The sequence below is a fragment of the Pannonibacter sp. I15F10I1 genome, from assembly GCF_900185665.1.
GTDB classification, from domain to species: domain Bacteria; phylum Pseudomonadota; class Alphaproteobacteria; order Rhizobiales; family Stappiaceae; genus Pannonibacter; species Pannonibacter indicus.
In genome coordinates this window covers 343,569-456,263 of sequence record NZ_FYAN01000008.1, presented here as the reverse complement: position 1 = coordinate 456,263, position 112,695 = coordinate 343,569, and the positions used below count along the sequence as shown (strand labels likewise).

The 112,695-nt window shown below is 63.5% G+C and carries 104 protein-coding genes, 1 tRNA gene, 1 pseudogene and 1 CRISPR repeat array (2 of these 107 running past the window's edge); of the genes and pseudogenes, 50 read left to right on the top strand and 56 right to left on the bottom strand.

What is annotated here, in order from left to right; all coding sequences use genetic code 11:
- The 3 genes from ssuD to IF10I1_RS07955 form a co-directional block, all read left to right on the top strand.
- Positions 1-1,102 carry the 3' portion of an FMNH2-dependent alkanesulfonate monooxygenase gene (ssuD, locus tag IF10I1_RS07965; RefSeq protein ID WP_186414995.1) on the top strand. It extends 74 nt beyond the left edge of the window, so 1,102 of the gene's 1,176 nt are visible here — the last part of the coding sequence; its start codon lies off the left edge, out of view; its stop codon occupies positions 1,100-1,102.
- A gap of 186 nt (positions 1,103-1,288) precedes the next feature.
- Complete coding sequence (locus tag IF10I1_RS07960; protein ID WP_208977170.1) at positions 1,289-2,143, top strand: ABC transporter permease subunit; 855 nt, start codon at positions 1,289-1,291, stop codon at positions 2,141-2,143.
- Positions 2,130-3,056 carry an ABC transporter ATP-binding protein gene (locus IF10I1_RS07955; protein ID WP_186414996.1) on the top strand — a complete coding sequence of 309 codons (927 nt, stop codon included), beginning with the start codon at positions 2,130-2,132 and terminating at the stop codon, positions 3,054-3,056. Before IF10I1_RS07960 ends, IF10I1_RS07955 begins: the two co-directional genes overlap by 14 nt.
- A 118-nt stretch (positions 3,057-3,174) precedes the next feature.
- Here IF10I1_RS07955 and IF10I1_RS07950 read toward each other — a convergent pair whose 3' ends face one another.
- The 7 genes from IF10I1_RS07950 to IF10I1_RS07920 all read right to left on the bottom strand — a co-directional run bounded on the left by IF10I1_RS07950 (position 3,175) and on the right by IF10I1_RS07920 (position 9,651).
- Entirely contained in the window at positions 3,175-4,239 is a 1,065-nt protein-coding gene (locus IF10I1_RS07950) for an ABC transporter ATP-binding protein (RefSeq protein ID WP_186414997.1), read from the bottom strand.
- A gap of 11 nt (positions 4,240-4,250) precedes the next feature.
- Positions 4,251-5,084, bottom strand: a complete 834-nt coding sequence (locus tag IF10I1_RS07945) for a carbohydrate ABC transporter permease (RefSeq protein ID WP_019966439.1) — start codon at positions 5,082-5,084, stop codon at positions 4,251-4,253.
- A gap of 3 nt (positions 5,085-5,087) precedes the next feature.
- Entirely contained in the window at positions 5,088-6,011 is a 924-nt protein-coding gene (locus tag IF10I1_RS07940) for a carbohydrate ABC transporter permease (protein ID WP_186414998.1), read from the bottom strand.
- Between the two features lie 86 nt (positions 6,012-6,097).
- Positions 6,098-7,357, bottom strand: coding sequence for a sugar ABC transporter substrate-binding protein (locus IF10I1_RS07935; protein WP_186424447.1), 1,260 nt, complete (start codon positions 7,355-7,357; stop codon positions 6,098-6,100).
- Between the two features lie 36 nt (positions 7,358-7,393).
- Entirely contained in the window at positions 7,394-8,566 is a 1,173-nt protein-coding gene (locus IF10I1_RS07930; protein ID WP_186414999.1) for a PLP-dependent transferase, read from the bottom strand.
- A complete protein-coding gene (locus IF10I1_RS07925; RefSeq protein WP_186415000.1) occupies positions 8,563-9,288 on the bottom strand; it encodes a FadR/GntR family transcriptional regulator in 726 nt (241 codons plus the stop codon). The genes IF10I1_RS07930 and IF10I1_RS07925 overlap by 4 nt, the downstream gene beginning before the upstream one ends.
- Positions 9,289-9,563: 275 nt before the next feature.
- Positions 9,564-9,651 (bottom strand) — tRNA-Leu (locus tag IF10I1_RS07920).
- Positions 9,652-10,224: 573 nt separating this feature from the next.
- On the opposite strand from IF10I1_RS07920, the gene map reads away from it, so the two are divergent.
- Both map and radC read left to right on the top strand, forming a co-directional pair.
- Positions 10,225-11,058, top strand: a complete 834-nt coding sequence (gene map / locus IF10I1_RS07915) for a type I methionyl aminopeptidase (RefSeq protein ID WP_050472709.1) — start codon at positions 10,225-10,227, stop codon at positions 11,056-11,058.
- 74 nt (positions 11,059-11,132) lie between these two features.
- Complete coding sequence (gene radC, locus IF10I1_RS07910; protein ID WP_122520350.1) at positions 11,133-11,870, top strand: DNA repair protein RadC; 738 nt, start codon at positions 11,133-11,135, stop codon at positions 11,868-11,870.
- A gap of 6 nt (positions 11,871-11,876) precedes the next feature.
- Here radC and IF10I1_RS07905 read toward each other — a convergent pair whose 3' ends face one another.
- Entirely contained in the window at positions 11,877-12,749 is an 873-nt protein-coding gene (locus IF10I1_RS07905) for a hypothetical protein (protein ID WP_186391921.1), read from the bottom strand.
- A gap of 376 nt (positions 12,750-13,125) precedes the next feature.
- Here IF10I1_RS07905 and IF10I1_RS07900 point away from each other — a divergent pair, with 376 nt between their 5' ends.
- Complete coding sequence (locus tag IF10I1_RS07900) at positions 13,126-15,327, top strand: bifunctional diguanylate cyclase/phosphodiesterase (RefSeq protein ID WP_208994263.1); 2,202 nt, start codon at positions 13,126-13,128, stop codon at positions 15,325-15,327.
- A gap of 78 nt (positions 15,328-15,405) precedes the next feature.
- Here IF10I1_RS07900 and cueR read toward each other — a convergent pair whose 3' ends face one another.
- The 3 genes from cueR to ppdK are packed head-to-tail and all read right to left on the bottom strand — an operon-like array spanning position 15,406 to position 19,438.
- Complete coding sequence (cueR, locus tag IF10I1_RS07895; RefSeq protein WP_050472705.1) at positions 15,406-15,807, bottom strand: Cu(I)-responsive transcriptional regulator; 402 nt, start codon at positions 15,805-15,807, stop codon at positions 15,406-15,408.
- 1 nt (position 15,808) lies between these two features.
- Complete coding sequence (locus IF10I1_RS07890; RefSeq protein ID WP_186391923.1) at positions 15,809-16,771, bottom strand: ArgK/MeaB family GTPase; 963 nt, start codon at positions 16,769-16,771, stop codon at positions 15,809-15,811.
- A gap of 3 nt (positions 16,772-16,774) precedes the next feature.
- Positions 16,775-19,438 carry a pyruvate, phosphate dikinase gene (gene ppdK, locus IF10I1_RS07885; protein WP_123194601.1) on the bottom strand — a complete coding sequence of 888 codons (2,664 nt, stop codon included), beginning with the start codon at positions 19,436-19,438 and terminating at the stop codon, positions 16,775-16,777.
- Between the two features lie 355 nt (positions 19,439-19,793).
- Between ppdK and IF10I1_RS07880 the strand changes: the two genes are divergently transcribed.
- From IF10I1_RS07880 to IF10I1_RS07850, 7 genes are all read left to right on the top strand, one after another.
- Positions 19,794-21,587 (top strand): tetratricopeptide repeat protein, encoded by a 1,794-nt coding sequence (locus tag IF10I1_RS07880; protein ID WP_094461943.1) that lies wholly within the window; start codon positions 19,794-19,796, stop codon positions 21,585-21,587.
- Between the two features lie 7 nt (positions 21,588-21,594).
- Positions 21,595-22,506, top strand: coding sequence for a 4-(cytidine 5'-diphospho)-2-C-methyl-D-erythritol kinase (locus IF10I1_RS07875; RefSeq protein ID WP_186391924.1), 912 nt, complete (start codon positions 21,595-21,597; stop codon positions 22,504-22,506).
- 210 nt (positions 22,507-22,716) lie between these two features.
- Positions 22,717-23,802, top strand: a complete 1,086-nt coding sequence (locus tag IF10I1_RS07870; protein WP_186391925.1) for an ABC transporter substrate-binding protein — start codon at positions 22,717-22,719, stop codon at positions 23,800-23,802.
- 1 nt (position 23,803) lies between these two features.
- Positions 23,804-24,856: an iron ABC transporter permease gene (locus tag IF10I1_RS07865; protein ID WP_186391926.1), complete on the top strand. Its 1,053-nt coding sequence runs from the start codon at positions 23,804-23,806 to the stop codon at positions 24,854-24,856.
- Positions 24,853-25,611, top strand: a complete 759-nt coding sequence (locus tag IF10I1_RS07860) for an ABC transporter ATP-binding protein (protein WP_186391927.1) — start codon at positions 24,853-24,855, stop codon at positions 25,609-25,611. Before IF10I1_RS07865 ends, IF10I1_RS07860 begins: the two co-directional genes overlap by 4 nt.
- Complete coding sequence (locus tag IF10I1_RS07855) at positions 25,608-26,921, top strand: hypothetical protein (protein WP_186391928.1); 1,314 nt, start codon at positions 25,608-25,610, stop codon at positions 26,919-26,921. The genes IF10I1_RS07860 and IF10I1_RS07855 overlap by 4 nt, the downstream gene beginning before the upstream one ends.
- Positions 26,914-27,423 carry a hypothetical protein gene (locus IF10I1_RS07850; RefSeq protein WP_186391929.1) on the top strand — a complete coding sequence of 170 codons (510 nt, stop codon included), beginning with the start codon at positions 26,914-26,916 and terminating at the stop codon, positions 27,421-27,423. Before IF10I1_RS07855 ends, IF10I1_RS07850 begins: the two co-directional genes overlap by 8 nt.
- A 94-nt stretch (positions 27,424-27,517) precedes the next feature.
- Here the strand turns inward: IF10I1_RS07850 and IF10I1_RS07845 are convergent, their stop codons facing one another.
- Positions 27,518-28,453, bottom strand: a complete 936-nt coding sequence (locus IF10I1_RS07845; RefSeq protein ID WP_208977645.1) for a polyprenyl synthetase family protein — start codon at positions 28,451-28,453, stop codon at positions 27,518-27,520.
- A 247-nt stretch (positions 28,454-28,700) separates the two neighbouring features.
- Between IF10I1_RS07845 and IF10I1_RS07840 the strand changes: the two genes are divergently transcribed.
- The 3 genes from IF10I1_RS07840 (at position 28,701) to IF10I1_RS07830 (ending at position 30,277) form a co-directional block, all read left to right on the top strand.
- Positions 28,701-28,934, top strand: coding sequence for a DUF2007 domain-containing protein (locus IF10I1_RS07840; RefSeq protein WP_094461948.1), 234 nt, complete (start codon positions 28,701-28,703; stop codon positions 28,932-28,934).
- Between the two features lies 1 nt (position 28,935).
- Positions 28,936-29,799: a tRNA1(Val) (adenine(37)-N6)-methyltransferase gene (locus IF10I1_RS07835; protein ID WP_208977644.1), complete on the top strand. Its 864-nt coding sequence runs from the start codon at positions 28,936-28,938 to the stop codon at positions 29,797-29,799.
- A 145-nt stretch (positions 29,800-29,944) separates the two neighbouring features.
- Positions 29,945-30,277, top strand: coding sequence for a hypothetical protein (locus tag IF10I1_RS07830; RefSeq protein WP_058899497.1), 333 nt, complete (start codon positions 29,945-29,947; stop codon positions 30,275-30,277).
- A gap of 87 nt (positions 30,278-30,364) precedes the next feature.
- On the opposite strand, the gene IF10I1_RS07825 is transcribed toward IF10I1_RS07830, so the two are convergent.
- Positions 30,365-30,637 carry an usg protein gene (locus tag IF10I1_RS07825; RefSeq protein ID WP_019966612.1) on the bottom strand — a complete coding sequence of 91 codons (273 nt, stop codon included), beginning with the start codon at positions 30,635-30,637 and terminating at the stop codon, positions 30,365-30,367.
- 111 nt (positions 30,638-30,748) lie between these two features.
- Entirely contained in the window at positions 30,749-31,132 is a 384-nt protein-coding gene (locus IF10I1_RS07820; RefSeq protein WP_186391930.1) for a cytochrome c, read from the bottom strand.
- 264 nt (positions 31,133-31,396) lie between these two features.
- On the opposite strand from IF10I1_RS07820, the gene IF10I1_RS07815 reads away from it, so the two are divergent.
- The 4 genes from IF10I1_RS07815 (at position 31,397) to IF10I1_RS07800 (ending at position 34,908) form a co-directional block, all read left to right on the top strand.
- Positions 31,397-32,344, top strand: coding sequence for a MoxR family ATPase (locus IF10I1_RS07815; RefSeq protein ID WP_186391931.1), 948 nt, complete (start codon positions 31,397-31,399; stop codon positions 32,342-32,344).
- Positions 32,345-32,354: 10 nt separating this feature from the next.
- Complete coding sequence (locus tag IF10I1_RS07810) at positions 32,355-33,608, top strand: VWA domain-containing protein (RefSeq protein WP_186391932.1); 1,254 nt, start codon at positions 32,355-32,357, stop codon at positions 33,606-33,608.
- Entirely contained in the window at positions 33,608-34,414 is an 807-nt protein-coding gene (locus IF10I1_RS07805; protein ID WP_186391933.1) for an AraC family transcriptional regulator, read from the top strand. The genes IF10I1_RS07810 and IF10I1_RS07805 overlap by 1 nt, the downstream gene beginning before the upstream one ends.
- A 92-nt stretch (positions 34,415-34,506) precedes the next feature.
- On the top strand, positions 34,507-34,908 hold the full coding sequence (locus IF10I1_RS07800; protein ID WP_186391934.1) for a DUF2000 domain-containing protein: 402 nt from the start codon (positions 34,507-34,509) through the stop codon (positions 34,906-34,908).
- Between the two features lie 7 nt (positions 34,909-34,915).
- On the opposite strand, the gene IF10I1_RS07795 is transcribed toward IF10I1_RS07800, so the two are convergent.
- Together IF10I1_RS07795 and IF10I1_RS07790 are read right to left on the bottom strand one after the other, a co-directional pair.
- Positions 34,916-35,449 carry a L,D-transpeptidase gene (locus IF10I1_RS07795; protein ID WP_186391935.1) on the bottom strand — a complete coding sequence of 178 codons (534 nt, stop codon included), beginning with the start codon at positions 35,447-35,449 and terminating at the stop codon, positions 34,916-34,918.
- 128 nt (positions 35,450-35,577) lie between these two features.
- Positions 35,578-36,699: a branched-chain amino acid ABC transporter substrate-binding protein gene (locus tag IF10I1_RS07790; RefSeq protein WP_186391936.1), complete on the bottom strand. Its 1,122-nt coding sequence runs from the start codon at positions 36,697-36,699 to the stop codon at positions 35,578-35,580.
- Positions 36,700-36,905: 206 nt separating this feature from the next.
- Between IF10I1_RS07790 and IF10I1_RS07785 the strand changes: the two genes are divergently transcribed.
- Both IF10I1_RS07785 and IF10I1_RS07780 read left to right on the top strand, forming a co-directional pair.
- Complete coding sequence (locus IF10I1_RS07785; protein WP_186391937.1) at positions 36,906-37,538, top strand: glutathione S-transferase family protein; 633 nt, start codon at positions 36,906-36,908, stop codon at positions 37,536-37,538.
- Positions 37,539-37,554: 16 nt separating this feature from the next.
- Positions 37,555-38,556: a P1 family peptidase gene (locus IF10I1_RS07780; protein ID WP_186391938.1), complete on the top strand. Its 1,002-nt coding sequence runs from the start codon at positions 37,555-37,557 to the stop codon at positions 38,554-38,556.
- 21 nt (positions 38,557-38,577) lie between these two features.
- Here IF10I1_RS07780 and IF10I1_RS07775 read toward each other — a convergent pair whose 3' ends face one another.
- The 11 genes from IF10I1_RS07775 to IF10I1_RS07725 form a co-directional block, all read right to left on the bottom strand.
- A complete protein-coding gene (locus IF10I1_RS07775; protein WP_186391939.1) occupies positions 38,578-40,671 on the bottom strand; it encodes a bifunctional diguanylate cyclase/phosphodiesterase in 2,094 nt (697 codons plus the stop codon).
- A gap of 180 nt (positions 40,672-40,851) precedes the next feature.
- The gene (locus IF10I1_RS07770) at positions 40,852-42,504 is read right to left on the bottom strand and encodes a Na/Pi cotransporter family protein (RefSeq protein WP_186391940.1); all 1,653 of its coding nucleotides are present in this window, start codon (positions 42,502-42,504) and stop codon (positions 40,852-40,854) included.
- 254 nt (positions 42,505-42,758) lie between these two features.
- The gene (locus IF10I1_RS07765) at positions 42,759-43,601 is read right to left on the bottom strand and encodes a Pnap_2097 family protein (protein ID WP_186391941.1); all 843 of its coding nucleotides are present in this window, start codon (positions 43,599-43,601) and stop codon (positions 42,759-42,761) included.
- Between the two features lie 41 nt (positions 43,602-43,642).
- Positions 43,643-44,938: an MSMEG_0569 family flavin-dependent oxidoreductase gene (locus IF10I1_RS07760; protein WP_186391942.1), complete on the bottom strand. Its 1,296-nt coding sequence runs from the start codon at positions 44,936-44,938 to the stop codon at positions 43,643-43,645.
- 11 nt (positions 44,939-44,949) lie between these two features.
- Entirely contained in the window at positions 44,950-45,234 is a 285-nt protein-coding gene (locus IF10I1_RS07755; RefSeq protein ID WP_058899485.1) for an MSMEG_0570 family nitrogen starvation response protein, read from the bottom strand.
- Positions 45,227-46,396, bottom strand: coding sequence for an MSMEG_0565 family glycosyltransferase (locus IF10I1_RS07750; RefSeq protein WP_186424268.1), 1,170 nt, complete (start codon positions 46,394-46,396; stop codon positions 45,227-45,229). The genes IF10I1_RS07755 and IF10I1_RS07750 overlap by 8 nt, the downstream gene beginning before the upstream one ends.
- Positions 46,393-47,367, bottom strand: a complete 975-nt coding sequence (locus tag IF10I1_RS07745; protein ID WP_186392054.1) for a sll0787 family AIR synthase-like protein — start codon at positions 47,365-47,367, stop codon at positions 46,393-46,395. Before IF10I1_RS07745 ends, IF10I1_RS07750 begins: the two co-directional genes overlap by 4 nt.
- A 2-nt stretch (positions 47,368-47,369) precedes the next feature.
- Positions 47,370-47,912, bottom strand: a complete 543-nt coding sequence (locus tag IF10I1_RS07740) for an MSMEG_0567/Sll0786 family nitrogen starvation N-acetyltransferase (RefSeq protein WP_123194620.1) — start codon at positions 47,910-47,912, stop codon at positions 47,370-47,372.
- Positions 47,909-49,024 carry an MSMEG_0568 family radical SAM protein gene (locus IF10I1_RS07735; RefSeq protein ID WP_186392055.1) on the bottom strand — a complete coding sequence of 372 codons (1,116 nt, stop codon included), beginning with the start codon at positions 49,022-49,024 and terminating at the stop codon, positions 47,909-47,911. The genes IF10I1_RS07740 and IF10I1_RS07735 overlap by 4 nt, the downstream gene beginning before the upstream one ends.
- On the bottom strand, positions 48,954-50,018 hold the full coding sequence (locus tag IF10I1_RS07730) for a Nit6803 family nitrilase (RefSeq protein ID WP_186391944.1): 1,065 nt from the start codon (positions 50,016-50,018) through the stop codon (positions 48,954-48,956). Before IF10I1_RS07730 ends, IF10I1_RS07735 begins: the two co-directional genes overlap by 71 nt.
- 112 nt (positions 50,019-50,130) lie before the next feature.
- Positions 50,131-50,613 carry an MSMEG_0572/Sll0783 family nitrogen starvation response protein gene (locus tag IF10I1_RS07725; protein ID WP_050472672.1) on the bottom strand — a complete coding sequence of 161 codons (483 nt, stop codon included), beginning with the start codon at positions 50,611-50,613 and terminating at the stop codon, positions 50,131-50,133.
- A gap of 11 nt (positions 50,614-50,624) precedes the next feature.
- Here IF10I1_RS07725 and IF10I1_RS07720 point away from each other — a divergent pair, with 11 nt between their 5' ends.
- The gene (locus tag IF10I1_RS07720) at positions 50,625-50,957 is read left to right on the top strand and encodes a hypothetical protein (protein ID WP_186391945.1); all 333 of its coding nucleotides are present in this window, start codon (positions 50,625-50,627) and stop codon (positions 50,955-50,957) included.
- Between the two features lie 69 nt (positions 50,958-51,026).
- Entirely contained in the window at positions 51,027-52,430 is a 1,404-nt protein-coding gene (locus IF10I1_RS07715; RefSeq protein ID WP_050472876.1) for a PLP-dependent aminotransferase family protein, read from the top strand.
- A 130-nt stretch (positions 52,431-52,560) separates the two neighbouring features.
- Here IF10I1_RS07715 and IF10I1_RS07710 read toward each other — a convergent pair whose 3' ends face one another.
- Positions 52,561-56,037, bottom strand: a complete 3,477-nt coding sequence (locus IF10I1_RS07710) for an indolepyruvate ferredoxin oxidoreductase family protein (protein ID WP_186424424.1) — start codon at positions 56,035-56,037, stop codon at positions 52,561-52,563.
- 152 nt (positions 56,038-56,189) lie between these two features.
- On the opposite strand from IF10I1_RS07710, the gene IF10I1_RS07705 reads away from it, so the two are divergent.
- From IF10I1_RS07705 to IF10I1_RS07695, 3 genes are all read left to right on the top strand, one after another.
- The gene (locus tag IF10I1_RS07705) at positions 56,190-56,669 is read left to right on the top strand and encodes an Lrp/AsnC family transcriptional regulator (RefSeq protein ID WP_019966625.1); all 480 of its coding nucleotides are present in this window, start codon (positions 56,190-56,192) and stop codon (positions 56,667-56,669) included.
- 403 nt (positions 56,670-57,072) lie between these two features.
- Entirely contained in the window at positions 57,073-57,903 is an 831-nt protein-coding gene (locus IF10I1_RS07700; RefSeq protein WP_186424423.1) for a phage tail protein, read from the top strand.
- A 253-nt stretch (positions 57,904-58,156) separates the two neighbouring features.
- Positions 58,157-61,789 carry a cadherin-like beta sandwich domain-containing protein gene (locus IF10I1_RS07695; protein WP_186424422.1) on the top strand — a complete coding sequence of 1,211 codons (3,633 nt, stop codon included), beginning with the start codon at positions 58,157-58,159 and terminating at the stop codon, positions 61,787-61,789.
- A gap of 71 nt (positions 61,790-61,860) precedes the next feature.
- Here IF10I1_RS07695 and IF10I1_RS07690 read toward each other — a convergent pair whose 3' ends face one another.
- On the bottom strand, positions 61,861-63,105 hold the full coding sequence (locus IF10I1_RS07690; RefSeq protein ID WP_208977174.1) for an FAD-binding oxidoreductase: 1,245 nt from the start codon (positions 63,103-63,105) through the stop codon (positions 61,861-61,863).
- Positions 63,106-63,202: 97 nt separating this feature from the next.
- Here IF10I1_RS07690 and IF10I1_RS07685 point away from each other — a divergent pair, with 97 nt between their 5' ends.
- On the top strand, positions 63,203-64,168 hold the full coding sequence (locus IF10I1_RS07685; RefSeq protein ID WP_058899478.1) for a sodium:proton symporter: 966 nt from the start codon (positions 63,203-63,205) through the stop codon (positions 64,166-64,168).
- A 69-nt stretch (positions 64,169-64,237) separates the two neighbouring features.
- Here IF10I1_RS07685 and IF10I1_RS07680 read toward each other — a convergent pair whose 3' ends face one another.
- The gene (locus IF10I1_RS07680; protein ID WP_186391950.1) at positions 64,238-65,080 is read right to left on the bottom strand and encodes a helix-turn-helix domain-containing protein; all 843 of its coding nucleotides are present in this window, start codon (positions 65,078-65,080) and stop codon (positions 64,238-64,240) included.
- A 133-nt stretch (positions 65,081-65,213) separates the two neighbouring features.
- Here IF10I1_RS07680 and IF10I1_RS07675 point away from each other — a divergent pair, with 133 nt between their 5' ends.
- From IF10I1_RS07675 to IF10I1_RS07660, 4 genes are all read left to right on the top strand, one after another.
- Entirely contained in the window at positions 65,214-65,606 is a 393-nt protein-coding gene (locus IF10I1_RS07675) for a hypothetical protein (RefSeq protein WP_058899476.1), read from the top strand.
- Between the two features lie 32 nt (positions 65,607-65,638).
- Positions 65,639-65,962 carry a DUF1330 domain-containing protein gene (locus IF10I1_RS07670; RefSeq protein ID WP_186391951.1) on the top strand — a complete coding sequence of 108 codons (324 nt, stop codon included), beginning with the start codon at positions 65,639-65,641 and terminating at the stop codon, positions 65,960-65,962.
- A 234-nt stretch (positions 65,963-66,196) separates the two neighbouring features.
- Positions 66,197-67,525 carry an adenylosuccinate lyase gene (gene purB, locus IF10I1_RS07665; protein ID WP_094461965.1) on the top strand — a complete coding sequence of 443 codons (1,329 nt, stop codon included), beginning with the start codon at positions 66,197-66,199 and terminating at the stop codon, positions 67,523-67,525.
- 3 nt (positions 67,526-67,528) lie between these two features.
- On the top strand, positions 67,529-68,083 hold the full coding sequence (locus tag IF10I1_RS07660; protein ID WP_186391952.1) for an alpha/beta hydrolase: 555 nt from the start codon (positions 67,529-67,531) through the stop codon (positions 68,081-68,083).
- A 97-nt stretch (positions 68,084-68,180) separates the two neighbouring features.
- On the opposite strand, the gene IF10I1_RS07655 is transcribed toward IF10I1_RS07660, so the two are convergent.
- The 3 genes from IF10I1_RS07655 to IF10I1_RS07645 all read right to left on the bottom strand — a co-directional run bounded on the left by IF10I1_RS07655 (position 68,181) and on the right by IF10I1_RS07645 (position 69,789).
- Complete coding sequence (locus IF10I1_RS07655; protein WP_186391953.1) at positions 68,181-68,396, bottom strand: hypothetical protein; 216 nt, start codon at positions 68,394-68,396, stop codon at positions 68,181-68,183.
- A gap of 148 nt (positions 68,397-68,544) precedes the next feature.
- A complete protein-coding gene (locus tag IF10I1_RS07650; protein WP_186391954.1) occupies positions 68,545-69,312 on the bottom strand; it encodes an HpcH/HpaI aldolase/citrate lyase family protein in 768 nt (255 codons plus the stop codon).
- A 153-nt stretch (positions 69,313-69,465) separates the two neighbouring features.
- A complete protein-coding gene (locus IF10I1_RS07645; protein ID WP_050472660.1) occupies positions 69,466-69,789 on the bottom strand; it encodes a DUF1476 domain-containing protein in 324 nt (107 codons plus the stop codon).
- A 292-nt stretch (positions 69,790-70,081) separates the two neighbouring features.
- On the opposite strand from IF10I1_RS07645, the gene purC reads away from it, so the two are divergent.
- Positions 70,082-70,879, top strand: a complete 798-nt coding sequence (purC, locus tag IF10I1_RS07640) for a phosphoribosylaminoimidazolesuccinocarboxamide synthase (RefSeq protein WP_019964626.1) — start codon at positions 70,082-70,084, stop codon at positions 70,877-70,879.
- Positions 70,880-70,963: 84 nt separating this feature from the next.
- On the opposite strand, the gene IF10I1_RS07635 is transcribed toward purC, so the two are convergent.
- Positions 70,964-71,623, bottom strand: a complete 660-nt coding sequence (locus IF10I1_RS07635) for an NADPH-dependent F420 reductase (RefSeq protein ID WP_186391955.1) — start codon at positions 71,621-71,623, stop codon at positions 70,964-70,966.
- 104 nt (positions 71,624-71,727) lie between these two features.
- On the opposite strand from IF10I1_RS07635, the gene IF10I1_RS07630 reads away from it, so the two are divergent.
- From IF10I1_RS07630 to speB, 6 genes are all read left to right on the top strand, one after another.
- On the top strand, positions 71,728-72,657 hold the full coding sequence (locus IF10I1_RS07630) for a LysR family transcriptional regulator (protein WP_186391956.1): 930 nt from the start codon (positions 71,728-71,730) through the stop codon (positions 72,655-72,657).
- 167 nt (positions 72,658-72,824) lie between these two features.
- Positions 72,825-73,064, top strand: coding sequence for a phosphoribosylformylglycinamidine synthase subunit PurS (gene purS / locus IF10I1_RS07625; RefSeq protein WP_019964623.1), 240 nt, complete (start codon positions 72,825-72,827; stop codon positions 73,062-73,064).
- A gap of 20 nt (positions 73,065-73,084) precedes the next feature.
- Positions 73,085-73,192, top strand: coding sequence for a phosphoribosylformylglycinamidine synthase-associated small membrane protein (locus IF10I1_RS22930; RefSeq protein ID WP_197717507.1), 108 nt, complete (start codon positions 73,085-73,087; stop codon positions 73,190-73,192).
- 70 nt (positions 73,193-73,262) lie between these two features.
- On the top strand, positions 73,263-73,934 hold the full coding sequence (purQ, locus tag IF10I1_RS07620) for a phosphoribosylformylglycinamidine synthase subunit PurQ (protein WP_186391957.1): 672 nt from the start codon (positions 73,263-73,265) through the stop codon (positions 73,932-73,934).
- A gap of 26 nt (positions 73,935-73,960) precedes the next feature.
- Complete coding sequence (locus IF10I1_RS07615; protein WP_157757156.1) at positions 73,961-74,209, top strand: DUF2164 domain-containing protein; 249 nt, start codon at positions 73,961-73,963, stop codon at positions 74,207-74,209.
- A 62-nt stretch (positions 74,210-74,271) separates the two neighbouring features.
- On the top strand, positions 74,272-75,240 hold the full coding sequence (gene speB / locus IF10I1_RS07610) for an agmatinase (protein ID WP_208977176.1): 969 nt from the start codon (positions 74,272-74,274) through the stop codon (positions 75,238-75,240).
- A 25-nt stretch (positions 75,241-75,265) separates the two neighbouring features.
- Here the strand turns inward: speB and IF10I1_RS07605 are convergent, their stop codons facing one another.
- Positions 75,266-75,514: a DUF1127 domain-containing protein gene (locus IF10I1_RS07605; protein WP_152967514.1), complete on the bottom strand. Its 249-nt coding sequence runs from the start codon at positions 75,512-75,514 to the stop codon at positions 75,266-75,268.
- Between the two features lie 101 nt (positions 75,515-75,615).
- Between IF10I1_RS07605 and IF10I1_RS07600 the strand changes: the two genes are divergently transcribed.
- A complete protein-coding gene (locus IF10I1_RS07600) occupies positions 75,616-77,130 on the top strand; it encodes a PLP-dependent aminotransferase family protein (RefSeq protein WP_186415027.1) in 1,515 nt (504 codons plus the stop codon).
- Positions 77,131-77,182: 52 nt separating this feature from the next.
- Here IF10I1_RS07600 and IF10I1_RS07595 read toward each other — a convergent pair whose 3' ends face one another.
- Positions 77,183-78,547, bottom strand: a complete 1,365-nt coding sequence (locus tag IF10I1_RS07595) for a methyl-accepting chemotaxis protein (RefSeq protein WP_186391962.1) — start codon at positions 78,545-78,547, stop codon at positions 77,183-77,185.
- A 332-nt stretch (positions 78,548-78,879) separates the two neighbouring features.
- On the opposite strand from IF10I1_RS07595, the gene purL reads away from it, so the two are divergent.
- The 3 genes from purL to grxD all read left to right on the top strand — a co-directional run bounded on the left by purL (position 78,880) and on the right by grxD (position 81,830).
- The gene (gene purL, locus IF10I1_RS07590) at positions 78,880-81,078 is read left to right on the top strand and encodes a phosphoribosylformylglycinamidine synthase subunit PurL (RefSeq protein WP_186415028.1); all 2,199 of its coding nucleotides are present in this window, start codon (positions 78,880-78,882) and stop codon (positions 81,076-81,078) included.
- Positions 81,079-81,135: 57 nt separating this feature from the next.
- Positions 81,136-81,369, top strand: coding sequence for a BolA family protein (locus IF10I1_RS07585; RefSeq protein ID WP_050472653.1), 234 nt, complete (start codon positions 81,136-81,138; stop codon positions 81,367-81,369).
- Between the two features lie 131 nt (positions 81,370-81,500).
- A complete protein-coding gene (gene grxD, locus IF10I1_RS07580) occupies positions 81,501-81,830 on the top strand; it encodes a Grx4 family monothiol glutaredoxin (protein ID WP_019964614.1) in 330 nt (109 codons plus the stop codon).
- A 56-nt stretch (positions 81,831-81,886) separates the two neighbouring features.
- Positions 81,887-86,098: direct repeats of the CRISPR family, unit length 31 nt; unit sequence GTTTCGATCCGCGCCCCTGTGAGGGGGCGAC.
- A 246-nt stretch (positions 86,099-86,344) separates the two neighbouring features.
- Here grxD and cas2 read toward each other — a convergent pair.
- The 7 genes from cas2 to IF10I1_RS07545 are packed head-to-tail and all read right to left on the bottom strand — an operon-like array spanning position 86,345 to position 94,108.
- Positions 86,345-86,635: a CRISPR-associated endonuclease Cas2 gene (gene cas2, locus IF10I1_RS07575; RefSeq protein ID WP_050472652.1), complete on the bottom strand. Its 291-nt coding sequence runs from the start codon at positions 86,633-86,635 to the stop codon at positions 86,345-86,347.
- Between the two features lie 9 nt (positions 86,636-86,644).
- Positions 86,645-87,676: a type I-C CRISPR-associated endonuclease Cas1c gene (gene cas1c / locus IF10I1_RS07570; protein ID WP_186391964.1), complete on the bottom strand. Its 1,032-nt coding sequence runs from the start codon at positions 87,674-87,676 to the stop codon at positions 86,645-86,647.
- On the bottom strand, positions 87,673-88,374 hold the full coding sequence (gene cas4, locus IF10I1_RS07565) for a CRISPR-associated protein Cas4 (protein WP_186424421.1): 702 nt from the start codon (positions 88,372-88,374) through the stop codon (positions 87,673-87,675). The genes cas1c and cas4 overlap by 4 nt, the downstream gene beginning before the upstream one ends.
- A 3-nt stretch (positions 88,375-88,377) precedes the next feature.
- Positions 88,378-89,331, bottom strand: coding sequence for a type I-C CRISPR-associated protein Cas7/Csd2 (cas7c, locus tag IF10I1_RS07560; RefSeq protein WP_186424420.1), 954 nt, complete (start codon positions 89,329-89,331; stop codon positions 88,378-88,380).
- Positions 89,328-91,109 (bottom strand): type I-C CRISPR-associated protein Cas8c/Csd1, encoded by a 1,782-nt coding sequence (gene cas8c / locus IF10I1_RS07555; protein ID WP_186424419.1) that lies wholly within the window; start codon positions 91,107-91,109, stop codon positions 89,328-89,330. Before cas8c ends, cas7c begins: the two co-directional genes overlap by 4 nt.
- A complete protein-coding gene (cas5c, locus tag IF10I1_RS07550) occupies positions 91,106-91,774 on the bottom strand; it encodes a type I-C CRISPR-associated protein Cas5c (RefSeq protein ID WP_186424418.1) in 669 nt (222 codons plus the stop codon). The genes cas8c and cas5c overlap by 4 nt, the downstream gene beginning before the upstream one ends.
- Before the next feature lie 15 nt (positions 91,775-91,789).
- Positions 91,790-94,108 carry a CRISPR-associated endonuclease Cas3'' gene (locus IF10I1_RS07545; RefSeq protein ID WP_186424417.1) on the bottom strand — a complete coding sequence of 773 codons (2,319 nt, stop codon included), beginning with the start codon at positions 94,106-94,108 and terminating at the stop codon, positions 91,790-91,792.
- 302 nt (positions 94,109-94,410) lie between these two features.
- On the opposite strand from IF10I1_RS07545, the gene IF10I1_RS07540 reads away from it, so the two are divergent.
- Positions 94,411-94,827, top strand: a complete 417-nt coding sequence (locus IF10I1_RS07540; protein ID WP_186415030.1) for a hypothetical protein — start codon at positions 94,411-94,413, stop codon at positions 94,825-94,827.
- A gap of 29 nt (positions 94,828-94,856) precedes the next feature.
- Here IF10I1_RS07540 and ttcA read toward each other — a convergent pair whose 3' ends face one another.
- On the bottom strand, positions 94,857-95,786 hold the full coding sequence (gene ttcA, locus IF10I1_RS07535) for a tRNA 2-thiocytidine(32) synthetase TtcA (protein ID WP_186392056.1): 930 nt from the start codon (positions 95,784-95,786) through the stop codon (positions 94,857-94,859).
- A gap of 297 nt (positions 95,787-96,083) precedes the next feature.
- Between ttcA and IF10I1_RS07530 the strand changes: the two genes are divergently transcribed.
- Both IF10I1_RS07530 and IF10I1_RS07525 read left to right on the top strand, forming a co-directional pair.
- Positions 96,084-96,809 carry a peptidase gene (locus IF10I1_RS07530; protein ID WP_050472643.1) on the top strand — a complete coding sequence of 242 codons (726 nt, stop codon included), beginning with the start codon at positions 96,084-96,086 and terminating at the stop codon, positions 96,807-96,809.
- Positions 96,810-96,839: 30 nt separating this feature from the next.
- Positions 96,840-97,121: a hypothetical protein gene (locus IF10I1_RS07525; RefSeq protein ID WP_186424416.1), complete on the top strand. Its 282-nt coding sequence runs from the start codon at positions 96,840-96,842 to the stop codon at positions 97,119-97,121.
- Between the two features lie 136 nt (positions 97,122-97,257).
- On the opposite strand, the pseudogene IF10I1_RS07520 reads toward IF10I1_RS07525, so the two are convergent.
- From IF10I1_RS07520 to IF10I1_RS07480, 9 genes and pseudogenes are all read right to left on the bottom strand, one after another.
- A pseudogene (locus tag IF10I1_RS07520) lies at positions 97,258-97,353 on the bottom strand (30S ribosomal protein S4); the annotation flags it as partial.
- Positions 97,350-98,255, bottom strand: a complete 906-nt coding sequence (locus IF10I1_RS07515; protein ID WP_186391972.1) for a sugar phosphate isomerase/epimerase — start codon at positions 98,253-98,255, stop codon at positions 97,350-97,352. The pseudogene IF10I1_RS07520 and the gene IF10I1_RS07515, both read right to left, overlap by 4 nt.
- A complete protein-coding gene (locus IF10I1_RS07510) occupies positions 98,252-99,394 on the bottom strand; it encodes a sn-glycerol-3-phosphate import ATP-binding protein UgpC (protein ID WP_186391973.1) in 1,143 nt (380 codons plus the stop codon). Before IF10I1_RS07510 ends, IF10I1_RS07515 begins: the two co-directional genes overlap by 4 nt.
- A gap of 40 nt (positions 99,395-99,434) precedes the next feature.
- Positions 99,435-100,319 carry an ABC transporter permease subunit gene (locus IF10I1_RS07505; protein ID WP_058899457.1) on the bottom strand — a complete coding sequence of 295 codons (885 nt, stop codon included), beginning with the start codon at positions 100,317-100,319 and terminating at the stop codon, positions 99,435-99,437.
- A 7-nt stretch (positions 100,320-100,326) separates the two neighbouring features.
- A complete protein-coding gene (locus IF10I1_RS07500; RefSeq protein WP_186391974.1) occupies positions 100,327-101,217 on the bottom strand; it encodes a carbohydrate ABC transporter permease in 891 nt (296 codons plus the stop codon).
- 90 nt (positions 101,218-101,307) lie between these two features.
- Positions 101,308-102,651 (bottom strand): extracellular solute-binding protein, encoded by a 1,344-nt coding sequence (locus IF10I1_RS07495; RefSeq protein WP_186391975.1) that lies wholly within the window; start codon positions 102,649-102,651, stop codon positions 101,308-101,310.
- Between the two features lie 603 nt (positions 102,652-103,254).
- The gene (rpsD, locus tag IF10I1_RS07490) at positions 103,255-103,872 is read right to left on the bottom strand and encodes a 30S ribosomal protein S4 (RefSeq protein ID WP_019964611.1); all 618 of its coding nucleotides are present in this window, start codon (positions 103,870-103,872) and stop codon (positions 103,255-103,257) included.
- A 239-nt stretch (positions 103,873-104,111) separates the two neighbouring features.
- A complete protein-coding gene (gene murI / locus IF10I1_RS07485) occupies positions 104,112-104,900 on the bottom strand; it encodes a glutamate racemase (protein WP_186391976.1) in 789 nt (262 codons plus the stop codon).
- On the bottom strand, positions 104,897-105,769 hold the full coding sequence (locus tag IF10I1_RS07480) for an RNA methyltransferase (RefSeq protein WP_186391977.1): 873 nt from the start codon (positions 105,767-105,769) through the stop codon (positions 104,897-104,899). The genes murI and IF10I1_RS07480 overlap by 4 nt, the downstream gene beginning before the upstream one ends.
- 215 nt (positions 105,770-105,984) lie before the next feature.
- Between IF10I1_RS07480 and pobA the strand changes: the two genes are divergently transcribed.
- A complete protein-coding gene (gene pobA / locus IF10I1_RS07475) occupies positions 105,985-107,154 on the top strand; it encodes a 4-hydroxybenzoate 3-monooxygenase (RefSeq protein ID WP_186391978.1) in 1,170 nt (389 codons plus the stop codon).
- Here pobA and IF10I1_RS07470 read toward each other — a convergent pair.
- The 3 genes from IF10I1_RS07470 to IF10I1_RS07460 all read right to left on the bottom strand — a co-directional run bounded on the left by IF10I1_RS07470 (position 107,148) and on the right by IF10I1_RS07460 (position 109,828).
- Complete coding sequence (locus IF10I1_RS07470; protein WP_208977177.1) at positions 107,148-108,068, bottom strand: helix-turn-helix domain-containing protein; 921 nt, start codon at positions 108,066-108,068, stop codon at positions 107,148-107,150. The two genes, pobA and IF10I1_RS07470, sit on opposite strands and share 7 nt — an antisense overlap.
- A gap of 344 nt (positions 108,069-108,412) precedes the next feature.
- Positions 108,413-109,324, bottom strand: coding sequence for an allantoinase PuuE (gene puuE / locus IF10I1_RS07465; RefSeq protein ID WP_186424415.1), 912 nt, complete (start codon positions 109,322-109,324; stop codon positions 108,413-108,415).
- Positions 109,325-109,432: 108 nt separating this feature from the next.
- Positions 109,433-109,828, bottom strand: coding sequence for a hypothetical protein (locus IF10I1_RS07460; RefSeq protein ID WP_208977178.1), 396 nt, complete (start codon positions 109,826-109,828; stop codon positions 109,433-109,435).
- 222 nt (positions 109,829-110,050) lie between these two features.
- Here IF10I1_RS07460 and IF10I1_RS07455 point away from each other — a divergent pair, with 222 nt between their 5' ends.
- The 3 genes in view from IF10I1_RS07455 to IF10I1_RS22925 are tightly spaced (at most 28 nt apart) and all read left to right on the top strand, a layout consistent with a single transcriptional unit that may run on beyond the window.
- Complete coding sequence (locus IF10I1_RS07455) at positions 110,051-110,644, top strand: PadR family transcriptional regulator (protein ID WP_050472632.1); 594 nt, start codon at positions 110,051-110,053, stop codon at positions 110,642-110,644.
- A gap of 28 nt (positions 110,645-110,672) precedes the next feature.
- Positions 110,673-111,773, top strand: a complete 1,101-nt coding sequence (locus tag IF10I1_RS07450) for an efflux RND transporter periplasmic adaptor subunit (RefSeq protein WP_094462074.1) — start codon at positions 110,673-110,675, stop codon at positions 111,771-111,773.
- On the top strand, positions 111,770-112,695 hold the 5' portion of the coding sequence (locus IF10I1_RS22925; protein WP_186391979.1) for an efflux RND transporter permease subunit. It continues 2,551 nt past the right edge of the window; 926 of the gene's 3,477 nt are visible here — the first part of the coding sequence; its start codon is at positions 111,770-111,772; its stop codon lies off the right edge, out of view. The genes IF10I1_RS07450 and IF10I1_RS22925 overlap by 4 nt, the downstream gene beginning before the upstream one ends.

Genomic DNA, 112,695 nt, shown 5'->3' with positions numbered 1-112,695 from the left:
AGGCCATCGGGCTCCGGAGCCGCAGTATCTGAGGCAGGTGGCTCAGGCGGCCGATACGCTGGGTTATGACGGTGTGCTGCTGCCCACCGGCATCTTCTGCGAGGAGAGCTTCATCACGGCTGCCGATCTCGCCGCCCATACGGAAAGGCTGCGCTTCCTCGTTGCCATCCGCCCCGGCACGGCGTCGCCGGCCTATTATGCGCGCCTGTCCACCGCGCTTGACCGGGTGTCGAACGGCCGGCTGCTGCTCAACATCGTGGTTGGAGGCAACCCGGCGGAGCTGGCGGGAGACGGCATTTTCCAGGCCCATGACGAGCGCTATGACTTCGCCGAGGAATTCTTCACCGTCTGGGAGGATCTTCTGGCCAAGGGCGAGGCACATCTGGATGGCAAGCATGTGCGTGCCCTCAACGCCCGCCTGCCCTTCCGCCCGGTGCAGAGCCCGCGCCCGCCGCTCTATTTCGGCGGTTCATCAGATGCCGCCATCGAATTCGCGTCCGGCCGGGTGGACAAGTACCTGACCTGGGGCGAGCCGCCCGCGCAGGTGGCTGAAAAGCTGGACCGGGTGCGCGAAGCTGCCGCCCGCAAGGGCCGCGAAGTCTCCTTCGGCATCCGCCTGCACTTCATTGTACGGGAAACCGACGAGGAAGCCTGGGCAGCCGCTGACCGGCTGATCTCGAAGCTGACGGACGAGGACATAGCCAAGGCGCAGGCCTGGCTGAACAGCCAGTCGGACAGTGTCGGCCAGCAGCGCATGACCGCCCTGCATGGCGGGCGGCGGGACCGGCTGGAGGTATCGCCCAACCTGTGGGCCGGTGTCGGCCTTGTGCGCGGCGGTGCAGGCACTGCCCTTGTCGGCTCGCCGGAAACGGTGGCGGAGCGCATCCGCGAGTATCAGGCGCTTGGCATCGATACGATCGTCGGCTCCGGCTATCCGCATCTGGAAGAGGCCTACCGGGTCGCCGAACTGCTCTTCCCCGTGCTGAAGGGCTCGGCAAAGCCGCAGCAGCATATCTCGCGCTTCGAGAACATCGCCCCGCAGCGCGGCGGCACGGAGACGGCCCGGCCGGAATTCCGCCCGAAGGTGGCCAGCGCAAGCTGACACTCAAGCGCATTGGCCACACCGGTTCACCTGAGCCGGATCCGGGGCGCGGCGGGACGGTTCTCCTCCCGCCCCACCGCCGCGCCCCGCTCCTTTCTCAAGGGTCAGAGAGAGAACAGAACCATACGCCCGAAGACCCTCAGACGTGAGTGAACCAACCGCCGGACAGAGAAAAGGACATCTCTCATGAGCACCAGTGATCTCATCTACGCCGGGGATCTTCCCTCCCGCCCGCAGCTGCGGCCCGGCGCCTTGTGGCAAAGCCTCAAAACCTTGACGCGCCCGCTGGCTGCCCTTGTGCCCTATATCTTTCCCGTGGGCGTGCTGCTGCTGTGGGAAGCAGCTGCTGCCGCCGGGCTGCTGCCCGACACCTTGATGCCGCGCCCCAGCGCGGTCGCCGTCTCGGCCTGGGAAACGCTCATCAGCGGCGAACTCTTCACCCATCTCGGCGTCTCGGCCCTTCGCGCCCTGTCCGGCCTTGCCATCGGCGGCAGCATCGGCTTCCTCCTCGGCCTTGCCAACGGGGTGAGCCCGCTGTTCCGCGAGGCGACGGACACCACCTTGCAGATGATCCGCAACATCCCCAATCTCGCCCTGCTGCCGCTGGTCATCGTCTGGTTCGGCATTGGCGAAGGGGCGAAGCTGTTCCTCGTGGCCATCGGCGTGTTCTTCCCTATCTATCTCAACACGCTGCACGGCATCCGCAATGTGGACCAGCAGCTCATCGAAATGGGCAGCGCCTATGGCATGAAGCGAACGGAGCTGTTCCGCAAGATCCTGCTGCCCGGCGCACTGCCCTCCGTCTTCGTCGGCCTGCGCTATGCGCTCGGCATCATGTGGCTGACGCTGATCGTCGCCGAAACGCTCTCGGCCTCATCCGGCCTTGGCTACATGGCGATGAAGGCGCGCGAATTCATGATCCTCGAAACCGTCGTACTGTCGATCATCCTCTATGCCCTGCTCGGCAAGCTGGCGGATTCCATCACCCGCGCGCTAGAACGCCGCGCCCTTGCCTGGAGCCCCGCCTATGCCTCATCCTGACGGACACTTCCCGGCCTTCCTTGATGGCCACCCGGCAGCCGCACTCGCTGCCGCCGCCCTTCCGGAAGGCTATCTGCACGTGTCGAGCCACCAGCCGGAAGAGAATCAACCGGACGGACTGGATGACAAGCGTCCCGCAGACGGCGCCGCCATCCGCGTGCGCGGCCTCACGAAAAGCTTCGGCGGCCTGACCGTTCTCGAGAGGCTTGACCTTGATGTTGTTCCGGGTGAATTCCTCGCCATCGTGGGCAAGAGCGGCTGCGGCAAGAGCACCCTGCTGCGGCTTCTGACCGGCCTCGACACACCCACCGGCGGCAGCATCGCCGTTGACGGCAAGGCCCCTCAGAAGGGCTCGGACGACATCCGCCTCATGTTCCAGGAACCGCGCCTCCTGCCGTGGGAGAAGGTGGCCGGAAACGTCGCCATCGGCCTCAGGCACGGCCTTGATACCGGAAACACCGGTCAGTCCGCCGCAACAGGCGCAGCCGCAAGACGCACCGCCACCCTGCCCCAGCCCGTGGCCGAAGCGCTGGAGGCTGTCCAGCTCTCGGACAAGGCCCATGTCTGGCCCTCCACCCTGTCCGGCGGGCAGAAGCAGCGTGCAGCCCTGGCCCGCGCCCTCGTCAGCCACCCGCGCCTGCTCGCCTTCGACGAGCCCCTGGGCGCCCTCGATGCGCTGACACGGCTGGTGATGCAGGAGCTGATCCTCAAGGTGAAACAGCAGACCGGCTTCACCGCCATCCTCGTCACCCATGACGTGGCCGAAGCCGTGGCCCTCGCCGACCGGGTGATCGTGCTCGACGAAGGCCGCATCAAGGCCGAATTCCCCGTCCCCCTCCCCCACCCGCGCCCCAAGGCTGGCACCGAAGCTGCCCGGATCGAGGCGCAGATCCTGGCGGCGATTTTCGGGTGATGGCGTAAAGGAGCACGAAGCCCTTTCCTTCAGCCCGCCCGGACACCAACCTCTCTGCAGCGCAGTCCGTGGCGGCGCTGGCGGCAGACGGCAACAGCCTGATGACGCCCTGGCGCCTTCAGACGCGGTTGCCGTCTTCGTCGAACAGATGCAGATGTTCGGCCGGAAAGCTGACCCGCAAGCCTGCTGCAGGTGTGAGGACGGAGCGGTCCAGGGTGAAGGCCTTGAACGCCTGGCCATGCAAGGCCAGATGCAGGATGATGCCGAAGCCCGTGGGTTCCACCAGATCGACACCGGCCTCCCAGCGCCCCTCGTCAGAGAGGCTGACATGCTCGGGCCGGATGCCAAGCGTCGCCGGGGCGCCGTCCGCCAGACCGCCGCGCGGGGACAGGGGAATGGCTGTTCCATCGGCAAGGCGGAACTCCGCACCGCCACTGCCGAGATGGTACCGGCCTTCAAGAAAATTCATGCCCGGCGACCCGATGAAGCCGGCGACGAAGAGGTTGGCCGGCCGGTCATAAAGATCGAGCGGTGTCCCGACCTGCTGCACAACGCCGCCATGCATGGCAACGATCCGGTCGGCCAGGGTCATGGCCTCGATCTGGTCGTGGGTGACATAGATCGAGGTTGCGCCCAGGTCCGCGTGCATTTTCTTGATTTCCGCGCGCATCTGTTCGCGCAGGCGGGCATCCAGGTTGGACAAGGGTTCATCGAACAGAAAGGCTTTCGGCTTGCGGACAATGGCCCGGCCCATGGCTACCCGCTGGCGCTGCCCCCCGGAAAGGGCCTTCGGCCGCCGTTCCATCAGAGGCTCGAGGCCAAGTTTGCCGGCAGCCTCCCCGATCATTTCAGCGATCAGTTCCTTCGGCGTTTTGCGCAGGCGCAGGCTGTAGCTCATGTTTCCGGCGACGGTCATATGCGGGTAAAGCGCATAGGACTGGAACACCATGGCGATGTCCCGGTCCTTCGGCGGCAGATCATTGACCCGCTTTCCGGCGATATGAATGCCGCCCGAACTGACGTCCTCCAGCCCGGCAATCATGCGCAGAAGCGTGGACTTGCCGCAGCCGGACGGACCGACGAGAACGATGAATTCACCGTCCTGGATGTCGAGATCAACACCGTGCAGAACCTCGACCACGCCGTAGTTTTTCCGGACGTCCCGAATTTCGATTGAGGCCATGAGAAAACCTTTCAGCCTTTGACCGCGCCGGCCGTCAGACCCTGCACGAGATAGCGCTGGATCATCAGGAAGAAGAGGCAGGCCGGGATCAGCGCGAGCACGCCGGCAGCCATCATCTGTCCGAAATCAACGGAGAATTTGGAAACGAAGGTCAGCAGCCCGACCGGGAAAGTCGCCGCGTCCGTGCCGGAGATCAGCATCAGGGCGAACAGCAGTTCACTCCAGGCCGCAGTGAAGACGAAGCCAAGGGTCGCCGCGATCCCCGGCAGGGTGAGCGGCAGAATGATCTGGCGGAACGCCTTGAACTGGGTCGCGCCGTCGATCATCGCCGCCTCCTCCAGATCCTTCGGAATACCATCGAAGAACGACTGCATCAGGAAGGTCGCGAAGGGCACGTTGAAGGCGGAGTAAACGATCACCAGCCCGGTCAGGCTGTTGGTCAGGCCGAGCGGCGAGAGGATCTTGAAGATCGGGGCGACCAGCATCACCAGCGGAAACATCTGGGTAATCAGCATCAGGGCGATCAGCCAGTATTTCGCCCGGAACGAGAACCGCGACAGGGCATAGCCGGACAGCGAGGCGATCAGCGTTACCACCAGCGCGGTCGAACCGGCGACAATCACCGAGTTGCGGAAGAAGGTCGGGAAGGCGCTGTGCCGGAGCACGAAGTCGAAATGCTCGTAGGTCGTCCTCGACGGCCACATCCGCACCCCTTCGCTGTAGAGCAGATCGTTGGGTGTAACGGCGACCTTGAGCAGCCAGTACAGCGGAAACAGGGCGAAGACCACGTAGCAGAGAATGGCCAGGCGATGGGCCGCGACGAGAGAGAATTTGCGGACATGCATGTTTCAATCCTCCTTCAGAAGCGTCTGGCGGAGGAAGACGATCAGCATCGAATAGACCAGCAACAGGATCAGCAGCACCAGCGCGATGGCCGAGGCATAGCCAAAATCAAGACGCTTGAAAGCCTGGGTGAAGATATAGCTGGCGACGATCTGGGTCCGGTCCGCCGGCCCGCCATTGGTCATCACCACGATCAGATCAGCAAAATTGGCGATCCATACAGTGCGCAGCAGCACGGTAATGGCGATGGTCGGGGCAAGGAAAGGCAGCGTGATGGAGAGGAACCGCTTGATGGGTCCGGCGCCGTCGATGGCCGCAGCCTCATAGAGATCACGCGGAATGGACTGAAGCGCGGCAAGCAGGGTGATGGCAAAGAACGGAATGCCCCACCAGACATTGGCGGTGATCGGCCCCCACATGGCCAGGTGCGGATCGGACAGGATATTGTTCGCCTCACTGCGCAGGCCGAGGGCGAAAAGCCAGTGCGGCAAGGGGCCGATGACCGGGTTGAACAGCCAGGCCCAGTTCAGGCCGGCAAGGAATGTCGGCACCGCCCAGGGCAGAAAGACGAGAGCCTGCACGAGACCGCGCCCGCGGAAAGGCTTGTTGAGCAGCAATGCCAGGATCAGCCCGAGGCCAAACTGCAGAAAGACGGAAGTACCGGTCCACCACAGCGTGTTCGAAAGCGCCCGGTAGAAGGCCCTGTCGCGGGCGAGAGTCTGGAAATGCTCCAGCCCGACGAAGCCGCCGGAAAAGGGGTTGAGCAGCTGAATATCACGGAAGGCATAGGAGATGCCGAGAACCAGCGGCACCAGCATGACCGCGGCGATCAGGAACAGCGCCGGGGCGCTGTACAGATAGGGTTCCGCATCAAGGGCAATGCGCCGCAGCAAGGGCGGCCTGCCCCGGGACTGAACAAGGCGTGTCATCGTTCTGCGCTTCTCTCGCGTCGGGATGGCGTGAGGCCCTGGCGGCGCAGAACGCCGCCAGGGTAAGGCTGCACGGGAAAGGGCAGTTATTTCTTGGCGAGAAACTTCTGCTGCGCCTTGGTCATGTAGTCCGCCCACTTGGCGGCCAGCTCTTCCGGCGTGATGTCGCCGAGCAGGGCTTCCTGCGATGTCTGGATCGCCAGGGAATCCTTGAAATAGGCGAATTCTTCCAGATAGGTCGGCATGGTGGTCGGGATCGCGTCCGGATCCTCCAGAACCTTGAACCAGCCCTTGAACTGCTCGCTGGCATAGAACGGATCATCGGACGCAGATTTCAGGGCAGGCAGCGCCCCGGTGCGCTTGTTCCAGGTCAGGTTGCCTTCCGGTCCTTCAAGCGTCGCGATCAGCTTCCAGGCGAGATCCTTGTTCTGGCTCTTGGCCATCATCGACCAGCCGGCATAGCCGATGGTCGGGAAGGTCTTGCCCGACGGTCCCTTCGGCATGGTCGTGACGCCGAAATCCTCGGCCTTCATGCGCTCGGCAATGGCAATCAGCGCATCGGGGTCCTGGTCCAGGAACGCGCAGGTGCCGCTGTAGAAGCCGGCGACGATCTCGTTGAAGCCCCAGTTGATGGAATCCTTCGGCGCATAGCCATTCTTGTAGAGGTCGATCAGCCAGCTGATGCCCTTCTGCCAGCCCTCGCTGTCGAATGTCGACGTGCCGTCTTCATTGAAGAAGGTATTGGACCCGGCCATTGTCGCGCCGAACATCACCCAGCCGTTCAGGCCACCCGGACCGCCGCGCAGGCAGTAGCCGTATTTGCCCGGCAGGGCGGAGACCTTGCGGGCGGCTTCGGCAAACTCGTCCATGGTCACGGGCGGTTCGGAAACGCCGGCTTCGGCCAGCAGCTTCTTGTTGTAGAACATGGCCCGCAGATAGAAGCCATAGGGCAGCATATAGGCCGTGTTGTCGATGTCGCGGCCAAGCTCCAGAGCCCGGTCGGACAGATCTGCGGTGACTTCCCAGTCGCTCAGATAAGGCTCCAGGCTCTCCAGCATGCCGTTGTTGGCATAGAGCGAGAGCCAGGTGTCCGGCATTTCCATCACATCGGGAATCTCGCCGGCGGAGACCATTGTGGCGAACTTCTGGAACGCCTCGCCCCACGGCAGGGAGATGATCTCGACCTTCGTTCCCGGGTTTGCCTGCTCGAATTGCGCCACGATGGATTTCAAGGTCTCCGTCCGGGCCGGGCTGGTAATGACTTCAACCAGCTTCAGCGTCGTATCGGCCAGTGCCGTACCGGACATCATCGAGGCCAGCAGGCCCGCTGTCAGCATTCTTTTCATCATTGTACTTCCCCTCTTTTTGAAGACATTGATTTTTTATTGGTTTTGGGAGGCAGCGAACGCAGCCTCCAGATCGCGCCACAGGGCCGTGGTTCCCTCCAGGCCCACATGGATGCGCACGGATCGGGGGTCGATGCCGAAGGCCTGTGCCGAATTGGGCTGCGCCTTCTGCTGCAGGACGACCTCGCCGGGGACGATCAGGCTTTCGTGGCCGCCCCAGCTGACCCCGAGCTGAAACAGCTTCAGGTGATTGCAGAAACCGGCGATGTCCGTGCCCTCGCGCAAAGTGAAGGAGAACAGTCCGGAGGTTCCCTCAAGGCCCGGCGGCAGCCGGTTCGCCAGCGCGGGATGGAACACCTCGCCGACCCTTTCATGGGCTTGCAGACGCCGCGCGATTTCCAGCGCCGAAGCCTCATGCGCCTTCATGCGGACCGGAAGCGTGCGCAGGCCGCGGATGAGCAGCCAGGCATCGAAGGGCGACAGCTTGCCGCCGAGATAAGGCAGAGCTTCGCTGCGGATACGGCCGATCAGCTCTGCCGAGCCTGCAACAACCCCGGCCACAACATCGCTGTGCCCGCCCAGATATTTGGAGGCCGAATGCAGCACCAGATCGGTGCCCAGCGCCAGGGGACGCTGAAAGACCGGTGTCGCCCAGCTGTTGTCGATGATCGAGATGACGCCTTCCTTGCGCGCCAGTGCCGCCAGCGCCCCGACATCATGGGCTTCCATGACCCAGCTCACCGGGCTTTCGAGATAAAGGATCCTGGCACCGGGAAGAGCCCTGGCGACCGCATCCTCATCGTGGCCGTCCACATAGGTCACCTCGACACGCATGCGCTTCAGGATCGTGCCGAACAGGCGGAAGGCATCGGGATAGACATGGCGCACGGCAACGATCCGGTCTCCCGGCTCAACGAAAGTCAGGATGGAAGAGGCAATGGCGGCCATGCCGCTCGCGAACCCGAGCGCATCCTCGCCGCCCTCAAGCTTTGCCAGCATTTCCTCGAAGAGCCGGACGGTGGGGTTGAGGCCGCGCGAATAAACCGGGCGGACTTTCTCGCCGCGGTAGGTCTCCAGCATTTCCTCATAGCTTGAGAATGTAAAAAGCGACGTCTGCACGATGGGCGGCACCACGGCACCATAAGCATGGGCCTCATCGTGAGCCGCGATCAGGGAAAAGGGATCCAACGGGCTGGAACCGTCATTCATTTGGACATTTCCTTAATATCTTCCTCGACCACATCGAGAATTTTCAAGGTTTCGCGCCGCGCCGCTTCCGTGTCCTGTGCGGCAATGGCGTTGAACAGGGTGCGGTGATAGGGAAAGGAGCGGCGGGCAAAATCCGCCCGGTTGAAAGGCCGGTCCCAGAAGCGCTCGAAAGCCTCGCGCATCTGCTCCAGAAGCTGCCGGAACAGCGGATTGTGCGTGGCATCATAGATGGACAGGTGAAAGGCCAGGTCCTCCGGACCGGAGGTGCCCTGCTCCAGATGCACCCGTTCCATCTCCATGAGTTTCAGCTCGATGATGGCAAGGTCTTCGCTGGTCCGCTGCCGCGCCGCGACAATGCTGGCTTCCGCTTCGAGGCCGCGCCGGACCTCCAGCGTCTTCAGCAGCACATCGCGCAGGTTCGCCGTGTCCAGCGACAGCGGCATATGGATCGTGGCGGAAGTCACCGGCTTGATCAGATAGGTGCCGCTGCCCTTGCGGGTTTCCAGCACCCCGAGTGCCTGAAAGTGACGGATGACCTCGCGGATGGTCGAGCGGCCAACCGCCAGCGCATCCATCAGCTCCCGCTCGGCCGGCAGCCGGTCACCGGCCTTCAGTCCGGCCTGCGAGACATAAGCTGCCAGCGCTTCCGTCACCTGGCGCACCCGGTCCATGGGCGCCAGCGGCGCGATCACCGGTCTGCTGCTCTCCCCGCCACCCCTCATGCCGCCCCCTGTTCGATAAATCCGAATTGGTCTGACATCTTACCAAAACGGCTGCATGAAAGTTTGTCAAGGGGCGTTCAGGCCAAGGCTCCGGACGGCCGGCGCCTCCAGCCCCCCAAAGGCCCAAGCGCCACAACGCCTTAACCGGCATCCGCGGTTTCAGGTCCCTTTGGAACAGATATGCCGACGCCCGCGGCCAATGGCCGGCCGGGTGGGCAAACGGATCGGGCGGAGAACTGGGGGACGATTTGGAAGTTATGGTGGCTGATGCAGCCTGGTGCGGACGACGGGACTCGAACCCGTAAGCCGTTTGAGGGCGGCGGATTTTAAGTCCGCTGTGGCTACCAGTTTCACCACGTCCGCATGTCTGGGCCGGAGCAAAGGCGCGCCCTTTGGCGGGTCCTGTCCGGTCGGCGTCAGGCCCCGATAAAAGGGCATTGGCCGGTGGCCGGGGAGGCTGTCTCCGGCGCGGGTATGAGGTAGCGGCAGAGGCGTCCGTCTGCAAGTGCAAATTGGTGCGGACATGCAGCCCCTCGCCGGGCAGGCGGCAGGCCCTTGCCGGGCAGGCGGCAGGCCGTTGCCGGGCCGGAGCAAGATCGGTCGCGGTTCTGCGTGCTGGCCGGGCCAAGGGTGGTTTCCGGCTCATCTCCGGCTGTTGAAACGGCCTTCCGCTTCCCTTTTCCCCCACCTCCCCCAGCCTGCGGCAGGAAAATTCTTCTGCGGGGGCTGACACATCTTTCCTTGCAAGCCGGGGCCGCTCATATTAGGCGACAGAACAGACAGGCGAGCCCCATGACAACAGGCAGCATGCCGCCCCGGTCTGGTGCCCCGCGCCAGAGCACCACGGCCTTGCGCGCCAAGTCCTCCAAGTCCCATGCGCAGCGGGTCCTTGACCTGCGGCACAGGGCGGAGACGAATCGGATCAGAACGGAACCTATGGTCACCTATATCGACGCAGCCACCGCCCCGCTCAAAAACACCGGCCAGGTGCGGCTCTATTCGCCGGAAGACTTCAAGGCCATGCACAAGGCCGGCCAGGTGACGGCCGAATGCCTCGACGGCCTTGCAGATCTGGTGAAGCCGGGCGTGACCACGCAGGAGCTGGATGATTTCGTCTACCGCTTCGGCCGCGACAAGGGCGTGCTGCCGGCAACGCTCTATTACCGGGGCTACACCAAGGCGAGCTGCACCTCGATCAACCATGTGGTCTGCCACGGCATCCCCAATGACAAGCCGCTGCGCGAGGGCGATATCGTCAACATCGACGTGACCTTCGTCGTCGATGGCTGGTATGGCGACAGCAGCCGCATGTATCCGGTGGGCGAGCTGAAGCGTTCGGCCGAACGGCTGATCGAGGTGACCTATGAGTCGCTGCTGCTGGGCATTGAGGCTGCCCGCCCCGGCAACACCACGGGCGATATCGGCTATGCCATCCAGACCTTCGTGGAAAAGGAGCGCTGCTCCGTGGTGCGCGATTTCTGCGGCCACGGCGTCGGCCGTCTGTTCCACGACACGCCCAACATCCTGCACTATGGCCGCAAGGGCGAAGGCATCGAACTGAAGCCGGGCATGATTTTCACCATCGAGCCGATGGTGAACCTCGGCAAGCCGCAGGTGAAGGTGCTGAGCGACGGCTGGACCGCCGTCACCCGCGACCGCTCGCTCTCGGCCCAGTTCGAGCATGCAATCGGCATCACCGACACGGGCTGCGAGATCTTCACGCTCTCGCCCAGGGGCCTGCACCGGCCCGGCTTCGACAAGGCCGCCTGAGCAGGATAGACTGACCGGAGCAGCCACACCTCCCGCATACCCCCTCTTCAGCTCTTCTGACCACGGAACGCGGCATGCCGAAGGACGACACGGGCGACAAGACGGATGAGGCGCAGGGCGGCTTTTCGGAGCGCGCCTCCGCGCCGCATTATACCGGCCACCGGGAGCGGCTGCGCGACCGGTTCCGCCAGCACGGGGCGGATGGCTTTGCCGATTACGAGCTGCTGGAACTGTGCCTGTTTCTCGCCATTCCGCGCGGCGACACCAAGCCGCTGGCGAAAGCCCTGCTGCAGCGTTTCGGCTCCTTCACCAATGTGCTGGCAGCCTCACCGGCCCGCATTCAGGAGGTCAAGGGCGCCGGGGAGAAGGTGGCCGATGCGCTGAAACTGCTGCAGGCCTGTGCCACCCGCTATGCAAGAGGCGAGATCGTCGACCGCGAACCGCTGTCCTCCTGGTCCAAGGTCGTCACCTATGTGCGCGCCGCCAGCGGCCATGCGGACCGGGAAGAGTTCCGCATCCTGTTCCTCGACAAGAAAAACGGCCTCATCGCCGACGAGGTGCAACAGCGCGGTACCGTGGACCATACGCCGGTCTATCCGCGCGAGGTGATCCGCCGGGCGCTGGAGCTTTCGGCCACGGCCATCATTCTGGTGCATAATCACCCGAGCGGTGACCCGACGCCCTCGCGCGCCGACATCCAGATGACGAAGCAGATCATCGACATCGCCAAGCCTCTGGGCATCGAGGTGCATGACCACATCATCGTGGCGCGCGGCGCGGAAATCAGCTTCCGGGGCCTGCAGCTGATCTGAGGGCTGTCACATTGAGGCTGGACCGGCTCCACGTTCATGCGCCCGGTGCGCGGCTTCGCACAGCCAGCCCCAGAACATCAGATACCAGTCGCGCACGCCGGTGAGAAAGGCAGGCGAGAGCTGCAGCTCCCCCTGATCGCGGCGCTGCACCAGCCATCCGGCGGCCTCCGCCTTGTTGATGACATTGCGCACATGGGAATGGGAGATGCCCAGCTGTGCAGCGGCCTGCCGTGCGGCGAAGGGCTGCCAGGGCGCCCGCTCCGGCGCGCCGTAATGGGCCTTCAGCAGGATCAGCGCCAGCCGGTCGCCGCAGTCGAACCGGTCGAACCAGGGCCAGGCACCTTCCCCCGCCAGCGATTCCCGGGTCAGGCGCACCATGTCATGGGTCTCGGCCACAAGGCGCAGGCCATAGACGGGATCGGTCTGCAGACGCTGATGAAGGTCCGGCCCCGGCAGCGGCAGCCCGGCCACTTCGGCACAGGCCAGATGGTGGGACAGCCAGGTCTTGAGACCGTTCAGCATCAGCTCCGTCGGCTCCAGCCGCTTTTCGCGCCGGTTGCCGGAGGCCTCAACCGCCCGCACATAACCGGCCAGCTTCAGCAGGCCAATGAAGCTCGCCAGCGTGCGGCTGCGGCCCATCTGCTGCTGCAGGACGGACAGCGTGGCGGCCTCCCCTTCCCCAAGCTGCGCCCGGCAATGAAGGATCGCCAGCAAGCCCGCCGCATGGGACTGCAGGCTCTTGCCGAAGATCTTGTTGATCAGCCGCTCGCCCATGTGCATGGGCAGGATGTTGTCCGCGCAGCGCAAGATTGCGGCCGCATAGGCATCTTCATCCATATGCTGCGGCCAGCCGCCGCGTGTTCGCGCAATCTGATCCATGCGATCTCCCGTTTCAGCGGCACAATACCAGTTCCAGCTTCCAGAAAAAGGTCCCGAATGCATCTGCGGCGGCCCGGCCGTGCCTGAGACTGTCTGAATCTTCAAATGCTTAGACGCCAAACATGACGTTACGTAATCATTGCTTCACGCCGGTATAACAAAACAGCCGGGGAACCTCTCCAACAGGCCCATTCTTCAATGCAGCATTACAATTTGTCTCTTCATGAACTGACCTTAACCAAGTCCATCCGCCATTCTTTAAGTCTTTTCCCGGAGACTAAATTTCAGAAGCCGGGGACGGGTCAACATGGATCAGGGAATAGGGACGCAGGGAGGAAAGATAGCAAACACAATCATCATTCCGGTGATTGGCGTGATGCTGCTTGCCGTCGTGTTTGTTTTCGCAATTCTCATCTGGTCTTCGGCCCTGACCGATACTGCCGCAGAAGACAGCGAGCGCAACCTGATCGAAGGATCGCTGGCGCTGCAGCTGGACCAGCTGAGCAACCAGCAGGAAGCCGCCGCGGTCTGGGACGATGCCTATTTCCGGGCAAAGCGCGGCTCGGAAGAAGCCGCCTGGCTGCTGCACCGGGTTGCGATTTCGCTGTCTCAAATGCACGGACACACCAGGACAGCCATCCTGGACCGCAATCTGTCAGCCATTGTCGCCTATGATGATGATGGTGCAGCCAACTGGCTTGACGAGACGCTGCTCAACGCCCTTAGCGGACCGGTGGCCCGGGTCAGGGCCAGCTACATTGCAAGCTTCAAAAAGACGCCCTCCGGCACCTACAGGTTTCAGCCGGACTACCGGGCCAATCACCGGACCATCTTCGAAAACGGTGTTGTCCTGGCGGGCGGGCGGCCGCATTACTTCAGTGTGACGGCAATCTCTCCGCAGACCCACAACATCGGCGCAGATCGGGATGCGCCGGCCGTGCTGCTGAGTTTCGTCGCCATGACCCCTTCGGTGCTCGGCCGCCTCTCCGGAATGGCAGGTATTGCCGGGATTGAAGCAGGGCCGGTCCAACAGAGCCGCAGCGATGTGGCCTCAATCCTCGTCATGGATCCGTCCGGCCAGCCGGTGATGCGCCTCAACTGGCGCTCATCCCGTCCCGGTTCTCTGATGCTCATGCGCATCCTGCCTGTGCTTGTTCTGCTCGTGCTGGCCATCGCCGCCATGACCGCCCTTCTGCTGAACTATGCAAGGCAATCGACCCGCAAGCTCGCCAACAGCGAGGCCCGCGCCATCTACGCCGCCCAACATGACAGCCTGTCCGGTCTGCCGAACCGTGACTACTTCAGCCGCATGCTGGTGGAGGCTCTTGCGGACTATCAGGACGAGCGCAGCGCCAAGGGGCTGACGGCTGTCATCTACATCGATCTGGATCACTTCAAGGACATCAATGACACGCTGGGCCATGCGGCCGGCGATGAAGTCATCAAGGCGGTGACGGCGCGCCTGCGCACCATCGTGCCGCCCACGGGCATGCTGGCGCGCATCTCGGGCGATGAATTCGCCATGATCCTGTCGGGCTGCCGCTCGCGCTCCCTCATCGAATATCAGCTCAGCCACATCCAGGACGAGCTGAGCCGCCCGCTGCGAGTTGCCGGTAGCGAGCTCTACGTCAGCCTGTCCATGGGTGCAGCCATTGCCCCGCAGGACGGCACCACCGCAGGAGAACTGCTGCGCAAGGCGGACATCGCACTCTACGATGCCAAGGCCAATGGCCGCCGCCGCTGGTCCTTCTTCGATCCGGCCATGGAAGAGCATGTCCACACCCGCGACAAGATCGCCCGCGACCTGCGCCGTGCCATCGACAATGACCTGCTTTCGGTCGCCTATCAGCCGCAGCTGGACAGCCGCACCGGCCGCGTTGCCGCTGTGGAAACGCTGGTGCGGTGGACCCAGCCGGACCATGGGCCGATCAGCCCGGCCATCTTCGTGCCCATTGCCGAAGAAACGGGCCTGATCAACGACCTGGGGCTTTGGGTGCTGCGCCGTGCCTGCCGGGATGCCCATAACTGGCCGGACATCACCGTTTCGGTCAATATTTCACCGACCCAGTTCCGCCATCCGCGCTTCATCGATCAGGTGATCGAGACCCTCTCCGCCTTTGACGTTGCGCCCTCGCGTCTTGAAATCGAGGTGACGGAGTCCGTCTTCGCCGGCAAGGACGACACCGTTCTGACGGCCATGAAGCGGCTGAAGGAACTGGGCCTCAAGATCGCGCTGGATGACTTCGGCTCGGGCTATTCCAGCCTCAGCTACCTGCGCCGCTTCCCCTTCGACATTCTGAAGATCGACCGGGACTTCATCTCCCCGGTGGATGAGAGCCCGCAGGCGCAGGCGATCGTGCGCACCATCATCGATCTGGGCGCGGCCCTCGGCATGACCGTGGTGGCCGAGGGCATCGAAACCGCGCCGCAGGTGCAGTTCCTCACCAGCGCCGGCTGCGAGCGCATGCAGGGCTATTACATCGGCCGCCCTGCCCCGGTCGAAACCGTCTCCGCCCTCATCCAGAGCATCAGCCTTGACCCGATGATCCTGCGCCCGGCCAACCGCCTCGCCGGGTAAGACCGTGCGGCGCTTGAGCCTTTTCAAGGCGTGATGCGTCAGCCATCGAAAGCCTTGGAAACAGCATCCGCCGTCAGTTCAGTGCCCTGACAGCCCGTCAATGATGGCGCAGTCCGGACAGCTGTCGCCCCGGCAGGCCTCGACCATCGCGGTGAGATCGTCGCGCAGATCCATGAGCTGACGGATCTTGGTTTCCAGTTCCGCCAGATGCGCCTCGGCCACAGCCTTCACACGGGCGCTGCTCCGGTGCGGGTTCTGGCGCAGCTCCAGCAGGCTGCGGCAATCCTCGATGGAAAAGCCGAGGCTGCGGGCACGCTTGAGAAACTGCAGCCGCTCCACATCCGCCGGCGAATAGGCACGGTAGCCGTTGTCCTGCCGCAGCGGGCGCACCAGCCCGATGTCCTCGTAATAGCGCAGTGTCTTGGCCGGAAATCCCGTCAGTTCCGAGACTTCGCCAATGCTGCTGCCGGCCTCTGTCATGTCAGGTCTCCGTTGCAGCCTCGTCCGGCACCACCTTGACCACCAGACGGCGGTCCGCCAGCCGCATGGCGGTAAAGGGGCCACCCGCCACGCCGATCAGCGCCGCCGGGTCGAGAAGATGGCTTCCGGCCTGACCATAGCGGGTCTTCAGATAGTCCGCCACCCAGGCCTCCTGACGCTGGGCAAAGCGCCGCGCCGCAAGCCCGCCAGCCTCCAGAAACACCCGGTGCGCTTCAATCGCCTCGTGCAGTGCCTCAAGGCCGCTGCCGTCCTGCGCACTGACCGGCAGCACCGGCACCTGCCAGCCCTCGCGCTCCCGGTCGCTCAGGGACAGGGCCCCCTTCACATCCGCCACGGCACGGGCCGCATAGGCGCCCATGTCGGCCTTGGTCACCACGATGATGTCGGGCAGCTCCATCACGCCGGCCTTCATGAACTGCAGGCTGTCGCCGGAGCCCGGCTGGATGCACAGAACGAGCGTATCGACCGCGATCGCCACATCCGCTTCCGACTGGCCGATGCCGACGGATTCAACGATCACCGCCTCGCGCGCCGCCCGCATGACGGCAATGGCCGCCAGCGCGTGATCCGAAAGCCCGCCCAGCCGGTCCCGCGCTGCCATGGAGCGGATGAAGATGCCCGCATCCTCAGGGTCAGCCGTCAGCCGTGTCCGGTCCCCCAGAAGCGCCCCACCCGAGCGGCGGGAGGACGGGTCCACGGCAATGATGCCGGTGGTCTTGCCCGCGCCCCGCAGCCCCTTCAGCAGGCTGTTGGTGAGCGTCGATTTGCCCGCCCCCGGCGGTCCGGTCAGACCCAGCACATGGCCAGAACCCTCCCGGCAGGCCGCATCCAGAAAGGCATCCACCTCCGCCTGCCCGTGACCGGTCTCGATCCGGGTCAGCGCCCGGGCAAGGGCGAGCTTGCCCCCGGCCCTGAGCGCAGCGATGGCCTCACTGCCCACCATGCCTCATGTCCGGCGCAGATAGGACTGCGCCGCCGCAAGCCGGGCAATGGGCACGCGGAATGGCGAGCAGGACACATAGTCGAGGCCGACGCTTTCGCAGAAGGCAATCGAGGCCGGGTCACCGCCGTGCTCGCCGCAAATGCCGAGCTTGATGTCCGGCCGCACCGCCCTGCCCCGTTCGGCTGCGATGGAGATCAGTTCGCCGACACCATCCCTGTCAATGGAAACGAACGGATCCTGCTCGATGATGCCCTTGAGCTGATAGGTGCCGAGGAAGGACGCCGCATCATCACGGGAAATGCCGAAGGTGGTCTGTGTCAGGTCATTGGTGCCGAAGGAGAAAAACTCCGCCGTGGCGGCAATGTCGCCGGCGCGCAGGGCAGCGCGCGGCAGTTCCACCATGGTGCCGACCTGATAGGACACGGCAACGCCGGTTTCCTTCGCTACGGCCTCCGCCATGGCGTCGATGCGCCCGCGCACGAGGTCCAGCTCCGCCTTCAGGCCCACGAGCGGCACCATGATCTCCGGCACCACCGGTGCACCGGTCTGCCTGCCTGCCTCGACAGCCGCCTCGAAGATGGCGCGGGCCTGCATCTCAGCGATCTCCGGATAGGAGACCAGCAGACGGCAGCCGCGATGGCCAAGCATTGGGTTGAACTCTTCGAGGTCCAGCGCCCGTTCGCGCAGCTTCTCCGCGTCAATGCCCATGGCAGCGGCGACTTCCGCAATCTCTTCATCGGACTTCGGCAGGAACTCGTGCAGCGGCGGATCCAGCAGGCGGATCGTCACCGGCAGGCCATGCATGATCTCGAACAGCTGCACGAAGTCATCCCGCTGCATCGGCAGCAGTTTGCCCAGCGCCGCGCGGCGGCCTTCTTCCGCCGAAGCAAGGATCATCTCGCGCACGGCAATGATGCGGTCGCCATCGAAGAACATATGCTCGGTGCGGCAAAGGCCGATGCCCTCCGCGCCGAACTGCCGGGCGGCCCGTGCATCCGCCGGCGTTTCGGCATTGGTGCGCACCTTCATGCGCCGCACCTCGTCGGCCCAGCCCATCAGCGTGGCAAAGTCACCGGAAAGCGCGGGCTGCAGCATCGCCACCTCGCCCACCAGAACCTGGCCGGTTGATCCGTCGATGGTGATCACATCGCCCTTGGCAAGCGACCGCCCGCCCGCCGTGAGGGTGCCATTGCGGTAATCGATGCGGAGCGCACCGGCGCCAGAGACACAGGGCTTGCCCATGCCGCGCGCTACCACCGCCGCGTGGCTTGTCATGCCGCCCCGGCTGGTCAGAATGCCTTCCGCAGCATGCATGCCATGAATGTCTTCCGGGCTGGTCTCAACGCGCACCAGAATGACCTTGCGGCCGGCAGCCTTGGCCTCTTCGGCCTCTTCCGAGGTAAAGACAATGGCCCCGCTGGCCGCCCCCGGGGATGCCGGAAGACCGGTAACGAGGATGTCGCGCTTTGCCGCCGGATCGATCGCCGGATGCAGCAGCTGGTCCAGCGCCTGCGGCTCGACGCGCAGCACCGCTTCCTCGCGGCTCAGCAGCCCTTCGTCCGCCATGTCGACGGCAATCTTCAGCGCCGCCTTGGCCGTGCGCTTGCCCGAACGGGTCTGCAGCATCCACAGCTTGCCGCGCTCGATGGTGAATTCCAGATCCTGCATGTCCCGGTAATGGGCTTCCAGCCGGTCGCAGATGGTCTGAAACTCGGCGAAGGCCTCCGGCATCAGCACCTCCAGAGAAGGCCGTTCGGACCCTGCCTCAAGCCTTGCCTTCTCGGTGATGTCCTGGGGCGTGCGGATGCCGGCCACCACGTCCTCACCCTGCGCATTGACGAGGAACTCGCCATAAAGCGCCTTCTCGCCCGTGGACGGATTGCGGGTGAAGGCAACGCCCGTGGCGGAGGTTTCACCCATGTTGCCGAAAACCATGGCCTGCACATTCACCGCCGTGCCCCAGTCGGCCGGAATGTCATGCAGGCGGCGGTAGGTCTGGGCGCGGGCGGTCATCCAGGACTCGAACACAGCCCCGATCGCCCCCCACAGCTGATCCATCGGATCCTGCGGGAACGGCCGCTCCAGCTCGTCTTCCACCAGCGCCTTGTAGCGCTCGACAATGCTGATCAGTTCTTCGGTGGACAGATCCGTATCCAGCGAGTGCCCGGCCTCATCCTTCACCTCATCGAGGATTTCCTCGAAGGCGTGATGATCAAGGCCCATCACCACATCGCCGTACATCTGGATGAAGCGGCGGTAGCTGTCATAGGCAAAGCGGCGGTCACCTGCGGCCCGTCCGATGGCTTCGACCGTCACATCGTTGAGACCGAGGTTGAGCACCGTGTCCATCATGCCGGGCATGGACACTCGTGCGCCGGAGCGGACCGACACCAGCAGCGGGTTCTGCGCATCGCCGAAGCGGCGGCCGGTCAGTTCCCCGGCTGCGGCAAGGGCCAGCTCCACCTGCTGCGCCAGATCGTCCGGATAGGTCTTGCCCTTGTCGTAATACCAGGTGCAGACCTCTGTGGTGATGGTAAAGCCAGGCGGCACGGGAAGGCCCAGATTGCTCATTTCGGCAAGATTGGCCCCCTTGCCGCCGAGCAGGGTCTTCAGACCCGCATTTCCTTCCGCAGTTCCATTGCCGAAGCCATACACCCACTTGGTCATGCTGCATCTCCCGTTACGCGTCCCGCCACCGGGCTGCCTCCTCCGGCGGAAAGCTGAACGCTGACCTCGCGCCCGTTATTCCTGCAATGCCGGACCGGAGCGCACAAGGCTTTTTTGCACCGCAACGCAAAGCACCAGTTGAACAGGGCTTGGCAATTGGCCGAAGGTCGAATGCGGCAAGACGTCTGACAATCATCAGGCTGGCATCGCGAAGCTTTGTGATAAATGTGATCAGGTGATACCACCAAAGGCGGGGCTCCGGCTTGCCCCGGCGCCACAAAGCCGCCATCGTATCATGAAGATGTGGGTTCACATGGAATCACGATGGCGCATACCATCGGTCCTGAGAGGTAAGATGACGACGTTGACCGACGTTCCGGCGCAGAAGCGCAAGATTTCCGCGGGCCGCTGCAGCCGCCTGCTGCTTGGCGTGGCGCTTCTGATGGTCCCGGTGCAGGTGCAGGCCTCTTCTGGCGAGCCGGTAGCAACACAGCCGCAATATGGCACCCCTCAGGATCTTCCCGTCACGCAGGCAGGCAGCTATCTGGCAGCGCGCCTTGCCGCCCGCTGGAACGATTTTCCCTCGGCTGCCGCCTTTTTTGAAGAGGCGCTCGGCACCGATCCGGAAAACGGCCTCCTGGTGGAACGCGCTTTCATGCTGCGCATGGCCAGTGGCGACTTTGAGGATGCACGCATTCTTGCCGAGGACATGCAGGCCCTCAAGATCCGCAACTTCATGGCAAGCCTCCTGAAAAGCCTTGATCTGGCGCGCGACGGCAGCTTCCGCGAAGCCTCCCAGACGCTGGAAAGCGATGGCGGCGGTCCGCTTGCAGATCTCACCGTCGGTGTTTCCAAGGCCTGGTTCGACCTTGGAGCGGGCGACCTGAAAAAGGCGCTTGCAGGTCTTGATGCGCTGAAGGGCCCTGACTGGTTCAATGTGTTCAAGCACAACCATGCCGCCCTGATGGCCCAGCAGGCCGGGCGTATGGACATTGCCCTGACGCGGATCAAGCAAGCCTATGAGGCGGACCGCGGAGCGCTGAAAGTTGCCGATACCTATGCCATTCTGCTTGCCTCTGCCGGCAAGAAGAAAGAAGCCCTCGCGGTCCTCAACCAGTATGATCAGCTGATCCCAAGCCATCCCATCCTCTCCACAACCCGCGCGCGGATCGAGAAGGGGGAGACGTTTGGCCCGGTTGTCGCGGACCCGCTGACGGGAATAGCTGAACTTCTGAGCGGCCTCGGCTCGGCCATCGGCAATGACGGCGCAGAAGAACTGGGCGCTGCCCTGCTCAACCTGTCGCTGGATCTCAACGGAGATGGCGATTTTGCAGCTCTCGCCCTTGGCGGGCTGTATAACCGGCTGAATGCGCCGGACCGGGCCATCACCGCCCTGGAGCGTGTGCCGGAGAGTTCACCGCTGAAGCGGGACGCGGAGATCCAGATCGGCCTCAACTTCAACGCTCTCGACAAGGTGGATGAGTCCCGCCAGCATCTGCAGGCCCTCATCGACAAGGACCCGGCTGATCTTGAGGCGATCATTGCGCTTGGCAATGTGCTGCGTTCCCGCGAGATGTTTGCAGAGGCCGAGGTGGTCTACACCAAAGGCATCGACACGGTGGACAAGCCCCAGCCGGAGCATTGGGGCCTTTATTACAACCGCGGCATTTGCCGCGAGCGGCTGAAGAAGTGGAACGAGGCGGAGGTCGATCTGCGCACGGCGCTGGAGCTTTACCCGGACCAGCCGCAGGTGCTCAATTATCTGGGTTATTCGCTCGTTGATCAGGGCATGAAGCTCGATGAAGCGATGCAGATGATCCAGACGGCCGTCCGCCTGCGCCCCAGCGACGGCTATATCGTCGACAGCCTGGGCTGGGCCTATTACAGGCTCGGCCGCTACGAGGAAGCCACGCGGGAACTGGAGCGTGCGGTCCAGCTGCGCCCGGCCGATCCGGTGATCAACGACCATCTGGGCGATGCCTACTGGAAGGTGGGACGCCGTCTCGAGGCCCGGTTCCAGTGGAACCATGCCCGCGACCTCAACCCCACGCCGGAAGATCTTGTAAAGATCCTCGACAAGATCGAAAACGGCCTGCCCGACACGCCTGCGGCCGTCGAAGCCAGCGCTCCGCCGAAGAACGGCGGCTGATCCGGCCATGAGGGGGAACGGAGCATCATCCGGCGCGGACACCGCGCCGGTTTTTTCCTGCCTTGCCAGAGCCAAGATCAATCTGGCCCTGCACATTACGGGGCGGCGGGAAGACGGCTATCACCTGCTGGACAGCTTCACCATCTTCGCTGAAACGGGCGACCAGCTGAGCCTCCGGACCGCGGCAAGCTCCTCCTTCACCGTCTCCGGCCCCTTTGCCGCCGCGCTGGAAGGCGGCGGCCCGGCGGACAGCAATCTCGTATTGCGCGCCATCGCCGCGCTGCAGAACGCGTCCGGCCAGTCTCTGCCACCCTTTGCCGTGCATCTGGAAAAGAATCTGCCGGTCGCCTCCGGCATCGGTGGCGGGTCGGCGGATGCGGCAGCGGCTCTGAGACTGGTCCTGGAGGCCACAGGCCTCGCGGTGCCTTCGGATGCGCTGCAATCCATCACGCTGGACCTCGGGGCGGACGTGCCTGTTTGCCTCGCCGGGCGGCCGGCCCGCATGTCCGGCATCGGCGAAACCCTTGCTCCGCTGCCCCCCCTGCCCCGCTGCGGCCTGGTGCTGGTCAATCCGGGCGTGGCGGTCAGCACGCCTGCCGTGTTCCGCGCGCTTGAATGCCGCGACAATCCGCCCCTGCCCGCACTGCCTGAGGAATTCTCCAGCCGCAAAAATCTCATCTGCTGGCTGAAGGAGACCCGCAACGACATGCAAGCCGCAGCCATTGGCCTGTCACCGGTCATTGCGGAAGTGCTGGCTGCGCTGGAAGCTCACCCGGCAGCAGAGTTCTGCCGCATGTCCGGCTCCGGCGCCACCTGCTTTGCCCTCTGCGCGCCGGAGGCAGCGGGCGCACTGGCAGATGACCTGCGCCAGCGGCACCCCGGCTGGTGGATTGCAGCCAGCGAAGTGAGCGCCGGATAAGTGTCCCGTCAGCGGACAACGGGTGAGCCACTCCCGCATTCTTTGCGCCCGAAACAATCGTGACATTGGGCATGCAGCCGGCGTCATGCGATCAACCCCGGCCATCGCATGACGCTTGGGCATCCTAATTTATGACAGGGATATTAAAAATCTTTACATTTATATTCATATTTAGGATGTGATCCCTGAGAAAACTTTCAGGGGATCTTCATGTTTTCCAGATGGAACAAGCTGCCGGTCGCACTCGCGCTCGTTCTGGCCCAGCCGGTCAGCTCGATGGCGGATCAGATCACGATCACCGACCACGAAAACCGTGAGGTTGTGCTGGCAAAACCTGCCGAAAGGATCGCATCCATCCCGATCCCGATGGCATCGACGATCATCGCCATGGATGGCGGAACCTCGAAGCTGGTCGGGATGAACCCGACCGCAAAGTCGGCGATCGTCGAGGGTGTGCTCGGCAGGATATTCCCCGAAGCCAAGGACATCCCCTCCGGCATCACTGCGCCGAACTTCATTCCGAACGTCGAGGAACTGGCGGCCACCAATCCCGATCTGGTCATCCAGTGGGCAGACCGTGGCCCGGATCTGGTCGATCCGATCGTCAATGCCGGACTGACCGCGCTTCTGATCTCCTACGGAACAGAGGAAAAGACCAAGCAGTATCAGGCCATGGTGGCAACCGCGATGGGCAAGCCCGAACGGGCGGAGCTGATCAACGGCTGGCGCGATCAGGTGGCCGCCGAAATGACAGCAAAGTCGAAGGACATCCCGGACGGGAACCGGCCGAAAGTGCTCTATCTCGGCCGTGCGCTCGAAACGCTGACCGCTTCCGGCGACAAGGGCAACTACAACGCCTTCTATATCAATCTGACCGGCGCGGCCTCGGCATCGGCCAATCTCGAAGGCCAGGGCACGACGATCAGCCCGGAGCAGATTGCCGAGTGGAACCCCGATGTCATTCTCCTGAACAGCTTCGAGGCAAGGCTTGGCGTCGAACGGGTCTATGAGGATCCGATCCTGTCGCTGACAAAGGCCGCTCAGGAAAAGCGCGTCTACAAGATGCCGCTTGGCGGCTACCGCTGGGATCCGCCAAACCAGGAAAGCCCGCTGACCTGGATGTGGCTCGGCAATCTGATGCATCCGGACATCTTCCAGTATGACCTGCGCAGCGAAATGAAGAAGGCTTACAGGACGCTCTACGGCTACGATCTGACCGAAGAGGACATCGACGGCATCCTGTGGATCGGCATGCAGGGCGATGCTGCCGGTTACGCCCAGTTCAGGGCGAAGTAAGATGACGATCGCCGCAGCTGAAAACCGGCGCGGAAGGTCGGCCGGTCTGCGGATCGGGGCGTTCGGGCTCATGGTTCTGGCGCTGTGCGCCAGCATGCTGTTCTCGATCGGCGCCGGACGCTTTTCCGTCGATCTGACGCGCATTGCCGAGATACTGGCGGCGGCGGCGCTCAACCCCGGCGCGGCACCGGCCGAGATGGACGAGCGCATCGTCCTGCTCGTGCGTCTGCCGCGCGTGCTGCTGGCGGCGTTGTCGGGTGCCGCGCTTGCCGTTGGCGGTGCGGCACTGCAAGGCGTGTTCCGCAATCCTCTGGTCTCGCCGCAGGTGCTCGGCATCAGCCAGGGCGCGGCCTTCGGCGGCGCACTTGCCATTCTGTTCGGCTATTCCGGCATGGTGCTGCTCGGCATGGCCTTCGTTCTGGGCCTGTCGGCGCTGGTTCTGGTCGGGCTTCTGGCCCGTATCAACGGCCGCACCGAGGTGATCACGGTGATCCTCGCCGGCATGATCATCGGGGCGCTGTTTGCAGCGCTGGTGTCCATCGTGCAGTTCGTTGCCGACCCCAACACTTCTCTGCCTGCCATCGTGTACTGGCTGATGGGGTCGTTCTCGACCGCCACCTGGCCGAGGCTGTGGCTTGCCGTTCCGGGCATGGGCCTTGGCCTTGCTGCCGTCTGGCTGTTGCGCTACCGGCTCAATCTTCTGGCGCTTGAAGAGCAGGAGGCCCGCTCGCTCGGCGTCAATCCCGACCGGGAACGCTGGTACATCTTCATCGCCATTTCGCTGATGACCGGCACCTCGGTGGCGGTGGCTGGCATCATCGGCTGGATCGGCCTCGTCGTGCCGCATGCAGCGCGCATCCTGGTCGGCGAAGACCATCGCGCGCTGATCCCGGCCTCGGCGCTGCTCGGTGCCGCCTATCTGACGCTGATTGACACCATGGCGCGCACGCTGACCGCAGCCGAGATCCCGCTTGGCGTCCTGACCGCTCTGGTGGGTGCCCCGGTGTTCGGCTACCTGCTGCGGCGCCATTTCAGGGAGACGAACCGCGCATGATCGGGCTTCACGATGCGTCCGTATCCTTCGGCGCCCGCACGCTGTTTTCCGGCATCACCTTCAACGTGCCCGTTGGCCGCTCCATGGCCGTCCTCGGCCCCAATGGCCGCGGCAAGACCACGCTTTTACGCGCCATGCTCGGCTTTCAGCCGTTGGCAAAAGGCAGCCGCAGCGCACCGAAAATTGCAGGCTACGTGCCGCAGCACGGCGCCTCGCAGGCAAAGCTGTCCGGCCTTGAGGTGGTGATCATGGGCCGGGCCGCCCGGCTGGGCCTGTTCGGCCAGCCCTCCGCGGAGGATCACGCAGCAGCGGAAGAAGCACTGGCCGAGGTTGGTGCGTCCCATCTGGCCGGGCTGCGCTACGACCGCATGTCCGGCGGCCAGCGGCAGATGGTGCTGATCGCCCGCGCCATCGCCACCGGATCGGCCGCACTGATTTTCGATGAGCCGACCTCGGCCCTCGACCTCGGCAACCAGTCGCGCACGCTGGAGCTTCTCAACACGCTGCGGCTCCGCCGCGACAAGGCAATCCTCTTTACCACCCACGACCCGAACCATGCCCTTGCCGCAGCCGACGACGTTCTCCTGATGATGCCGGGCGGCCGCGAGATTCATGGCACCGTCGATGAGATGATCGAGCCCGGCAATCTCTCCGAACTCTACGGTGTCGCGATGCGATGGGTGGACATCACTGGACCTGCAGGCGAGATGCGGCGGGCAATCCTGCCGGCCTTTGCCGGAATAGAGGCCGCATGAGCACGATCTATCTGAAATCCGCCTATGACGCCCCCTCGGAGGCGGTGCTGGCGGCCGCAGCCGAAGGCCTGGTGACAATCGTCGGGCAGCCGGAGCTGACTGCGGACATGCTTCTGGCGCATGAGGGCCTGATCACCGGCAATCAGCTCGACCAGAATGCCATGCTGGCGTTGAAGGACGGGCTCGCCGCCTTTCTCAATGCCGGCGGCCGCTGGTTCTTCAACGGCCATATGCTCCGCCCGCTGGTGGATGGCATGGCGCAGTACCGGCCAATCGAGGCGCCGAAACGAGCCGATTTCAACCTGTCGTCCGTCAACCAGCATCCGCTGTTTTCCGGTATCGAGCTCTCGAAGCTTGAGACCAACAAGGGTGTGGCGGGCTTCTACGGCAGAGGCTGCAATCCGATGCCCGAGGGCGCGGTCGCGGTTAACGGGCTGGGCCCGGCAAACGTGCCGGTCGACTGGGTCTGGGCGCGGCCGGAAGGCGGTCGTATCTTCTCCCACGCCGGAAATGACCTCGGCTCCATAGGGCTGGAATGGGACCTCGCGGGCGAGTTGATGCGGCGGATCATCGGCTGGACCCAGGGCGGCGCCTGCATTGACCCCTGGCCCGCCGCACCGTCCGCACCCGCGGCCGATCTGCCGCTGGCAGAACCTGAGACCTACACCGGCATGCGCAATCAGCGCCGGACCGGACGGCGGCGCGTCGTCGCGCCCTCCTGTGGCACCTATTACCATATCCGCAGTCTGGAGGGCGCGCGCTACACTGATGTCTTCGATGTGATCTGCGCGCCCGAGCAACTCGGTGACGTCCTGCAGCCCGGCGATATTCTCTGGGTTCCGTGCCGCACGCCAGCGCAGCGGATGATCGCCCAGAAGTCCGTGCTTGCCCGCCACCTGGAGGCCGGCGGCACGGTGATTGCGCTTGGCGAGAGCCGGTCCGACCTGTGGCTGCCGGATGTCAGCTTCACCGGAACCCCGACGAACTGGTGGTGGTGGCTCGACCCGGCCGCCGATCTCGGCGTGCGCGTCACCGGGGCTGCTGCCAGCCATCCGCTGATGGCCGGGATCGGCAGCAAGGACGTGACATGGCATCTGCATGGCTGGTTCACGCCGCCGGATGGAGCCACCGTTCTTGCCCGCGACGGTGATGGCCGCGCCATTTTCTACGAGGACAAGGTCTCGACGCCCGGAACGATGATCCTTTCCTCACTCGACCCGATGTTTCACCATGGCTCGCATTTCATGCCCGCGACGACAAGCTTCCTCGACCGTTTCGTTCCCAACCTGAAAGCCCTTGCAGATGACTGATTTCATTACTGTTCTGGACAACGGCCGTCCGCTTGGCTTCACTTTCGATGCCATCAACGCCTATCACGGCGGCGGCTTTCCCGGCGGCGTCGCCCACGCCCTGAAGGCGATGCAGGCAGCGTTTCCCCTACTCTCCGATACACCGCTCGAACGGCGCGAAGTCACGATCGTGACAGCCTTCTCCGGCCCCGGTGGGCACGATGCGCTGGAAATGGTGACCCGTGCACTGACCGGAGGACGGCTGACCGTCGACAAGGCGATTGGCGGCAAGGATGTCATCACCGATCACCCGGGGCCCTACGTCTTCCGCTTCAGCTATCGCGGGCGGACGGCAGAGGCCGTGATCAGACCGGGGCATGTGAGGGAAGAATTCGTCACCCTGGGCGCCAAGAAAGACAAGACACCCGGCGAGATTGCCCGGCACGAGGAATTGAAGGCCGAAATGGCCAGCCGCCTGCTGCCGCTTGCTGCGGAAGACGTCTACGCCGTCAGCGTGTCGTAAGGCTCTGCCCGCCCACCGGTATCAATCTGCGGGCGGGCGGGGCTTCAAAGTTCACCAGCATATTGCTGAAATGACGGCCTTTGCCGGGTGAGTCTCAACTCACCCGGGCGATGCAGAATTCGACGGCTTCGCGCAGGGCTTCCGTCAGCGGGCCCTGCGGCAGTTCATCGAGGGCGGCCATGGCGCTGGCGCCATACTGGCGGGCGCGGACAATCGTTTCCTCGATGGCGCCATGGCGGCGCATCAGCGCAATGGCTTCCTCAAGATCGCCATCGCGGATATCGCCCTCTTCGAGGCAGCGCTTCCAGAAGGCACGCTCACTGTCCGTCCCGCGCTCCAGAGATACGACGACCGGCAGCGTGATCTTGCCCTCGCGGAAATCATCGCCGACCTGCTTGCCTAGGTCGGCGCTCGACCCGCCGTAATCCAGCGCATCATCCACGAGCTGGAAGGCAAGGCCGAGATCCATGCCATAGCGGCGGGCGGCAGCACGCTGGGCCCCCTCGACACCGGCGATCACAGGCCCGACTTCGGCAGCAGCCGCAAAGAGCGCAGCGGTCTTCGCCTCGATCACCTTGAGATACTGTGCCTCATTGGTGGAAATGTCCTTGGCCGCACCCAGCTGCATCACCTCGCCCTCGGCGATGATGGCAGAGGCTTCGGCGAGAATGCGCAGGGCCTCCAGCGAGCCCACGTCCACCATCATCTTGAAGGCCTGGCCGAGCAGATAGTCGCCGACGAGAACGCTGGCCTGGTTGCCCCAGAGCTTGCGCGCCGCCAGCTTGCCCCGGCGCATGTCGCTTTCGTCCACCACATCGTCATGCAGCAGCGTCGCCGTGTGCATGAACTCGACGCTGGCCGCGAGAATGACATGGCCCGTGCCGCGGTAGCCGAACATGTCCGCCATGGCGAGGGTCAGCATGGGCCGCAGGCGCTTGCCGCCCGAGTCGATCAGGTGCTTGGCAATCTCGGGGATAAGCTCGACATTCGAGCCCGCCTTGGACAGGATCAGATCGTTGACCTGCCCCATGCCGCCTGCCGTCAGATCGACGAGCGGCTGGATTGCGGGCTTGGCTTTCTTCAATTCGGGTGCGGAAGCGGCGACGGCTGCCAAAACACTCTCCCAAGGCTGGTTTTGGCGGACAATAGGTCGGCAAGCGTCCCCCCGCAAGGGATCAATCGTTTGACAAGGCAGTGAACAGTGTTGTTCACCACCGGAAAAGACGCATAAACCATATGTCTGCACTGCGCTCTATTCAGAGAGGGAAACCGGGATCATGGAAGAACTGCTGAAGACCAATGATCTGGTTCTCATTTCAGCTGTGGGAGCGATGTTTGACGAGGCCGGGATCGCGCATTTTGTCGCGGATGCCAACATGAGCATTCTGGAAGGCTCGCTCGCCATGATTCCCCGGCGAATCCTTGTCCCTGCCGATCAGATCACCGCCGCCCGCCGCCTGATGCGCGACGCGGGCCTTGGCCATGAGCTGACGCCGGAAGAAAGATCCTGACGTGACGCGCCAGATCCCTCCTGCCCCCGTCCCTTCGGCCCCCGTCCCTCCTGCCCCTGAGCTTGCCGCCCTTGCGCTGCCGGAAGGCGTTGCCACCACACGCGATGCCTTTCTGGGCGGGCTTGTCACCGTCGAGCAACCCGCAAAGGGTTTTCACCGTGCCGGGCTCGACGCGGTCTATCTTGCCGCAGCCCTGCCCGATGGCACAAAGGGCCATGTGGTGGATCTGGGCGCAGGTGTTGGCACAGCGGGCTTCTGTGCGGCAGCGCGCCTGCCTGATATTCGCGTCACTCTGGTGGAGATCGACCCGCTGGCCGCCCTTCTGGCCCGGCGCGCACTGGCTGATTCCCTCAATAACGCTTTTGCATCCCGCGTGAGCGTGCTGGAGGCCGATATCACCGCCAAGGGTTCCCAGCGCCATACGGCGGGGCTCACCCCTTGCATGGCCGATCACGTGATCATGAACCCGCCCTATTACCAGCCCGGCCAGTTCCGCGCCTCCCCGTCCGGCGAACGGGCCAGCGCCCATGTGCTGGACGAGCGGGGGCTGGAGCCCTGGGCAAAGACGGCAACCGACATTCTGCGCGAAGGCGGAACGCTCACGGTCATCTTCCGTGCCGATGGCCTGCAGGAGCTGCTGGACGTGTTTCAGGGCCGGTTCGGCGCCATCGACATCATCCCGCTGCGCCCGCGTGCCGATGCCGCCGCCACCCGCATCCTCCTGCGCGCCATCCGCGCCAGCAAGGCGCCATTGAGGCTGATGCCTGGCTTTGTCTTGCACGAGGGCGAAGGCTCGGATTTCCGGCCGGAAGCCCGCGCCGTCATGCGCGACGGCAAGGGGCTCGGGATACAGCCAAGGCCCTGAAACGCCCTGACCGGCAGATTTGGGGTCAAGTTCTCCGTCCGCCGGAAACTCCCGGTAGATCTCGTGACAAGGATGCTTCGCCAGCGCCCGGAAGGGATGGCGAAGCAGACCGGAGTTCATGAGAAATACCAGGGAGTAGAAGCTCATGTCTGAACTTGATCCGCTTACCCAGGCCCGCCAGCACATCGAGAAGCACCTCATCCTGAGGGCCTCGTCCGATGCCGCCTTCCGCGAGCTGCTGAAGAGCAACCCGCATGCGGCCATCAAGGAGCTGATCGGCAATGACCCGATCCCCTCCTACAAGATCACCGTGGTTGAAGAGGCCCCGGGCGAAGTCGTCCTCGTGCTGCCGCGCTCCATCGGGCAGGACGAATTGCCGGACGATCTGCTGGACTTTGCTTCCGGCGGCACCAGTTTCTCGGCCTTCATTCTCTACGGCCCTCCGTATCCGGATGGCGGCGGCTGCAAGAAGAAGTGATGAAGCCCCGACAGGGTCAGGCTCCACCTTCAAGAAGATCCACGGCAGGGGAGAGGCCTGCCGTGGAAAGTGCCGGGGCGGCGGTCCTCAATGGATCAGGAACTCGCCCTTGGCATAGCGCACGTCACGCGGGCCGATCAGATCCTGATGCGCCAGACGCACCGAGTGGATGAAGGCCTGAATTTCCCGCTCCCAGAAAGCCAGGAAACGGCGCAGTTCCGGAAAATTCGGGGCCTTGTCCTCGGTTTGCCAGAGGAAACTCTGCAGAAGGGCGGGATGATCCGGCATCCTGTAGAGGATTTCAGCCGTCAGCAGCCCGTAGCCTGCCATCTGCTTGCGGAAGTCTTCGCTTGTGCCCATGGAACACCTCATGCCTTGACATCACCACGGCAAAAGTGTCGCGCCAGCGAAGTAAACGCGCAATTAAAAAACGAGTCTTCCTCATATTTTTCAATATGTTAGCAGCAGACTTCAGTGAGTGCTGCCAGCACCATCTGGGCTCTGGATGCTCTTCAGGTAGGCGATGAAGGATGTCACATCCTGCGCTTCCAGCGCCACTTCCGGCATGTCCGGATGGCCTGTGACGATGCCCTCGGCCAGGCTTTCCGCCAGATCCTCGACCGGATAGCGCTGCCCGAGATCGCGGAAGGCCGGAGCATCCGCATTGGGCGAGGCATCATCCACACCAACGGCATGGCAGGCCGCGCAAGCCTCTTTGGCGATCAGCTTGCCGCGCTCCACCTGCGCCGCCTCTGCGAGTGTCCCCTGCGCCTGCACCACACCAGCGCCCGGTGCAGCGAACAGAATCACCGCCACGGCCGCAACGCGCAGCCCTCGCGTGAAAAGCTTTGTCATGTCCTCTCCCTCAAGGTTTCTGCGGGTCGGCAGCCGCATGCCCCGCAGATCGTCCACCCTCAGCGTCTCTTTGCGTGCCAGCCCCCCTTCAGCTTCGCAAGTCCGTCAAAACCCTCAGCCTCCGGTGCCAATGGCCAGCCGCGATACGTCAGCACGGAAATACGGCAAAAGGGGCTGTCGCTTGCCCGCAGCGCCTATATGTTAGGGACAACGACAAGACCTCCGGCCTGAAGGCCGGGCCGCACGTTCCGGGAGCCCTTCCGCATGACCACCGCCCGCACGCCCCTTCCCGATAGCATCGACGGCACCCTGGCGCTGCTGGATCAGGGCGGCTATGTCGCCGGCCGTGATCTGGCAACCGTGCTGCATCTGGCGCTGCGCATGAAGCGGCCGCTGTTTCTGGAAGGCGAGGCCGGCGTCGGCAAGACGGAGATTGCCAAAGTTCTGGCCGCCACGCTCGGCCGCAACCTCATCCGCCTGCAATGCTACGAAGGCCTCGACATCGCCTCTGCCGTCTATGAGTGGAACTATGCCGCACAGATGGTGGAAATCCGCATCGCGGAAGCGGCTGGAGACACGGACCATGCAGACCTCTCCCGCTCCATCTTCAGCGAGCGTTTTCTGATCAAACGCCCGGTGCTGCAGGCGCTGGAGCCCTCGCTCTCCGGCCCGCCCGTGTTCCTGATCGATGAGCTGGACCGCGCTGACGAAGCCTTCGAGGCCTTCCTGCTGGAAGTGCTGGCCGACAATCAGGTGACCGTGCCGGAGCTGGGCACCATCAGGGCCGAGGAGCCGCCCGTGGTGATCATCACCACCAACCGCACCCGCGAGATCCACGACGCCCTCAAGCGCCGCTGCCTCTACCACTGGGTCGATTATCCGGATGCAGAGCGGGAACTGGCCATCGTGCGGCGCAAGGTGCCGGGCGCACCCGAACGGCTGACGGCGGAAATCGTCGCCTTCGTCCAGCGCCTGCGCGCCACCGAAGACCTGTTCAAACAGCCGGGCGTTGCCGAAACCCTCGACTGGGCCACGGCGCTGACCGAGCTGAACGAACTGGCGCTGGACCCAGACATGGCCAATGACACGCTGGGCGTTCTGCTGAAGTATCAGGACGACATCGAGCGGGTGCGAGGCTCGAAGCTCCGTCAGATGGTGGAGGAAATCCGCAGCACATTGCCATCCACCGCAACCGCCATGCCGAACGTCTGAGCCCCGCGCGATGACCACACCCGCCGCCCCGCAAGCAGAACAGGCGTCCAGCCTCGATGGCCGCATGGTGGCGAATATCGTGCATTTCGCCCGCACCCTGCGCAAGGCAGGCCTTCCGGCTGGCCCGGCTTCCATCATCGACGCGGTGCGGGCGGTGGAGGTGAGCGGCATTGCCAGCCGCGAGGACTTCTACTGGACGCTTCACGCCGTCTTCGTTCACAAGCGCGAGCAGCGGGTGCTGTTTGACGAGGCTTTCCGCATTTACTGGCAGAGCCGCGGACTCATCGAGAAGATGCTGGCCATCCTCTCCCCCGTCGCTCCGCCGCGGGGCACGCCGGAAAAGCCCAAGGCCGGGCAGACCCGCGTCTCCCAGGCCTTCAAGGCCGCCCGCGAGCGTGAGCCGCGCGAGGAGCAGCCCGAGGTGGAGGTGGATGCCCGCTTCACCGTCTCCGGCCGCGAGCTGCTGCAATCGCGGGACTTTGCCCAGATGACCGCTGACGAGATCGAAACGGCCAAGGCAGCGCTCCGCGCCATGGCGATGCCGAAGGACACGATCCGCCGCCGCCGTCTCGCCCCTGCTCCACGAGGCCGCATCGACCCGCGCCGCACGCTAGGGGCGACCCTGCGCGCAGGCGGAGCCATCATTGATCTGAAGCACCGCAAGCCGCAGGAAAAGCGCCCGCCGCTCATCGCCCTGTGCGATATCTCCGGCTCCATGAGCCAGTATTCCCGCCTGCTCCTGCATTTCATGCATGCGCTGACGGAAACCCGGCCCGCCGTGCACACGTTCCTGTTCGGCACGCGCCTCACCAACGTGACCCGGCAGCTGCGCATGAAGGACCCGGACGAAGCGCTGGCGGCCTGTTCCGCCGGAGTGGCCGACTGGTCCGGCGGAACGCGCATTGCCACCGCGCTGCACGAATTCAACCGCCTCTGGTCCCGCCGCGTGCTGTCGGGCGGGCCAACGGTGCTGCTGATCACCGACGGGCTGGAGCGGGACACGGACGAGGATCTGGCGCGGGAAATCTCCCGCCTGCACCGCTCCTGCCGGCGGCTGATCTGGCTCAATCCGCTGCTGCGGTTTGACGGGTTCGAAGCCAAGGCCAAGGGCATCCGGGCCATGCTGCCGCATGTGGACGAGTTCCGCGCCGCGCATTCACTGGATGCCGTCGCTGATCTGGTGCGCACTTTGTCGGGCGAAAGCGCCGGGCCATCAGCGGCCTCCACTGATCCACGCCACTGGCTGCGCAAGGCGGGCAGCTGATGCGCGCCAACCGCTATCATCATCTCGGCTGGCTGCAGGGCATTGAACTTTACGAAGCCGATTTCAGCACCCAGACCTTCAGCCGCCACGCCCATGAAGGCTTTGCCATCGGCGCCATTGCCGAAGGGGTGGGCGGTTATCTCTGCCGAGGCGAGCAGATGCTGCTGCCCGCCGGCTCCCTGTCGCTGATGAACCCGGAAGAGCCCCACACCGGCCACGCGGCGGCCGGGAGCGTGCGCTACAACATGGTCTATGCCAGCGAGGCCGCCGTGCGGACCCTGCTGGACCTCAAGGATCTGCGCGGCTTTGCCACCGTCGCCCCAAGGGACGAAGGCCTTCACCTGACGCAGGCGCTGAGCCGCCTTGCCCAGCGCGTCAATGCTCCCGCTGCCCCCGGCTGGCGGCTGGCCGTGGAAGAGGCCATGCAGGCCGTGCTCGGCCTTGCCTTCACCCGCCATGGCCGGGCCGCCCTCAGACCTGCCGGTCAGGAACCGGCGGCGGTCAGGCTGGTACGCGAACGCATTGCGGAAGGCGTTGCCTCAGGCGACGATCTTTCGCTTGAGGGCCTTGCGGCCCTTGCCGGGCTTACGCCCTCCTACCTGATCCGCAGCTTCTCCCGCGCCACCGGCCTGACGCCCCATGCTATGGTTCTGCGCATGCGGACCAGACAGGCTCAGGCGCTGATCCTTGACGGCATGGCACCGGCAGATGCGGCGCTGGCGGTGGGCTTCTGCGACCAGAGCCACATGATCCGCCAGTTCCGCCGCCAGCTTGGCATCACGCCCGGCAGTCTCATCCGCCACTGATCCGTGCTCTTCACAGGCAGGCGGAAAGGTCAATTTCGTCCAAGACCATGGCTCCGCATGCATGGCATGGCTGCCGCAAAAGGAGCCCTGCCATGACTTTGAAACCCGTCATAATCCTGTCCACCAGCCTGCCGAAAGGATTGCAGGCCAATTTTGCTGCCATTCTGGGCATGAGCCTCGGACGGCTGCATCCGGAGCTGATTGGTCCCGCCACACCGGACAGCGAAGGCCATCTGCTGGAAGGCATCACCCAGGTGGCCGTGCCCATTCTGGGAGCCCCTGCCGGGGATCTTCAAAGTCTTTTTGCCGCCGCAGAGAGCATGCCCGTCCGCCTTGCCTATATGCGTGCCGCCTTCGAGGCGCGGAACTATGCGGATTACACGGCGCGCATCGCTGCAGCCCCCGTGAAGGATCACGAGCCGCAGGCAATCCTTGTCGCAGGGCCGCGCAAGGCCGTTGACCGCCTGTGCGGCGCCCTGCCCCTGCTGAAGTGAGCCAGCCTTACGGAAGGGCAATCACCGGGGTGTTTTCACGCACGCGCTGGATCAGGTCGGCGATATGTTCGTTGTGCATGCGGATGCAGCCATAGGACACCGGGCGGCCGATGCTGCCGGGGCGGTTGGTGCCATGGATGGCGAACTCACCGCCTGCCAGCGTCATGGCCGCCACGCCCATCGGGTTGTTGGGGGCGCCACCTTCGATCCGGTCCGGCATGTCCGGAAAATCGCGCTTCACCACCGCGGGCGGAATCCAGGCCGGGCGCAGATAGCGGCCCGTCACATAGGTGCGGCCCGTCCAGGCCTTGCCCTTCTTGCCGACCGCCACCGGATAGGCCAGCGCCTGCCCCTCTCCCAGCACCAGATAAAGCCGCCGCTCGCTGTTGCGGATGACGATTGTGCCCGGCGCAAGCCCCTGCGATGCAAAGGCCACGCGCTCTGCACGGGCCTGCACCGGCGCGGCAGTGGCAAGACCCAACAGGCCGCCACAGGCCGCCACAAGCACAAGCGAACGCATGATCACGGCAATAGGGCGCATGAGTTCCCCCCGGCACACCAGACAGGCACAGACGTTGGTGAGGCCGGACTCCGCACGGCCTCAGCCGGCCAATCTAGCGCAGGTGCCGGCCAGAGGGCATTGCCCGGAGGCGCATTCTTGAAAGAGCGTTAACGCGGCAGATCAGCGGGACGGAACCGGCCATCCTGCCAGCGGTACCAGGAAAGGCCCGCGCCCTCCCTGTCCCCATCGGGCAAGAACGAGACTGTGCCGCTGACCGTGTCAAAGCTGCCGGACTGAAGCGCTGCGGCCACGGGCGCAAAGTCGAAGCTGCCGGAAGCATCCGCAGCGGCTGCGAAGAGTTGCACAGCGGCATAGCCATCCGTGGCATAAGGAGAAGGTACCATGCCCGCAGCCCGCATGCGGCTGGCAATCTCACGGGCAGGACTGTCCGGAACGGCAGCCGGATCGGCCATGAAGGCCACCTCGACACGGCTTGCCGCCTCGCCTGCCGCCGCACCAAACTCCATCCCCATGGCCGCATCGCCAGCCAGAACGGGCACCTGCATGTCCAAGGCACTGAGGGCGGCGGCGAGATGCCCCGCATCTGTCGCATAGGCGCCCAGCACCACCACATCCAGCCGCTCCCCCTTGAGCGCCGAGGCCAGAGGCTTCAGGTCCCGTGCACCCGCATCAAATTCCCGCTCCAGCGCAGGAGAGAGCCCCTTTGCCTGCATCGCAGCCTTCAGCCGTGTGGCAAAGTCCTTGCCATAGGCGCTGCGGTCGGTGACGAGGCCGATGCGCTTGCCGGCAAACTCCTGGGCAAGGCGCTCCGCGATGAAAGGCGCGGTGGCATCTTCGCGCGGCCCGAGCCGGAAGAAACCCGGCCCCGGCCGTGCTTCGGTCAGTTGCGGCAGCGCGGAAGCCACCGTGATCTGGATGCGTCCCGCCTCCGCATAGACGGGCGCTGCCGCCAGTGTGGCGCTGGAGCACAGATGCCCGATGACGAGCTGCACGCCCTTGCCGGTGAGCTGATTGGCCAGCGCCGTGGCCCGCTCCGGGTCGCAGCGGTCATCGGCTTCCTCCAGCACCAGCTTTTCCCCACGCAGACCGCCGCTGGCGTTGATGTCCTCAACCGCCAGCCGCGCCCCGGCCAGGATCTGATCCCCCAATGGCGCAAACTGGCCGGAAAAGGCAGCGGCAACGGCAATGCGAATGTCCGCCTGTGCGGGAGCAGCCAGCACGCCGGTCAGCATGCCGGCCATCACCAGTCCCGCAGCAAATGGCGCCAAGCTCTTGAACTGCCGCATAAATCCGTGCCTCATCACAATCCGGCTTCCGTTTCTGCCCGCATCCTAGCCAAGGCAGCAGCCGGATGCCACCTTGAACCGCGCCACAGGCATGCCCCTTTTCAACCGGCAGAAAAGGCCCCTAAACTGCATGCGGTGGGAGAAACAGATCCGCAGCACAAGGCGGATGAATTCAGGGATGAAATAACGTGAAAATCTGGGGCCGGATCAATTCCACCAATGTTCGCAAGGTTTTGTGGTGCGCAGAAGAACTCGGGGTCGCCTATGACCGGATTGACGCCGGCGGCGCCTTTGGTCTCAACCAGGAACCGGCTTTTCTGGCCATGAACCCCAACGGACTGGTTCCCTGCATCGAAGACGAAGGTCTGGTGCTGTGGGAATCGAACGCCATCGTCCGCTATATGGCCCGCACTCACGGCAAGGCACCTTTCGTGCCTGAATTAGGCACGCCCGCAGGCGAAAAGGCCTTTGCGGCGGCGGACAAGTGGCTGGACTGGACCTCGACCACACTGACGGGCCCCTTCCGTGGCATCTTCCTCAACATCGTGCGCCGCAAACCGGAAGAGCGGGTTCAGGCCGAGATTGATCAGAGCCTTGCTGCCTGCACGGACCTGCTGAAGGTCCCCGATGCAGCCCTCGCAAAGGCGCCGTATCTCTCCGGCGAGAACCTTGGCATCGGCGACATGGCGCTCGGCTGCATCGCCTATGCCTGGTTCACCATGTCCTTCGACCGGCCGGATCTGCCGCATCTGGAAGCCTGGTACCAGCGCCTCACCACACGCCCCGCCTATCAGAAGGCGGTCATGACCCCGGTGACATAACAGGAAAGGCTCCAGCTTGCGCAATCTCATCACGGATGTTCCGGGCCTCAGCGTTGGATCGGCAGAGGATCTGACACTGAAGTCCGGCGTGACGGTGCTGCTGCCGGATGAACCGGCGGTGGCCTCCGTTGCCATTCACGGCGGTGCGCCCGGAACCCGTGATACGGCCCTGCTGGAGCCAGAACAGACCGTGGAAAAGGTCGATGCGCTGGTGCTCTCCGGCGGATCGGCCTTCGGGCTTGATGCAGGCGCCGGTGTGCAGGCCGGGCTTGCCGCCATGGGACGCGGCTTTCAGGTCGGTCCGGTGCGCGTGCCGATCGTGCCCGGCGCCATTCTGTTTGATCTCATGAATGGCGGTGACAAGAACTGGGGAGACTACGCCCCCTACCGGGAGCTTGGCCGCGCTGCGCTTGAGGCAGCGGGGCTGGACTTTGCGCTCGGCAGCCATGGCGCCGGATGCGGTGCCACCACCGCCAATCTCAAGGGCGGGCTCGGCTCCGCCTCCTCGCGCCTTTCCTGCGGCGCCACCGTCGGCGCGCTGGTGGCCGTCAATGCGCTTGGCCGGGCCACCATGGGCGATGGCCCGCATTTCTGGGCAGCGCCTTTCGAGCGGGGCGATGAATTCGGCGGCCTCGGACTGCCCTTCCCCCTCCCCGCAGACACAGCCGTGCCGCGCACCAAATTCGATGCCCTACGCGCCGGTGCCAACACGACGATTGCCATTGTCGCCACCGATGCCATCCTGACCAAGGCAGAAGCCAAACGGCTGGCTGTCATGGCGCATGACGGCCTTGCCCGGGCCCTCTGGCCTGCGCACACGCCCATGGACGGGGATCTCGTCTTTGCGCTCTCCACCGGCCGCCACAGGCTGGCAGAACCCTTGGCGGACATGATCGAACTGGGCGCCGCCGCTGCTTCCAGCCTCGCCCGTGCCATTGCCCGCGGCGTCTATCACGCCACCCCGAAAAAGGGCGACACGCTGCCCGCCTGGCGGGAGCTTTACGGCAAGGGAAAATGACGCCCGCGAGCCTCGCCAGGATCAGGCCACGGCCAGTCCGCACATGATGCCGGAGGTTTCCTCTGCCGCAGCGGGGCGGTGCCAGAGATAGCCCTGACCGAAGCGGCAGTTCATCGAAGCGAGCTTACGGGCCACGTCCTCGGTCTCGATGCCTTCGGCCGTGGTCTCCAGGCCAAGACCATGGGCCATGGCCAGAATGGTCCGCACCAGGATTTCCTGCTGCGGGTCACTGCAAATACCGTTCATGAAGGAGCGGTCGATCTTGAGGGCCGTGATCGGGAAGCGGTGCAGATAGCTGAGTGCGGAATAGCCCGTGCCGAAATCGTCAATGGCAATGCCGATGCCCATGGCCGCGATCAGCTCCAGTGTCTCATGCACACCGCCGCCCTCCCCCAGCAGCAGGCTTTCGGTGATCTCCAGTTCCAGCCATTCCGGCTGGCAGCCGGTGGCGGCAAGGCAGTCACGCAGCCGGATCAGAAAGTCGCCATTCATCAGCTGGCGCGGCGACACGTTGACTGCGATGACCATGGCCCGCGCAGACGCATGATTGACCTGAACCGCGAACTTGCAGGCCTCGCGCAGCATCATGTTACCGATGGCAATGATCTGGCCGGTTTCCTCAGCCACCGGAATGAACTCAGCCGGGTTGATGTTGCCAAAACACGGATGAACCCATCGGCACAGCGCCTCTGCCCCTGCCGGATAACCGGTGGCCAAATCCATCTTCAATTGGAAGGCAGCTTTGAACTCGCCGCGCTTGAGCGCGCCATTCATCATAGTCTCAAGCTTGAACCGCTTCTCGATGGTTTCGCCCATCTGTGTCCTGTAAGCGCGCGCGCAATTGCCGCCAGCCTGCTTCGCATCGTAAAGGGCAAGATCGGCAAAGCGGAACAGCGCCGGAGCACTGGCACTGTCGCCGGGACCGGCGGCCACGCCGGTGCTGACAGACACCTGAAGCACCGCGTCCTCAACCATCATGGGCTGGCGCATGGCCTCAACAAGCCGATGTGCCTGAGCCATTGCCTCGTCAACATCCGGCAGGTCAGGCAGAACCACGAAGAACTCATCGCCGGCGAGCCGTCCGATGAAGGCGCGCGCGCAGACCGCACTCTCGATCCGCCGCGCCGTCTGGACCAGGACCGCATCTCCTGCGGCATGGCCCATGGTGTCGTTGATCGTCTTGAACCGGTCAAGATCCACCACGATCAGGGCACAATGGGTGCCATCTGCCGCTGCGCGGTCCAGTTCGCACTGCAGCCGGTCCTGAAAGGAGGCGCGATTGGCAAGGCCGGTCAGACTGTCGGAGAAGGCCAGTTCCTGCAGCTTTCCGTGCAGCGCGTGGCGCTCCTGCTCATAGGACACGAAGGTGCGCATGGCCGCCGCCATCTGACCGATTTCGTCGGCGCGTCCGATGTCCTCAACGGTCACATGCGTGTCGCCGTCCGCCAGCTGCTTCATATTGGCCGTCAATCGCAGCACCGGACCGGTGATACTGCCGACGATGGCATTGACCCAGAGCAGCAGGAGCACTCCAACCGCCCCGAAAATCAAGGCGAAGCGCAGCAGATGGTTCCAGAAGGAGGTGTTCACGTCGTCCAGATAGACCGCAGAGGAAATGACCCATCCCCACGGGGCAAAATGCTCAGACCACGCGGCCTTTGGCCTGCCGCGGGTGGTGACCCCATCCAGTGTTCTTGCGCCCTTGTAATAGGTGACGCCGCCCCCGTTCAGGCCGTTGCGGATCATGTCCTGGGTGTGGCGGGAGCCCCAGGCGCTGGTGCCTTCTTCAGCCACCGTATTGCTGACCACCCGGTTTCCGGTCTCATCAAAGACGAAGACGCGCGCACCGCCATTGAAGATCATCGCCCGGATGGCATCGCGTGCCTTGTCCTTGGCAGCATCCTCGCTCAGCGTCCCATCCTGCGCCAGCCGGTAGCTTTCTTCCGTAATGGAGCGGGCGGACTCGACGAGCGCGCGCACCTTTTCCACGTGGCCGCGCTCCAACTCACCCCGCAGGATGACCAGATTGATGGTCACCACGAGAACGACGAAGGCTGCCATGATCCAGACAGGCAGAAGAACCTTGTTCCTGACACTCCACTGGCCGAGGTTCATTTAACAACCCTACGAAAACCTTTCAAGGCACACTGAAGCAAAGGCATTAAACTCAAATTAATACAGGAAAAATCATACAATGAACGCATAAAGCAATATCAAACCGGAGAAATTCATTAAAATTGAACGTTAGGTCACCCGAAAGAAAACAATCAAGAATTGCAATATCAAATACCTTATTTAATCTACTGGTTTTCCCGTATCCTGCTGAACACCATCCCGATTTAACGTCAGAAACCAGCGGTCCAGACGCCGGTGCGCCTTCCAGGAGGCCCGGACGCAACGGCGCATATGCTGGATCTGCAGGAGACTGCGTTCGATCGTCTCGACATGTTCGCCTGCCAGGCTTGCGCGGGACAGGAGAGAAGCCTTCGTCAACTGGTAAAGTGTCTCGGTTTCAGTCATCGCCGCTTCAACCATTTCGGGCGGGAGCGGGTTCTCCCGGGAAGGCTGTCCTGCGGTCAGGGCTTTCAGTGCAGACTGGCGCATGCGCTCCACGTCCTGACGGGCCTCTCCCTCCGGCTCCAACGCGGCAACAGAGACGGCTGCCGCCGAGAACTGCGCAACCTCCTCCAGATGCTGCACCCCGCGGATGACATCGGGAATGGCCTCGGAGACTGCTTGCGGCATCGCCTCCTTGTTCATGTGCTCGATAAAGCTGCGGATGGCCCGGCCAAGCGCGAGACTGCCGGTCAGGCGTGCGTCAAGCTCGCCGGTGGCCACGCGCGGTTCAGCCAGACAATCGCGTGCGAAGGCATGCGTGATGCCGGACAGCCTGTCCGTCTCCAGCAGCAGTCCGCGCAAGGCCAGCTGGGGAACCGGACGCAAGGTCGGGTCGAGAAACTCCGGACGGCCGATCTTCTCCTGCGCATTGACGAAACGGTGCTCCAGCCAGTTCACCAGTTTGCCGGTCAGGGGCCAGATCAGGATCAGGCCCATGCAATTGAACAGGGTATGAAAGACAGCCAGCACCAGGGCGATATCGGCAGCACCTGAATCACTTCCTGACACATCTGCCGCAAGCCATTGAGCCAGCTGCAATAATGGATAAAGCAGAACAAGCGCGGCGCAGGCCGTCAGGCTGTTGAAGGCAATATGGGCGGCAGCCACCCGGCGGGCGGGCGGCGTTGCCGAGAGGGCTGCAAATCCGGCCGTGGATGTGGTGCCGATATTGGTGCCGATGACGGCGGCAGCGCCGAGGAACACCGGCAGTCCCGCGCCCGCACTCGACGTCAGCACAAGCGCCATGGCGGCACTGGAGGACTGGGTCAGAAGCGTGAGGCCAATGCCCACGGCCACAAACACGGGAATACCGAGCAGCGGCGACTGGGCAAGGCTGGACAAGGCTGCAGGCACGGCCACGTCACCAAAGGCCTGCTGCAGAAAGCCGATACCGAGGAAAAACGCCCCGAAACCGGCCACCGCCTGACCGAGCCCGGAGAGCCGGCCGCGTGAACCGGCCGCAACCCGGATGATCATCCCCGCCCCCAGCAGCGGCAGGGCCAGACTGACGATATCCAGCTTGAAGCCAAGGGTTGCCACCAGCCAGCCGGTCATGGTGGTGCCGATGTTGGTGCCGAAGATGACCCAGACAGACTGGGCCAGCGACAGAAGACCGGCGTTGACGAAGCCGATGGTCGCAACGGTGACAGCAGTGGACGACTGAACGATCGCCGTTACGGCAATGCCGGCAAGAACGCCCCGCCAGGGTGCGCCGGTGGCGCTGCGCAACAGCCCCTCAAGCGCCTTTCCGGCCGCCAGCTTGAGGCCGTCGGTCATCATCCACATACCGGCGAGAAACAGGCCGGTTCCGCCGAGCAGCAGCGCGATCATGATGAATAACCGCCACGAAAGCAGCCCGCGTGAGCACGCCCCCCGGCCGCAGGGAAGAGCCTTTGATTACGGATGATGACGATCCTCCTGTCATGCTTCTGTATGACGAAGCATGACATTGCCATATCCGGAGATTGGACGCACGTGCAGCCGGAAAGACACCTATGCCGCTGCGTGACAGGGAAAAGGACCATTGCATCCGGAACGGGCAGGATCACAAAGGGCTTTCAGGATGGACTTACCAGCTTGCGGATTTATACAGCGTCATCCTCCCCATGACCGAACAGGACGGATGCGATCACGGAGCCATCCATGCGTCCGACCGTGCAAAGGCTCACTGGCTCAATCTCTTGCCGCGAACACAGACGGATACGCAGGGTTTCGCCCTGGTCGATATTGCCCGTGAACAGCACCACATGTGGTCTCTCGAAGCGCAAAGCTGCGGCCTCTGCCCCTTCCCACTGCCAGAAGGCACGGCCGGCAGCTGCCAGAAACTCGGCAAAATAGAACAGCCCTGCGCCGTTGAACTCTTCAAGCGGGCATGGCTGAAACAGGGTTTCATTCCAGCAAGGCAGCGCGGCGGTATCGAGTGTCCGCAACAGACCGGCGGCCCCGGCAAGGCGGCTCGGCCTGACAGACCCGCTGACATTGGCGTTGCGGAGCATGGAGCGGCGGACCGAACGGTTTGTCCCGGAAGTGCGCGCAACGAATGCGGACTGCAGGACCACGGCGCCCGCAGGCACCCCGTCCACACACAAGGTGAAGAGGCTTTCGCATCTGGCATGCGAGACCGGGTAGAGGTTTGCCGCGATCGACAGGACCGCGTTGGCCCTTGCCTGCGAAAACCGGACATTGCAGCTCAGGGCCGAAATGGCCGCATAGGCCTCCTGCCCGTCCGGTGTGCGGAAATCGGCATTGTCCATACCGAGATCGCGCCCGAGCATCAGCCAGTGGCGGTGCGCCAGCTCCTTCAAAAGCCAGGTGCGCGAAAGACCGAAGGGCGTGAGATGCGGCATGCCCAGAAGGATCTCCGGGCACAACCCCCTGTCCAGCAGGGAGGGCAAAGGCAGGCTGGCAGCAGCACTGCCTTCACTCATACCGGGCAATGCAGCCCGCACCGTCTGCAAGGAAAAGACTGTCAAAGACCCCGGCCTCCAGCCTGTGCAGCACGCGGTGCAGCTTCATGCAGCCCCCTGTTCCTCAGGAAGCCCGTGAGCTGGCCGGCGACATAATCGGCATCCTGCGCGATGCTGAGGAAACGGCCTGATCCCCAGGTCCACAGCCAGGGCAGTCCCAGCACATAAACGCCCGGCACCCCGGTGACGCCGCGCCGCTGGACCGGATAGCCGGTGCCGTCGAAGATGGGAACCGCAGCATAGGACCAGTCCGGTGTGAAGCCCGTGGCCCAGATGATGCTGGTGATGCCTGCGCCATCCAGATCAAGCTCCGCCACCTCCTGCGCCGGCTCCCACAGCGGCACATAGACACTGGCCGGCGGGGCGGTGATGTTGTTGCGGGCAATATGCTGATCGATCAGGGCATTGATGCCGTTATAGACCCGGTCTGCCTCATCGAGGTTCCGGCGCAGGTTCTGCCGGAACTGCATCGTCGCCCCCTTTGCCGTTTCGAAGCGGCCATAGAGCCTCATGCCTTCCAGCGCGAACTTGCGCAGGTCTATATCGCGCCCGCCATCACGGCCGGTCAGGTAATGGTTGGTGTCATGCTTCTTCTTCGTCATTCCGTCATGTTCGACGGTAATGCCGTATTGTCCGATGTCTGTCAGCCAGTCGACCACATCGCGCCCCCGGTAGAACCGGGCACAGCGCGGTGCATTGCCGGTCACCAGATGCACCTGGCGGCCTGCCAGATACAGATCTTCTGCAATCTGGCAGCCGGACTGGCCTGAGCCAATCACCATCACACCGCCGTCCGGCAAGCTTTCCGGGTTGCGGTAATCGGCGGTATGGATTTGCAGGATGTGATCCGGCAGGCGTTCCGCCGCACGCGGGATGAAACGGTCGGCATAGAGACTGGTGGCGAGGATCACCGCATCGGCCGTGACCACCCCCTTGCTCGTCTCGACGCGGAAACCGGAGGGCATCTGCTCGACGAGAGACACCCCGGTGTGCTCGAATATCGGGGCATTCACCTTGGCCTTGAAACGCTCCAGATAATCAAGGATCTCGTCCTTGACCATGAAGCCGCCCGGATTTGGCCCGTCGTAAGGGTGGTCCGGCAGTTGGCACTGATAGTTGGGGGTCACCAGACAGAAGGCATCCCAGCGCTCGTCCTGCCACTTGTGGGCGGCCGTTTTCCGCTCAAAGACGGCGTGATCGACGCCGGCGCGGGACAGGTAGTAGCTGGCGGACAGGCCCGCCTGCCCCCCTCCGACGATCACGGCGCTGTAGTGGCTTTGCAGGGATGGGGTGCTCATGACTGGACCTCTCAAAGGATGAATTGCCTGACCGCGACACAGGCGGCCGGGGTGTTGAAGAGAGCGGCGCGCTGTTCGATGCGGGCGATCTGCCCCAGCGCCAGCGAACAGGGAAAGCCGTAGCGAAGCTTGACCCTGTCGCTGGCAAGGGTCAGCGCCTCGCGGCTGCGGGACAGAAACTCATCGAGCGGATAGGTCTGCCCCTCCTCGAAAAAATCGCGGATGACAAGGGAGGGCGAATAGCACTCCTCCTGCGAGCCATCCGGCCAGACGACGACGAAGCGCATTTCAGGCATTTGCGGGCTCCCTCTCTGCAAGTGAGGCCAGATAGACCGGCAGATGGGCAACAGCCGCCCTGTGCCAGTCATGCGCAGCGGCAACGGTGAAGCCCGCAGCGGTGCAATGCGCCGCCACTTCCGGGCGCAGGGCCGTGAGCATGGCCCCGGCAATGGAGGACGGGCTGTGCGGGTCGCACCAGAGTGCTGCGGCCTCCGGCACGTATTCGGTGAAAGGGGAAATGGCAGACAGAACCACCGGCAGTCCGCTGGCCATCGCTTCCAGCACGGCAAGGCCGAAGCCCTCCTTGACCGAGGCAAAAACCAGGACATCGGCCATCCGGTAAAGCTGAGGCATATCCTCGTCCGCAACGGCGCCAATCATGTGGACCGCGCCCGAAAGCTCAGGCCGGGCTGCCAGTGCGGCCTTGAAGGCGGCCTGGTAATCATGGTGGTCGAGCAGGGAAACGCCGCCCGCGATCACCAGCCGGGCCGATGGCAGAACCGCGCGCGCTTCGGCAAAGGCCAGCAGGATGTTGAGCGTGTTCTTGCGCGCTTCCACCCCGCCGATGGCAAGAAAGACCGGGCCGCCCCCGGATACTCCGAGCCTTGCAGCAAGCCCGGCGCCATCATCTGCCGCCCTGCCCGGCCTGAAGCGCTGGCAATCGACGCCATTGCCGGTGCAGGTGGCGCTGAGCCCCCGGCGGGCCAGATCATCCGTCCAGTGCCGGCTGACGGTGAAAAGCGCATCCGCCGCCGCAATGGAGCGGGCCTGCAGCGCCATCAGCCTCGGATCGGCAAATTCATCAAGATGATGCACCGTGCGCAGGAACCCGGCAATCTGACCGCAGGCAGCCAGATCCGCCAGAGCATTGCCGGAAATGCCGTCATGAGCATGAAACAGGTCAAAACCATCCGTGCCGCGCTGCCGGAAGAAGGCGGTGTAGTCGCGGATGCGCTGTTCCACCATATCCGTCATGCCCGCAGGCGCCTGCGGCACCGCAAAGGCCTCCATGCGGACCTTCGGCTGGCGGAAAAAGCCTTTTCCGGAAGCATCGGGAGCAAACAGCGTGACCTGATGACCCAGAGCGGCAAGAGCCTCGGACACCTGCATGGCATGAACCACACCGCCGCGCGGATTGGTCGAATGGGTCAGCATGGCAATGCGCAGGCTGCGGCTCATACGGCGGCCTCCGCTTGCCTGAACTGCATCAAGGGCTCTGCGGCATAATCGCGGATGATGGCCGAGCCCGCAGACGAATGAACGCTCACGGCTGTTCCGTGCCTGACCTCGCCGATCACCGCAGCAGTGAGATCACGGCTTGCGAAGAGGCCGAGAACGTCTGTCACATGGCGGCCGGGAACCGACAGCAGAAAACCGAAACTCGGGAAGGTGGTGAGCCAGCGCTCCAGGGCAATGCCCGGCGGAACCGGAATGGCCTCAAGATCAAGGCTGATGCCAACGCCGGAACATTCCGCCAGCATGATCGCCGTGCCGGCAATGCCGCCCTGGCTGATGTCCTTGGCCGCCCGCGACCAGCCCGCCTCCGCGATCTGCGGCAGCAGATCGAGATCGGCCCGCAGCCGCTGTGCAGGGGCACCGGTTGCCGTCTCCCAGTTGTTGAAAGGCTCCCGGTAGCGGCCACGATGATCCACAACGGCCACCAGATGCTCTCCCGGTCTTGCATCAAAACTGGTGAGCAGGCAGCTGGCCCGGCCGAGGACGGCTGCGGCGAGCTGCCCGCGGTCCGCCGTCAGATTGGTATGGCCACCGGCAACCGGCACGCCATAGACCTCCGAGGCCGCCTTCATGCCAGCCAGAACCGGACTGGCCCCGGCCTCATTCGGTGCCCAGAGCGCATCCACCACGGCAACCGGCCGTCCGCCCATGGCCGCAATGTCGGACAGGTTCACCATGATGCTGCACCAGCCGGCAAACCAGGGATCCCCGGCGACGAACTCGTTCATGAAGCCTTCGATGGCCAAGAGCAGATAGCCGCTGCCATCGGCAATGGCCGCGCAGTCATCGCCCACGGCAACGGGGCCGCCTGCGAGGTTCAGCTGCTGCGCCGCAACGGCGATCTCCCGCTTGGCGGCAATGCCCCGGCTGGAGCGCAAGGCCTTGACGATCTGGTCAAACTCTTCTGCCCTCATCATCAGGCTGCCTTTCTCGGCAGCGCCGTAAAGCCGGCCTGAGGCGTGTAGCAGGGCGGATAATGCGCAAGATCCGCCTGCATGCGCAGGTGCGGCTTGCCGTGAAGTTCCACCTCCTCCAGCACCCTCCAGCGCATCCGGCGGAAGAGAAGCCCGTTCTGTTCCTGTACATGGGCAAGAAACGTATGCGCGCCCATGGCGTGGGCGGAGGAGACCGCAAGCCGGATCAGGGAAGCCCCCAGGGCGCCAACCTTGCGGTAATCCGGATGGACCGCCAGCCGGGAGCCCCACCACACGCCGGGCTGCTCCTCATGGATGCGCACGGTGCCAGCAACCGCATCAGCCACCACGCCCAGCATTGCCAGTGCAACGATGGGAATTGCGGTCTCGTCGATCGCGTCACGGTCACTGCCGCGAAAGATCCGCTGCTCCTTGCAGAACACCGCCTGACGCAGCGCATGGGCTTGCTCCCGCTCCCAGGAACAGGTGGCAAACTTCACCTGATATTCAGCAGCCCGGAAGGCCTGAACCGGCTCGATCATCATGCCGTCAGCCTCCGCTCATAAGTGGACAGCGCCGAGCAGGCCCCGCATTTGCCGCAGCCGGCCTTGATGTCCACGGCCTTCAGCCCGCTCGTCACCAGCATTTCCGCCAGGGGCTGGAGAATTGCATGCATGAACGCCGCCGATGGCGCCGGATGGCTTTCCAGCGGGGTGCCGGAGATCGGCACGAAGGGCACAACGAAGGGATAGACACCCAGCGCAGTCAGTTTCCCGCACATGTCCAGAATGGCCTCCACACTGTCGCCGAGACCGGCGAGGATATAGGTCGAGACCTGGCCGCGCCCGAACACCTTCACAGCCGCCTCGAAAGAGCTCATGTATTTGGAAACCGGCACCTGCGCCTTGCCGGGCATGATGCGGGCCCGCACCTCGGGCGTGACCGCCTCCAGATGCATGCCAAGCGTATCAATGCCGGCCTCGCGCATGCGCTCGAACCAGACATCATCCTCCGGTGGCTCGCACTGCCCCTGAATTGGCAGATTGACCGCAGCCTTGATGGCCCTTGCACTTTCCGCCAGCACCGCTGCGCCCCGGTCACTGCCCTTCGGCGTGCCCGTCGTCATCACCATATGCTTCACGCCGTCCAGCTCGACGGCAGCTCTCGCAACTTCGGCCAGTTGCTCCGGCGTTTTATGGGCAATGGTCCGCCCGGCAGCGAGGGACTGCCCGATGGAGCAGAACTGGCAGGTCTTGGTGCGGCTCTGATAGCGGATACAGGTCTGCAGCACGGTGGTTGCCAGAACGTCACGGCCATGCAGAACGGCGATCTTGGAATAGGGGATGCCATCCGCCGTGCTCAGCTCATAGAAGCGCGGCCGCAGCGGAAAGCTGACCTCCGCCAGAACCTTGCCGTCGCGGCTGATGCGGCTGCGGCCCTGCTCATCCGGCTTTTCCACCATGTAGGGGCTTTCAAAAGCCGCCGCCGTGTGGACCGGCACCATCACCGTCATGCCATCAACAGTCATGGCCTTGTGGTCGGAAGGCCCGGCACCGCCCCGGCGGCTTTCGTGCCCGGCTTTCGGGTCAACCAGCCTCACTCCGCAGGACTGCAATTCGTTGATCAGGGTTTCTGTCGCTTGCGGGCGCTGCAGCATGTCCATCGGTGTTGCTCCCTGTATCGGCGGCTGCCGGGTCGGTGGAAAATCGGGAAAAGGCGGGTTGGGTGACCGTCAAAGGCGCGGCTGGCCGGTTGTCGAGCGAGAGCGACAGCAGTTCGGGCCGCGCGTAATGGCCAACCGAATCCATCATCCGCTTGCGCTTGAGAATGAGGCTCATGTCGAGGTCGGCGATGGCCAGCCCCTCGCCTTCGGTTACCGGAGTGGTGAGATGCTTGCCTTCCGGCGAAATGATTGCGGTCATGCAGCCGCCGCGAAGCGCCTTCTGCAGCCGCTCGTCAGGGGTGATCGAGCGGATCTGCTCATCCGTCAGCCAGCCGGTCGCATTGACGGCGAAACAACCGCTTTCCAGCGCGTGGTGGCGGATCGTCACTTCCATCTGATCGGCGAAAACCGGCCCTACCAGAGAGCCCGGGAACTGGGCGACATGGATTTCCTCATGCTGGGCCATCAGGGCGTAGCGGGCGAGCGGGTTGTAATGCTCCCAGCAGGCGAGCGCCCCGACGCGGCCCGCCGCGGTTTCAACCACCGTGAGGCCCGCCCCGTCGCCCTGCCCCCAGATCATCCTTTCATGAAAGGTCGGGGTGATCTTGCGGCGTTTCAGGACGAGGCTGCCATCGGCATCAAAGATCAGCTGCGCATTGTAGAGCGAGCCATGGTCCCGCTCGTTGACGCCCAGCACCACGACCATGCCCGCCTCGCAGGCGGCCGCCGCGACGGCCTGGGTCGCACCGGAGGGAACCGTGACGGCCTCCTCATAGAGGCGCAGATGCTCCTGACCCGACAGAACGGGCGGCAGAACGAAGGAAAAATAGGGGTACCAGGGGACGAATGTTTCCGGAAAGACGATCAGCTCGACGCCTTTCCCGGCGGCCTCACGGATCGTCTCCAGTACCCGGGCGAGTGTCTTCTCGCGCGAGGTCAGATCGGGCGCTATCTGGGCGGCGGCGACCTTGACTGATTTCCTGGCCACGGGCGAACTCCTTGGCTTCTCGGTTGGATTTCCGGCGGACTGCAGTGCCTCACGGCATGCTGCAGACCGGCCGCAGACCGGGGTGCAGGCTGGCCCGCACCCCGCAGCAGACTCAGAGCGTCCAGGTGTCGAGGATGAAGGCGCCGTCGCGGCGGTGGATGAGGATCAGATCCAGCACATCCAGCGGATTGATCGGCTTGATGCCCGGGATCAGCGAAGGCTCGCCGTGGCCATACAGCGCCTGCAGGGCAAAACGGCAGGCGTAGACCTTGCCGCCCTCCTCCATGAAGCCCTTGATCTGGTTGTTGAAATTGAGGTGGCCCGGAAAGGCTTCATCACCCAGCTTCGGGAAGCCGCGCTGCACACCAAGCGTGACGCCGGGGCCATACAGCAGAACGGACGTCTCGAACCCCTTGCGCTTCAGGCGCTTGGCCTGGAGCAGGTTGACGAGGCCGATCGATCCCTCAAAGGCCACCGTATGGAAGGTGATCAGGGCTTTTTCGCCTTCCTTCGCCTGAACGTCCTCAAAGACCTTCTCTTCATAGTCGACAAAAAAATCACCGGCTTCGTGGGCGGGTTTGGTTACTGCAGGCATCGAAGGCTCCTGTGACTGAATATCTGCCCTCCTCTTCGGGGCAGCACTCATTTTGCAAGCAGCATGCCAAATTGAATCCGCTCATAAAGCAGTCATTTTCATATCGTATGCATTCAATTATGCATTCAATTTCTCACATCTCGCAATCTGAAGCCCAAAATCCAGACAATATCCTGCCTGCTCTTCCGGCAGAATGCCATACTCTTGATCCAGTCAATATGCAGTCTTTGGGCAGCTTTACCGCCATTACAGATCCCATTGCGGCATTCGGGGCAGAATGCGGTGCCAGCCATGGCAGCCCCTTCGCGCTGCCGCACCTGCGGCAACTTGCGCGCCCCAAGTAGCCACGAAACAGAGGTGACAGGGATTGAATGCATGAATATACAGTCATTCAGCGAATTGAAGGGATCACCATGACCGAGTGGACGCCGGATCTGCGGCGCAGCAGCAGCCCGCGCTATATGGCGATTGCAGATCTGATCGAGATGGACCTGCGCAGCGGCATTCTCGTGGTGGGGGACCGCCTGCCCGCGCAGCGGGAGCTGGCGAAACGGCTCGGCGTGGATTTCACCACCGTGGCCCGCGGCTATGTGGAAGCCAAGAAGCGCGGCCTGATCGGCACCCACGTGGGACGCGGCACCTTCGTGACGGGCGGTCAGGACCGGGAGCGGCGCGGCTTTGCCCTGGACGCGGCACCAGACGCCAGACGGCTGTCTGCCGCCGACTATTCGATGAACATGCCGCCCGACCCGGATGATCCGGAACTGGTCGAGCGCATGCGTGAGGGGCTTTGCGCCGTCGCCTCCTCCATGGTGCCGCTGCTGCGCTACCAGGGCTTCGGCGGCTCGGAGATAGACAAGGACGCTGCCGCCGCCTGGCTGGGCCGCCGGGCTCTGGTGCCGTCACAGGAACGCATCTTCGTGACCCCCGGCGCCCATCCCGCCCTGCTGACCATCCTGACCCTGCTGGCCAAGCCCGGTCAGGTGATCCTGTCCGAGAACATCACCTATCCCGGCATCCGCTCGATTGCGGCCCAGCTGCGGCTGAGCATGTGCGGCCTGCCGATGGATGAGCACGGCATTCTGCCCGACGCACTGGCCCATGCCTGCGCCACCCGCTCGCCCAAGGCCCTCTATCTGAACCCGACCCTGCACAATCCGACAACACTGACCATTCCCGTGCAGCGCCGGGAGGAGATCTGTGCGGTTGCCCGCAAGTTCCGCCTTCCCATCATTGAAGACGACGCCTATGGCTTCATCCCGCTGCATGCGCCGCCGCCGCTGGCCTCGATGGCCCCTGACCTGACATGGCACATTGGCGGGCTGGCAAAATGCATCGGCGCAGGCCTGCGCCTTGCCTTCGTCGCCGCCCCCGACACCAAATCCGCCTGGCCCTTTGCCGCCGCCATGCGCGCCAACTCGGTCATGGCCTCACCGCTCAACATGGCGCTGGCGACCCGCTGGATCGAAGACGGTACGGCCGACATGATCCTGCGCTTCATCCGCAGCGAAACCAGCGCACGCCAGAAGATTGTCGCAGCGCATCTGCCGGCCGGCAGCTACAGCGCCGATCCGATCAGCTTCAACATCTGGCTGCCGCTGACCGAAGGATGGACCCGGTCCAGTTTTGCCGCCCACATGCGCCACTCCGGCCTCGGCATTGTCGCAAGTGATGCCTTCACCGTGGACAGCCAGCCCGGCGAAACCGTGCGTGTGTGCATCTGCGGCCCCATCACCCGTGAAAAACTGCGTCACAGCATCGAGTTCATGGCCCACGCCCTGGAGGGCACGCCCGAGATGGCCGGTTCCTTCTTCTGAAATCTGGCAGGGCAAACCGGAAACAAGAAAATCCGGCACCTGTCAGGTTCACTCTGAACCAGACAGGTGCCGGCAGATTGCCGCCTGCTGTGCCGGGCCTGTGCAGCGCCCGGCTCACTAGGAGCCGGTATTACTCAGCCGCCGCTGCAAACTCCGGCGTGTCTCCCTTGAGCCGCTCAAGCAGTTGCCCGCGCTTGGCTTCTGCCTTCTTCAGGTTCTCCTCCTTCACCGGGCCATAGCCGCGCACCAGATCCGGCACGCGGGCCAGTTCCACCAGCAGGCCGTAGCTGGCCTTGGGCAGCGCCGCGATGATGGTCTGCAGGTCAGCCGAATAGCTTGCCACCAGCGCCCGCTCGGCACGGCGCTCCGCCGTACGGCCGAAGGGATCAAAGGCGGTGCCGCGCAGGCCCTTCATCTTCGACATCAGGCGGAAGGCAGTGAACACCCATGGGCCGAAGCCCATCTTGGCCGGGCGCCCAGTCTTCGGGTCCTTGCCCCGCGACAGCAGCGGCGGGGCGAGCATCACCTTCACCTTCTTCGGATCCTCGAACTGCGCCTTGAGCTTTGCGGCAAAGGCGGGATCGGCATAAAGCCGCGCCACCTCATACTCGTCCTTGTAAGCCATGACCTTGTAGAGCATGTCCGCCGCCGTCTCGGTGAGGCGGAAGGTGCCGGGACCGTGCGCTGCATCAGCTGCCCGCACCGCATTGATCAGCTTGCGGAAGCGGGCTGCATAAGCGGCATCCTGATAGAGCACCAACTCGCGCTCCTGACGGGCAATGCGCTCATCCAGCGTTTCCGGCTCCAGCTTTTCCGGCTGCGGCAGGGCGGCGAGGATCTTTTCGGGCGCTGCCGCCAGCACGCGGCCGGCGCGGAAGGCCTTCACATTGGCCTTCACCTGTGCGCCATTGAGATGCAGCGCCGTCTCGATCGCTTCCGCACTCACCGGCAGCGCACCGCTCTGGAAAGCCATGCCCACCAGCATCATGTTGGCATAGATCCCATCACCCAGAAGCTGCTCGGCAATCGTCGCCGCATCCGCCGCCTTGCACAGGATGGAGGCCGCCTCCAGCGACTTCAGCATCCGCGCCTCGTCAAAGGACAGCGTCTGCTTCAGCACGAATTCCGCCGTGGGCGCCACGCGGGTGTTGGCAAAGACGCGGGTGGCGGAGCGGTTGGTCAGGGCCAGCTGTTCGGCATTGGTGGCCACCACCATGTCGGAGGCGATCAGCACATCAAGACTGGCGGTGGGAACGCGCGGCCCCTCGATGGAGCGGGCCAGCGAGGCAAAACGCACATGCGAGGTCACTGGCCCGCCCTTCTGCGCCAGCCCCGTCATGTCCAGCGTCGAGGCCTGTTTGCCATCCAGATGCGCAGCCATGGCCAGCACGGCCGAAATTGTCGTCACGCCCATGCCGCCGATACCGGCGATGAGCAGGTTCAGCGTCCGCTCCAGACCGGGCAGTTCCACCGGCGGCAGGCCGGCCAGCAGGCCGTCCACGTCCACGCCGTGTGTTTCCGCCTTGCGCAGCGCCGCGCCCTCGATTTCCACGAAGGACGGGCAGAAGCCTTTCACACAGGAGAAATCCTTGTTGCAGCTGGACTGGTTGATCTGGCGCTTCTCGCCGTAGCGGGTCTTCACCGGCTCCACCGACAGGCAGTTGGACTGGACCGAGCAATCGCCGCAGCCCTCGCACACCCGATCGTTGATAAAGAGCCGCAGATCCGGATCCGGATAGGCGCCCTTCTTGCGGCGGCGGCGCTTTTCGGCGGCGCAGGTCTGATCGTAGATGATGACGGTGACGCCATCGACTTTCTGGAACTCTCGCTGCACCTCCATCAGATGATCCCGGTGCAGCACCTCCACCAGAGGCGCCAGATCCTTGCGGCCGGTATAGGTTTCCGGCCGCTCGCTGACGACTGCGATGCGCTCCACGCCTTCGGCTTCCAGCTGCCGCGTCATCTGCGGCACAGTGAGCGGGCCATCATGCGGCTGGCCGCCGGTCATGGCCACCGCGTCGTTGTAGAGGATCTTGTAGGTGATCGGCACCTTCGAGGACACCGCCTGGCGGATGGCCAATATACCGGAGTGGAAATAGGTGCCGTCGCCCAGATTGGCGAAGACGTGGGTGTCGCGGGCAAAGTCCTTCTGCCCCACCCACAGCACGCCCTCACCGCCCATGGCGATCTGCCCGTCAGTGGTGCGGCCCGCCTGCTCCGTCATCGCATGGCAGCCGATGCCAGGCAGCGAGCGCGCCCCTTCCGGAACAACGGTGGAGGAGGAATGCGGACAGCCGGAGCAGAAATAGGGAATGCGCGCCGCACGCTCCGCATGGCCCTGCGCCCACATCACCTGAGTGTTCATGCGGGTGCTCACCTCCCGCATCTCGCCGGTCACCACATCTTCCGGCAGATAGCCGAGCAATGCCCGGATGATCTCGGCAACAGAAAGCTCCAGCACGTCGGAAAGCATCGGCTCGCCTTCCGGCGTGCGCTTGCCCCAGATGCGCGGGCGGGCATCGGCCGGCCAGTGATAGGAGATTTCCTTGATCTGCGGCTCCAGGAAGGCGCGCTTGTGCTCCACCACCATCAGCTTGTTGAGGCCGCGCGCGAACTCGGCCAGCCCCGAAGGCTCCAGCGGCCAGGCGAGCGCCACCTTGTAGACAGCAAGGCCGATTTCCTTCGCCCGCTGCTCGTTGATGCCGATGAGATCCAGCGCCTGCAGCAGATCCCGGTAGGCCTTGCCCGTGGCGACAAGGCCAAGGCGCGGACGGCTGGCGCCGAAGGCCACCCGGTCCAGCCGGTTGGCCCGCACATAGGCCTGAACGGCCGGAAGCCGCACGTCGCGCAGGAGGCGCTCTGTTTCCAGCCGGTTGCCGAGGAGCAGCACACGGTTGAGGTCATGCAGCAGCCAGGGGTCCTGCTCGGGACGTACGAAACGGAGCCGGTCCGGATTGACCGAAATGGTCGCCGAAGCATCCATCGTATCGGCAAGGCAGATCAGTGCCGACCACAGCCCGGCAAAGCGCGACATTTCGAAGCCATGCAGGCCGAAGTCGAGCACATCCTGAATGTCGGAAGGGTTGAGCACCGGGATTTCCGCATGCTCGAAAAAGAACTCGCTCTGGCCCGGAAGGATGGAGGACTTGGCCAGATGGTCATCGCCCGCCAGCGCCAGCACCCCGCCGTTGCGGTCCACGCCCGAGGCATTGGCCTGCTTCAGAACGTCACCGGCCCGGTCGACGCCCGGCGCCTTGCCGTACCAGATGCCGAACACACCGTCGAAATCGGAGCCTTTGCCATGCAGCCTCAGCTTCTGGGAGCCCCAGACGGCCGTTGCGCCCAGTTCCTCGTTGATCCCGGGCTTGAACACCACATCATGGGCTGCAATATGCTTGCGGGCACGGGTCAGTTCCGTGTCATAGCCAGCCAGAGGCGAGCCGCGGTAGCCGGAGATGAAACCGCCGGTCTTCAGGCCGGCAAGATGATCAAGCCGCTGCCGGTCGAGAGCAAGGCGCACCAGCGCCTGAATGCCGGTCAGGTAGATCCGGCCGCCTGTTGCGGTATATTTGTCGTCCAGCGACACCACGGGCGCGTAAGCGTTCATCGGTTCCCTCCTCGGCCGCCTGACGCCCGCCTTCTACTCCCGGGTGCCAGTGCGGTTTCTCAAACACCAATATCCTCCTTTTCGCGGGTGATTTCTGTGCTATTGTGCCGCCAGCCAAGCCCTTGGCCGTGATTTTCTTCCCCGACAGGCCCATGACAGAGAATTTTCTTCTTGATCCCTCCGATATCCGCGTCCTGCGTGTTCTCCAGAGGGACGCTTCCCAATCCATCGCCGAGATTGCCCGTGCGGCCGGCATGAGCCAGACGCCGTGCTGGCGCCGCATCAAGAAGCTGAAGGAGATGGGCGTCATCCGGCAGGTGGCGGCCATTGTCGACCGGGAAGCCGTCGGCCTCGGCTTTGTCGCCTATGCCTTCGTCAAGCTGACCGTGCCCAGCCGCGAGAACATGGAGACCTTCGACAAGCTGGTGCATCACTGGCAGGAAGTCGTCACCTGTGAACGCATCACCGGCGCCGTCGACTATCTCATCAAGGTGGTCACCGAGGACATCAAGGCCTACGACAACTTCCTGCGGCTGAAGCTGCTCGACAACACGCTGGTCTCCGACGTGCAGTCCCGCATTGTCGTCAACACGGTCAAGGACACCGTCGCCCTGCCCTTGCGCGAAAGATAACACCGCCATCCGGCTGTCCCTCGCCAGCATCTGCCGGTCAAGTAGCCGGTCAAGTCCGCGCGGCCAGTTGTCAGGCGTTGCCCGCAATGCAATGCGCGCCCACTCGCTCCTCATTTACCCGCCGGAACACCCGGCCACCGGCCGGAGGCAGACCGCTCTCAGGCGCACTCTCTCAACCTGTGCATGCCGGTCAAACAAATTACAAATTTTTCAAGACCAGAAAGATCAGGCAACAGCAGAAATCCAAGAAAAATAAAGTTAAGCCAATAATAATAATCTATATCAAGAAAAATACAGCAACGGCACTTCACGATAACTCCACTCATCCGTCCCCATCAATGGGCGGCAGACGCACACGCCAGCCGTGCGCGCCGGACCGCATGAAACCAAACTGGAGTTCAGGATGAGAAAGCAGCTCAAACCCGCCCGTATCTTCGGACAGGGTCTGTCCACCCTCGGCGCCCTCGCCATGCTGGGCGCAGGCAGCACCGCCCTCGTGATCGGCAGCTCAGCTCCGGCACAGGCCTGCAACATGGAATCCTATATCGGCAGCGTCTGTGCCTTTGCCTTCAACTGGTGCCCGAGGAACTGGCTGCCGGCCGACGGGCGGCAGATTGCGATCAACGGCAATCAGGCGCTCTACAGCCTGATCGGAACCCAGTATGGCGGTTCCGCGCAGAGCGGACAGTTCGCACTGCCGGATCTGCGCGGCCGGGCAATACTCCACTACGGCACAGGACCGGGAATGCTCCCGCAGCCTTTCGCCGCCCACTCCGGCACGCAGACAACAACCCTTACAATAGCCAACCTGCCGCCGCACACTCACACGGCAACATTCACTGGCACCGGCGGTGGACCTCAGACAGTCAACGTCCCGGCCTCCGCCGGTACGCTGGGTGTTACCGCAAAACTCAATGCCAAGGATGAAGTTGGCACCCCAACGCTCTCGGCCAATGCCTATCTCGGCAAAGCACCCACAACAGGCTTTCCAGCTGCAAGCATCTATGCACCATCCACAAGCCCTAGCGCAGACGTGGAACTGAGCGGCCTCAACGTGCAATTGACGGGTGCCGCCGGTAATGGCCCCATCAACTTCACATACAACGCGGGCTTCACCGCCGCCACGGTGACGAACGCCAACACTGGCAATGGAGTCGCCTTCGCCAACCAGTCACCGTCGCTGGCGATGAGCTACTGCATCATGATCAACGGCCTCTACCCCGACAGGCCGTAGTGTCACACCCGCTGAAAAATGGCGCAGTCGGTGGTTGCAAACCATTGACTGCGCCAACAAAACACTGCAGGAAGGTGACTTAACGACAGGTTGCAGATGGATCGGCGATTCACAACTTCCGGCCCGGCTGCGAATGCCGGTCCGAGAGCGATATCGCACAAGGGATTTCCACAGGCACTGAGCGGCGCGGGTGTGCTCCACAGGCGGGGGGGGCAGATCCAGGGACATCCCCTCAAAACGGCAGGGATAGGGCATGCGGGGCACAGAAGCTGTGACGGTCACGGCAGGCAAGCAGAAGGCGGCGACATTCCGCGCTTTCCCGAATACCGAGACATCATCGGGCAGCCATAGCGCGAGCCGTAGCGCGCAGGCCGTTCATGCCGCCCTCGGGGCTGCGGGCCATCGGCTCGGCCAGTTCGCTTTCCTGGTCCTCACCCTGTGTTTCGCCCTTTGCGCCGGCACGACCGGCGCCAACGCGCTCTCGGACGACTGCACGCAGATCAACGACGAATGGAGTGCCGGAGTAACTTTCGACGCAGCCTCTCTCTCACCGGGCTACCATGATCTCTTCGGTGAGTACAACCTGGCGGACGGCGAAACGCTGACCTGGTCGGTTACTGGCAGCGGCATCCAAGGCAGCAATACCTTCGCCGCTTTCTTTGTCGGAGACGGAGATACTTGGGTGCATTCCGAAAGTTCGGATCAGGTCGGCAGCTTCTCCGACAGCGGCTCCCATACGATTTCGGACGGCATTAGCCATGCTATCCTCCAAGCGGTCGTAAACAAGTCGGGCGCTTCCATAAATGATCCTGCCACGGTGACGATGACGGTGAGCTGTTCGGAAGGTCTCCCGCCCTCGACCGACGCCACCCTGTCGGGCCTCGTCCTGTCCGAAGGCACGCTGTCGCCCGGCTTCGCCAGCGGCACAACCAGCTACACCGCGTCCGTCGACAATGCCGTCACGTCGCTGACCGTCACCCCCACAGTCACAGACGCAAATGCCACCGTCACCGTGAACGGCACATCCGTCACGTCCGGCAGCGCCTCGGATACCATCAACCTCAACGTTGGCAGCAACACCGTCACCGTCGTGGTCACGGCCCAGGATGGCACCACGACACAGACCTACACGGTCACCGTCACCCGCGCTGGCGCAACCGTCGCCACCCTGTCGAACCTCGTCCTGTCTCAGGGCACGCTGTCGCCCGGCTTCGCCAGCGGCACAACCAGCTACACCGCGTCCGTCGATAATGCCGTCACGTCGCTCACCGTCACCCCCACAGTCACAGACGCAAATGCCACCGTCACCGTGAACGGCACATCCGTCACGTCCGGCAGCGCCTCGGATACCATCAACCTCAACGTTGGCAGCAACACCGTCACCGTCGTGGTCACGGCCCAGGATGGCACCACGACACAGACCTACACGGTCACCGTCACCCGCGCTGGCGCAACCGTCGCCACCCTGTCGAACCTGGTCCTGTCCGCAGGCACGCTTGATCCGGTCTTCGCCAGCGGCACCACCAGCTACACCGCATCGGTAGAGAACACAGTCACCACGCTGACACTCACGCCTACCCTTTCTGACGCAAATGCCACCGTCACCGTGAACGGAAATGCGGTACTTTCAGGCAATGCCTCGGGCGCCATCAATCTGGGCGTCGGTGACAACACCATCACAATCATCGTCACGGCGCAGGATGGCGTAACCACGCAGACTTACACTGTCGTCATCAATCGCGCTGCATCAGCCATTGCCACCCTCGCAAGCCTGACGCTGTCGCAAGGTGAGCTTTCTCCGGCCTTTGCAAGCGATACGTTGAATTACACCACAAAAGTCGAGAACAGCGTCACCTCCGTGACAGTGACACCAGCCGCGACACAGCCGAACGCGACCATCACGGTGAACGGTTCAGCAGTCGCATCCGGCAGCGCTTCAAGCGCAATCAACCTTGAAATCGGCGAAAATACCATCAGTGTGGTGGTCACGGCACAAAATGGAACCACGGTCCAAACCTATACAGTGACGGTGACGCGGGCTGATGTCATCACATTATCACCTGCTTCCGGAGCCCTCGAAAATGGCATAGTGGGTGTTTCCTACAGCCAGACCTTCTCAGCCTCTGGAGGCCTGGAGCCATATGTTCTTGTCTTGGCAGGAAACCTTCCTGAGGGGCTTTCTTTTGCTGACGGCAACCTGACCGGAACGCCTGTGGCAGAAGGCAGCTACAGCTTCACAATCACCGCTACGGACGCGAACAAAGCAACCGGACAGGCGGCATATAGTCTTGAGGTCAAGGAAGCAGCTGCCTCTATCAGCTTTTCGCCAGCATCAGGCGCACTGCCTGAAGCGATGGCCGGTGAAGACTACAACACTTCAATTTCCGTGAGCGGCGGCAAGGGGCCCTACCTGTTTAGTATCAGCTCGGGTACGCTTCCACCCGGAATGGTCCTTAATGTCTCGACGGGGGCGCTGAGCGGGCCCCTCGATGCGGATACCGAAGGCAGCTACAGTTTCACCATCCAGGTGATCGATGCCAACAACTTCATAGCTTCGGTCAGTTACACGCTTGTAGTGCAAGCGCGTGCCGTCACGGTGACCGACAAGCAGCTGACGTTGCCTGCTGGAGCGGTTCCGGCCAACATTGATCTTACCGCAGGCGCAACCGGCGGGCCGTTCATTGCGGCAAATCTTTTGGCTGTAGAGCCCTCCAATGCGGGTACAGCGCGTATTGTAAACAGCCAGTTCGCCCAAGCGGGCGGCGGCGGTTCGGCAGGCTTTTATCTGAAGTTCACACCAAACCCGTCCTATTCTGGCCAGGTTATTGTCCGCTTCTCACTTACCAGCGACCTTGGAATCTCAAATACTGGTAATGTCATCTATAACCTTGGCTATAATCCGGAAAAGGCGGCGGCGGAAATCGACACACTCGTGCGCGGCTTTGTCCAGACGCGCCAAGGACTGCTCGCCAGCTCCGTCAAGGTGCCAGGCCTGCGTGAAAGACGCAGGATGCGAACAGCAAACGAAATCGTCAGAACACGTTTCTCGCCCACGGAGCGTGGCGTATCGCTTGGCTTTGCGACGAGCCTTGAACAGATAAATGCAGCTGCAAATGCCCTGACACCGGATCTCAAGGCAGAGGCACTCAGGTTGAATGTCTGGCTCGAGGGCTCTGCCTCTGCTCATATACGCAAGCAGAATGACGGCCGCTGGGGCGGCTTTGCAATGTTCTCCGCTGGGGCTGACTACCTGCTGGCAGACTGGGCACTTTTGGGCGTTTCCTTTCATCTAGACCGGATGAGCGATCCATCAAGCGATGGAGCCAGGCTGACTGGCAACGGCTGGCTTGCAGGCCCCTATGCCTCGATAGAAATCTATCGCAATGTCTTCTGGGACACCCATGCGCTGATCGGTGGATCGTCCAACAGCATCGACACCGCCTTCTGGGACGGCCGTTTCGATACCAGCCGGTGGATGGCTGGCACCAGTCTGTCCGGCACGTGGCAACTGGATCCCGTCACCACTCTTTCACCAACCCTGCGGGCGTTCTACCTTTCGGAAAAAGTCAAGCAATATGGCGTCAGCAACAGCACCAATGATGCAATCATTCTTGATGGTTTCCTTGAGCAACAGTTCCGGATAAGTGGAGCGCTGGAACTGGCCCGGATATTCGTCCTCGACAACGGTCTGTTACTGACACCTTCCATTGAACTGACCGGTGGCTATGCGGGGCTCGGAGCATCGCGTGCGTTTGGTGGAGCAGAAGCAGGACTTACACTGTCGGACAGCTCCAGCTGGCAGATCAACGCAGGCGTCAAGGTGAATATGGAAAGCGATGGACGCTCATCAGTGACTGCTAAGGCAAGAGCTGGCGTCCGCTTCTAATTCTAGCCTGTTAGCACTCTCTTCATCCGGCGAGATCTGCCAAGCTCTGATCGCGCAGAGCTTGCCACTTCTCACAGAAACCGGAGGGGGGACAGCGGCGCAGGGTCGATGACCGGCGGCACGCCGGTGATGAGATCGGCCAGAATATGGCCGGTGACCGGCCCCAGCGTAAAACCGCAATGGCCATGGCCGAAGTTGAGCCACAGGCCGCTTTCGCCGGGGGCAGCGCCCAGCACCGGCAGACTGTCCGGGAAACAGGGGCGTGAGCCCATCCAGGCACCGGGTTCGGCAGGAACCGTCAGCGGAAAGATCTCGCGCGCCTTGCGGAAGGCCCGCTCCACCTGCACAGGCGTCGGCGCCGCATCCCGTTCGGCCAGTTCAATGCCCGTCGTCAGGCGGATGCCCTTTTCCATCGGCGCCAGAACATAGCCCATTTCCGCATCCACCACGGGCCGCGACAGCCCCGCCCCTGCCCTCGCCTTGTAGTGCTGGTGGTAACCGCGCTTGACGGCGAGCGGGAAGCGGTAGCCGAAGCCTTTCAGGATATCCATGGACCATGGCCCCAGACACAGGGCAACGGCGCGCCCGCGCACCGGCCCCTTGTCCGTGGCAATGGCCCAGCCCCCGTGCGAGCGCGTCAGGCGCCTTGCATCCCCGGTCAGGATCTCGCCGCCCTTCTCCGCCAGCGACCGGGCAAAGGCCTTGGTGACGGCGCCGGGATTGGACACCGATTCGCTCTCGGGCCAGAAGATGCCGCGGCACCCTTCGGCTGTGAGATAGGGCTCCAGTTCGTTGAGGTCGAGCTCGTCCATCTCGTGATAATCGACGCCGAAGATCCGGGCATAATGGCGCTCGGCCGCCGTCGCCTCGAACCCTGCCTCCGTGCGGTAGACGTAAATGGTGCCCGTCTGCCGGTAATATTTCAGCGCCTCCGCGGCTTCCGCCAGCACCCTGTGCTCGCCGATGGCATAGGCCTCCAGCGCATTCATCGCATGGGCAAGGCGCTGCACGCCCGTGCGGCTGCCATGGCGGCGGAACGCCATCAGCCAGGGCAGCAGACGCAGCACCGTGGCAAGGCTGTAATTGGCGCCGGGCCAGCGCCCCAGCGCGATGTTGAGCAGGAATTTCGCATCTCCGGGAAAACCGGGCGGCAGGAATCCGTTGCGCTCTATGATCCCGGCATTACCATGGGACGTCTCTTCGCCGGGCTGGCGGCGGTCGACAAGGGCAACATCAAGCCCCCGTCGCTGCAACTGCAGGGCGGTCGAGGTTCCGACCATGCCGGCGCCAAGCACGATGACGTCAACTGTGCGCACCTGCCACCCTTCCAGCCCTGCCTTCACCCGCCCGAGTTGCTTAACATTCTGACGCTTATAGCCTCTTTCGCCAACACCTAAAGGAGAGAATTACCGTATGGCCCTTTCCCTCACAGGCGCGCTCGGCTGGCTGGGCCGCCGGGGCACGGGGGCGGTGGCCCTGAGTGCCTTCGCCGGCATGGTGCTGCCGGGCCTCTCCTCCCTGGCGCGGCCCTTTGTGTCCGAAGCCATTTTCGCGCTGCTGGTGCTGGCCTTCCTGAAAGTGGACCAGACCGCCGTTCTGGCCCGGCTGCGCCGCCCCGGGCTGGTGCTGGCGGCCAGCCTCTGGATGATGCTTCTGCTGCCCACGGGCGCCGCCCTCCTCGCCGCGGCGGCGGGCTTGCGGGAGGTAGCGCCCGATCTTGCCATGGCGCTGTTCATCGTCACGGCAGCCCCGGCCATCATGTCCTCGCCTGCCTTCATGTATTTCCTGAAGCTGGACGGCGCGCTCAGCCTCACGGTTCTGGCCCTGTCGATGCTGCTGGTGCCACTCACCGCCCCTTTCACCGCCTATCTCATTCTGGGCGAGACGCTGCCGCTCGACAGCCTGACACTGGGCCTCAAGCTCTTCGGCCTCCTGGCCGGGTCCATGGCCGTGGCCGCGCTGCTGCGGCGGCTGGCAGGCGAGGCAAGGATCGCAGCCGCTCAAGATGTGATCAGCGGCGGCAACGTGCTGCTGCTGTTCTTCTTCGCCGTCGCCGTGATGGATGGTGTGGCGGCAAGCTTTGCCAGCCGTCCGATGGTGTCGCTCGGCATCGTGGCCCTCACCTATGCGGTGTCGCTGACACAGGCCGGCCTGACGCTGCTGGTCTTTGCCCCGGCCCTGCGCAGCGATGCCTTCGTCATCGCCTATTCGGCCGGAAACCGGAACATGGGGCTGATGGTGGCCGCCCTCGGCGGCACCCTGCCGGACCTTGCCTGGCTCTATTTCGGTCTGGGCCAGTTGCCGATCTACACCCTGCCCTACCTGCTGCGCCCGCTGGCCCGCAGGCTGACGGCATCAGCCCCTGCAAAACAAGCCTAGCAACGCCGTGGCTTGCAGGGGAATGACGGCTCACCCGGCGGAGGACATATCCAGGTCAGGTGTTACCCCTCAGGAACTGCTTGTCCTTGCCGGAACGAGGGAGGCCATGCGCAGGGCAGTCTCATGGTCGGCGGGCAGGAAGGCTTCAATCGCAAGCTCAGACAGGGTCACATCGAGCGCTGTCCCGAAGATCGTGGTCGTGCTGATAAAGGAGAGCAGGCCTTCTTCAGTCTGCAGCCGCAGGGGAACGGCGATACCCTCAGCACCGGATCGGCCGCTTACCCCCGCCATCTCGCGGCTTGTCGCGGCCGGATAGCCCCGCAGCTCTGCTTCAAGGGCCTTTAGAGAAACATCAGCAGAGGCTTCGATCTGCGCGGCAAGCCGGGCCAGAACATGGCGGCGCCATTCGCCGAAGTTCACAATCCGCGGCGCCAGCCCTTGCGGATGCAGGCTGACACGGAGGGCGTTCACCGGCGGCTCCAGCAGCCTTGGATCCACACCGGCGAGCAGGATGGCAAGCGCACCGTTGGCGTCGACCATGTTCCAGTGGCGGTCAACGGCCAAGGCGGGGTGCGGCTCAAACCCCTTGAGGATTGTTCCGACGGCCTCACGGGCCGCCGCCATTCCCGGATCTTCCAAGGCGCGTCCAGCAAACATGGGGGCATAACCGGCAGCCATCAGCAAGGGGTTCCGGTCTCTGAGCGGCACATTCAGCTGCTCCGCAAGGCGTAAAACCACGTCCTTGCCCGGCACCGACCGGCCCGATTCGATAAAGGAGAGATGCCGTTGCGAGATACCGGCCTCCAGCGCCAGTTCAAGCTGGCTGAGCCTCCGGCGCTGCCGCCAGACGCGCAGCATCGCGCCGATTGAACCGGGATCTGTGACATTGGCGGAGGCTGTCATGGTTGTCATGCACGCAAAATAGCGGGAGCCGGAGCTTCGAGGCTATTACCTTGGAGGTAATCGCCTTCAGAAGCAATCCGGTGAAGTCTGGGCATGGCAGAAGCGGGATGGTCCTGCTTCCAGCACTCGACAGGACAGTCCAATGCCTTTTCTTTCCCTGAAAACCATCCTTCTCGCAGATGCTGCAGCCTGCCTTGCCATGGGCGCGCTGCTGATTGCCGGGGCCTCGCCCCTGGCAGCCGTCACGGAGATACCTGCGGCACTCTCCACCTGGGCTGGCGTGCTTCTTCTGCCCGTCGCCGCCTTCATTGCCGCCGCCGCGTTCCGCTTCAGCCACATGACCGCAATGGCAGGGATCATCATCCTGGGAAACATCGCCTGGATCGTGGCCAGCATGGCACTGCTCGTCATGGACCTGATTGCACCCAACGCTTTTGGAACGGCGTTTATCATCGCTCAGGCTCTGGCCGTTGCCGTCCTCACCTGGCTTGAAACCAAAGCAGTGGCCCGGCGTTTCCATGCTCATTCCGCTTGAGCCGGAATGACTGCATCAGGAAGGACTGAGACATGACAGCCTATGCCATCGCCCGGATCAGCAAGGTCGAAATGGGTCCCGGCATCGTGACCTATCTGGAAAAGATCGACGGAACCCTCGCGCCCTTTGGCGGCCGGTTCATCATCCACGGCGGCGGAAAAACCGTGCTGGAAGGTGACTGGACTGAAGACCTCGTCATCATCGCCTTTCCGTCGATGCCAGATGCGCAAGCATGGTATGCATCTGCGGCCTATCAGGCGATCCTGCCACTGCGAACGGAAAACGCCGCTTCGGATGTCATCCTCATGCAAGGGGTGGATGCAGATCACCGGGCAACCGATATTCTTGCCAATTGAGCAAATCCGCTTGCTGCGCGCCTCTGCCGGTCCTGACGGCAGGCGCGCAGCGGCTTCCTGCTGGTGCGGCCTGAAACAGCCAAGCCATGCCGATACGCCGGAGCGGGCTCGGGCTGTAGTTTGGCCAAATCTTCGCTTTCGCTCAGTTTCGTGCCCCTTCACCGCCGCATGGCATTGAGCCTCTGGCCGGTCTCTGATAGACCCCAGCCAGTTTTCCCAGAATGAGGACCCGCGATGATCCCGCGCTATTCCCGCCCTGACATGGTTGCCATCTGGTCTCCCGAGACGAAGTTCCGCATCTGGTTCGAGATCGAGGCCCATGCCTGCGACGCGCTGGCTGATCTTGGTGTGATCCCGAAGGAAGCGGCGCAGACCATCTGGGAAAAGGGCGGCGCGGCCACCTTCGACATCGAGCGGATCGACGAAATCGAGCGCGAGACGAAGCATGACGTCATCGCCTTCCTCACCCATCTGGCCGAGATCGTCGGCCCGGATGCCCGTTTCGTTCACCAGGGCATGACGTCCTCAGACGTGCTGGACACCTGCTTCAACGTGCAGCTGGTGCGCGCCACCGATCTTCTGCTGAAGGACATGGATGCGCTGCTGGCCGCCATCAAGCGCCGCGCCTTCGAGCACAAGGACACAGTCTGCATCGGCCGCTCGCATGGCATCCATGCCGAGCCCGTCACCTTCGGCCTGAAGATGGCCGAGGCCTATGCCGAGTTCGACCGCTGCCGCAAGCGCCTGATGAATGCGCGCGAGGAAATCGCCACCTGCGCCATTTCCGGCGCTGTCGGCACCTTCGCCAACATTGATCCGCGCGTGGAAGAGCATGTGGCGCAGGCCATGGGCCTGAAGGCAGAGCCGGTCTCCACCCAGGTCATCCCGCGTGACCGTCACGCCATGTATTTCGCCACCCTCGGCGTCATCGCCTCGTCCATCGAGCGTGTGGCCACGGAAATCCGCCACCTGCAGCGCACGGAAGTTCTGGAAGCGGAGGAGTATTTCTCCCCCGGCCAGAAGGGCTCTTCCGCCATGCCGCACAAGCGCAATCCGGTGCTGACCGAAAACCTGACGGGCCTTGCCCGCCTCGTGCGCGGCTTCTCCATTCCGGCGATGGAAAACGTCGCCCTGTGGCACGAGCGGGACATCTCCCACTCCTCCGTCGAGCGCATGATCGGCCCGGACGCCACCGTCACCCTCGACTTTGCGCTGGCCCGCCTCACCGGCGTCATCGACAAGCTGCTGGTCTATCCGGAGCGCATGATGGGCAACATGGACCGTCTCGGCGGCCTTGTGCATTCCCAGCGCATCCTGCTCGCCCTCACCCAGGCCGGTTCCTCGCGCGAGGATGCCTACCGTCTGGTTCAGCGCAACGCCATGAAGGTCTGGGAAAGCTATCAGGTGTCAGGTTCGGCCGGTGTGGACTTCCTCAGCGAGCTGCTGAACGATGCAGACGTGCGCCAGTACCTGTCGGAAGACCAGATCCGCGACCGGTTCGACCTCGGCTATCACATCAAGAACGTGGACGTGATCTTCCAGCGCGTCTTCGGGGAAAGCTGACCTATGAAGATCGCAGACGCCGACATCCTGCTCATTCCCGGCTATGCCAACAGTGACCCCGGTCACTGGATGCGCCGCTGGGAAGAGAAGATGGCCAACGCGCGGGTGGTGGAGCAGGACAACTGGTTCACGCCCTCCAGGAAGGTCTGGATGGAGACGCTGCTGGCCGCCATCGAGACGGCGGAGCGCCCGGTGGTGCTGGTCGCCCATTCCCTCGGCTGCATTCTGGTTGCCCATGGCGCCCATGTGCTGCCGAAGGACAAGGTGAAGGGCGCCTTCCTCGTCGCCCCGTCCGACTGGGACCGGCCCGGCCTCGTGCCCGCCTTTGACGGCGGCGACTTCGTTCCGGTGCCGCGCATGCCCCTGCCCTTCCGCACCCATGTGGTCGCAAGTCACAACGATCAGTACTGCGATTTCGAGGTGGCCAAGGGCTTCGCCCACAGCTGGGGCGCCACGTTCCAGGATGCGGGCCATGTCGGCCACATCAACCTTGAAAGCGGCCATGGCCCCTGGCCCGAAGGCATGATGTCCTTCGCCCATTTCATGGCGCGGATGTAAGTGTAACCCTCTCTCTATGAGCCAGCCTCATCGAGAGAGGGTAAACCCTTTTGCGGCGGGAAAGCCTTCCAAACTCCCTAGACAGCCTTCAGTCCCCTCACGCAACCCGGTTGCGGGGCTGAATCATGTCGCGGATGTGCTTGCCGGCCAGGATGCTGGCCGGAATGGCGAGAAGCAGGCCGCAGGCCGCGGCCCCTGCCAGCATCAGCGGATTGAAGTGGTCGAGACCATAGACCGACAGCGGCACAAGAGCGCCGATGCCGGCCATTGTCGGTCCGATGACGATGAAGAGAATCGCGGCAAGCTTCCACATGACACAGGCTCCGGTTACGGATGCCCGGCGCGCAGGAGCACGCCGCAACATCCCGATCACCGCGCCTGCCGTCCGGGCGCCACTGCCCCATGCCGGTGATCTTCCCCGTCAAGTTGCGCTGGCCGGAGCGGATGGTCCTTGATCCGGATCAAGCAAGCCGTGCCAGAACGTCGCGGAAGGCGCCCTGAATGACCGGCAGATCCATGCCATGGGCGAGCAGACGGTAGCCCATGGCCTCAGCCGCCTTCACATCCTCAGGCGTCATGCAGAAATAGCCCGCAAAGCGCCCGGCGGCGCGGGTCTTGCCGATGATCAGTTCTGCGGCCTCCCGCACGGACTCGCTGTGGGGGTTGAGCGCCGCGCCATTGGACAGGGTCAGCGACAGGTCGCCCGGCCCGACGAACACCCCGTCAATGCCCGGCACAGCCAGAATCTCATCCAACGCGGCGACGGCCTCTGGTGTTTCGATCATGGCAAAGGCCAGAACCTCGCTGTTGGCGCCGGCGAGATAGTCCGGCATGGTCTGCCCGGCCAGCATCGCGGCGCGCACGGGCCCCCAGCTGCGGCTGCCCAGCGGCGGATATTTCATTGCGGCGGCAAAGGCTCTGGCGTCTTCCGCAGAATTGATCATCGGCGCGATCACCGCCTCGGCCCCCGCATCGGCGGCACGGCTGGCCATGGCATTGCCGCCCACGGGAATGCGGACGATCCGGTGCGCTCCGCCCAGCGCCACGGCGGCCAGACAATCGCGGATGCTGCCCGCATCATGAATGCCGTGCTGCATGTCCAGCGTCACCGCGCCAAAGCCCGCCCGCGCCATGGCCTCGGCCACCACGGGCGCCGGCAGCACGGACCAGGCCGTCACCACCGTTTCATCCGCCTTGAACCGCGCTGCGAGTGTCTTCCTGTCTGCCATCTGGGCCTCCCTGTTCTGGCCCCATCAGACAGGATGTCAGACAACCCGGCAAGGCAGAATCAGGCTGCATCCGTTCGCCGTCCCCATGCCCAGCAAAAAACCTCCACGCCGGTGGCACGGAGGTTTTTCGTCATGCGCCGTGCGGATGAAAGGTCAGATGCCCTTCTGGATCTGGTCGATCGCGGTGTGCATCAGTTCGTCCATGGTGCGGCGAATCTGGTGGTCGGACTGTTCCACATGGCCCTTGTCGAAATCGGCGCGGATCTTGCGGAAAACGTCCTCATCGCCAGCTTCCTCGAAGTCGGCGCGCACCACTTCCTTTGCATAGTCATCTGCCGCTGCAGCAGAAAGCCCAAGCTTTTCCGCAGCCCACAGGCCCAGAAGCTTGTTGCGCCGGGCGTTCGCCTTGAAGCGCAGCTCCTCGTCATGAGCGAACTTGTTTTCGAAACTCTCCCCACGACCGTCAAACGTGCTCATGAAATGCCTCCTCTTGTGCAGACAGCAAACCTTCAACCACCTGCGTGGCCCCATTCATATGGTATCTGTTCCGCGCTCTGCATATCCCCCGCAATGATGCAAATCAACGCACTAGCGCAGAGATTGCCGCGACGTGAGCCGCATCCGCAAATGATTACCCCGGCTCCATTGTACTTTTGCAAAGGATCGTTTAAGTTCCGCGCCGCTAATGCGGGGCTAATTGTCGATGTTGAAGGAAATGGCCAGCACTTGCGCCACTTCAAAATCGCATGCACAGGAGTTTCCCGCATCGATGGATTTTCTCAAGCAAACACGGTACGTGCCCATGAATCGCCGCCGGCGTATCTATGAAGGCAAGGGCAAGATCCTCTATGAGGGCCCTGAGCCTGGAACCTTGATCCAGCATTTCAAGGACGATGCAACCGCCTTCAACGCCAAAAAGCACGAGATCGTGGACGGCAAGGGCGTGCTTAACAACCGCATCTCCGAATACATCTTCAACCAGCTGAATGGCATGGGCATCCCGACCCATTTCATCCGCCGGATGAACATGCGCGAGCAGCTGATCCGCGAAGTCGAGATCATCCCGCTCGAAGTCGTGGTGCGCAATGTTGCAGCCGGTTCGCTCGCCACCCGCCTCGGCATCGAGGAAGGCGTGCAGCTGCCGCGCTCCATCATCGAGTTCTATTACAAGAACGACGCCCTCAACGACCCGATGGTCGCTGAAGAGCACATCACCGCCTTTGGCTGGGCTACCCCGCAGGAACTCGACGACATCATGGCGCTCGCCATCCGCGTCAACGACTTCCTGTCCGGCCTGTTCCTCGGCGTCGGCATCCGCCTTGTCGATTTCAAGATCGAATGCGGCCGTCTGTTCGAAGGTGACATGATGCGCATCGTCGTCGCGGACGAAATCTCGCCGGACAGCTGCCGTCTGTGGGATATCGCCACCAACGACAAGATGGACAAGGACCGCTTCCGCCGCGACATGGGCGGGATGCTGGAAGCCTATCAGGAAGTCGCGCGCCGTCTCGGCATCCTGAACGACAACGAGCGCCCGAACGGCTCCGGCCCGACGCTCGTCCAGTAAGGCTCAACACTCTCAAGGCCCCGTCCGGCTTCTGCCGGACGGGGCCTTTTGTGTTTGCGGGCAGCTATCTGCACCTTGCCGCCGTCACTTGCGCCAGGCCCCCTCCTCCACAAACGCATCCCGCGTGGTTGCCGCGAGCATGCGTTCCAGCTCTGCCCTGTTCAGCCACATGCAGTATGCCGGCCGGGCACGCTCGAAACGCCAGCCTTCACTCAACGGCCCGGCATCCGCCACATCGAAACCGAACTCTTCATAAAGACGGGCGACAAGAGCCTTCGCATCCGCATCATCCCCGGCAATCGGAAGCGCGCGCCGGTCAGTAGCGCCGGATGGCCTTCCATCCTTCGAAAGATCAGCCATGACGATGGCGTTGAACGCCTTGACCACACGCGATTGCGGCAAGTGCGCCGCCAGCAATTCGCTGGTTGTCGTTTGCTGCCGGTCCAGCTGTTCAATCGTGCCATCCCGCTCCGGGTAGTAGTTGTTCGTGTCGATCACGATCTTGCCTGCGAGCGGCAGGACAGGGATTGACCTGTAGGCCTTCAGCGGCACGGCAACAACGGCAAGATCACCGAATACTGCCGCTTCTTCCGCCGTTCCGGCAGCGCAGCCGAGCGCACCGCGCACGCTGAACAGCGTGTCTGGTCCGCGGGAGTTGCTGATCATCACCTCATGGCCATTGGCGGCGGCAAGCTTCGCAATGGCCTGACCAACAAAGCCTGCACCGATAATTCCTATTCTCATGACTCACTCCCTTTTCAGGTGTTGCAGCCATGATCTAAATTAACAACCAATCAGGAATAAATTTCACATATTGCTCAACACTAACAACATCAGGTAGGCAATTGATGGACAGGCTCACCAGCATGGCTGTCTTCGTGAAGGCTGCGGATCTTGGCTCCTTCGCCAAGGCGGCGGCTGCGTTGAACCTGTCGCCGCAAATGGTCGCCAAGCATGTGCTCTCTCTCGAAGACCGGCTCGGCATGACCTTGCTCAACCGGACGACACGGCGGCAAAGCCTGACCGATATCGGCCGGGCCTATTACGACCGCTGCAAACTTGTGCTGGCCGAAGCAGAGGCGGCGGACGGTCTTGCCAATGAAATGCGCAAGACCCCGCGCGGCATCCTGCGCATCGGCGCGGGCAAGACATTCGGAGCTTTTGCACTGGCTCCGTTCCTCAAGAACTGGCTGTCAGAACATCCGGGCGTGGAGGCCGACCTGGTACTGGAGGACCGCTACACCGACCCGCTGGACGAAGGACTTGATGTGATCATCCGCATTGGAGAGCTGGCGGACACGAATCTGATTGCTCATCCGCTGGCGCCCTACCGCCTGATCACCTGCGCTTCACCGGCCTATCTTGCCGAACACGGCACGCCCGTTCATCCCTCAGACCTCGAAAGCCATCAATGTCTGGGCTTTGCCAGCTGGTCACGCACCTTCGGCTGCGAGTGGACATTTGCAAAGGATGGCAGAACTCAGACAATCAATGTGCAGGGGCGGCTGCGCAGCAACGACTGGGCGGCGCTGCTGAATGCTGCTGTTGCAGGAATGGGGATTACACTCGGCCCGGAACGTGTCCTGTCGGCGGAACTGACGTCAGGACGGCTTGTCCGGGTGCTGCCGGATTATGATGGCCCGGCCAAACCGGTGCATCTTCTTTATCCGGCATCCCGCCGTCCGGCGGCAGCCTTGCGGGCCTTCATCGAGGCTGCCGTGAGAGAATTCGGCGATCCCCGATCAACACGGCAAAAACCATCGCGCACCGGCACCTGATCCACCGGAACAGGGAGGAAACGGTGCTGCCCAAGTGCAGCGCATCAATATGTCCTTAAGTTTGTGCCTATGGGGCGAAGCCCCTTCCGTCACGGGGCTGGTTGGTGTAAGCAGCGCGGCAGAAAAGGGCCGCATTGGCCATGGCGATTAACGGAAAGACGAGAGCGATGAAGGCACGTGTCACCGTCACCCTGAAGAACGGCGTTCTGGACCCCCAGGGCAAGGCCATCGAAGGGGCGCTCGGCGCTCTCGGTTTTGACGGCATCAATGGCGTGCGCCAGGGCAAGGTCTTCGACGTGGAGCTGAGCGACCGCGACGCGGCCAAGGCCCGCGAGGAACTGACCGCCATGTGCGAGAAGCTGCTCGCCAACACCGTCATCGAGAACTACGCCATCGAAATCCTCTGAGGCAGACTGAGGCTGCGGCCATGGATCCGGATGCACAAAAGGCGATCCGCTTTCTCCTGATCAAGGCCGCCATCTTCATCCTGCTGCCGGCAGGGCTCAGCCTTCTGGCTGTGCTCCTGCTGCTCTAGAGTTTGCAAGGGCCGCCGAGGCCCATCCGATCCGCCGCAGTCCGCCAGGACGACACACGGGAAGCCTGCCATGAAGTCCGCCGTCATCCTCTGCCCCGGCCTCAACCGTGACCGTGACATGCTCTACGCACTGGAGCAGATCACCGGCCAGAAGCCTGCCACGGTCTGGCACACGGACACGGACATTCCGGATGTGGACCTGATCGTCATCCCCGGCGGTTTCTCCTATGGCGATTATCTGCGCGCCGGTGCCATTGCCGCCCGCTCGCCGGTGCTGCAGGAGGTGATCGCCCGTGCCGCCAGGGGCGTGCATGTGCTGGGCGTGTGCAACGGCTTCCAGATCCTCACCGAAGCAGGCCTGCTGCCGGGCGCGCTGATGCGCAATGCCGGGCTGAAGTTCATCTGCAAGGAAATCGAGCTGGAAACGGTGAATGCCAAGACCGCCTTCTCCAGCGCCTTCCGGCAGGGTGAAGTCTGGCGCTGCCCGATCGCCCATCACGACGGCAACTATTTCGCCGATGCCGAAACGCTGAAGACCATCGAGGACAACGGCCAGGTGGTGTTCCGCTATGCCAACGGCTGCAACCCGAACGGCTCGATCAACGACATCGCCGGTGTGATGAACAAGGCCGGCAACGTGCTCGGCATGATGCCGCATCCGGAGAACTTGATCGAAGACCTGCAGGGCGGCACCGATGGCCGCAAGATCTTCGAAAGCCTGCTCGGCCAGCTGGTGGCCTGAAACGGGCAAGGCGAGGGGAGAAATCCATGAAGAAGCTGGAACTCCCCCGTGACCTGCAGACCCGGATTGCCAGCCGTCTTTCGGATTTCTGCCGGGACGAGCTGGACGTGGATCTGGGCAACATGGACGCGCTGCGGCTGCTGGATTTTCTAGCTGAGGAAGCCGGCAGCGCCTTCTACACCCTCGGCGTCCGCGATGCCGCGGCACAGGCGGCAAAGCGCTTCGAAGATCTTTCCGACGATCTGGCAGGACTTGAGCGTCAGGACTGGCGCTGAAACCCTCTTGTCCTTCCCTGCCCGCACCGGGCATGCTGGGAAAAACGGGCAAGGGGCACAGCATGGACGACACCTTCTTTCAGCCGGTATCCGGGTTCGAGCTGCCGCGTTTTGCCGGCATTCCCACCTTCATGCGCCTGCCGCATGTGAACATTGCCTCACCGGAGGCTGAGCGCGTTGATATCGGCCTGATCGGCGTGCCCTGGGATGGCGGCACCACCAACCGGGCGGGAGCCCGCCACGGGCCGCGCCAGCTGCGCGATCTCTCCACCATGATCCGGCAAGTGCATCCGCACACGCGGATCAATCCCTTCGGTCTCGCCAATTGTGCCGATCTGGGCGATGCACCGGTCAACCCGGCCGATGTGCAGGACGCATTGGCGCGGATTACCGGTTTCTACGACCAGATCGTCGATCTCGGCATCACGCCGCTCACCGCAGGCGGTGACCATCTTGTCTCGCTGCCGGTGCTCCGGGCGCTGGCCCGCAGCGGCCCGCTGGGCATGATCCATTTCGATGCCCATACCGATCTCTTCGACAGCTATTTCGGCGGCTTCCGCTACACCCACGGCACGCCCTTCCGCCGCGCCATCGAGGAAGAGCTGCTGGACCCCGAACGTGTCGTGCAGATCGGCATTCGCGGCACGATGTATGACGGCGAGGACATCGAGTGGGGCGAGGCACAGGGCGTGCGCATCATCATGATCGAGGAACTGATGGAGCGCGGGGTCGATCACGTGATGGCTGAGGCCCGTGAGCGGGTGGGGAGAACACCGGCCTACATCAGCTTCGATATCGACGTGATCGACCCCGCCTTTGCCCCCGGCACCGGCACACCGGAAATCGGGGGCATAACCTCGTTTCAGGCGCAGCGGCTGATCCGGCGGCTGGCGGGCGTCAATGTGGTGGGCGCCGATCTTGTGGAGGTGTCACCCCCGTTTGATCCTTCGGGCGGCACCGCATGGCTCGGTGCCTCGCTGATGTTCGAACTGCTTTGCATTCTGGCTACGGCAAGAGCGCAGCAGGACTGACCGCCAGCACCGCACGAAACAGGCATCAGTCGCGCGGACGCTCCCGGTAGACCCAGAAAGGCCGCGCGGCTTCCTTCGCTGCCTGCTCCCGGGTGATGCCGATATCGGCCAGCTCATCATCCGTCAGTTCAGACAATTGCGCCCGTGTCCTGCCGACAGTCAGCCACATGGCCAGCGTCGCGATCACGGCCTTGAGCAGACCGGAAAAGCGGCGTGCCGGACGCGCTTCACGCAAGACAATTTCTGGCTCTTCGCACTGATGAACGTGGGACATGTCACTCTCCAAGCGGTACAATTGATACAATCTCGTTTCATTGACCCCGTAACGCTGTATGAATTGACTCACCTCCCGGTGCAAGCTATAGAATTGTCACCATGACAAATTGGCTCCCTGACCTCCCCTCGGGCAAAGGCCCGCTCTATGTGCGGCTCGCCCAGCGCATTGCCGATGACATCGTCTCCGGCGCCCTGCCTGCTGGAGCAAAGCTGCCGCCGCAGCGGGACCTCGCCTATGACCTGGGCGTCACCGTTGGGACGGTGGGCCGCGCCTATGGCATCGTGCGCGAGCGCGGGCTGGTCAGTGGCGAGGTCGGCCGGGGCACCTATGTGCTCGCTGGCGGCGCAGCACCGCAAGCCGCCGGCCCGGTGAACGGGGCCGCCTCCCCTGCCTTGTCTCATACCCTTGAAGAAAAGCCGGTTGCGATACCCGTCAGCACCCCCGCATGGACACATCTGGCGATGGCCAATCCGGATCCGGGCTTTGGCGGCACCCGTCACGCTGTCGCCCCAACCGGTGCCTTGCGGCTGGACAGCACCTCCGCGCCGGAAGTCGGGCAGGCACAGGCGATTGAGCGGGTCATATCCGAAATAGCCCGCGAAATGCCGCATGAGATCGCCAGCTACACCCGGCTGGTGCCGGACAGCTGGCGGCTGGCCGGCCAGCAGTGGCTTGCCCGCTGCGGCTGGACGCCCGCATCAGAAACGATTGTTCCCACCACGGGTGCGCGCGGCGGGCTGATGGCCATCATCAGCGCCACCACGATGCCCGGCGACCGGGTGGTCTTTGAGGAACTGACCTACAGTTCCATCGCAAGAGGCGTCACCCTGACCGGCCGCCAGCCGGTGGCCGTGGCGCGCGATGACGAAGGCCCAATTCCGGAGGATCTGGCCCGCCTTTGCGCCCAGCAGCATCCGCGCGCCATCTTCCTGATGCCGACCGTACACAATCCGACGCTGGGTCAGATGAGCACGGCACGTCAGGCAGAGATCATCGCCATCGCCCGCGAGCACAATCTCTGGATCATCGAGGATGAGGTCTACGGCTCCTTGCATGCAGGCGGCATCCCGCCCTTCGCAGAGCTTGCCCCGGAGCGGACCTTCCATGTGGGCTCCCTGTCCAAATCCGTCTCGGCAGGCATTCGCGGCGGCTGGATCGCCTCCCCCCCGAGCCACGCGCAGCGGCTGTTCACGGCTCACAACATGCTGACGGGAGGCCTGTGCTTCCTGATGGCGGAACTCGCCGCCCGGCTCGTGCTTTCCGGCACTGCCGACGACTTGCGGCAGCGTATCTTGCAGGAATTGGCCGCCCGGCACGAGATCACGATGGGTCTTCTTGCCGGACAGACCTTCAACGCGTCTCCGCAAACGCCCTTCATCTGGCTGAAGCTGCCGGAGCCCTGGATGTCCGGAACCTTCAAGACCGCCGCCGCCGCGCAAGGGGTGCTCGTGGATGACGAGGACGAGTTCAAGACCGGCCGCAGCGCCCGCGTCTATCACCGGGTCCGGCTCGGCACCAGCAACACCCACACGCGGGAAGAACTGATCAAGGGCCTCGGCATCATCCGCGATCTTCTGCGCAATGCCAGCACCGGTTACGACAGTTTCGAATAGAGTGGAGGCCCTCCCCTGAACGGGAGGGCCTCCATAAAAGATCATAGCAAGATCAGCGCGTGGCCCGCAACAGGGCGTCGATGCGGGACAGGACCTCGTCGGAGGCCCGCTCCATGGCGGCGATTTCAGCTTCGGCGCCCTTCATATCCCCCTTCGCATACAGATCCGCAGCCTTCTTGCCGTGGGCATGCACAGCCTCATGCACCGGCAGAAGTGCCGTAAAGGCGGGATTGGAGCGCAGCGCCTTGTCGGACACCGCGTCATACCACTTGCCCAGGCGGCACTGGTGATGATCCGAGAGCTCCGCACTCTTCAGGCTGTTGAGGCCGACGAGCATTTCCGAGAGCCGTTTCTTCCACAGCAGATGATCGGACTTGGCCCGGTGCAGCACGTAGTTGCGCACATTGCGCCCTTCGAGGCTGGCAAACTGGGTGTTGATCACGGCTTCGGAACTGCCAACCGCCTTGATGACATCATCAGCATAACGGCTTGCTGCCTGAGAATGGCTGGCAACGGCATGAATGCCTTCGGCAATCTCCCGCACCGCTTCGCTCTGCGCCTGCAACAGGCCGGAGATGGCGTTCATGCGGGAACTGTTGGAGCCGACATGCCCCAGCACCGAGCCGATCTTCTCGGCGGCTTCTTCAGCCTGTTCCACGCTGGAGCCCACAAGGTCCTGCACCACCGAAACAGTGTCCAGAACCTCGGAGACATGCACCTGCAGCCGCTCGATACGGGCACGGATATCGTCCGTGGCCTTCTGCGTCTGGCCGGAAAGCTGCTTCACTTCGCTGGCCACCACGGCAAAGCCCTTGCCGGCTTCACCGGCCCGCGCGGCTTCGATGGTGGCGTTCAGCGCCAGGAGGTTCGTCTGCTGGGCAAGGCCGTCAATGGTCGAGACAAACATGCCAATCTGCTCGGCGGCAGCCGCAAGCTGGCGGGCGCCCTCGCTCATGCGGTCAAAGGAATCGCCGATACGGCGGGATGACACGGCGGCGCTGCGGGTGGCGGCTGCCCCGCCATCCAGCACGGAATGGGCCTCCTCCATGGAAGAAGCCGCTTCGCTTGCCGTTGCTGCGATCTGCTCGATGGAGGCCGTCAGTTCGTCAACTCCGCCGGAAATTGCCCGGGCGCGATTGTCCGTCTCCCGGATTTCGCCGGTGATCCGTGCCGTGGCGGCCATGGCACGGCTGGCCTGAAGGGAGTAATCCACCGTCTGCTGCAGCTGCGTCTCGTTCTCCCGGTCGAGAGCCATCTTCAACGAAGTGAGGGCGGAGACAACTTCAGCCGGCAAACTGCCGGTTCCCTGAAGCTCCAGATGCCCTTCAACGGCACGCAATGCGCCCACAAGGGCTGCTACATCAAATTCTGGCTGCTTCACCGCAATGGCGGGCGCTGCAGACTTCAAGCCGAACATCATGACCTCCCGAGGATATCTTTCTCAGAGGTATCGGCAAATGACTGAAGCAATCTTTAACTTTTACAGTGACTTGCATGCGTAAAAATCCGAGGGCGGCAGTCCCTGCCCGCACTTTACGCCGGCCGTTGCAGCGAAGGCAGAAGGGAGCCTGAGGAGGGCTGCACGGCACGCATCAGGCTGTCCATGGGCGGCAAACAGATGCGGTTTCACACTTCGGCCAAAATAGCCCCAGGAAACCGCGCAACAGTCTCCCATTCCTGCCGATGATCTGTTAAACCGGCCCCGAACATCATCCCCGGCACGACCCTGCCAGACGACTGCGGACGCCCATGATCCCCAACGACATCAAAATCACGCCAGATCTCGTCGCGGCCCACGGCCTGAAGCCCGACGAATACCAGCGCATTCTGGATCTGATCGGCCGCGAGCCGACCTTCACCGAACTCGGCATCTTCTCGGCCATGTGGAACGAGCACTGCTCCTACAAGTCCTCGAAGAAGTGGCTGAAGACCCTGCCCGTAACGGGCGAGCGCGTGGTGCAGGGCCCGGGCGAGAATGCCGGTGTCGTGGACATTGGCGATGACGATGTGATCGTCTTCAAGATGGAAAGCCACAACCACCCGTCCTACATCGAGCCCTACCAGGGTGCGGCGACGGGCGTGGGCGGCATCCTGCGTGACGTCTTCACCATGGGCGCACGCCCCGTGGCGGCCATGAACGCCCTTCGCTTCGGCGCCCCGGACCATCCGCGCACCCGCCACCTCGTCTCCGGCGTCGTCGCCGGTGTGGGCGGCTATGGCAACTCCTTCGGCGTGCCGACGGTGGGCGGCGAGGTGGAATTCCACCCGCGCTACAACGGCAACTGCCTCGTCAACGCCTTTGCCGCAGGGCTTGCCAAGAAGGACGGCATTTTCCTGTCCAAGGCCGAAGGCGTCGGCCTGCCGGTCGTCTATCTGGGTGCCAAGACCGGCCGCGATGGCGTGGGCGGTGCGACCATGGCCTCGGCCGAGTTCGACGACACCATCGAGGAAAAGCGCCCGACCGTGCAGGTGGGTGACCCCTTCACCGAAAAATGCCTGCTGGAAGCCTGCCTCGAGCTGATGGCCACTGGCGCCGTCATCGCCATTCAGGACATGGGCGCGGCCGGTCTCACCTGTTCCGCTGTCGAGATGGGCGCCAAGGGTGACCTCGGCATCGAGCTGGACCTCGACAAGGTGCCGGTGCGCGAAGAGCGTATGACCGCCTATGAAATGATGCTGTCGGAAAGCCAGGAGCGCATGCTCATGGTGCTGCGCCCCGAAAAGGAGCAGGAAGCCGCCGCCATCTTCCGCAAGTGGGGTCTGGACTTTGCCATCGTCGGCATGACCACGGACACGCTGCGCTTCATCGTCAGGCACCAGGGCGAGGTCGTGGCCGACCTGCCGATCAAGGAGCTGGGCGACGAAGCCCCCGAATATGACCGCCCCTGGGTGGAGCCGGTAAAGCGCCCGCTGCTGGATGCAGCCAGCATTCCCGCCCCTGCCGACTACGCCGCTGCCCTGCTGCAGCTGGTGGGCGGCGCCAATGGCTCGTCCCGCCGCTGGGTCTACGAGCAGTATGACACGCTGATTCAGGGCAACAGCGCAGCCCGTCCGGGCGGCGATGCTGGTGTCATCCGCGTCAATGCCGCAGGCAAGGGCCTTGCCTTCTCCGCCGACGTGACGCCGCGCTACTGCGAGGCCGATCCCTTCGAGGGCGGCAAGCAGGCGGTGGCTGAAGTCTGGCGCAACCTGACCGCCACCGGCGCCGAGCCGCTGGCCGTGACCGACAACCTGAATTTCGGCAACCCCGAGAAGCCGGAAATCATGGGCCAGTTCGTCTTCTGCATCAAAGGCATCGGCGAGGCCTGCCGCGCGCTGGACTTCCCCATCGTCTCGGGCAACGTCTCGCTCTACAACGAGACCCACGGCCAGGCGATCCTACCCACCCCGGCCATTGCCGGTGTCGGCCTGCTGCCGGATGTGAATGTGCGCGCCTCTTCCGCCTTTGCGCAGGACGGCGACGTGATCTTCCTCATCGGCGGCACTGGCACGCATCTGGGTGCCTCGCAGTATCTCTACGAGGTGCTGGGCCGCGAGGAAGGCGCACCGCCGCCGGTGGATCTGGCAGCCGAGCGCCGCAACGGCGATCTGGTGCGCGGCTGGATCCGCGAGACCCGCGTTTCCGCCGTCCATGACATCTCCTCCGGCGGCCTTGCCGTGGCGCTGGCCGAAATGGCCATGTCCGGCAAGCTGGGCGCAAGGGTGAAGGTGGAGGGCCCGGCGCATGCCGCCCTCTTCGGCGAGGATCAGGCCCGCTACGTGGTCACCGTCAAGGCCGATGAGGCCGATGGCCTCGAAGAAGACGCGCTGGACGCAGGCGTTGCCGTGGAGCGTCTCGGTGTGGTGGGCGGCAGTGAATTGACTGTCGAGGGCATCCTCACCATATCCGTTGCAAAGCTCAAGGAAGCACACGAGAATTGGTTCCCCAGCTTCATGGCGGCCGGCTGACGGCTGCCATACTCCGCCACAAGCGGATGGAACTTCAGAGGGAAGAGGACTGACCACATGCCGATGGACGCAAACGAGATCATCACCCTGATCAAGGCCGCCCTGCCCGACGCAACCGTCGAGGTGCGCGATCTGGCGGGCGACGGCGACCACTACGCCGCCAACGTGGTCTCGGAATCCTTCCGCGGCAAGAGCCGCGTCCAGCAGCATCAGATGGTCTATCAGGCGCTGAAGGGCAACATGGGCGGCACGCTGCACGCCCTTGCCCTGCAGACCAGCGCCCCCGATTGAGGAATGGACTGAGACTGAACCGGCGCGGGCCAGCCGGAGCCGCAAGGCACAGGCCCGCAGCTGATTTGTAAAACGCACAGGCCGGCCCAAGCCCGGCCCATCAGGGACAAGGCTCCCGGAAGGACATGGCAATGAGCATCCAGGACTGGATCAAGAACGAAGTCGAGACGAACGATGTCGTGCTGTTCATGAAGGGCACGCCAAACTTCCCGCAGTGCGGCTTCTCCGGCCAGGTCGTTCAGATCCTCGACTACATCGGCGTGCCCTACAAGGGCATCAACGTGCTGGAAGATGCTGACCTGCGCCAGGGCATCAAGGACTTCACCAACTGGCCGACGATCCCGCAGCTCTACGTCAAGGGCGAATTCCTCGGCGGCTGCGACATCGTGCGCGAGATGTTCCAGAATCAGGAACTCCAGGCCGTCTTCACCGAAAAAGGCATCCCCACGACAGCCGCCTGATGCAGTTGAAGTGAGCGCTTGAAAAGGCCGGAGCGTCAACCGCTCCGGCTTTTTTGTGTTTTAAACGCGCCCCTGTGAGGGGGCGACCACGCCACTCGGCAAGACGATTGCGAAGACATCGTTTCGATCCGCGCCCCTGTGAGGGGGCGACCAGCGGTCGATGCCGGATCGGCGTGCGGCAGGATGCGTTTCGATCCGCGCCCCTGTGAGGGGGCGACCCGAAACGGTCTACCGGCTGACCGGCGTTGACACGTTTCGATCCGCGCCCCTGTGAGGGGGCGACTGGCCGAACCAGATGAAACCGGGATAACGGACCATTGTTTCGATCCGCGCCCCTGTGAGGGGGCGACCAGATTGCGGCTCAGACCACAGGACAGGAGACGGTTTCGATCCGCGCCCCTGTGAGGGGGCGACGGCGTCTGGCAGTCAAGCTCGCGAATGATGGCCGTGTTTCGATCCGCGCCCCTGTGAGGGGGCGACCCCGCCTCGATGCCGTCGCGGCCGCCGTCACAAAGTTTCGATCCGCGCCCCTGTGAGGGGGCGACCGCGAAGCCGCCAGCGCTTGCCGGGCAATCGCGGTTTCGATCCGCGCCCCTGTGAGGGGGCGACGCTCTACAGGGCTGCGGCAGAGGCAATATATGCCGTTTCGATCCGCGCCCCTGTGAGGGGGCGACCAGCGCTCTATACGCCTCACCATGACGTGAACGCAGTTTCGATCCGCGCCCCTGTGAGGGGGCGACACCGGGCCGGGGTGGTGTCGGTGGAACTGTTGGAGGTTTCGATCCGCGCCCCTGTGAGGGGGCGACGATCTGGCTGGTTCGTTGCTCAGTCCTCTGGGCGGTTTCGATCCGCGCCCCTGTGAGGGGGCGACTTGACCCGCGTGCCTATCCGCAGGTGCAGGCACTGTTTCGATCCGCGCCCCTGTGAGGGGGCGACTCGGGCACCCAGCCTTCAAGGCCCGCCATCTGGTGTTTCGATCCGCGCCCCTGTGAGGGGGCGACGTGCTGATGATCGATTGGGTCGAGGAGACCCGCGTTGTTTCGATCCGCGCCCCTGTGAGGGGGCGACCGGCGTGCGGCCCAGCACCCAGGCGCGGGGCTGCTTGTTTCGATCCGCGCCCCTGTGAGGGGGCGACGGCTTTGATGCGGCGGCGGAAGGCCAGGCTTTCCAGTTTCGATCCGCGCCCCTGTGAGGGGGCGACGCGGCAATCGAGTCGAGATTGGAGCCCGACGCATGTTTCGATCCGCGCCCCTGTGAGGGGGCGACCAACGTCCGACGTTGAGCACGTTTTCTTTGTTGAGTTTCGATCCGCGCCCCTGTGAGGGGGCGACCGCGTCATGGCGATTTATGACGCTGAGCGGCCGGGTTTCGATCCGCGCCCCTGTGAGGGGGCGACCCCTGCATCACCATGCGGATCTGCACGAGCGGCGGTTTCGATCCGCGCCCCTGTGAGGGGGCGACGTGACGCAACGAAATATGCGGGCAGCGCCCTCGGCGTTTCGATCCGCGCCCCTGTGAGGGGGCGACCCCGGTTTCCCCTGCCGTGGTGTCCCAGGCGGTGGGTTTCGATCCGCGCCCCTGTGAGGGGGCGACCATCAGCGGTTACTACACCGTGCAGGCGATCAACGTTTCGATCCGCGCCCCTGTGAGGGGGCGACTGCGACCGTGCGCGAGGGCGACGGCCGGAAAGCCGTTTCGATCCGCGCCCCTGTGAGGGGGCGACCTGTCTACCGCACGGAATCCGTGCCCGGCACCGATGTTTCGATCCGCGCCCCTGTGAGGGGGCGACACGCTGGGCGAGGTGGTGAGGGACCTGGCGGAGGTTTCGATCCGCGCCCCTGTGAGGGGGCGACGATTTGGGCAACAAGCTGATGGATGCGTTACCGGTTTCGATCCGCGCCCCTGTGAGGGGGCGACAGGTCTGAAGGTTGACTTCGATGACATCTCGAGACGTTTCGATCCGCGCCCCTGTGAGGGGGCGACCGTAGAACGACGATCCAGTCACCTCGCGATATGTGTTTCGATCCGCGCCCCTGTGAGGGGGCGACACAGCGCCCATGCCGAGGCGATGCGGGCAGCGGCAGTTTCGATCCGCGCCCCTGTGAGGGGGCGACAACTGCAGCTCGGCCAGATGGTCCAGCAGAGCCTGTTTCGATCCGCGCCCCTGTGAGGGGGCGACACAAGCCTCACGCAGACCTGGCGCTCGGCTGGGTGTTTCGATCCGCGCCCCTGTGAGGGGGCGACGCGGCTTGCCGGTGGCGTCGTGGTGGGTTTCCTCGTTTCGATCCGCGCCCCTGTGAGGGGGCGACGCCGGTGCCGCTGCCAATCACCCGGTCAGGGTGGTTTCGATCCGCGCCCCTGTGAGGGGGCGACGCCGGTGCCCTGGCTCTGACGCCACGCGTCCAGCGTTTCGATCCGCGCCCCTGTGAGGGGGCGACACCATCCTTCAGCGCACGGCGGCCAACGTTCTTAGTTTCGATCCGCGCCCCTGTGAGGGGGCGACCTCGCTCAAAGTCGCGTCCGGTTGACATAGGCACCGTTTCGATCCGCGCCCCTGTGAGGGGGCGACGCCAGCGCGCAGATATCCTTCAGGCGCTGCTGTTGTTTCGATCCGCGCCCCTGTGAGGGGGCGACAAGAGGATCAAGGTGCGCGACATGCGCGCCATCATGTTTCGATCCGCGCCCCTGTGAGGGGGCGACAAATTTATTGCTCATTGCCATCTCCTTGCCCGCCATGTTTCGATCCGCGCCCCTGTGAGGGGGCGACCGGGACCCGTGAAAATAAGACAGATTGCTCAAGGGGTTTCGATCCGCGCCCCTGTGAGGGGGCGACGCGGCTGGCCAGAGCGGCATTGCCATTCACGAGCTGTTTCGATCCGCGCCCCTGTGAGGGGGCGACTTCTGATTGGACTTGCCGGACGGTTCCGGCTGGGGTTTCGATCCGCGCCCCTGTGAGGGGGCGACCCGTGATCTGCTTCGAGTGGCTGCAGCGGCCGGAGTTTCGATCCGCGCCCCTGTGAGGGGGCGACGACCGAGAGTATCCCGGTCAACCAGTCTTTGCCGTTTCGATCCGCGCCCCTGTGAGGGGGCGACTCACAGATCCGGCCGAGCAGGCCGCCGCGCTGATCGTTTCGATCCGCGCCCCTGTGAGGGGGCGACTGTGTTCCCGGCGCACACCGAGGTAACCCGCATCGTTTCGATCCGCGCCCCTGTGAGGGGGCGACGGCTTCCGGCCAGTCGTCAAACCAGAGGTCGAGCGTTTCGATCCGCGCCCCTGTGAGGGGGCGACCACCGCTGGTGATGGCGTTGTCGCGGGCCGTCTGGTTTCGATCCGCGCCCCTGTGAGGGGGCGACGATAGGTGGCTACCCATGACCGCGTCGGTTTTCACCGTTTCGATCCGCGCCCCTGTGAGGGGGCGACGTCATGATTTGCTGCTCTTTTTCGCTCTGGTTGCGGTTTCGATCCGCGCCCCTGTGAGGGGGCGACCAGCTGCTCGAGCGTCCCGAAGTTAAGCGCCGTCGTTTCGATCCGCGCCCCTGTGAGGGGGCGACACCTTACTTATGGAGCAGCGATAGCCTTTGCCCAGTTTCGATCCGCGCCCCTGTGAGGGGGCGACCTGCGGGCAGCCACGCCCCCCACTGCTTGAAAAAGTTTCGATCCGCGCCCCTGTGAGGGGGCGACGCGGTCAGCGTCGGTGCGGTCCAGTTGGTGCAGGCGTTTCGATCCGCGCCCCTGTGAGGGGGCGACGTGCGCGACCGGCTGAACTTGGCCGCGTTGACCCGGTTTCGATCCGCGCCCCTGTGAGGGGGCGACATGGTTTACTCCTTGCGCAAAGAGTACAAAACGGGTTTCGATCCGCGCCCCTGTGAGGGGGCGACGGGACGCGACAACCTACGCCGGCAGCGCCCTGCAGGTTTCGATCCGCGCCCCTGTGAGGGGGCGACTGCGCCGAGCCGTGCGCTGGTGAGCCAGTTGACGTTTCGATCCGCGCCCCTGTGAGGGGGCGACGCGCATCGACTACGGCCCGACCATTCAGGTTTGCGTTTCGATCCGCGCCCCTGTGAGGGGGCGACCCGGGCTGATCGTCACCGTGCCTTCCTCGACAAGGTTTCGATCCGCGCCCCTGTGAGGGGGCGACATCCTGATAGCCAAATCCGAGCGCCTCGAAGGCGTTTCGATCCGCGCCCCTGTGAGGGGGCGACCGCTCTGCAACTGCACCACCGTGCGCGACCGGCTGTTTCGATCCGCGCCCCTGTGAGGGGGCGACTGTTTAGTCCTAACAGTTTGGCCGCAAAATGCAATTCCGCTCCGTTGCGCGATCCTGCGGGAAACAGGCTGACAAGGATTGAGACAGACGGCAGCAGGATGCAGAGCAGGGGAAAAAAGACAGCGATGTCAAAGAACGGGGCGGAGCGCGAACCTGCCGGGGAAACGGGTCACACTTCAGGTTCGCGCCCGGCACAAAAGCCTGCTGCGCCGCACCGGGCCACGTGCGCAGGTGCAACGAACTGCCCTAGATGATCAGCGGGCCGTTGAGGTCAGCGGCGGGCTTGGCGCCCACGTGTTCCACCCGGCGCTGCCAGTTCGCCCCCAGATAGTAATAGCGCAGGCTGTCCGTTTCCAGATCGACGATGCCTTCCAGCCGGGCTTTCAGCATGGTCCATTGTGCCGGGTCCACCTCGATCTCGAAAACCGAATATTGCACCCGCTGGCCATAGTCGCGGCAGGCCTTGGCAACGCGGCGCAGGCGCCCTGCCCCGCCGGGACCGGACGTGTTCACATCATAAGTGACGAGCACGAGCATGAGGCCGCCTCACTTCCAAAACCAGGGGGGATAGGCGTCAAGATCGCCGCGCAGATGGCGGGAGAGAAGCTGCGCCTGAAGATAGGGCACGAGGCCGAGGGGCGCCTTTTCCTCCAGGAACGGGTGCTGGCGCTCCTCGCGCTTGCGCTCCTGCCAGGCGGTGAGCACAAGCTTGCGCGCCTCATCGCCCAGAAAGACGGCGCCGCCATCGCGCAGCTCGAAATCTTTTGCCCGGAGCTGGCGGCGGTTGAAGAGAGACAGGGCCAGCCGGTCGGCCAGCACGGGCCGCAGTTCCTCCATGAGATCCAGCGCAAGGCTGGGCCGTCCCGGCCTGTCCCGGTGGAGGAAGCCGACCGCCGGATCAAGGCCGACGCTTTCCGCTGCGCTGCGGCAGTCATGGGTGAGAAGGGTGTAAAGGAAGGACAACAGCGCGTTGACCGGGTCCAGCGGCGGCCGGCGGGAACGGCCGCGAAAATGGATCTCCGCATCCGGTGAGCGGATCAGATGGTTGAAGACGCCGAAGTAAAGCTGTGCTGCCTCCCCTTCTGCGCCGCGCAGCAGGTCCAGCCCCTGCAGCACCTCCAGCTTTTGCAGCAGGCGGGCCATGCGGCCCGTGGCATGGTCCAGCGCCTGCCGGGCCTCCTCCGGCGTGTCAGCGCCATGGTCGCGGAGGTGCCGCATGAGCACGCTGCGCTGATTGGCGATCTTACCCATGATAAAGCCGCGCACGATGCTGTCCGGATCTTCCGAGGCGGTGTATTGCGCCCGCCGCAGAAGCACATTGCCGCTGACCGCCCCTTCCACACGGGCCAGAAACCGGCCGTTCCGCTCCAGCAGAACGATGGTGATGCCACCGGCGGCACAGGCACCCATCAGCGCCGGAGACAAAAGAATGGGGCCGAAGGTAACAAGGCCGCCCAGCATGTGCAGCGGCACGCGGGCGCGCTCCACGCCTTCCACCTCGACCACGAGGTTTTCGCCGTCCTTGCGCAGGGCAGCCCCCTCGGTGGTGACATAGACCGTGTTCAGAAGCTTCTTCATGCGCCTTCCTCAGATTCCAGCAGATCCCGGATCTGCCGCGCACGCCAGGCGAGGACGGGCCGTGCCACCTGCTTCGGGCGGCAAAGCTCTGCCAGAGAGCAGGCCCGGCACCGGTCAGCCCGGTAGACGGGTGGCGGTGTGCGCCGGGCGGCAAAGATGGCCGCAAGCTCTGCAATGGTGGCCAGCGTCAGCGCCCGCAGCTCCGCATCGAATGGCACCTCCAGCCGCCGTTTTGGCTCGGCATAGTAGAGCGCGCCTGCGGGCACAGGCTGCCCGGTCATCTCCTCAAGGCACAGAGCCTGCGCACAGAGCTGCACCTCATCGGCCCGGTGCAGCTTGGCCTTGCCGCGCTTGAACTCCACCGGATAGGGCACCTCCCCGCTAGCCTCCTGACCAGAAGGAGCCTTGTGGAACTCCACCAGATCAGCAACGCCTGCGATGTTGAGGCTGCGGCTGGCGAGCGGCAGGGCCGAAACCCGCCGCACGCCGCGCCCGTGCCGGGTGCCCGGCTTGTCTGCCACCGCATGCAGCACATGCCCCTCGGCGGTGAAGCGGTTGTCCGCCCACAGCCGCTCCAGATGGATGAGGGCGGCCTGCCGCAGGCAGTAAACGGCGTGCTGAAGGGCGGAGAGAGGTATTGCCTCCCCCTCGTCCAGCCCCGGTTCTGCGCTGCCGGTCAGGTCCGCCCCCTCGCCCATGGCTTACAGCCGCTCGATGACCTCCACCCCGGCCGGCAGGTTTTCCCGGTCAATGGTGACGATGTAGTCGGAGAATTTGCGGGCCGGCGGCAGGTTGCCAAGGCCCCGGTCGTTGATGGCCCGGAACTCGCCATCCACATTGCGGCCCACCTGCACCCGGTCGAACAGGACGTGGGCAGGCGCCTTGCCGAGGGTGCAGTCATGCCGGAACACGATCAGCTTGCGGCTGGCCATCTCGCCGCGCGCGGCGGAACGGTCATGCTCGAACATATTCTCAAGCGCCTCGAACAAGAGGTCCTTGTCCGCTTCCGAAAAGCCGGTTCGCTCCGCCAGCTTCGCCGAGATGAAGCCATGGGCGCGGTAAAGGCCATAAGGCACGATGTGCTTGCGGCCCATGGTGCGGTTTTCGGTGCGCTCGTTGCCATCCGATCCGGCCTGCTGAGCGGATTTTTCCTTCTCGCTGGTGGCCGCCATGCGGGTGATGGAAACTTCCAGCGGCTGGATCGGCTCGACCGAATGGGAGAAGGTCACCTGCACCGGCCCCCGCACCTGACCGCAATTGATGCCCGTGCTCATGACGGCACCAAAGGTGCGTACATCGAAGAAGTTGCGGCACATGAAGTCGCGCAGCTTCAGCGCCTCCTCGTCATTGGCGGGGTTGAGCGACTTCTCCTTTGCCACCTTTTCCGCATCCGGACGCAGAGCCTTGTAGGCTTCCCGGTGCTTCTCGTTGAGGATGGCGCCTTCCTGCACATAGATGCCGAAACCGGGCTCGCCACTGCGGGCAAACTCCATGTAGTTGCGCACCTTGCGCTTCAGACTCACGTCGGTGACGAGGCCATGGTTCGTCTCCGGGTCCATGCGCGGCAGGTTGCCTGCATCCGGATCGCCGTTCGGGTTGCCGTTGGTCACTTCAAACAGCAGGACGAATTCGTAACGGTTGGCGAGCGTGGTCATTCTGCAGTTTCCTCCTGCGGAGCGGCATCCTTGGCCGGTTTGAAGAATTCATTGCGCTGATGGTAGTAGCCGAGGCCGAAGAGCGCCTGTTCCTGCGGGGCGAGCGCCACGGGGAACGGATCGCCGTCCGGCGACATCTTCTCCATGATGGAGAAGACCAGCTTTTCCAGATTAACCTTCTGGCCCGGCCGCGTCTTGCCCAGCTTGGACAGATGCGGGGCCGAGCCCCTGTCGAGCATGGCAAAAACCTTCTGCGGCTGCGCCGGGGCCGAGCCGTAGAACTTGTCCTTGATGCTGGCGTTGACACCGCCCAGCGCGGCAGACTGGATCTGCTCGTAGACGGCAAACAGCCGCCCCAGCAGATAGCCCTTGTTCTCGTTGTCCGGGTCAAAAGCCACGGGAGCCTCCTTCTCAGGGTGAAGTTTGAAATTGCGGATCAGGACAGCGCGCAGCATCGCCACGCGCAGGGCATTGACATCGCCATCCGCCCGCAGGCGCATCAGCACCGAGGACAGCAGCGTCAGCGGATAGTCACTGCCGGTCAGGATCGCGCGTAGCCACTCCCCGGCAAGATTCGGCGGCACGTTCTCGCTCTTGCCCAGAACGGCTGTCTCGCGGAGGTAGCGCCACAGGGGCGGATTGCCGGAGCGGGGTGGCGGCGCAATCGCCATTTCGGCGGAGAAGCGGCGGTAATTGTCCGCCAGCACGCCGAAATCATCCTGCCAGTAGAAGCGGACCGACAGGCGCGCCGCATTGGGGGCAAGGCCCAGCACGTGAAAGCGCACGCCTTCCGCCAGTTCCGGCTTCAGGTCTGCCAGCCTTTCGCCCGCCCTTATCCGCAGCAGGATGGCCTGCACCTGCTGTGCCTGTGCGCCCATGTCCACCGGCGGCGGCTCGTCAAAGAAGCCGATGGCAACCGATTCCGCCAGTTCCAGCAGCCCGGCATCAAGCCCCTCCTCCTTGGGCTCCGCCCAGAAGATGGTCGAGGCATCACCGAGCTGGAGAAAGTGGCCGCTGCCGCGCTTGAGGCATTCGTTCAGCGCGCCGGTGTAACGCGCTGCCACAGTGGCAGAAACGGGCGCATTGTCGCCCTGTTCATGGCCATAGGAGGTGAAGGCATCCAGATTGAAGGAGACAAGCGAGGCACCGGACGACTGAGCCCCCCAGACGCCCTTGACCGCCGGATGCAACCGGGCGACAGGTGCGGCCTCGCCGGTGACGAGACAGACCGCGAGCCCGCCAGCGCCTTCGGCATTGAGGCGTTCCCATAGCGCCCGTGCGGCGGGGCGCTCATGCAGGAAGCGTCTGCCATGGTCTGCCGCCAGTTCGAAGACGACATTCAGGTCCCGCATCTCATCAGGCCAGAGCGGTGGTGCGAAATTCTTCGGTTTCCAGGACTGGAGAAACAGGCGCAGCGCCTTCAGCCCCGCATCCTCGCTGCCGTCCAGTTCCTTGAGGTGACGCTCCACGAAGGCGGCATGCTCCTCCGCCAGCCGCTTGCCCTCGCCCGCCGTCACGCCCAGCACATAGGCGGTCTTGTCCCAGAGGAAATTCGGCGCCACGCCGGATGTGCGCTTCACCGGCTGGGGAACGGCCATCTGCTTCGGCGGCAGCTTCTTGCTGGTTACGTCGCGCAGGTCGATGACTTCGGCGCAGGTGCCATCTTCCCGCAACGAGATAGCGAAGCTGATCTTTTCGGTCGAGAAGCCCAGCGGGGGAAGCCTGCCTTCGGCCTCCATCCGCTCACCCAGCCGGTTCAGGGCCTGAAGTATCGTCATTTGCGGATCTCCGGTGAGCCGGGCTGCGGCACGTGGAGGACGCCGTCCACCAGTTCCGCCCGGAAGAACATGGACGGACGGTCCGGCCGCGTGTGGTCGATGTCCCACAGCATGAAGCCGAGATCACGGCTGCCAACTTCGGATGCCGGAATGGGCTCGCCTTCGCCGATCAGGCGGAAATCAGCGGCAAACTCCCGCGTGCCGAGGCAGGGCTGGTGGAAGCACTGGCCGCGCGCGGCCCGGCGGTTGAAGATATCGAGGTGCTTGCCCTCGTTGTCGGAGGCATCGGCCCGTGCAGTCAGCTCGAAATGCGCCTCGATGACATAGGCCACATCGACAAGCACGGTGGAGGCCCGCTGCTGCCGGTCCTCATCCACCAGCAGCGCCAGCCCCTCAAGGCTCTCCCGGTTCATCGCCGTGCGGATTTTCCCAGCCGGGGCCTTGTGGCCCACTTCGTTGCGCCGGATGGACTGGAACCGGATGGGCTTCAGCACATGGATACGGTCGATCACCCAGCGGATCGCCGGTTTCCAGTGCACCGCCTCCAGAATGCCCCGGGCGGCAGAGGGCGTCATCACGTCATAAGAGACGCGCTCGACCTTCATTTCAGGTCTGGTGAAACAGGCATAAGGGCCTGAAACATGGAGTTTTATGCCATAGGGCATTGCACATTTGCCTCCCTAGAAAATTGAACCTTCGATATTCAGAAACCCGGCATCATCCCAGAGCAGCCCCAGATCCGGCTTGTACAAGCCGCTCGCCTTTCCCAGCACGGCGAACTGGTCAGCACGCAACTGCGGGGCACGGAAGGAGACGTGGCGAGCGTTGATGAGCAGATCCCGCGCCGGTTTGGGCACCTGCACCACATGGCGCTGCAGCTTGCGGGCAAGGGTGCCGGAGGAGATGGTTTCGACAGACAGCTTATCGATCCACTCCAGCGCCTCGTCGTCATAGGGGATGATCACCGGCACCATGGCGGTCTCGATCATGCGGAACCGCTCCGCGATGCTGCGGTAGGACATCTGCGTGCCCGTCACGTCCCATCGGACGAGATCGAGGATATTCTCCCGGTCAAGGCCTGCGCCGCGCCGCCAGTAAAGCTCCTGGAAATAGGCCTTCACCGCCTCCGGTGAGAACAGGTCGTCGTGCTTGCCGGAGATGCTGCGGAATACCTCGGCGAGCTGGTGCATTTCCCGTGGCGCGGTGTGGTCAGCCGGGGTGAAGACCGTCACCACGCTTTCCTCCGGCCCTTTGCGCCCCTCACGGTTGCAGCGGCCCGCAGCCTGCAGAACCTGATCCAGCCCGGCTTCCGCCCGCCAGACGCGCGGAAAATCCACATCAACGCCTGCCTCGATCAGCGAGGTGGCAATGACGCGGCAAGGGCTGCCGCCTTTCAGGCGCTGGCGCACATCGTCCAGAATGAGCTTGCGGTGCGCGGCGCACTGGCGGGTGGTGAGATGCACCAGCCCCTCCAGCCCTTCGGCCTGCGCCGCCCTGTAGAGATCCAGCGCATGCTTGCGGCTGTTGACGATGACGAGCGCCTGCGGCGCATCACCAAGAGCCCGGACGAGATCATCATCTGCCAGGGTACCCCCGTGACGGATGGTGGCACGCCTGAGCTGCCGTGCAAGGCCCGCCGGATCCGGCGCCAGTTCTCTGCCCTCCAGCGCCAACCCGAGCAACGGGTCATCCACATAGTCCCTGCGGTCCAGTGCAGGCTGGGTGGCCGTGCACAGCAGGATCGTACAGCCGTAATTGCGCGCCAGTTCGTCCAGCGCCATCACCGCTGGCTTCAGCAGATGCAGCGGCAGGGTCTGAGCCTCGTCCAGAATGATGACGCTGCGGGCAATGTTGTGCAGCTTGCGGCAACGGCCGGGCCGGTTGGCGAAAAGGCTCTCGAAGAGCTGGACGTTGGTGGTGACGATGACGGGCGCCGCCCAATCCTCCATCGCCAGCTTCAGCTTGTCACGCTGACCACGGCTGCCAGCTTCATTTTCCTCAATGGCGGAATGATGCTCCAGCACCATTCCGCTGCCCAGCACCTCCTGAAAGATCTGCGCCGTTTGGTCGATGATGGAGGTGAAGGGACAGGCATAGATGATGCGCCGGTGCCCGTGGATCGCCGCATGGTCCAGCGCAAAGCCGAGAGAAGCCAGCGTCTTGCCGCCTCCGGTCGGCACGTTGAGTGAGAAGAGGCCCGGAGCATCGCCGGCACGGGCGCGGACATGGGACAGGATCCTACCCCGCAAGCTGTTGAGAGGGCCAGCCTTCGCCTCTTGCGCCTTGGCTGCCATATAGGCGTCAAAGCCTACCCTCAGGCGCTCCACCTCCCTGCGCAGATCCGGCCACTCACGGTCCGGCGTCTCCTGCGAAATACGGCTGTAGAAGGTCTCCGTGTCCTTGAAGTCCGCATCCACAAGGCAGGAGAAAACCATGCGCCCCAGAAACGCCAGCTGAAACGCCCTTGCGATATCCGGCGACTTGCCGCGCGTGCGCCCGTCCACCCGGAACGTCTGCGGGAAAAGCGGCCCCGCCGCTCCGGTCAGAATCGCCTCAAGCTCCTGCCCCAGTTCTTCCTGCCAGCCGGTATCGAGCGTTGCTTCGTCAAAGGCTTCCAGCCGCTGTGCAAGACTGCGCCCCGCAGCCTCCGGCAGCAGCAACCTGTCCGGCATGCCGCCGTGGTGACCGGCAATGGCATGGGCCAGCAGTTCCAGCACAGCCTTGAGCCCGGGAGCGGCAGTCGCCGCCCTCTGCATGAGAACTGCTGCCCCCGCAGTGGCATGATCCACGGACGAGCCCTTGCCGGCGATGTAGCGCTGAAAGGCCGGATTGTACTTGCCGAGGTCATGCAGAAGACCGGCAAGCCGGGACATTGCAGCCGCCCCAAAGGGCTCTGCAAAGTTGGCCGCCAAGCTGCCAACGTCGCCCAGATGTTCCCTCAGCCCCTGCCACACCTCAAACGGCGCGCCTTCGACCGAATGCGCGAAAAACCTCTCCATCCCTGCCCCCAGCCGTTCCGATGGTTAACGGCATCAGCATCAGAGCGGCGCGGAAAGATAAATGCAAGCAGAAGATGCATAAGTACACATGCTTATTCCTACGTGCTATTCTCCCCCGCCCCTCCTCCCTGAACCGCAGATGAACGGCGGGTTCCGGTGCGGTACAGGCGGGTTTTGGCAGTCTTCGGGACATGAGGCGGGCGAAGGGCCGGCCGGAGTGGAGCGGGGATGGCACCATGGGGATGAAAGCGCTGAGACTGGCAGCACGGCAGGCACGGAGACAGATCCGCAGGATCGCCCGGATGCTGGCAAAGACATTGACCCTGCCGCAGGCGGGTAAGGCAGGAAGGCGCGGCAAGGCGGTTCAGGCGCTGCGTGCGGCGGCCGTGGTGCTGCCGCTGGCGCTCGCAGCCACTCTGGCGGCCGTGGCGCTGATGGGCAGCGGTTCCCGGCAGAAGGATGTGGAACTGGCCCGCATTGATTGCGCCCGGCTGGTCATCTTTGCCCCCGCAGGCAGGATCGATGCCCAGCAGGCCTGCAAGGCCCATGGCGGGCTCGCCGTGCAGGCCGGGGAACAGCCGGATGCCGGGCTCACCATCCTCATCCGCAACCAGCCGGCCGGCGGCTTTGAAGGGCGCGATGCTGTGCCCGGCCCGGACAGGAGCGAATTTTTGGGCGCAGGTCAGGCCCGCGCCGCACTCACGGCCTTCCGGGCTTGAGGCCAGCCGGAAAGCCCGGGAGGCTGGTATTACTCTGCCGCGAAGAGATTGCGCGTCATGGCAAGGCCTGCGCCGCAGGGCTCTTCCGCGTCACGCGCTTCACCGCCGTTGTTCTCGCCGGGGCGCAGGGAGGCGAAGTCGAAGAGGCTGCGGTCGAGGAGATGCGAAGGCCGCGTGTGGGCCAGCGCCCGCGCCATGACGCCGAGACGGCCCGGAGAGGCACGCTCCCAGTCCATCAGCATGCGCTTCACTTCCTCGCGCTGCAACCCATCCTGCGAGCCGCAGAGATTGCAAGGGATGATCGGGAACTGCATGCCTGCGGCAAACTTCGCCACATCGCTTTCGGCGCAATAGGCGAGCGGGCGCAGCACCATCAGGTCGCCCTCGTCATTGACCAGCTTCGGCGGCATGGAAGCAAGCCGCCCGCCGTGGAAGAGGTTCATGAAGAAGGTTTCCAGAATGTCCTCGCGGTGGTGACCCAGCACGATGGCCTCGCAGCCCTGCTCCCGCGCGATGCGGTAGAGGATGCCGCGGCGCAGGCGCGAGCACAGCGAGCAATAGGTCTTGTGCGCCGGGATCTTCGACGTGACGATGGAGAACGTGTCCTCGCGCACGATGATGTTCTCGATGCCGTTCTTTTCGAAGAAGGCCGGCAGGATCTCTGGCGGAAAGCCCGGCTGGGCCTGATCGAGATTGCAGGCCAGAAGATCCACCGGCAGCAGCCCGCGCCACTTCAGATCCATCAGCACCGCCAGCAGCGTGTAGCTGTCCTTGCCGCCGGACAGGCAGACCAGCCACTTCGGCCGTTTCACTGCGGCATCCGCAGGCACCATGCCGTAGTCGTCAATGGCCTGGCGCACCTCACGCAGGAGGCGCTTGCGCAGCTTCTTGAACTCCACCGTCGAAGGCGCGTTGCGCAGCATCACCGGGCAGCCGCTGTCATCCTCCGGCAGGTCCATCAGGGCTGCGGATGCGGCAGCATCGGCGGAGAGGCCCGCCTCGGGGCCGCTGGTCAGGTCGGTGGCACTCATCGTGGTGGTCCGGATTGCGAAAACTGGGCGAAAACTCGCGGGCCCTTGCGCATGCGGAACGCCGCCGCGCGCCCGGCCCTTCCCCTTAGACGGCAGAGCCGCCGCTTGTAAAGGGCTGCAAGGCCACAGGGCCAGCGAAACCCTTCCGGAAGCCGCATTTGGGCATGGGGCGCAAATGGGTTAGACAGGGAAAATGACAATCACTCGCGCGAGTCGGCTCCCCGCATGACCTATTGCCTCGGCATCCTGCTTCGCACCGGCCTGATCCTTGCGTCAGACTCCCGCACCAATGCAGGCGTCGACCAGATCGCCACCGTCTCCAAGATGTCCACCTTCGAGACTCCGGGTGAGCGCATCATCACCGTGCTGTCGGCAGGCAATCTCGCCACCACGCAGGCAGTGATCTCGCAGCTGAAGCAGAGCTATGGCAGCGGCGACTTCCACCGGGACATGACCCAGTCGCTGACCCTGTTCGATGCGGCCCAGAAGGTGGGTGACACCCTGCGCGAGGTGCTGAACCGGGATGCCTCCTTCGTGAAGCCCTATGGCGATCCGGCCGCCTCCTTCCTTGTCGGCGGCCAGATCCGCGACGAGGAGCCGCGCCTGTTCCAGGTCTATTCCGCCGGCAACTTCATGGAAGCCTCCGAGCGCACGCCCTTCCTGCAGATCGGCGAGACCAAATACGGCAAGCCGATCCTCGACCGGCTGCTGACGCTGGAAACGGACCCGGCAGAGGCGGCGAAGCTGGCCCTGCTCTCTTTCGATGCCACCATCCGCTCCAACCTGTCGGTCGGCCCGCCGATCGACCTGATGGTCTATGGCAAGGACAGCCTGACAGCAGAGCACCTGCACACCTTTGACGAGGACGACGCCTATCTCCTCACCCTGCGCCAGGGCTATTCCCAGGGCCTGCGCGACCTCGTGCGCGGATTGCCCGTACCGGAGGTGTGAGAAACAAAAATAGCAAATAAAGAGGGTAATATGACTGAAGTTATCATTGAAATTCAAAACATTATACCAGCAACCGGCTGGTTTTTTGGAGACCGCCACCTCCTCACGAACCCGCTTTCCGAGTATGAGCCCGTTGTCATCTTCGTCCAAGCACTAGTTTTCGACGCTAACTACCCCAAACTGGGAACCGAAAAGAAAGTAATACCCCTTGGAGCAGAAAATTATTCGGATATAAATTCACTTATTGGAATAAATTACTCAGATTTTGAAAAAGAAATTTTCTATATTACTCAATATGAGAACAATTTATAAGATCTATAATAATATTTTTGATTTTAAAACATACAAGAGAACTAGGAACCTTCTTTATAGTCAGAAGCTGATGCCTCCAAAAAACACAAAAAGGCCACCCCGGAGGGCGGCCTTTTCTCCAGCGGGGCTGGAAACCTTAGCGCGAATAGAATTCGACGATGAGGTTCGGTTCCATCTGCACCGGGTACGGCACTTCCGAGAAGAACGGCACGCGGGTGAAGGTGACGGTCAGCGCCTCACAACCATCTGCGCCAGCTCCTGGGCGCGCGTGAGGCAGGCGGGCTGCTGGTCACGGAAGCGCTCAGCGCCGATCTCCATGATCAGCGCCGTATCCGGCAGGAAGCTCAGCTCTGAAAAGATGTCATCCCAGGGAATGTCCCCCCAGCCGATCGGCAGGTGCAGGTCGCCAATGCCAAGGGCTGTGGCTTCGGCAGGGTGGAAGAACTTTTCCATCGTATAGGGCCGCCCAAAACTGTCATGGACGTGCAGGTGGCCGGTGACCGGTGCCATGGCGCGCAGTTCGTCGCGGAAATCGAGGCCCTTGAAGGTGGATTCGATATAGGCATGGCTGAAGTCGATGAGGGCGACGACATTGTCATGACCGATGGCTCTGACCGTCTCAGCCACCTGGCTCGGCGTCTGGCGGTACTGGCCGCTTTCGGTGGTAAAGATGTTTTCAAGCGCGATGCGCACGCCGTAACCTTTGGCCACATCGGCCATTTCGGACAGGGCCTCGCGTTCCATCTGGTCAAGATCGGCGCCATTCTCGCCAGCGCCAAGCTGGGCGGCGCCTGAATGATGAACGAGAATACCGGCGCCCAGGCGGTTGCACATCTCCAGCATGGCCCGCACCACCTGCTTCTGCAGGACCAGATGCTCGCGGTCCATGAAATTGGAGCTGATCTGACCGTGCAGCGACAGCCTCTTGAACGGATACTGGTCAGCGATGCTGGCAACGCGCTGCAAGCGATCCTCGATGATGCGGCCCCCCGAGACGATTTCCTCGCCATAGATGCCGATCTCGCAGGCGTCAGCGCCGGTGTCTGCGATCTCCCGCAGCGATGCGTCAAGCGTGGTGAGGTCGCCCTTGCCTGTACGGTTGCAGAAACCGACGGCGGAAATGATCTGGGTCATGCAAGAACTCCGGTATGGTGGGTCATGGTTGCGCTGCTGCGGACAGCGGCGATATCTGTGGCCGGGAGGGAATATTCGATGCGGCGGCCAGTCTCGCTGTCGAAAAAGTGGAGATGTTCGGGCGGAAGCGACAAGGCGATGGTGTCACCGGCGGAGACGTCTGCGTCTTCGCCAACAGCTGCGGCAAAGGTCTCACCGGCGATCTCGCAATGCAGGACACGGCCCACACCAAGCTCCTCAATAAAATCGATGCGCGCCGGAAGGCCTTGCCTCCCCTTGACGAGGCGGCAGTGCTCCGGGCGAATGCCGATGGTGACGTCACGGCCGCCAAGCGCGCGGGCGGCCAGCGGGCCGATAGGAACCGGTTCGCCGTCGAGCCGCGCGATTGCAGTATCCGCCTCGATACGCGCCGAGAACAGGTTCATCGCGGGGGATCCGATGAACGATGCAACGAAGGTACTCGCCGGGCGGTGGTAGATGTCGAGCGGCCGGCCGGCCTGCTCGACATGGCCGCGGTTCATCACCACGAGCTGGTCGGCCAGCGTCATCGCCTCCACCTGATCATGGGTAACAAACACCGATGTGGCCGCAAGCCTCTGGTGCAGCTTGCGGATTTCGGCGCGCATGGTGACGCGCAGCTTGGCGTCGAGGTTCGACAGCGGTTCGTCAAACAGAAAAACCTTCGGCTCGCGGATGATGGCGCGGCCCATTGCCACGCGCTGGCGCTGGCCACCGGAAAGCGCGGCCGGCCGGCGGTCGAGAAAATCCTGAAGGCCAACGATTTTTGCCGTCTCGGCGATCCGCCTTTCACGTTCCGCCTTTGGCACGCCCGCCACCTTCAGCGCATAGCCGATGTTCCCGGCAACCGACATGTGCGGATAAAGCGCGTAGTTCTGGAACACCATCGCACACCCCCGCTCACGCGGTTCCAACCGGTTGACGACGCGTCCGCCGATGGCAATCTCGCCGGAGGTAATGTCTTCAAGGCCCGCGATCATGCGCAGAAGCGTGGACTTGCCGCAGCCGGACGGGCCCAGGATGACCACAAATTCACCCGAGGAGAAGAACAGATCGATCCCGTGCAGCGTCGGGGTCTTGCCGTAAGTCTTGCGCACCGCGCGGATCTGGATATCAGCCATGATTGTATCCTCGTATCTTCGGAAAGACGGCTCGCGGCGGTCACTTTTCGGTGGAGACCAGGCCACGCACGAACCAGCGCTGCAGAACGGCAACGACAAGCACCGGCGGCGCCATGATGATCAGCGAGCCTGCAAGCGTGACGTTCCAGTCCGGAATGCCGTTGTCGGAAGGCAGAAGCGCCCGCAGCGACACCATCACCGTCTTGTAGGAGGGATCCGTCGTCATCAGGATGGGCCAGAGATACTGGTTCCAGCCATAGACGAACATGATGGTGGTGAGTGCCAGCATGTTGGTGCGCGACAGCGGCAGCAGCATGTCGAAGAAGAAGCGCACGGGGCCTGAGCCGTCCATGCGGGCGGCTTCGGCCAGCTCGTCCGGCAGGGTCATAAAGAACTGCCGGTAAAGGAAGGTTCCGGTGGCCGTTGCAATCAGCGGCAGTGTCAGGCCGGCATAGGAGTTCAGAAGGTTCCACTCGATTGCGATGTCAATGCCGGAAAGCCCGAGGAAGAACTTCACCGGCTGGAACAGATCGGCCGCCACCGCATAGGTCGGCACCACGCGGACCTCGAGCGGCAGCATCAGCGTGATGAAAACGCTCCAGAAAAAGACATGCTTCAGCGGCGTGCGGAAGAACACGATGGCAAATGCGGTGCAGGCCGAGAGCGCCACCTTACCGGCCGTCACCAATGCGGCCATGATCAGGCTGTTTGTCATTGCCGTGCCAAGGTTTGCCCGCGTCCAGGCTGCACTGACATTGGCGAGGAACTCCCCCTGCGGCACGAAGCTGAACGGGACAGCATTTACCTGCGGCATGGTCTGACTGGCGCCAGCCAGCACCACGATGAAAGGTCCAAGCAGGACGAGGAAGCCGGCAGCCATGATGGTGTAGGTCAAGGCGTCGGCATAAGGGGTGCGCTGGATCATGGCAGCCTCACTTGTAATGCACCCGCTTCTCGATGAAGCGGAACTGGATGAAGGTGAAGACCATGATCAAGCCGATCAGGATGATGCTTTGCGCCGACGCGCCGGAATAATTGAGCCCCTGGAAGGCCTCGTCGACGATACGGTAGACCATCACCTCGGTGCCGCGGTTCGGGCCTCCACCGGTGACGGAATGCACGATGCCGAAGGTATCTGCCCCGACAAACCCCTCGGTCATCATGGTCACGAGCAGGAAGAACAGTGTGGGCGCCAGAAGCGGCACCTGCACGTCGATGGCGCGGCGAAAGGGGCCGGCGCCATCCATGGCGGCGGCTTCGCCGAGCGCCCGCGGCACCGATTGCAGGCCGGCGAGCAGGAAGATGAACGTATAGCCCGACCACTTCCAGATGAAGATGATGATGACCAGTGCCAGTGCATGGCTGCCGTATTTCGCCGGGTTCCAGAGATCGGGCGACAGCGCGTTGATCGACGCAGCAAGTCCCCGCTCGGGCGACAGGATGAAGCGGAAGGCCATGCCGGCAGCCGGTCCTGCAATGGCGAAAGGCAGGATGTAGAAGAAGCGGAAGAAGCCGGAGCCGGGCAGCTGCCGGTCCACCGCCAGCGCCAGCGTAAGGCCGATCAGAATGCAGAAGAACGGACCAACCGTTGCAAAGATCAGGCTGACGATCACCGAATTCCAGTAGAAGGGATCGGCCAGCACCTCTCTGAAATTGGCAAAGCCGACAAGTTCGGCCACCCCGCCAAACGGTGGCTCAAGCGTGAAGGCCCAGTTCACGACGGCTGTTACCGGCCAGTAGAAGAACAGAAGGATCAGAATGAGTTGTGGCAGTGCAAACAGCACGGGCAACCACCAGCTCTTGAAAACGGCGCGTTTTTCCATGAGTTGACCAATGGCACGGGGATCAGCAGGAGACTGAGCCTGCCGGCAGTTGCGGCAGGCTCAGTCGATGGTGTCGGTCAACAGACGGGATCAGTTCAGCTTCTGACCGGCATAGGTCTTTTCGAAGCGGCGCAGGACGGCGTTGCTGCGCTCGGCAGCCTGGTCCAGTTCCTTCTGAACATCGGCATCCTGCATGAAAATGGCTTCCAGCGCGGTCGACACTTCCTTTCGGATCTGCGTGAAGCCCCCCAGCCGGATGCCACGCGTGTTTTCCGAGGTGGGCGTGTAGGTCAGGCTGGCAATGGCCAGTTCGCGGCCCTTGTAAGGCGCCTTGTCGTAGAAGCCGTTGGCCTTCATGGCATCAAAGCCGGTCTTGGTAACCGGGATGTAGCCGGTGACCGTGGACCACCATTGCGCCATTTCCGGCGTGGCGATGAAGTTGAGGAAGGCAGCCGCACCCTTGTATTCCGCGTCCGGACGGCCGGCCATGACCCACAGCGAAGCGCCGCCCACGAGCGAGTTCTGGCGCTCGGTGCCGGCCCAGACGGGCAGCATGACCACATCCCATTTGACGCCTTCCGGCAGGGTCTTCCCGACGGTGCCATGATCGGCAATCGAGGTCTGGATCATCTGGCAGGTCTGCGAGGTGAAGGCGGGCACGATATCCATGCCGAGCTGCTTGGTCTTGACGACGAACAGCTGCTCGTCCTGCATCTTCTTGAAGAACTTCACATGGTCAACGAACTTCGTCTTGTTGAACACGACTTCGGCGTCGAGCCCCTGATAGCCATTGGCCTTGGTGGCGATCGGCTGATTGTGGATGGCGGAAAACTGCTCCAGCATCGGCCATGTGTCGAAGTTGAAGCCGAGCGGGCAGTCAAAGCCTGCGGCCTTCAGCTTGCGGGCAGCTTCTTCCACCTGTTCCCAGGTGTCCGGCTTGAAGGTGATGCCCGCCTTTTCAAAGGCGCTGGCATTGTAATAGAGCATCGCCGTGGATGAGTTGAACGGGAAGGACTGCAATTCGCCGGAAGCGGTTGCATAATAGTTGGCGATGCCGCCGAAATAATTGCCCCAGTCGATCGCGTAGCCATTATCGGCCATCAATTGCTTCGCCGGAAGGAAAGCACCGGACAGCATCAGGTCGAGTGTGCCGGCGTCGTAGATCTGGGTGATGGCGGGCTGTTTCTTGGCGCGGTAAGCGGCAATGGTGTTTTGCAGCGTGGTGTCATAGCCGTTCTGCGAGGTGCAGACGATCTCGTAATCAGCCTGCGTTTCGTTGAACATGCGGCACGCATCCTGCACGCGTTCGCCCAGATCGCCGGAAAGACCGTACCAGAATTCAAACTTGGTCTTTTCTGCAAGAGCCGGTGCAGGGGCCAGTGCCGAAGCAGCCAACAACCCGGTAAAGATGGTCTTCAGAACGGAAATTTTCATAGCACGCACCTCGCTTTCGGAAAGACTTCCAGCCCCACCCTTCCGGAAATCGATGACTTCCTAGCGAGAATTTGTGAACCACCGCGTTCAATTACGTGAATAATCAATGAATTTAAGATTACATAGATGGCGAAAAGAAAGATCCATCGGAAAAATCATGAAATATGTAGAGAAGTCTATTCAATTACTCAAAACCAAAAAGATATCGAAATTTTTATCTGATTGACGACCGAACACCCGCATGGAGCGTGTTTGAGAAAGCAGACTGCACCGGGACTGCATCCCCTCCCCATCCCTGACGAGACGGCGGCAACGGCCGGGCTATGTGGGGATACGCCCCGGATCGGGTCACCAGATAGCGCGCCGAAGCCTTTGGCCAGACCGGACCGCTTGATGAAGCCCGGCACCCGCCTGAGCGGTCACCATTTTTCGGCCTCGCCTTGAACTCCGGCCGTTGATAGCCACCACGGCCCAGGATGCTGGCAGCAAGAACGGGGCGCAGCCCCTCGGGGAACGCCTGCCTCCGGCAGCGCATACATCCGCCCCCAGAATGCAAAAAGGCCGCCCCGGAGGGCGGCCTTTTCTCCAGCAGGGCTGGAAACCTTAGCGCGAATAGAATTCGACGATGAGGTTCGGTTCCATCTGCACCGGGTACGGCACTTCCGAGAAGGACGGCACGCGGGTGAAGGTGACGGTCATCTTGCTGTGGTCAGCGGCCAGGTATTCCGGCACGTCACGCTCGCTCGACTGGGAAGCCTCGAGAACCAGAGCGAGCTGCTTGGAGCGGTCGCGGACCTCGATGACGTCGCCCGGGCGGCAACGGTAGCTGGCGATGGTAACGCGCTTGCCGTTGACCTTGACGTGGCCGTGGTTGACGAACTGACGGGCAGCGAACACGGTCGGGACGAACTTGGCGCGGTAGACGATGGCGTCCAGGCGGCGCTCCAGCAGGCCGATCAGGTTCTCGGAGCTGTCGCCCTTCATGCGCGAAGCTTCGGTGTAAACCTTCTGGAACTGCTTTTCGGAGATGTTGCCGTAGTAGCCCTTGAGCTTCTGCTTGGCGCGCAGCTGCACGCCGAAGTCGGAGAGCTTGCCCTTGCGGCGCTGGCCGTGCTGGCCGGGGCCGTATTCACGCTTGTTGACCGGGCTCTTGGAGCGGCCCCAGATGTTCTCGCCCATGCGGCGATCAATCTTGTACTTTACGCTGTGGCGCTTCGACATCGCTGTTTCCTTGTGTCGGTTGGCTCATTTTATAAGGAAACGCGCCCTCCTTTACCCCGTTCGCAAGGAACAGGATCGACAGGGGTCCAGCTGAACGGCGCCGGCCGGAAAACCCCACGGGTGCGTGGACCGGCGAGGCAAAGCCCCGCACGGATCGCGGGTGCATAGACGAGGCAGGGGCGAATGTCAAATGCAGGCAGGCATCTCAGCCGTTTTTGCGCACAATCCTGCGGTTTTTCCTAAACCAGCAAGGAGAGGCCAAAGCCCTGCATCAGGCGGCGGGTGGCAAAATCCGGCGAGTCTGACGTGAAAACCACCCGGTCAGGCCGGGAATCGGCGCGCAGCACGTCCATCACAGGCACGATGCGCCGCGCCTGTCGGGCGATGGCCTCGGCCGGATCGATCCAGTCCACCGGCCAGGGGGCAAGGCGGCGGAAGACATTGGCAAGGAAGGGGTAATGAGTGCAGGCCAGCACGACGATATCCGTGCGCGCGCCTTGCCTTTCATAGAAGCACTCGCAGATCTCGGCCGTCAGCGCCTCGTCATCAACGCCCTCGCCCCGGATATAGGCCTCCGCCATGCTGGCGAGACTGACCGAGCCGACCAGCCGCACATGGCACTGGCTGGCAAAAGACTGGATCAGATCGCGCGTGTAGGCGCGCTTCACCGTGCCGGGGGTTGCCAGCACGGAAACAAGACCCGAGCGGGTGCGCTCAGCCGCCGGCTTGATGGCCGGCACCGTGCCGACGAACTTCATGTGCGGGAAGGCAGCGCGCAGATCCGCGCCGGCAAGGGTGAAGGCCGTGTTGCAGGCCACCACCGCCACCTCCGGGTCAAACCGGTGCAGGAGATCGCGGAACAGGGAGATGAGCCGCGCCTTCAGCGCCTCCTCCTCCCAGCCGCCATAGGGAAAGCCTGCATCGTCAGCCACATAGACAAAGCTGCGCTCGGGCATCAGCACCCGCGCCTCGCGCAGCACCGTGAGCCCGCCTATGCCAGAGTCAAAGACGAGCACCGGTTTTGTCATTCGTGGTCATCCTCTTTTACTGGCCCTTGCGCAGCCTCTTCGCCCGCGCCGTCCTCACTGACACGGCGGGCGCCATCCGGCTGATCCTTGCGCGGCCGTGTGGGCCGGCCTTCCAGTGCCGCGATGATGCCGCGAAGCGTCTTCACTTCGTGGTCGGTCAGCGTGGCCTTCTGGAAGATATTGCGGATATTGCGGACAATGTGTGGCCGCCGCTCGACGGGACGGAAAAAGGACACCCGGTCCAGCGCCCCTTCCAGATGCTCGAACAGGCGCAGGATATCGTCCTTGGCCGCAGGCGGGTTGGCATCCACATCCAGAGCAAAGGGCAGCGCACCGGCGGTGGCCGTCTTGCGCCACTCATAGGCACAGACCAGCACCGCCTGGGCGATGTTGAGCGAGGCGAAGTTGGGATCAACCGGCAGGGTCAGGATTTCGTCCGCCAGCGCCACTTCCTCATTGTTGAGGCCCCAGCGCTCGCGCCCGAAGAGATAGCCCGTGGCCATGCCCTTGGCGCCCAGCGGCACAACCCGGGCTGCCGCTTCATCCGGCCCGCGCACGGGCTTGGCGACTTCGCGCGAGCGGGCGGTGGTGGCGTAAACAAAGGTGAGATCGGCAATCGCCGCCTCCACGCTGTCGAACACCTGCACCTTGTCGATCACGTGGTCGGCACGGGAGGCGGCCGCGCGGGCCTTCTCGCTCGGCCAGCCGTCACGCGGGTTGACGATGCGCAGGTCGGTGAGGCCGAAATTGGCCATGGCACGGGCGGCCGTGCCGATGTTCTCGCCAAGCTGCGGTTCGCACAGGATGACGGCCGGCGGGCGCACGTCCACGCTCAGGGCTTCATCGCGGATATTTGCGTTTCTGGTCATGGGCCGGGGATTTAGCGGAAAGCGGCGGCAAATTCCAGCGCCAGCAGCAGCCTAGACGCCCCTTGCGGCCAAATTGTCCAACTGATTGCGGCAGATCGTCCATTCATGCCGCAGGCCGGCGCAGCCATCATGGTCCCAAGAGGACGGGCAAGGCCGTTTCCCTCACCGGGGAAGCGCGGGAGATCCCGTCCGCATGAGGAATGAGGAGGAACTCCATGCGCACCCAGGTCGTCATCATTGGCGCGGGCCCATCCGGCCTGCTGCTGTCCCAGCTTCTGCATCTGTCCGGCATCGATTGCCTCGTGCTGGAGCGCAAGAGCCCGGATTACGTGCTCTCGCGCATCCGCGCCGGGGTGCTGGAACAGGGCATGGTCCACATGCTGGAAAAGGCAGGCGTGGCGGAGCGCATGCACAAGGAAGGCCTGCCGCATGACGGCTTCACCCTTTCGGTCGGCGAGACGCGCCTGCGCATGGACCTCAAGGGCCTGACCGGCACACCGGTGATGGTCTATGGCCAGACGGAAGTCACCCGTGACCTGATGGAGGCCCATTCGGCCCGGGGCGCGCAGGTGATTTATGACGCAGAAGACGTGACGCCGCTCGACTTCGATACGGATCATCCCCGCGTCACCTGGAAGAAGGACGGGGTGACACACGAGATCGCCTGCGACTTCATCTGCGGCTGCGACGGCTATCATGGCGTCGCCCGGGCGAGTGTTCCGGAAAAAGCGATCACAACATATGAAAAGATCTATCCATTTGGCTGGCTTGGCATTCTCTCGCATGTGCCGCCCTGCGACCATGAGCTGATCTATTCCAACCACCCGCGCGGCTTCGCCCTCGCCTCCATGCGCTCGCACACGCTCAGCCGCTACTATGTGCAGGTGCCGCTCGACACGCCGCTGGAGGAATGGCCGGACGAGCGCATCTGGGACGAGCTGAAGCTGCGCCTTGGCGAGGAAGCCGCCGCCAACATGAAGACCGGCCCTTCCATCGAGAAGAGCATCGCACCGCTGCGCAGCTTTGTCGCCGAGCCGCTGCGCTTCGGCCGGCTGTTCCTGGCCGGTGACGCGGGACACATCGTGCCGCCGACCGGCGCCAAGGGGCTGAACCTTGCCGCTTCGGACATCCACTACCTGTCGTCCGGCCTTATCGAATATTACGGCGAGAAGTCCAGCGCAGGGATCGACGCCTATTCGGCCAAGGCGCTGGCACGCATCTGGAAGGCGGAACGCTTCTCCTGGTGGATGACCACCCTGCTGCACCAGTTCCCGGAACTGGGCGCCTTCAACGCCCGCATCCAGCAGGCCGACATGGACTATCTGGCCAGCTCCAAAGCCGCCCAGACCAGCCTTGCCGAAAACTACGTGGGGCTGCCTTACTGAGGCGGGTCTTGCCGGGCAGCATCGGAAAGGGGGCTGTCCGGCGCGCCGCCACCCGTGTGGCGGGCGCGGAAGTCGGCGGGGGCTTCGCCGGTTTCCTTTCGAAACACGCGGGAGAAATAGGCAGGATCCTCGAAGCCGAGGTCATAGGCCACCTGCGAGACGGAAAGCCCCGAGAAGGCCAGCAGACGCTTGGCTTCCAGAATGAGCCGGTCACGCACATTCTGCGCCACGGTGCGGCCGGTAAACAGGCGGCAATAGCGGTTGAGCCGCTGCACCGTCAGGCCCATTTCCGCCGCATAGGCCTCCGCCCCCTGCCCGCTGCGGAACATGTCTTCCACCAGTTGCCGGAAACGGAACAGCGAGAAGCCGGGCGTCCGGTCGGCAGAACCTGCCACTTCTCCGGGAAAGACAATCAGCAGGCTGAGTGCCACCAACGGCCGGAAGAAGGCCCGCCGCCGCGCGCCTTCGTCAAACTCCCGCGCCATCTCGCCGAAATAGAACGCCAGCCGTGCTTCATGCCCTTGCGGATGCAGGAGCGTGTTGCCGGCCGAGGTCAGCGCCGCCCGCTCCGCATCGCTGCGGCTTTCGCCACCCGCCACCAGATAGTCGGGCGTGAAGGAAACCACATAGCCTTCCGTTTCCGGTGAAAAGCTCCAGCCATGCAGCACGCCCGGCGGGGTGAAGGCAATGCCGCCCGCCCGGATCTCCCGCTCCCCATCCGCCTCGATCAGACGCCCGCCGCCCTTCGAGATATGGAGGATCTGCGCCAGATGCTGATGAGCATGCAGCTCCAGTTGCCAGCCCAGCGCCAGCGACCGCGCCCGGATCGTTTCAATGTGAAAGAAATCAAATTCGGAAGCCCCCTCCGTCTCACCATACAGGTGATAGCGCGGCAGGGATGCGGCGGCGCTCATGGGGCGAGGCCTTGCTGGAAACACAGGTGCCGCCGCCTTTCACGGCAGGCCTCTCCGCCCCCCTCCCCCTCGTGGGGAGGGGTGAGGGGTGGGGGGCACAGCTCCGGCATCCTTTGAAAGCTTTCCTGGACGGGCACAGAGAGATGGGACAAGGGCCACTTTGAAGCATGAGCCGCTTCAGCGTTCGGCTGGCTCAGAGCCCCCCACCCCTTACCCCTCCCCACGAGGGGGAGGGGAACTGAAACGCCGCACCATGCGAATAAGCCGGCATTCTCCCAACAGGTCAATCCGCCGCTCATCCTGTCCTGCCCGATCCCCATCACATCCCCCTCCCCGGCAGAAATTCAGCCTGCCGCGTGGTGGGCGTGCCAGTGCCAGGCGATGTCGATGCGCCGGGCGAGCCAGACCTTTTCATGTGATGCGACATAATCGAGGAAGCGCGCCAGAGCCGCAGCCCGGCCAGGGCGGCCCACGAGACGGCAGTGCAGGCCGATGTTCATTATCTTCGGGCTGCCCGCCTCGCCTTCGGCGTAGAGCGTGTCAAAACTGTCCTTCAGATAGGCAAAGAACTGATCGCCGGAGTTGAAGCCCTGAGGCGTCGCAAAGCGCATGTCGTTGGCGTCCAGCGTATAGGGGATCACCAGATGCGGGCCGGAGGGGCCTTCCACCCAATAGGGCAGATCATCGGCGTAACTGTCGCTGTCATAGAGGAAGCCGCCCTCCTCCATCACCAGCTTGCGGGTGTTCATGGAGCAGCGGCCGGTGTACCAGCCGAGCGGGCGCGAGCCTGTGACTTCTTCATGCAGGCGGATGGCCTCCTGCATGTGCGCCCGCTCTTCCTCTTCGGCCATGTTGGCATATTCGATCCACTTGAGCCCGTGGGAGGCGATTTCCCAGTCGGCCTCCTTCATGGCCGCAACCACATCCGGATTGCGGGCGAGCGCGGTGGCAACACCATAAACGGTGACGGGGATATTGCGGCTGGTAAACATGCGCCACAGGCGCCAGAAGCCGGCACGCGAGCCGTATTCGTAGATGGATTCCATGTTCCAGTGGCGCTGGCCGGGCCACGCCTGCGCCCCGACGATTTCCGACAGGAAGGCTTCGGAGGCGGCATCCCCGTGCAGGATGTTGTTCTCCCCGCCCTCCTCGTAATTGATCACGAACTGAACAGCCACATTGGCCTCGCCGGGCCATTGCGGATCGGGGATCTGGCGGCCATAGCCAACGAGATCACGCGGGTAGGATGCGTCCATGCGCCTTCAAATCCTTTTGCAAATCAACTCGCAAACAGGATCCATGGAAGCCGGAACGGACCGCTTTGGCAAGCCGTGTTCTGACAGCAGGCGCTGCAAAGAAATTAATCAGCCGCGCCGCACCGTCCTCTGCGGGCTGGCGCGGACCGGGACAGGGATCAGCACCGGCTCGCCCGGCATGGCGTGGAAAGCCTGCTCGCGGCGGCCACGGCCGCGGTCATTCCCGCCATCGCGCGGCAGCATCATGACGGCCGTTCCCATCGCGGCTGAGCCCAGCGTGATGATGAAGCCGAAGGCGAGCAGGATAACGGGCACCGCCGGATCACTGGCATTGGCGACCAGATCATAGAGCCCGCCCGCATTGGAGGCAAAAAGACCGCCCACCACCACCAGCGCCACGGCAGAACCGGACAGGGCATTGACCGCCAGAAGCCGCAGCAGCGGATTTTCAGGCAGAAGCTTGCCCGGACGAAGTCTCAGACGCAGACGGGACAAAACGGGCATGAACGGAGCCTCCTCATGCGGCAAAGCAATTTCGCCATATTGAAACAATGCCCCTCCCAGCCCTGGCAATCAATCCTCCAAAAGGCGGCAAAACGTCTCTTTGAATTTTATGTTTCCGCCCCCTTAAAGATCGTTCCGTAAACACTATATACCCAACCGATATATATCGATATGATACGTCGAAAGCTCCGTGTGCGGGCTTTTTGCGAAGGAACCATCCAAATGAGTGTACGCCGCCTCTGCCTTGCCATGCTCTCGGAGGGAGATGCCACAGGATACGAGATCCGCAAGGAGGCGACTTCAGGCTGTTTCAGCTACTTCGAGGATGCGAGCTACGGGTCGATTTATCCGGCACTGGCAAAGCTGGAGAAGGAAGGTCTCGTCACCATGCGGGAAGAGAAGCAGCCCGGCAAGCCGGCCCGCAAGGTCTACAGCATCACCCAGACCGGGCGCGACGCCCTGCTGGACATGCTGAGGGAGGACTTGCCGCCGGACATCTACCGCTCGCCCTTCCTTCTGGTGGCCATGAGCGCGGAGCAGGTGGGCGGTAAGGCCATCCGCAGGGCGATTGACCTGCAGATTGAACAAACCCGCCACAAACTGCAGCAGTTGAGCGAGCTGAAGTCCAGGATCACGGACAAGCCGCTCAACAGGGGCATACTTTGGGGCATCAACTACGGCATCGACTGCATGATCCAGAAAATCGGCTACCTGGAAGCCAATCGCGCCGAGCTGGAGGCGATTGCCGACGGTGACGGCAATGGATCACAGCCTCAGGCGGCTGCACCTGTCCAGACACCGCAAGCCGCCGAATAAGCAGATCCTGACCAACGGAGCGAATTTCATGCGTGTTAATTTCTCTGTGCTGCTGGCCGCAGGCATTGCCGGTGGCGTTGGCCTGTGGATGTGGAGCGGCACTCTGGTGGTCGGTGGACTGGGGGACGAGGCCCATGCAGCCCCGCCCATTGCCGAACGGCAGAACGCTGCGGATGTGAAGCCCTTCCGTGTCCAGGTGGCCCGGCTTGTGGCCGAACCGCGCTCGGCCATGCTGGAGGTGCGCGGCAGCACCGAAGCCTTCGCCAAGGTTTCTGTGCGCGCCGAAACGGCGGGGCGGATTGTCGAACGCCCGGCCCGCGAAGGCGGCACGGTGAGCGCTGGCGATGTGCTTTGCGTGATCGACAAAGGCACACGCGAGGCCCGCGTGCTGGAGGCAAAGGCCGTCCTTGCACAGGCCCGCGCCGATTATGACGCCGCAACGCAGCTCAGCTCGAAAGGCTTTGCCACGGAAAACCGCGTGGCTGCGCTGAAGGCATCCCTTGATGCCGCCGATGCGCGCCTGCAGGAAGCCGAGCTGGAGCTGGACCGCACCGTCATCCGCTCGCCCATTGCCGGCGTGGTGGAAAGCCCGATGGCGCGTGTCGGCGATCATCTTTCCGTGGGCGCGGCCTGCGGCACGGTGGTCAATTCCGATCCGATGATCGCCGTCGGTCAGGTGTCCGAGTTGAATATTTCAGGCCTCAGCCTCAACATGCCGGCCACCGTCGAGCTGGTCGGCGGCACGAGGATGGAAGGCCATGTGCGCTACATCGCACCGGCCGCCAATCCCGACACCCGCACCTTCCGCGTGGAAGTGGAACTGCCCAACCCGGACGGCCTTGCCCGCGACGGCGTAACCGCCGTTACCCGGCTGGAGCTGTCGCAAGGCCTGGCCCACCGCGTCAGCCCGGCGATCCTGACGCTGGATGATGATGGACGCGTCGGGGTGCGCAGCGTCGATGCGGACAACCGGGTGCGCTTCCTGCCGGCCGCCATAGCCGGCGGTGAGGCCGATGGCATCTGGATCACCGGTCTTCCGGACACGGTTGACGTCATCATCGTCGGACAGGACTTCGTCGGGGAAGGACAGCTGATCGAGCCGGTGATGAACACGGGAGCAAACGGATGACCAGTGCGCTTGAAGCCATTCTGCGCCGTCCCAAAACGGTGCTCATGCTCCTGCTGGCGCTCGTCTTTGGCGGGACGCTCAGCTACATAACCATCCCCAAGGAAGAAAACCCGGATATCGACGTCCCGGTCTTCTATGTCTCCATATCCCAGCAGGGCATTTCGCCGGAAGACGCAGAGCGCCTGCTGGTGCGGCCCATGGAGACGGAGCTGCGCGGCCTTGACGGCCTGAAGGAACTGACGGCCATCGCCTCGGAAGGCCATGCCGGCATCGTGCTGGAATTCGACATCTCGTTCGACAAGGACAAGGCGATGTCGGATGTGCGCGACAAGGTGGATCAGGCCAAGTCCAAGCTGCCCGCCGATGCGGACGAGCCAACCATCTCGGAAACCAACTTCGCCCTCGCCCCGACCCTGACCGTAGCCCTGTCCGGCAGTGTCCCCGAGCGCACGCTCTACACCTATGCCCGGCGCCTGAAGGACCAGATCGAGGCCGTGGACACCGTCCGCTCCGCTGATCTGGCAGGTCACCGGGAAGAACTGCTGGAAGTGCTGATCAACAGCCGCAAGCTGGAATCCTACGCGATCACCCAGCAGGAGCTGATCACCTCCCTGACGCAGAACAACCAGCTGGTGCCCGCCGGCTTCCTTGACAGCGGATCGGGACGCTTCAACGTCAAGGTTCCCGGCCTTCTCGAAACGGCGGAAGATGTCTATTCCCTGCCGCTGAAACAGGCGGGCGAAGGCGTCGTCACGCTGGGCAATGTGGCTGAAATCCGCCGCACCTTCAAGGATGCCACCTCCTTCATCCGCGTCAATGGCGAACCGGCGATTGCGCTCAATGTGACCAAGCGCATCGGCACCAATGTGATCGAGAACAATGCCGCTGTCCGTGCCGTCATTGCCGAGGCAACGAAGGACTG

Excerpts from the sequence above, each read along its gene's own strand:
- IF10I1_RS07960 (WP_208977170.1), top strand. The coding sequence starts at position 1,289 with ATGAGCACCAGTGATCTCATCTACGCCGGGGATCTTCCCTCCCGCCCG.
- IF10I1_RS07955 (WP_186414996.1), top strand. The coding sequence starts at position 2,130 with ATGCCTCATCCTGACGGACACTTCCCGGCCTTCCTTGATGGCCACCCG.
- IF10I1_RS07950 (WP_186414997.1), bottom strand. The coding sequence starts at position 4,239 with ATGGCCTCAATCGAAATTCGGGACGTCCGGAAAAACTACGGCGTGGTC.
- IF10I1_RS07945 (WP_019966439.1), bottom strand. The coding sequence starts at position 5,084 with ATGCATGTCCGCAAATTCTCTCTCGTCGCGGCCCATCGCCTGGCCATT.
- IF10I1_RS07940 (WP_186414998.1), bottom strand. The coding sequence starts at position 6,011 with ATGACACGCCTTGTTCAGTCCCGGGGCAGGCCGCCCTTGCTGCGGCGC.
- IF10I1_RS07935 (WP_186424447.1), bottom strand. The coding sequence starts at position 7,357 with ATGAAAAGAATGCTGACAGCGGGCCTGCTGGCCTCGATGATGTCCGGT.
- IF10I1_RS07930 (WP_186414999.1), bottom strand. The coding sequence starts at position 8,566 with ATGAATGACGGTTCCAGCCCGTTGGATCCCTTTTCCCTGATCGCGGCT.
- IF10I1_RS07925 (WP_186415000.1), bottom strand. The coding sequence starts at position 9,288 with ATGAGGGGTGGCGGGGAGAGCAGCAGACCGGTGATCGCGCCGCTGGCG.
- map (WP_050472709.1), top strand. The coding sequence starts at position 10,225 with ATGGTCACCTATATCGACGCAGCCACCGCCCCGCTCAAAAACACCGGC.
- radC (WP_122520350.1), top strand. The coding sequence starts at position 11,133 with ATGCCGAAGGACGACACGGGCGACAAGACGGATGAGGCGCAGGGCGGC.
- IF10I1_RS07905 (WP_186391921.1), bottom strand. The coding sequence starts at position 12,749 with ATGGATCAGATTGCGCGAACACGCGGCGGCTGGCCGCAGCATATGGAT.
- IF10I1_RS07900 (WP_208994263.1), top strand. The coding sequence starts at position 13,126 with ATGCTGCTTGCCGTCGTGTTTGTTTTCGCAATTCTCATCTGGTCTTCG.
- cueR (WP_050472705.1), bottom strand. The coding sequence starts at position 15,807 with ATGACAGAGGCCGGCAGCAGCATTGGCGAAGTCTCGGAACTGACGGGA.
- IF10I1_RS07890 (WP_186391923.1), bottom strand. The coding sequence starts at position 16,771 with ATGGTGGGCAGTGAGGCCATCGCTGCGCTCAGGGCCGGGGGCAAGCTC.
- ppdK (WP_123194601.1), bottom strand. The coding sequence starts at position 19,438 with ATGACCAAGTGGGTGTATGGCTTCGGCAATGGAACTGCGGAAGGAAAT.
- IF10I1_RS07880 (WP_094461943.1), top strand. The coding sequence starts at position 19,794 with ATGACGACGTTGACCGACGTTCCGGCGCAGAAGCGCAAGATTTCCGCG.
- IF10I1_RS07875 (WP_186391924.1), top strand. The coding sequence starts at position 21,595 with ATGAGGGGGAACGGAGCATCATCCGGCGCGGACACCGCGCCGGTTTTT.
- IF10I1_RS07870 (WP_186391925.1), top strand. The coding sequence starts at position 22,717 with ATGTTTTCCAGATGGAACAAGCTGCCGGTCGCACTCGCGCTCGTTCTG.
- IF10I1_RS07865 (WP_186391926.1), top strand. The coding sequence starts at position 23,804 with ATGACGATCGCCGCAGCTGAAAACCGGCGCGGAAGGTCGGCCGGTCTG.
- IF10I1_RS07860 (WP_186391927.1), top strand. The coding sequence starts at position 24,853 with ATGATCGGGCTTCACGATGCGTCCGTATCCTTCGGCGCCCGCACGCTG.
- IF10I1_RS07855 (WP_186391928.1), top strand. The coding sequence starts at position 25,608 with ATGAGCACGATCTATCTGAAATCCGCCTATGACGCCCCCTCGGAGGCG.
- IF10I1_RS07850 (WP_186391929.1), top strand. The coding sequence starts at position 26,914 with ATGACTGATTTCATTACTGTTCTGGACAACGGCCGTCCGCTTGGCTTC.
- IF10I1_RS07845 (WP_208977645.1), bottom strand. The coding sequence starts at position 28,453 with ATGGGGCAGGTCAACGATCTGATCCTGTCCAAGGCGGGCTCGAATGTC.
- IF10I1_RS07840 (WP_094461948.1), top strand. The coding sequence starts at position 28,701 with ATGGAAGAACTGCTGAAGACCAATGATCTGGTTCTCATTTCAGCTGTG.
- IF10I1_RS07830 (WP_058899497.1), top strand. The coding sequence starts at position 29,945 with ATGTCTGAACTTGATCCGCTTACCCAGGCCCGCCAGCACATCGAGAAG.
- IF10I1_RS07825 (WP_019966612.1), bottom strand. The coding sequence starts at position 30,637 with ATGGGCACAAGCGAAGACTTCCGCAAGCAGATGGCAGGCTACGGGCTG.
- IF10I1_RS07820 (WP_186391930.1), bottom strand. The coding sequence starts at position 31,132 with ATGACAAAGCTTTTCACGCGAGGGCTGCGCGTTGCGGCCGTGGCGGTG.
- IF10I1_RS07815 (WP_186391931.1), top strand. The coding sequence starts at position 31,397 with ATGACCACCGCCCGCACGCCCCTTCCCGATAGCATCGACGGCACCCTG.
- IF10I1_RS07810 (WP_186391932.1), top strand. The coding sequence starts at position 32,355 with ATGACCACACCCGCCGCCCCGCAAGCAGAACAGGCGTCCAGCCTCGAT.
- IF10I1_RS07805 (WP_186391933.1), top strand. The coding sequence starts at position 33,608 with ATGCGCGCCAACCGCTATCATCATCTCGGCTGGCTGCAGGGCATTGAA.
- IF10I1_RS07800 (WP_186391934.1), top strand. The coding sequence starts at position 34,507 with ATGACTTTGAAACCCGTCATAATCCTGTCCACCAGCCTGCCGAAAGGA.
- IF10I1_RS07795 (WP_186391935.1), bottom strand. The coding sequence starts at position 35,449 with ATGCGCCCTATTGCCGTGATCATGCGTTCGCTTGTGCTTGTGGCGGCC.
- IF10I1_RS07775 (WP_186391939.1), bottom strand. The coding sequence starts at position 40,671 with ATGAACCTCGGCCAGTGGAGTGTCAGGAACAAGGTTCTTCTGCCTGTC.
- IF10I1_RS07770 (WP_186391940.1), bottom strand. The coding sequence starts at position 42,504 with ATGATCGCGCTGCTGCTCGGCGGAACCGGCCTGTTTCTCGCCGGTATG.
- IF10I1_RS07765 (WP_186391941.1), bottom strand. The coding sequence starts at position 43,601 with ATGAGTGAAGGCAGTGCTGCTGCCAGCCTGCCTTTGCCCTCCCTGCTG.
- IF10I1_RS07760 (WP_186391942.1), bottom strand. The coding sequence starts at position 44,938 with ATGAGCACCCCATCCCTGCAAAGCCACTACAGCGCCGTGATCGTCGGA.
- IF10I1_RS07755 (WP_058899485.1), bottom strand. The coding sequence starts at position 45,234 with ATGCCTGAAATGCGCTTCGTCGTCGTCTGGCCGGATGGCTCGCAGGAG.
- IF10I1_RS07750 (WP_186424268.1), bottom strand. The coding sequence starts at position 46,396 with ATGAGCCGCAGCCTGCGCATTGCCATGCTGACCCATTCGACCAATCCG.
- IF10I1_RS07745 (WP_186392054.1), bottom strand. The coding sequence starts at position 47,367 with ATGAGGGCAGAAGAGTTTGACCAGATCGTCAAGGCCTTGCGCTCCAGC.
- IF10I1_RS07740 (WP_123194620.1), bottom strand. The coding sequence starts at position 47,912 with ATGATGATCGAGCCGGTTCAGGCCTTCCGGGCTGCTGAATATCAGGTG.
- IF10I1_RS07735 (WP_186392055.1), bottom strand. The coding sequence starts at position 49,024 with ATGCTGCAGCGCCCGCAAGCGACAGAAACCCTGATCAACGAATTGCAG.
- IF10I1_RS07725 (WP_050472672.1), bottom strand. The coding sequence starts at position 50,613 with ATGCCTGCAGTAACCAAACCCGCCCACGAAGCCGGTGATTTTTTTGTC.
- IF10I1_RS07715 (WP_050472876.1), top strand. The coding sequence starts at position 51,027 with ATGACCGAGTGGACGCCGGATCTGCGGCGCAGCAGCAGCCCGCGCTAT.
- IF10I1_RS07710 (WP_186424424.1), bottom strand. The coding sequence starts at position 56,037 with ATGAACGCTTACGCGCCCGTGGTGTCGCTGGACGACAAATATACCGCA.
- IF10I1_RS07705 (WP_019966625.1), top strand. The coding sequence starts at position 56,190 with ATGACAGAGAATTTTCTTCTTGATCCCTCCGATATCCGCGTCCTGCGT.
- IF10I1_RS07700 (WP_186424423.1), top strand. The coding sequence starts at position 57,073 with ATGAGAAAGCAGCTCAAACCCGCCCGTATCTTCGGACAGGGTCTGTCC.
- IF10I1_RS07695 (WP_186424422.1), top strand. The coding sequence starts at position 58,157 with ATGCGGGGCACAGAAGCTGTGACGGTCACGGCAGGCAAGCAGAAGGCG.
- IF10I1_RS07685 (WP_058899478.1), top strand. The coding sequence starts at position 63,203 with ATGGCCCTTTCCCTCACAGGCGCGCTCGGCTGGCTGGGCCGCCGGGGC.
- IF10I1_RS07680 (WP_186391950.1), bottom strand. The coding sequence starts at position 65,080 with ATGACAACCATGACAGCCTCCGCCAATGTCACAGATCCCGGTTCAATC.
- IF10I1_RS07675 (WP_058899476.1), top strand. The coding sequence starts at position 65,214 with ATGCCTTTTCTTTCCCTGAAAACCATCCTTCTCGCAGATGCTGCAGCC.
- IF10I1_RS07670 (WP_186391951.1), top strand. The coding sequence starts at position 65,639 with ATGACAGCCTATGCCATCGCCCGGATCAGCAAGGTCGAAATGGGTCCC.
- purB (WP_094461965.1), top strand. The coding sequence starts at position 66,197 with ATGATCCCGCGCTATTCCCGCCCTGACATGGTTGCCATCTGGTCTCCC.
- IF10I1_RS07660 (WP_186391952.1), top strand. The coding sequence starts at position 67,529 with ATGAAGATCGCAGACGCCGACATCCTGCTCATTCCCGGCTATGCCAAC.
- IF10I1_RS07655 (WP_186391953.1), bottom strand. The coding sequence starts at position 68,396 with ATGTGGAAGCTTGCCGCGATTCTCTTCATCGTCATCGGACCGACAATG.
- IF10I1_RS07650 (WP_186391954.1), bottom strand. The coding sequence starts at position 69,312 with ATGGCAGACAGGAAGACACTCGCAGCGCGGTTCAAGGCGGATGAAACG.
- IF10I1_RS07645 (WP_050472660.1), bottom strand. The coding sequence starts at position 69,789 with ATGAGCACGTTTGACGGTCGTGGGGAGAGTTTCGAAAACAAGTTCGCT.
- purC (WP_019964626.1), top strand. The coding sequence starts at position 70,082 with ATGGATTTTCTCAAGCAAACACGGTACGTGCCCATGAATCGCCGCCGG.
- IF10I1_RS07635 (WP_186391955.1), bottom strand. The coding sequence starts at position 71,623 with ATGAGAATAGGAATTATCGGTGCAGGCTTTGTTGGTCAGGCCATTGCG.
- IF10I1_RS07630 (WP_186391956.1), top strand. The coding sequence starts at position 71,728 with ATGGACAGGCTCACCAGCATGGCTGTCTTCGTGAAGGCTGCGGATCTT.
- purS (WP_019964623.1), top strand. The coding sequence starts at position 72,825 with ATGAAGGCACGTGTCACCGTCACCCTGAAGAACGGCGTTCTGGACCCC.
- IF10I1_RS22930 (WP_197717507.1), top strand. The coding sequence starts at position 73,085 with ATGGATCCGGATGCACAAAAGGCGATCCGCTTTCTCCTGATCAAGGCC.
- purQ (WP_186391957.1), top strand. The coding sequence starts at position 73,263 with ATGAAGTCCGCCGTCATCCTCTGCCCCGGCCTCAACCGTGACCGTGAC.
- IF10I1_RS07615 (WP_157757156.1), top strand. The coding sequence starts at position 73,961 with ATGAAGAAGCTGGAACTCCCCCGTGACCTGCAGACCCGGATTGCCAGC.
- speB (WP_208977176.1), top strand. The coding sequence starts at position 74,272 with ATGGACGACACCTTCTTTCAGCCGGTATCCGGGTTCGAGCTGCCGCGT.
- IF10I1_RS07605 (WP_152967514.1), bottom strand. The coding sequence starts at position 75,514 with ATGTCCCACGTTCATCAGTGCGAAGAGCCAGAAATTGTCTTGCGTGAA.
- IF10I1_RS07600 (WP_186415027.1), top strand. The coding sequence starts at position 75,616 with ATGACAAATTGGCTCCCTGACCTCCCCTCGGGCAAAGGCCCGCTCTAT.
- IF10I1_RS07595 (WP_186391962.1), bottom strand. The coding sequence starts at position 78,547 with ATGTTCGGCTTGAAGTCTGCAGCGCCCGCCATTGCGGTGAAGCAGCCA.
- purL (WP_186415028.1), top strand. The coding sequence starts at position 78,880 with ATGATCCCCAACGACATCAAAATCACGCCAGATCTCGTCGCGGCCCAC.
- IF10I1_RS07585 (WP_050472653.1), top strand. The coding sequence starts at position 81,136 with ATGCCGATGGACGCAAACGAGATCATCACCCTGATCAAGGCCGCCCTG.
- grxD (WP_019964614.1), top strand. The coding sequence starts at position 81,501 with ATGAGCATCCAGGACTGGATCAAGAACGAAGTCGAGACGAACGATGTC.
- cas2 (WP_050472652.1), bottom strand. The coding sequence starts at position 86,635 with ATGCTCGTGCTCGTCACTTATGATGTGAACACGTCCGGTCCCGGCGGG.
- cas1c (WP_186391964.1), bottom strand. The coding sequence starts at position 87,676 with ATGAAGAAGCTTCTGAACACGGTCTATGTCACCACCGAGGGGGCTGCC.
- cas4 (WP_186424421.1), bottom strand. The coding sequence starts at position 88,374 with ATGGGCGAGGGGGCGGACCTGACCGGCAGCGCAGAACCGGGGCTGGAC.
- cas7c (WP_186424420.1), bottom strand. The coding sequence starts at position 89,331 with ATGACCACGCTCGCCAACCGTTACGAATTCGTCCTGCTGTTTGAAGTG.
- cas8c (WP_186424419.1), bottom strand. The coding sequence starts at position 91,109 with ATGACGATACTTCAGGCCCTGAACCGGCTGGGTGAGCGGATGGAGGCC.
- cas5c (WP_186424418.1), bottom strand. The coding sequence starts at position 91,774 with ATGCCCTATGGCATAAAACTCCATGTTTCAGGCCCTTATGCCTGTTTC.
- IF10I1_RS07545 (WP_186424417.1), bottom strand. The coding sequence starts at position 94,108 with ATGGAGAGGTTTTTCGCGCATTCGGTCGAAGGCGCGCCGTTTGAGGTG.
- IF10I1_RS07540 (WP_186415030.1), top strand. The coding sequence starts at position 94,411 with ATGCTGGCAAAGACATTGACCCTGCCGCAGGCGGGTAAGGCAGGAAGG.
- ttcA (WP_186392056.1), bottom strand. The coding sequence starts at position 95,786 with ATGGACCTGCCGGAGGATGACAGCGGCTGCCCGGTGATGCTGCGCAAC.
- IF10I1_RS07530 (WP_050472643.1), top strand. The coding sequence starts at position 96,084 with ATGACCTATTGCCTCGGCATCCTGCTTCGCACCGGCCTGATCCTTGCG.
- IF10I1_RS07525 (WP_186424416.1), top strand. The coding sequence starts at position 96,840 with ATGACTGAAGTTATCATTGAAATTCAAAACATTATACCAGCAACCGGC.
- IF10I1_RS07515 (WP_186391972.1), bottom strand. The coding sequence starts at position 98,255 with ATGACCCAGATCATTTCCGCCGTCGGTTTCTGCAACCGTACAGGCAAG.
- IF10I1_RS07510 (WP_186391973.1), bottom strand. The coding sequence starts at position 99,394 with ATGGCTGATATCCAGATCCGCGCGGTGCGCAAGACTTACGGCAAGACC.
- IF10I1_RS07505 (WP_058899457.1), bottom strand. The coding sequence starts at position 100,319 with ATGATCCAGCGCACCCCTTATGCCGACGCCTTGACCTACACCATCATG.
- IF10I1_RS07500 (WP_186391974.1), bottom strand. The coding sequence starts at position 101,217 with ATGGAAAAACGCGCCGTTTTCAAGAGCTGGTGGTTGCCCGTGCTGTTT.
- IF10I1_RS07495 (WP_186391975.1), bottom strand. The coding sequence starts at position 102,651 with ATGAAAATTTCCGTTCTGAAGACCATCTTTACCGGGTTGTTGGCTGCT.
- rpsD (WP_019964611.1), bottom strand. The coding sequence starts at position 103,872 with ATGTCGAAGCGCCACAGCGTAAAGTACAAGATTGATCGCCGCATGGGC.
- murI (WP_186391976.1), bottom strand. The coding sequence starts at position 104,900 with ATGACAAAACCGGTGCTCGTCTTTGACTCTGGCATAGGCGGGCTCACG.
- IF10I1_RS07480 (WP_186391977.1), bottom strand. The coding sequence starts at position 105,769 with ATGACCAGAAACGCAAATATCCGCGATGAAGCCCTGAGCGTGGACGTG.
- pobA (WP_186391978.1), top strand. The coding sequence starts at position 105,985 with ATGCGCACCCAGGTCGTCATCATTGGCGCGGGCCCATCCGGCCTGCTG.
- IF10I1_RS07470 (WP_208977177.1), bottom strand. The coding sequence starts at position 108,068 with ATGAGCGCCGCCGCATCCCTGCCGCGCTATCACCTGTATGGTGAGACG.
- puuE (WP_186424415.1), bottom strand. The coding sequence starts at position 109,324 with ATGGACGCATCCTACCCGCGTGATCTCGTTGGCTATGGCCGCCAGATC.
- IF10I1_RS07460 (WP_208977178.1), bottom strand. The coding sequence starts at position 109,828 with ATGCCCGTTTTGTCCCGTCTGCGTCTGAGACTTCGTCCGGGCAAGCTT.
- IF10I1_RS07455 (WP_050472632.1), top strand. The coding sequence starts at position 110,051 with ATGAGTGTACGCCGCCTCTGCCTTGCCATGCTCTCGGAGGGAGATGCC.
- IF10I1_RS07450 (WP_094462074.1), top strand. The coding sequence starts at position 110,673 with ATGCGTGTTAATTTCTCTGTGCTGCTGGCCGCAGGCATTGCCGGTGGC.